The sequence below is a fragment of the Achromobacter sp. ISS7 genome (assembly GCF_056523125.1).
In genome coordinates, this window is the sequence record NZ_JAWRZD010000002.1 from 1 (window position 1) to 113934 (window position 113934).

A 113934-nucleotide genomic window follows, 5' to 3' on the forward strand; every position below is an offset into this window, starting at 1 on the left:
ACATCTTCAGCTCAGTCAGCATGCCCGTGAGTTCGTCAGGCGCAATAGCCCGATTTGCGGCCACAACAGGGTCAACCGCTGCCACCCCGAAGCTGAAGCCCCCCTGCCCCGAACTGGGCGGCACAGTGGCCGTAGGGGGCGCGCTCGGCGCTACTGCTGAGGGTCGGGGTGACGACACCTGCGGCGGGATAGTTTTGGACGAAAACGAGAACGCCCCTCGGGGCTGGGCTGGCGATGAGGCCGAAGCGGCGCGCGCGATGGGAGCGTTCTGCGGAATGACCGAAGGCGCGGCCGGAGCCGGTTGAGTGGCTGCAGCGGGGCGCGGTGCCGCACGAGGTAGCGAGAACGCCGGCCTCGCCACCGCCTGGATCGGTCGACCTGCAGCAGGGGGCGCAGGTGGGGGCGTCGTCGTGGCTGCCGGAATCGAAGCAGGAGGTGCGGTAGATGGATCGGCCTTGGCCTCCGCTGGTGCCGCTACTTTCTTCGCTGCGGCGGCAAAGGAAAAGGTGAACTTCGAGGCCGGCTGCGGCGCAGGACTCGATCCAGTCGTAGGCGAAGAAACGGGATTGGCGGCGGTTTGACCGCCATTGCTAGTCGTGGACATCGAGCAACCTGTAAGCCATTATTTATGATTGATTTTATCAGCATACATTTGATTATTAAACGACGAAGCTAGGAGTGAATTGTCCGGAATTGAGCACTCATGTCTTTCGCAAGTGCGTAGAAGGTTTGAAGAACAGAGCGCATTTCCTTGTTGCCGACGAGCAAGGATTTGGCGATCTGCGCCTGGTACTTGCTCTGCGGCCACGCCTCCTCGCACGATGACACCAACATTCTGAACTGTGTCTTCTCCGCGGGGGTCCACGCCTTGTGGTCGATAGACGCCAGGGTCATCTCCTTCACCGCGCCCAACGTCATAGGGATCGCATCTGCCCCAGCCTCTTCCTGGCCCACGCCCACGGACTCAGTGTGCGCCCCCTCCCCGTCCAGATCGAAGAACGGATTGTCCGGATCGCCGCGGGGATCCCGGGCAGCAAGAATCCAAGGATCTTCCTCTTCGATTGAAAATCCAGGGGGCGTCACGCCGTATGAACGTCGATCCAGGGCCTGTTTGGGAAGGTTATACACGTCGGAATAGGAAGCTGTGCTTTCCTTCGCCTCCCCCCCTGTGGGTATACCTACACTAGAGGCGAACGAGTCTTGAGACATTGGAACGGATAGACGATAGGAATTGGTAGTGCCATAACCTGGGGGCGCAGCCATGGGACGAAGGGAAAGAGCTTCGGCGAAGGGGCGGCAATCCAGAACCGTGGACAGAACCTCGCTCCGTCGACGCTCCGCCTCCTTCTTCAGCTGCAGAGCAACTCGCTGCCTATACGCCTTGATCCAGCGGAAGGCAGTGGAAAGGGGTACACCCACCTGGTTGGCGATCGCCCTGATCGGCTGGGTACTATCAAATTTATACGCATCGACAACCGCAAGTTCAAGCCCTGCTCGATCGGCCTCAGCACGATGGTTTGTGGTACCGACAGCCCTGTAGACAGTTGACCTGCTGACGGAGAACTCGGCAGCTAGCGCTCTCACCGATCTTGCAGCCGCCGCACATTCGCGTAGACGCTGATTGCGCGCTCCACGCGCTGCTCGAGGTCCGGTGAGACTACGACGCCGGCGCTTTTCATCGGCGCCAATCAGAATGCTGAGTGAAGCTTGCTCGTGGGATGCGATTCCTAGCTTCGTTATCAACGTGGCCACGGAAGGCGTATAGACACGTGCCCGTTGATACCCCTGGCCATATCCAGTCCTAACCGTGGGGGCGCTCGAGTTGCGATCGACGTAGGCGCAGGCGGTAAACGGTCCTACCTTGCGAATGATGGCTGAAGCTGTGAACTCGCCCTGTTCTGCCGCTTGCTGGGCCATTCTCGCGTGTAGCGTCGTCAGCATGCCGGCCTGCCATAGGTCCAAACCGCCTTGAGCTAGACCAGCAAATTGCGCTGAAAGCACGGGAAGCTGGTCGACTGTGTAGAGGCCGGCGTTGAAGCGACTGACGAGCAGCCAAAAAATGAATTCGTCCCTTGTCCCCTCTGCCAGCCCCCCTCTTGAAAGGATCAAACTGGCGATATCGGCGAAGATTCGATAGTGACGCTGACGCAGCGCCGAAAGGTTCGCGTATAAGGGCTGGTCGGATGCAATCATGGCCCTTAAGCCAGACAGAGCTTCTTCCGTGGCTAACGGTGCGGTTGATTTGGGGGCGGCAGATCTCTTGGCCCGTGTTGGGATCCTTGGCGTGTGACTGGGCCCTGGCCCGACGCCCTTGCTTTTGGGGGCGCGGGTAACAAAGGCAGGAAGCCCCTCGACAGCCTTCTCTAGCGCCTCAACCGAATGTCGAAGCCCGTCGTCGCTGACGATCTGCACGGGCGCCCCCGCCTTGACGTTATGAGTACCTACAAGGCGCAGCACGCGTGTGATATCGCTCACCTTCGCATCGGCGCCAAACTCCTGCAGGAGGCCCATAAGCTTGTTCTGGGTGCTCTTCCATCGAGCGACGTTTGAAGCGTCCTTGACGTCCAGGCGTTCGGACAGGGCCCAATCTGCATAGAGTCCGCGCCCACTCGATATCAGAACCGGCAACGGGATGCCGGCAGCGGCACACTTTCTCAGGACCGCTTCCGCTACCTCGCTGATCGGCTTGTCGGACCAGGCCGCGCTCGCGTACACATCGAGGTCAACGAAGACCGTGCCAATGGAGTTCAGATACGTATTGGTGGTGCGAAAGCGGTTCGTGTCCTTCGCCTTGCCCCAAAAAAAGTCAGCCTGCGTGAGGTAGACGGAATCTTCCCCCTCGAGCTGATCCACCCACCCGAGCAACTTCTGCACGCAGATCTTGCGCGATTGCGTAGCCTTGACCTCGGTCTTGTGGGGAGAATCGCTCAGACGGCGAAGGCCGACATAACGCTGCTCTTCCAGTCCATTCCCATGAAGAAACCGCACGTGGTCTGAGGGCTTCGGGTTCGCTGGAAAATGCCGCTTCGATGAATGGGGGGCGGCAACGCAGGCCGGAGGCATCACGCCCCCGGTGGAGGAGATCACTGGAGCCACGCGCTTTACTGCACGCGGATAGAGGGGGCGCCCTCGCCGGACTGGTCTCGGAGCGCCCAGCGCAACGCTGTGGTGCTTTGATCGCAGTGAAGCTCAATCTCTACGCTCATCGCTTTGATTGTGGCAAAGTGGGGCGGGTCGTCTGACTCGCTCGCTTCGCTCGAGCTCAGCACGAAAGATGCATACCCGGACGTAATTCTCGAGATTCTGTCGAGTTCGGCCCGGTCGCTGTCATCCAGCGCACTCCAGTTCAGCTGAGAACCCAGCGCCGACAAGTCCCGCAACCGCAGCCATAGCCGCTCAAGCAGGGTGCTGAGGTCCTCAGGGCGTGAGGCAAACATGGAGGGGCGCTGGGCGAGCATGTGGTTGTAGCTCCGTTCCGTTAGATGCCTTCGCGCATCCGGGCACGCTCTGCGCCCATCTGCTTTTGCGTCGCATCAATTTGGTCCATCAGCGACAGTCCCTTGTTGGACTGGCTTTGCCATGCCCGGGATACCTTCGCAAACGGACGGTCTTCCTGCAGCAGGCCCTGCACTTTCTGTGCGATCTCCAACGCCACAAGGCCGGCACGGGCCGGTGGGAATGCGATGCCGATCGTGGTGGTCAGCGCTTTTGACATGACAGGATGCTCCCGCATGGCAGCAAGTGCAGATCCAGGCGCAGCCAACGCATCTCGCAGACTTTTCTCACTGATGGCGCTCGGCGCCAACTTCGACAACATACCCATGATTGAAGCCTTTAATGTTGGTTTTGCACGTTCGATTTGGAGATTAGTATAGCAAGGCCAAACGTTGTAAGTTGTAACAGGCAGGACTAGAACATGGGGCGGAGGTTCGAAAACGCACTAGCTGCCACCAACGCGCCGGGGCGTCTGAAAGGGGCTTCCTTGTTCTCAGCCACCTCTGTCGCGGAGAACGAACGGGTCCGGCGCCGGCGGTAGCTGTCAATGTTGTCGAACCAGTTATCCATCTCGTGGTTCGGCCGCAAATAGTGCTGTGCTCGAGTCGCCAGGACGTAGTACAGATTGATCTCCGACAGCGGGAAGGTCGCGCCCCGCCCCGACAACCAGCTCTCAGCTTGCTTGAACACATCCCGGAAATCGTCAGCAATGTGAACCTGAGGCCATTCGAGCCCTTTTGACCTGTGCCCGGTGGTCAGCACCGTCGTGGCCTCGGCCTCACGACCTTTTGGCACAGCGTTCTGGCACAGCTGCTCTACGATGTGCGGAATCTGCGATTGGTAGGTTTCCACGAGATTGGCGATGATCTTCGTCTCGGAATCGAAGTCGACAGCGTTCTTGAACTCTTCCCACGAAGGGTAGTTGCGCTTGAAGTACGAGTCCTGGATATCTGCCAGGCGGCCACACCGAAGGGCCCAAGCATCGTTGAGCCTCGAAACCCGATACCCTTCGATGCCACCCACCCAATGCACACCTTTCCCGTTCACCGCGACGGCGCGCTGCAGCGTGTCAGCGTTGGTTCGGGACAAATACGTAACGGGGGCGTTGGGGTCAAAGGGTCGGTCTTCCCCCATACCCTGGATGGACAGCACCTCCCCCTTGAGTTCGCTCAAGATAAAGTTCGCGATGTCTGCCGTCTTCGGGCCAAATCGCCAGGATTGCGTGAGAGGCAACACTTTCGCACTATCAGGCAGGTTCTCCATGGCGTTCACCGCGCCACGGAACTCATAGATAGACTGGTGCCGGTCGCCCAGCATCACCACCTGGCTACCCGTTTTGTACTGATTCTCCAGCAGGCGCAGCATGATGGGATTCGCATCCTGCGCCTCATCGAAGATCACGATGTCGTAGCCGAGATTCCCGCCCCTCATCACGAACATCTTGAGGTATGCGTCATGGGGAATGGTCACGGAGTTCACTTCGGAGCGCATACCCCGGACAACGTCGCCTGTATTCATGGCAAGCCATAGCAATTGGGCGTGTTGGGCGCACTGCTCAAGCGTGGCGTCGGTCGCACTCAAACTGCGGCGAGCATCCCGCCCATGAAGGACGGGGTCCACTCGCTCATCAGTCGACATGAAAAACTCTTTCAGGATACTCGCGGTGACCGCGGCCGTCCTGTAGTCGTTGCGCCCGCCCACAAGCGGCAGCTCATGACGCAGCGCGATCGCCCCCCACCGCTCGGACACTCGCGCCATTTGTCGGGGAGACAGACACTCCCTCGCGAGAGCGTGGGTGCTGGAAGCCGTTACCTTTTGGCTCACGCTCGGGTACTTAAGCTTCGCCTCGGCGGCGTTCGCCGTATTGAAGCAGAGGACCAGAATTCGCTTGTCACGGTTGTGGGCTGCAATGCCGATACCGGTGGTCGATTTACCGGACCCAGCGAAGGCCTGGCCAACAACAATGGGCGCCTTGCAGTGGATGATCTCGAGCTGCTCTTCCGAATACTTCGCCGGCGGGACATAGATCTTGGGGGCGGGAGAATCAAGTTGCTCAACGCCGCGGTCAATGACTGTTCCGAAACCCATGGTCTGCACCTCGCCTTAACGATTAGATTTGGTTGCATGAAATCTACTTCAAAGATTGCTGGATAGTCCAGGCAAGGTAAGCCAGTTTTATCCGGTTCTGCCCCCATTCGATGTCGAACCCTTGGCGAATGAGAACCCTCCCCGCTGAGCCTGCGCAGGCGCCGCCCTCTCAGGTCTCGGCGCAGTGACCGGTCGGTCGGGCATGGACGAACGGTGACCATGCTGACGCTTCCCATAGTAGGTCTGCGTCACTTTGGGGGCGCACCCCATTTGGGCGGCCACCACATCCACCGGCACGCCTCGCCGCTTCCTGTTGGCGGAATACTGCCCACGCATCATGTACAGGGTGAATGGGGGGCGCGAATCTCCAAACAGGTCCCGACAGATGTTCCAGAGGTAGACCCGGTTGTTGTCGTAGTAGCTCGAGAACGGTTGTTGAGACAGAAGGTGGCGCCGCACAGCGTTGAGGTGTTGGTCCACCCAAATTCTGTCCTCGGCATCGATCTCCACCACGCGCTCTTTCTGCTCAGGCGGAGGCAGACCCGCCAACGAAGGCAGAGCATTCACATCGGTCTTTCGCTTCGCCGTCCTGACCAGCAAGAGCCCCTTGCTTTGATCCATCCATTTCGCGCTCTCCCATTCCGATGGGCGCAAGCCACTCGCGAGGCCCGCCTGGAGCCACACCATGAGCTCGGAGGCCCTTCTACCATTGCGACGATCAGCCCCTCGAGCGCTACGACGGTTTAGCTCGGCGATCAGCGCTTCGAACTGCCGACGCTTAAAGGTCCGCGGCCGGCTTGAGCGCGAGCTGTACAGGGTCGACGTCTTTCCAGGCTTCGGCCCTTTGAAGCCTGATTTCGGCACGCCGACTTGGAGCACCAGCCGAGCGTGATGAGTTTCGGCCGATTCAGGCAGGGAGTTGATCCAGTACAGCAGCCCGCTGCGGTAATTGATGAAAGTTTTGGGCCTGATGTTCGGGGCGCGGGCGATCAGGTGATCAACGAGATCTATGGGCTGCACATCCCTCGTATGTGCATCGGGCGACACCGCGAGGAATTTCTTGCGCAGGGTTTTGACGTACGAGAGGTACAAATCTCGTGTTTTGTCTTTGATCTGGCGCGGGTGCTGGAGCGGCGGTGAAAGGGTGGCAGAAGCCGTATAGCTTTCATCCTCATCCCATTCCTCATCACGTTCAGGGAGGTCCAAATTTTCAGGTGGGTTGTGCATTTGATTATGCTGATTTACTACAATTAAGGTTCGCCACTTTGCTTGAGGCCCCTACCCCTGTTGTGGTAGCACCAGTGTAATGTAGCCATAAAAATACTATCCAACAAATGTAATTCAATCGCTTTTTCTTCACTTTGAACCGGCGGCGATATCGAATGGCAGATTTATCACCCGCCTACGCTGCCCGGTATGTGTGATTTCTTTGCGCTTTACAAAGGAATTCAAATCCCAGTCAATTCTGTGAAATCCTCTGTATAGGCTTCGATGATTGGGATGCTCAGTCCGATCCTGCGTGACGAGCCGCAGGCCTTCATTCGCTGAAACCGGGGCCCTCCAACGAGGTGCGCTGCTGCGCCCCCAGGGGTAAAGGCTCTCTAGGAAATGACGGAGAATCAACATACATCAACTTGTGGCTGAGAATCGGGATGGATATCAAGCATCAAGCCGGCAATCGAATTCAATATGAATCAATTCGCGGGCTGCCACCATGTCGGTCTAAATTGCTCGATTGCAGACTTAATCTGGAATCAAATGTAATGTTGCTGGAGTAAATCTAGATTACATCTACTGAGGGTCAAAAGCGTTGAATCCAAGCTAGCGTGGTTGATTACACTTTTCAAACTAGCCAAATTGGTTTTGAATCATTATCTTCGAATATCGCTACGTCACACAGACAAGCAAGCTTATGCAATTTGCGGCATTTTCATGCGCGTTCTCTCCTGAGCGGATTTCGCGGCGTATTGAATGAAATGCAATTTGGCGCAATCCAAGCTAAACGCAAAATGCGTCTTGGTGAAGGGCTGCGCGCACATCGAAAGTGCTTTTTGATCAATTTCAGCAGCGATCAAGACTGGGTATGGACGAAAAAAAGGCCGGACAATGCCGGCCATGCGATAACAGCGAGAATGGTGTGAGGACTACACGCCGATCTGATTCTGATCTTCTTTGTCCTTGGGCTTCGCACGCTGCATGGCAAGTTCGCTGACGATGTGGTCCTCAGCCAGGTTGTGGCTACGGGCATCTGCAGCGATTTGACGGCACAGATCAATAAGCCGATCAGCATGCTGAGATAGCATGACGGCCGCTGCGGTCGGAGAGGAATGGCTCAACACAGCTTGCTTGGCTTGCTTGTGTGCCCCCACAAGAGTGGCCTGCTCTCTCTTATGCCGAATAGAGCCTTGGTCTTCATCTCGTAGCTGAAGGTCAATTCCATCGAGGCCGCTGAGCTTGAGCACGTCGAGCAACCATACCGTTTCGGCCTGCCATTCGGACGTCTTATCCTTGGCCATTTGCTCATCGAGGAGCGCCAAGCCAGCGTCCAGATCTTGGGCCGTCCGTTCGGCAGTGGCCAGGGAGGATCTGCGTAGCCGCTGAGCAATGACAACTGCAGAAGGATTTCCGTCTTTCGTACTCGGCTGGTTCATGGATTTATGCGGCCAGAATGTTGGTCTTTCAATTGTATTTCCTATGATGCAGCCTCTCAAAAACGAAACAGCTCCATTTCTATCGTTCTGGGGTCAGGAGCCCAACCCCCATTGAAGTTGCAATGTGCCGTTTGCTAAGATGGTTTCACCATAACGAAAACGTCGCTCAGGAGCGCACAGATGTCCCCCTTTAAAGATTCGAGCCAGATGGTCGGTTCCGTTGGTCGCCGGATGGTCGGAGCGAGCATGGGCGCTGCGATTCTGCTGCCGGTGTTCCGTGCATGCTCGCAAGCGGGCTGGTCGGCTGCGTTCAAGGGTGTAGACGCCCTGTTTCGCGACAGCCGTAACCCCTACCTGGCAGGCGTTGTAGGCTGGGGCGGCCTGGCCGTCTTTGGCTTCGTGACCGCCGTGATGGGATCGGGCAAGCCGGCTCTGAGCTTGGCTGTGTTCTTCTTGGCCGTGCTGATGGCTAGCACTTTGTACGTTCTGCGTGAGCGGATATCTCGTCTGAAGGCCGTTGACGCGCAGCTCGGCCTGGGCTTCTCCGGAGGCGCTGTTTTGGCAGCACTGGCATCGATAGCGCTGTTCTTCGGCACCCTTTCCTACGCTGGCGTCAACGCCCTGACCGCTAATCAGCCCGAACTCAAAGCTGCCTTTGCCGATGTGTACCCGGCGATCGTCGGCGGCTTTTGGATACTTGCAGTGCTGAGCTTCTCGGTGAAGCATTTGCTAAACGTTGAGGCCTTCCACGCTGAAGCCCAGGCGGCTCTTTCGTCGGAGGGTTCGGCCTCCATGACCAAGGATGAGGTTGCCAAGGTGGTCGCAACCAAGGCCCGGATATCCATATCGTCGCTGTTCAAGGCCATAGCTTTCTCCCTCGTTATCACCGGAATTTACGCATGGATTTCAGGCATCGCCTACATCTTCTGATTTCAAATCATCACCCCAAAGAATAAGCCCCGGCCAATTGACCGGGGCTTTTCTTTTGCGCAGCTGCTGAGCTCAGGCCATGGGCCCGCGGGCCACCAGCGCTTGCCCCGTCCAGCGGGACGCATTCTCCGCCTTCCCTTCCGTCTTCGAATCCATCTGCTGGGCCAGTCGAGCCTCCATGCCGTGGCCGAACCAAGCGATTACACGATCAGGGATTTCGTAGATCAAATTGAACACGGTCTGGATCAGCGTCACCAACACGATCATCACCACGAAGAGCGTGCCGACCATGATGAACGGTCCAGTAAAGGTGTCACCCTGTACGTTTGCCAATGCCGGCCCAAACTGCTGGGCAAAGAACGTACCCATCAACGTCAGGATCGCAGAGGCGAAAAAGAAGCCCATCACCATGAGGCCTGGACGCAGAAGCATGTTCAGGATGTAGACGTAGCCGCGCTCGGTTTTCTGCCCCATCCCTTCACCGTCATCGTTCAAGTGAGAGAACGCCCACACTTGGGCTGCAATTAGCCCCTCGATGAGGGAAGCAAAGTAGCTAACGAGGGCTGTGTACCAGGTGATGAAGGGAATAAACGGAACATAGACGGCAAACACGAGGCCAAGCACCAGGGCGCCAATCAAGACCGTGCTGGCGATCTTTCCCGCCATGCTATCCGGCTTGATCTCCCCAAGTTTCGCAAGAAACCCTGCGGCCTTGCCCACGCCGGGGACCTTGGAGGCGATGTTTGCCGCGCCACTGAGTGCCCCGCCGATAACAGGAATGTCGCTCAGCTTAGGCATGGCCATCACGGCGCCTACACCGGTCAGAAGCCAATCACCGATGTTCTTTGCGGCAATCACAGGATTCACCATCTTGGTGCCGCCGGTGTTGTCCAGCAAAGCGTCTACAAGAGCTTTTGTCGCGCTTTGTCCCGGCGAGCAGTTGCCAATCGCGTTCTTATCCATCAAACCGAACAGGCACGTGTCGGGGGTTTTGTTTCGCTCCACATACAGCGCAGTCAACGGAATCTTGATGGTGTCAGGCACTGACGTGCGCGACAGATCCATCGGGGCGATCTCGAGACGACTCGCCAGAACTGCCGATTGCACCGCAGCGTTGCTCTCCCCGAAGGTCGAGTACCACGAACCGAGGGCCATCCAGCCCCCATCGGTCATGTTCTTCTTGGCTTTGGTACTGATGGCGGAAATTGCCTTCTTCGCCTCAGCCCCTGACTGGTTCTCAATACTCTGCTTCTCTGCGGCCTGGACCGAAGAAACGATGGAAGCCAATTGTTGGATCGGATAGGCCTGCAGGTTACCCGCGTTCACCGCCGTGAACCAGGACGCAGCAATGGGTGCAACCTGGGTTTGAAGCGAATGCAAAGCGCCGCGGCGAGCGTCGAGCACCCGGGTCGCCAGCTGTGCAATGTCGTCGTAGTTCACAGCAGAATTGCGAAAGCCAGCATTCCAAATGCCGGACTTACGGACGTTATCGGTCTCATCGATGATACGAATGCGGCCACAATCCACACCGGCACCACTGATCGCCACACCAGAATTGTTCATGGTCACGCGCGAAAGCAGCGGAGACAGCCCTTTCATGATGATGTTGGCGTACTCGTTCGACGCCAGCTGACACACGTTCATGGCGAAGAGCGCGTTCGCCGTCTCCATATCGACGGAGCCTGGGCTGGAAGTGGTCGCGATGCCGGGGGGCGGAATCACCACATCAAACTTGTCGGCAGACTGGACTGCTGCCGTCGCCAGCATGTTGGCCAACCCGATGCCAATGATGCCGACTGAGAGCATGATCGATTGGGCTAGAGAAAAGCCGGCAAATGCCGGAATCATGCCGAATACGCCCGTTCCAAGTCGAATCGGAATCCAAAACCCGTTTAGTCGCCGCCCAAGAACCTCCCCCTCATGGGCAGACACAGCGACGGCCATCACCGTCTTGTAGCCGATGAACGAGATACCCACCACAAACAGCACGGAATTGAACACAAAGAAGAGCTTGCCAAGCATGCTGCTCGCCATGCCGACCGTGGTCATTGGCGATTTGCCGAACTCGCCCAGCATCGCGTAGATGATGTCGCGAGATTTGTCCGCGTCGGCACCGCCCACGCTTCCAGCGTTCTTTTGAATGTCTTCCAGCGTGGGCATATCCGCCATCGTCTGCGCGACGGAAGGACTTGCCATCATCAGGAACACCATCAGGAAGAGCAGAGGGATCACCGGCGCCGACGCGGCAAGGATTTGGCGCCAACGCCCTGGGCTAAGGATGTAGTTCACGGTGGGTCACCATTATTTGGTTTGGTTCGAGCTCTGGGAGGTGCTGCTTCCCGTATCCTTGGCTTGGGTCGCTGTTTGCACGAGATCGCGCGACGCATCTTCCAATCGGACGCGATAGGTCTCCTCGTTGCTGTTGTTGAGCATCTTTCCGAGCAGGACATTGGTCTGCAGCTGCGCCGTGACGAGATCGCGCTGCAGGCGCAGGTTGTATGCAGAGATCATCAGTTGCTCTGCTGCTTTGGTGTTCGCATCTGCAGCCGCCATTCGCTTCAGCCAGTCCACATTTCCGATGCGGCGTTCGACCTCGATATCGTTCAACATCGCCGGTGACACGCCGTTTTCGTAAGACTGCTTCGGGAGATCCTTGAAGTAGCGCTTGAGGAACTCCCCGTCCTCCTTCGCGATCTGCTCCAGCGCAGGCTTCGTTGCTGGGTCTACCGTCGTGAGACGGTCATACTCCTGACTCGGGTACGCTGCCATGGACTTCGCCGTCTCATACTCCATGCGAAGGCCCAAATAGGGCGTGCCATTGACAGACTTGCTGATGTCTCCCGGCGGCCAAGGCGCCACCGAAGCGCTGTTGTTCATCGTGAGAAAGGCTGCTCGGGCGTCACGCTCGGGCCCCTGCACGGGCACGGAGATATTTTTGAGCGTCGCTCCCTCGGCCTGAGGCCCGTCGAACAAAGTCGCAGCCTTGATATCTGCGTCGGGAAAACGATTCTTCGCTGAAGGCGTCACCGAAACCTTCTCGCACATTTGCGCGCGGATCGAACCGATGACGACGAAGGTCCGGCACGCGCCCACGGCAAGATCCGCATGCTGCTTGTTTGCATCCTTGTCAGGCAGCTGCGGCGTCCTCGTCTGGTTCGCCACATTCATGGCTTCTTTCAGTCGCTCATCGACGTTGGACGGCTCATAATTGCTGCCGGGACCGCTCGGCCGAACGGAGCCGCCGGAGCCACCTCCGCGCGGGCCTTGCGATGCCCCTGCGTTTCCGCACGAAGTCGGAGCGACTTCCCGCTCGGCCTCGTTCTTCGCTCGATCCTTCTCGAGTTCCGCCTGGTTCTGTCCGGCAATTCCCGTGTTTTTCGACACTGCACTGGAAATGCCGGCAGTGGATTGGCCGATCGCCTGCACGATGTCTGAGCGTGCCCGGTCCACCGCTGCTGACACAGCGTCTTGCATCTGACTGATGCGATTCCGGGTCATCTGCCCTTCCATCTGCGCAGTCTGAGAGCAGATGGCTGTGATATCGCATTTGACGTAGGCTTCCGCCGCGCCTGGTGAGAGCATGAACACGCCCCCGACGAGGAGTGACGCTCCAATTGCGTTCAGGGTAATGCCACTAAGTTTCGCGTTGATCATGTTTCGCTCTCTATCAGTTGCCCAGCAGCTTGCCCAGGTCATCCCATGTGGAGCCGCTACCGCCGGCACCGGCTGCGTTCGAGATTCCGGGCGTAGCGATCGCGGGGGTGGATCCCCCTGCGGATTGAAGAACGTCGCTTGCGGCACCACCGCCAGCCTTATTGATCGCCTCGTTGACCTTCCCGATCGCGGTTTGAGACTGCTTCTTGATCTGAGCGCATGCAGCGCTGCTCATCTGCTTGCCGATCACGTCGACAATCTTTCCCAGGGCGCCAGATGCTCCAACTGCGTTTCCGATTTGCGTGCTCACGTCGATCATGCAGTCGGCCATTGCATCTCGCGCCTCACCCATAGTCGTGTGCGCTTCGTCGATCGCGCCCTGCTCGCGCTCAATCCGATCGGAGCGAGCCGTTTCAATTTCCTCGCACACGTCGGCGACCTGCGCGTGAACAAGCGAGGCAGAACACGCCATCCAAACGCTCATGGTCAGACGTGCAAAACTCCTTTTAATAGGATTTGCTTTACTTTGCTTATTTTGGCCGCTGGCCGAAACTGAAAGTTGAGCCACTTTTTTTCTCCAAATTTGGGGCACAAGTTACCGACTCGCGGCCATGCTCCGAAGTATCGGGTTGTTGGGTTGCAGACGATACCGAAGGTCGGGCCTTTGGTAAGTAATGAACGTACGACGTGGCCGCCATGGCGTTAACAGCATTTCTCTCGACCAGGATGTAGCCGTTCCGGGCGCGCTCTTGGACCGTTCGCATGATCTGGTCATACAGGGCGTTGACCCCCTGCAGCGCTGCCTCGGAGAACAGATCGTCCTTGAACGCACTGCGGAGAGCGCGGTCCGTCAGGAATTGATACTCTGCCCGCACCAGTGTGATAGCTCGATCAATGGAATTTTGCGTCCAAGTGGTGGAGATATCCAGGTCATCCATGACCAATTCGTTTTCTTTCGCAATCTCCAGCGCGATCCGGGCTAACGCACCGGCTACCGAATGAGGATCACGCCCATAGGAAAAGGGTGCTGGCTCTTCCTTCTCCCGCTCGCTGTCATAGTCACTCAAGTCGAAACCTTGGACCTCTCGCAACGCAGCCCACGTAGCCCGCACAGCAGCCTCAGTTATCCGAGACTGGCTAATTTCCTGAGTGGAGGCCTTCGTGTACTCACCGGCCAGGTGGAAGAGGTCCGCTACGTCCTGGTTGAGATAGGGAGCAGCTCCACCAAACGCCCGCTTAGCGATTTCCTTTAACGGCCCGGTGTCGATCATCCCGGTCTTCTGCCATTGCTCCGAAACGAAGTCGGCGGCCTGCTGCAATAGCTTGGCTCTAAGGTAGACGGGAACATTGCGGCCGCCGTCAACGATGCTTTCGGCAACGTCGTTGGCAAGATCGTGCGAGGCTCGAACCAGGTGGTTCAAGATCTGCGTCCGAATGTGCGCTGGCACTTCTGCGCCGCTGCCAGGCTCTTTGGCAAGCGCTGCGAACAATCGCATTAGGGCCTTGGAACCAGCAGCAGTCACTTTCAGAGTCTTCTGATTCGCCAGGTTCTGAAAGACGCTTTCTTTCGGTGCCTGCAAACGGTCAGGAGAAAGCGGCTCTTGGATACCTTCTGTCAGCGCTATCGGCCGCGTGGCATCAGAAGCTGTTCGCATGCCACGATACGACACGTCGGTCTTGGACGCCGGGTTGGTCAACGCAACGTCGCCCACGTTTTCAGGCGCAGAATCCTTTCCATCAGCACCTTCCTGAGCCGTTTCAGGCACCTCAGAGGGCGCAGGAGTGGGAGCAGCGCGCGCTGTACTCATGAGACCCGTGCGCGAGGCCTGAAGGAGCGCAAATCGCGATTGTCTGAGCTGGGGGGCTGTTTTTTGCGAGTTGCTGTCCGTCACGAAATCAGTTCCTGTTAAGTGGACTGAGACGCGAACGAATTCGGTGAAGCGTGCGTCCCAGCGGGTGCCGATGTTGGCGAAGTAGCTCGAGGAGTCACGAACTCCTTCATCTGGAAGTTCAAGTCAAACCCCTCGGGCACGGGAATTTGAGGAATGGTTTCGCCATCCCACTCGATCCTGTCCCACTGAGCAATAAAGGGAACAAGGTCAATCCGAGCATTCTCGGTCAGTCCTAGCACGCGGCGCGCAGCAAGGATAAAGACCAACAATCGCAATGTTGATGAGACGTCGCTGCCGACCGGCGGCGGGTACGCGGCGAGCGGGAAAAAGCCGTTGGAGCTTTCACTAAAAGTGACCTCCAGACTATCGAACGGAGCGGCCGGCGTGCCAGGTCTTTGCTCGATGCTTTGCCAGAGGCGCATCGCCTCGAGCGCAATTACCGGCATGACGGCTTCAGGCTGAAAGAGTTGCTCCGACCGTAGCCGGGTATCACCAAGAAAAAACTGAATGCCACAGCAATTCGCGTACTGCGCCAACACGCGATGAATAGACAGTGAGTCCGCCCCCCTCGTGAGCGAACCAAGGTCCAGACCAAGGTCTACAGCCATGGGAACGGGGGGCAGCATCTCGCCTGCACATATGCTGCAGGTATTGCTGTCCGGCACGTCCTCTTCAGTGTGCCCGCACAGAGCACACTGGAAGCGGGAATAGGAATCGACGTACCCTGGAAGAACCATGACCCGTTGCCTTAGGCTGTTTGGCGTTGACGTACCGGCGCCGCAGATTCGTCATCCGAATCTTCGTACGCGTCGTCGAGCCCTTCCCCATGAGGCGAGAAAACCGTTCGATAGCTTCGCAAGACATAGCGAGCTTCCGCCGGATCATTGAGGATCCAGCGCGCCAGCTCATCGGACCGCTCCCCCACCCGGGGAACGGCAACCTGGCCAAGCGATTGAATCCGCATTTCTTCTTCGAGCAGATCCGCGCAGTCTTGAAATGACAGCGGAGTTTCGAACGTGCCGAGCAGCCATCCAGACGTTTCATCGTGGATAACCCTCGAATGCGCTTTTGATCGATCGCTGGACGCCGGGTCTCGAAGCACGGCTTGCGCCTTGGTGAGATCTTCAGCGCAGGTCAGAAGCAGGTCAATCACCAGCCTGATATACGCATCATTCGTAAAACCGGCAGGCGGGGCATCAGTTGCTACTGGTGCAGCACTCGCGGACTCGACGTACTGAGTTGCATGCGCGCGGGCGACGATCGCATCATTGATCTGCGGCGCCGCGGCAAAATCCAGTGCCAACTGACGCATGGCGCCGGCAAGGGGCGGCGGCTCAACCGGCTGCAAGCTGCCAACTGCTCGCGAGAACAGGGACGGCCTCTTCGCGATGGTGGGTACGGGTTGGATAGTCATAGAGATTCCGTAGCGGATCAGGGACTGGACAGGACTCAGGCTGCGGCGAGCGGAGACGCTGCCCGCATGAACCGGCGAAGAAGCTCTCGGCGCTGAGAATGGACGTTCTGCTGAGAGATACCCAGCTCATCCGCGATTTGCGCTGCGGACTTCGTGGTCGTGAAGGACGCGACGAAAAGGTGCCGATCGCCCGAGCTCCAGCCAGCGACGGACCTCAAAGCGAGATCGAACCGGCTTCGGAATTCGGGGCGCTCGGGGAGCGCCGGATGGCTGATGTCGACAGAAGTCATGCAACACCTTAATTAACATCGTTTTTGGTAGTATAGCCTTGTCATTGAAAAGCGTGGTCAGTGCATTGGCAACAACGCTACGTCTTTGAAAACAAAGCGAATTTGATCTAGCAGTACAAATATAGAATTTTTGCTACTTTGGGCTTGAGGTGATCTGCGTTCTGGCGCGGGCCACAACATCCTTCACGTAGACGATCTGCGAGTTGAGCACCGCAGAGTCATCAGCTTCACCGCGCTCGATGGCGCCGAGTAACGTCTCCCATTTGGCCGTCGTGGCCACGTCTGTAAGCCAGGCCGGCAACCGGCCGATCATCTGTCGGCCAATGTCAGACGATACGAGCTCGTGACGCTTACCCACCTTGCGCGACCCGAGCAACTTACGCTTGAGCAGGTTCTTGAGCGTCGGCTCTCTCGTACGCGCTGTTCCGATACCTTCGGTTTGCTTCAGCATTGCCTGCTCTTCCTTGGAACGGGCAAACTTCCCTGCATTCTCCATATCGCGGATCAGCGCATCCTCCGTATATCGGTCCGGAGGTGACGTCTTTCCTTGAGTAATCTCCGCGCCCGAGGGCTTTAGAGCCTGGCCATTCTGATATGCCGAGAGCGCAGCGACGGTTGCCTTGGATTCGGCGCTTTTAGTATCTTTTGCCGGGCTGCGTTCGACTGCCTTCCAGCCCCGAGCCACTTCTTCCGAGGCCGTCGCTCTAAACTCGTCGGTGCCAAATACCACCGTCAAGCCCGCCTTCTTCGTTACTGCGGGAGGGTAGAACTGGGCGATGTAGCGGCGACAAATTGTTTGGTACACCGCTAGCTCTGCAACCTCCGCATTGGCCAACGAGGGGACCTTCCCGGTAGGCACGATTGCGAAGTGTTCATCGATTTTCGAATCATTGAACGCCCGAGATTTGAGAGCCGCGTTTGAACTTGCGACCTCTTCTTTGAACATCTCACCGAGTGCGGACAGCACGCCGGCGCCGGCGGAGAACATCGCCTCTGGCAGATACCGGCAGTCTGTACCAACGTAGGTGATTGCTTTGTGCTTTTCGTAAAGCGTCTGAGCCGCCTTCGTAACCTCAGCCACGGTCAGGCCGTGTTGCTTTGCGGCTTCAGATTGAAGCGACCCCATCGAGAAAGGCAGCGGCGGTGCTTCGCTTGCATTCTCGACTTTGGCCTCGCTTACGGTACCCTGTAATCCGGCCTGGATCTTTTGCAGAATGCTTTGGGCAAGGGTTGCATCGACGATTCTTCCGTTCGGGTCTATGCCAGCAGTACCCTCACCGTCAAGCCGCTTCTGCCAAGCTAGACGCGTGCCATCAGCCAAGATAAGCGTAGGGACGTAGTAAACCTGAGATCGGAAGTTTTCGATCTCGAGGTCACGCTTGACGACAAGGGCCAGCACAGGCGTTTGCACACGGCCAACTGACATTTCTCGGATGCCAGTTACCACCTGATAGGCCATAGAGGCGTTCATGCCAAGCAGCCAGTCCATCTTCTGGCGCGTTGCCGCCGCCAGGCCTCGAAGCTTCCACTTACCCGCGCCATTGGGATCGCAATCCCTTACCGTTTGATCCAATGCCTCTGCGGTCATGGAGACGATACTGATTCGGCCGATGTCTGCACCGTATGGATCTCTTCCAACGTAGTGCAGCAACTCGTCAAAGATCAGCTGACCTTCGCGATCAATATCGCAAGCGTTCACGATTTTGTCGGAACGCTCGATAAGCTTCTGCAAAAGTTGAAAGCGACGGGACGGTACGGGCTTATTGCCCTTCATCTCCACCTTCCCGTCGCGACCCGTTTCAGGCGACGGTTCGAACTTGAAAACGTCCGGGATGAGCGGGAGAGCATCCATCAGACTCTGGTTCTGCTCACGTGTCAGATAGAACCTGGGTGGAAGCATTTGCAGCATATGCCCGAACACACTGCAAATGACATCGCCGCTACTGAGCGCAAGGTATCCGTCCTTGCCCGCGGAGCTCTTGTTCGAGACAGAGGCACCTTTCACGCGGCACAATGCGGCGGCCATCTCTAGGCCAACGCTGGGCTTTTCAGGAATCCAAAGTGTTTTGGGTTTCGGCAGCATACATACCTTCAATCGTCGACTCTTTATTCTCAGTGTTGGGGGTCTGAGATCAAAGTGAATACCGAACCAATCGGCCCGGAATTCCCGCCCCCCCTACGCCGCAGGAGTCGAGGAGGAAGACTGCACGCGTGCGTTCAAGCTAGCCTCGTGGACCACTTCGTCCTGCGCGATACGCTGCGAATTCTGGGCATCCGCCAGATTGGCTGGTTGTTGCTCGATACGGCACTGGTCCGGCGCGCCTTCTGGCACCCCAAAGGAAGTCCCGACCATTTCCTTCATACGTTCCCGGCGGTCGCGTTGTTCTTGCGCCCTACGTTGGTCTTCGAGTGCAGGTGCGGCCAATCTCGCGTAGTGCCGCTCCTCTGCGATCCGTGCCAACGAGTAGCTGAAGCCGCGCTCCGGAATGTGCATTTGCAGCCCTTGAGTCTTGATGAGGATGTCCATGAAGCGCTCTCGCCCGGCGGGCGTAGGCGGCAACTTGATAGACAGCTGCGTTTCTTCGGTCGCAGACCGGGCCGCCCGTGTCGAGTACACGACAGGGTACGGCTCGCCAGGATTCGCAGTTTCCCACTCACGCTGATCGCTGTTTACCGCATTTCGAAGGGTGCGCTGAATCTTCTCCTTTTCCGCCTTGTCGATCTTCCATCCAATCGCGCCATTGGCGACATCGATCAGCATCTGATCAGGAAGGTTTGTGTCACGCGACATTGATGCGAGGGCACCCTTAAACGACGTGTACACAACCGCGACCCTATCCGCGTTGTAGTTCACGCCAGCCTGCGCTGCGGCCTCGGTATCGAACAAAAGACTCATGAAGTCCTTGATGCTCGCGCGAGTGAAAAGCCTCAGTGGGAAGCTGCTCGCAGCGTACCCGTGCAGGCCATCGATCTCTACGGCTCGATGACCCTGACCAGCCTCGTCCGTATAGATGATCGAAGTTCCCTTCTTGGTCGCACGGGCCCACTCTCCTGCCTGGAACATGTTTCCGACCAGAAGAGTCTTTCGGCGCGTTATCGGCCCCACCTGGAAGCGACCAAACTGCCTCGCAGCGTTAGCAATTTCCGAACCGTTGCCCATGTAAAGGTTGGAGTTCGCGCTGATCAACGGAAATGTTGGTGCAGAGCCGGCGAGCTTGAACAGAAGTGCCCCAGACAACACCGTTTCAGCCTCATCGCCCGGTGTCGAAAAGTGGAATTTCCATCTCGACAGAACAGCCTCTTGACCCTGGGGGGGAATCTTCACGTCCGAAACTACGAGACGTCGATCGTTAAAGAAGTGCCCGAAACGCTGGTTTGAATCGCGGGTATGAATCCAAACCTGCGTTCCAGGTGTGAGCTGCGGCAAGATCTCGCTTATGAACGCTTGTCGGAAATGAGCTTCCTTCACGGCGTTGTGCTCACCAGCTTCAAGAGCTTTCTCCAGCGTCTCGAAGCCGGTTTGAGGCAATGCGATAACTTTTTTCGCTTCCATCACATTGGCGGCATGTTTGGTCACCGACGAGAAATCCACCAGTTCGACCTCGGGGTTCAGAGACCCCCACACCTTGTTGAAGCGCTTGCGTTGCCAACTATCTTCAGTGATGCCCTCTACAGTGGGCAACTCTACGAGTGAGGAGCCGGGGCCTTCTTGATGCAGGAGGACTCCCTTCTCGAGGTTGAGGAAATATTGCTTGGCCTGGCCACGCTCGTTCAAGAACCAAAGCTTGGCCGAAGCTCCGCTTCGAGAGACCAACGCCATAAGTCTTTGCATGGTCTGTGTGCCTGGGATGCGAGACTCCACCGCTACCCAATGATTCTGTAAGGCAGCGAACCCTTGACCCATGCGATCAGCGCCACGCGAGGGCGCAGCGCCGGCGCCAAACGGGTCGGCGGCGAGATCATCTGCATCGTCGGTGTCTTGAGGCTCCTGCAAGGCTTCCTCAGGCAGGCTCATAGCCATTGACGACAGGATGCGCTCCACCCACATATCATGGCGTTCCTGAGGCGTAGCAGCATTCTCAGCTGCCAATGTGAGATCAGGTACGCGGTCACCGAACTGCAGCTCGGATACGCCTAGGATATGCTGAGGCTTGACTCGCGGATCCGCGGCAAGTCGTTGAGAAGACTCAACGATTCGTGCCTCAACATCCTGCCATTGCATAGGCTGATAGTGCTGAGTGAACTCGACCTCCCGACGAAACACCGGACTGTCGAATGCGCTCAAGGCTGAAATATTCTCCCGCGGACCCCATGCCACACTCTCACGCATGGTCCTGGCATTCCAGTTCTTCGTGGGGATAGTGTCCGAGTCCAGCGAAAGCTGATTCTCAAGCAAGGCGTCTTCGTAAGCGACGACCAGGTCGGCGTACACCTTGTCTTGGTCCTTCGGCGCCAGCAAGGCCAGCCGTTGCGTGATCATCTGCGCCAGACCATGAGCGGCATGCAGGCGAGACATTTGGATGTCGAGACGACCCGCGATGCCTGGGTTCTCGAGCAGATACTCTTGACATACACGATCGCCGGTGCGATTAAGAAGGTCGGGCACGTCTTCCATCACTGCAGCGTTGTCGCGTGAGGAACGAATGTTTGCCGAAAGGCCCGTCAACTTTTTGTTTTGCATCATCAGAGGACGCATTTCGCCCGGCAAGCCGGTAGTCATCATTGCGATCCTCGGCGGAATCACCTGGTCGAAGCGATTCACTCGGCCAAACAGCTGGATGCGGTTATTCGGGTTCTCATCACTCTGCATCTCGAAGAGCTCACGCTGACGCGAGTCCGGAAAGCGCGGTGATGAGTGAATCGACATCCCGGTTGCCGCGGATTTGTTCAATAGCAATGCGTCAACCGCGGCGGAATTGAAGTCCTTCACGAGCTTTGTTACGTCCGACTTCTTCCGCGCGCGCTTCCTTAGCTTAGCGAAAACCGCCTTCGTACCATCCCACGAATCATCTGTGGCCGGCTCCAAGGCGTAATGTCGGCCGGAGATTTCCCCTACCGACATGCCCGCGCGTTCCATTTTGATGCGCATGGTGTCTACCGGGATGATCGGCAACATTGGCAGCGCATCGATTCGTGCGGCAATCGTCTCGATGCCCTTCTTGTATGAGTCGACCACGTCCTGGTCCAACCCAGCCATGTCGAGAATTCGCGTCTGGACTGAAACGGTCGACTGGGAATCCTCATCTTCTCCATATCGAGCCTCGTCAGCTGCATCAGTCACGCGGATGCCGCCCAGCTTGGTAAGAAGGCCACGCATCATGTCTTGCAGAGTGGGCACGCGAATCTGTTGAACAACTTCTGCCGGCGCCATGCCGGCATCTAGCATGTCGGCAATCTCGCGAGTTACGACGTCCGCATCGGAGAGAGCGTTGGCGTCACCCCGCGCTCGAAGTGCTTCGATGTCGACCTTGATTCGCTCGATTTCCTCATTCACGAGCTGACGTACAAATGCTTCCCCGGTTTCTTCGAACACAACGACCGGCCTGCGTCCGGCTCGCATGGACGCGATGGCGCAGTCAGCGGTGTAGTCAGCCGCGAGCGCCGCGAGGGTTCTCCGCATGACCTGGTAGATCGCGCCGCCAGTTCCAAAGCTCGACGTGAAGAGCTTGCCGGCCTTGTTACTGATAGGTGCCTGCGATTGCTGCGCCGGAGCGGTGTTCGCTGGAACCTCGTCCAGCAGCCGCCGCCACGTCGCTAGTTCCCCTAGCAGGCGCTGATACTGTGCGAGAACTCCGTCCACCTCAATGCGGTCACCCGCTGCGAAAGCCTCGGCGATCTGCTGATAACCAATATCTCCTTCAAACGGGCCCGGATTGTTCGCCTGAAGTGCGGCGATCGCTTCCTCCCTCGCCGCAACATTTCGCGTCAACTCGGCTCGGCGAGCCTCGTTGGACGCGATTCTCGCGGTGTTGTTCGCGTCGGACGCGGTGATGGTGTCCCTGGCTTCCCGCGCCGACAACAGTGCGTTGCGTGTCTCCGCGTTCATTCGCTGCAGCATGTGGTTGATCTCGCCAGAGACCATAGCCATCATGCCGAGCAACTCTGAGACTTGTGCCGCAACCTGCTGATTGCGTTCCGTGTAGACGTTGTCGATGGCAACGGTGAAGTCGATCTTCGAAAGATCGTGCTCGCGCCGAATGAAGGCGCCATCCATTGCGAGCATGGATGAGAATACCTCCGAGAACACCTCACCGTCGGCGCGCATTGCGGTGGCAACTTGCGAAATGTTCACCGATTCAGGAAGTGCGCGGCTGTAGATGTGGAGATTCTTGGACGAGGCTGCCCACGTGGCCGATGAATAGAGAACACCCCAGGCACTGTCGACCATGCTCTGGATCTGTTTCGCGATGTTAGAGTCGGACCCCGCCGCGATATGCGCCTCATCGCAGATGACCAAAGCGTCGGAACATTGCTGTGCCAGCCAGGCAGCTTTCTGCGAGCCCTCACCGTGTATCTGTGAGTAGGTGGTGAAAATGATGTTGCTGTTGTCTTCGATGTCGCCGGCGATGATGCGAGCCATTTGCGCAGCAGTAGGAGGCGTGGCCAGCTCTTCAGCATCGCCCATGATGTTCAGAATTCGACCATCGACGTTCGTGATCAGGGGCCGGAAGCGTTCCCATTCTCCGATATCGATCAGGTCGCGCCCAAGATCTGAGAATAGGTTTGATCGATCGGTGACGAAGATCACCTTCTTTCCAAGTTTGTTTGCCCAGCTGCACACTGATGCGATGGCACGGCCCTTTCCAATGCCAGTCTCGTCGCCCAGGATGAAGCCTCGACCGCCCTGCAGCCGGTTGATGATCAGACCAATCGCGTCGACCTGCTCGGGTGAGAACCTGTCTTTCAGCGTTTCCGCACCGATTCCAAGTTCTGCAGCAACGAAGTCGTCAATGCCTCCGTTGGCCTCCTCAAGCCGAGCAAGAGCAAAAGCTGCGGCAGACTGCAGGTTCTTCGGCACCATCGTGCTGCCCTGGCCGGTCTTGGAAAACGCCAGGTAGGGCCGTTGGAAGCGATTCTCTGCTCGGCTCGAGTCTTGAGCAATCGCCTCGCGCGCCTCTGCCTCTTTACCGATGCGCAGCAACCCTTCGTCGACGAGAGTCTTCAGATCGTTCCAGCTGGAGATGGAGACGGCCTTCGGCGAGCTTCCTTCACTGGGCCGGCCTACGTGTTGAAGCACAAACATGTGAATCGGTTTGGCCGTACCTGCTAGCCACCCCGGAATCACGATCACCTGCGCCGGCGTCGCGTGAGCTTCTAGGCGCGGCAGGATGTCCAAGGATCCCGCGGTGACGACGCTAGTTCCGCCTTCACTGATGTTTGCGAAATGTCCAGCGATTTCAGCGTCTGTGGGGCTGCCCGACACGCGCCAGTAGCTCGCGTCGACAGGGGCATCAAGCGCCGCAGCCGGAGCGATAACCGACGGACGATGATGCGATTCGGTTCCCCAATCGCGGGTATCCCGGTCCTCGACAAACACAGCGGTAGATTCCGGCAGAAGCCCAAACCCGAACCCAGGGATCTTTCCGGACACGAGTACGCTGCTTGAGGAAGTCAGGAAGCGCTGCACCTGAACCGCGACCGGCGCAGGAAGATACGGTGTGCTCAAGCTGTCATCGATCAGCGCAGCTCGGCCAGGCATCATCTCCTGGTAGTAAGCAGCGTCGGCCCAAGCTTTCCCTGCAGTGTCGTTATTCTCCACCAAGGATTCCAGAATCGCGCTATCGATCGCTTGTGCAATCAGGGCGCGATCACTCTGTTCCAGGGTGACGACCTCCTTTTGGAGCACAGCGCCGGCGAATCGCAAAAGCACGTCGAGACTCTGCGCCTCTCCCTTTTCGCACGCGCGCAGCACCCCTTTCGCGCACTCCCTCACCTCCGATGCGGTGGCTCCGCGGAGGAACAGCGGCGACGGTGCAATCCGTTCTTCATGAATCAGCTTATCTTCCGCTTCGCTCTTGTCCAGGATGAATCGTCCGGCCGCCCCCTTGTATACCTGTTGGCCTGAGAGGTTGTATCCCAGATAGGTGGCACGATTCAGCACCTCTACGATCGACTCAAGATCCGAAGGAGTTTCCTCGGCCTGGCTGGTAGGTTGGTTGCGGAGTTCATCCTTGCGCCGCTTTTCCTGGGCAAGCTTGTTGAAGTCGATGAAGAACTCGTCCATAGCCATGGGGCGGACGACTGCATCAGGAAACACCGAATGGAAATGTGCGGCGAGCACACGATCAGTCAGCGCAACCGCCTTCGTCAGATCCACTCCGTTCTTCGCGATGATGAACCCAAGGTCATTCACGATCCGATAGAAGGCAGTGCTCCTCGGACGGACACCCTTGATTACCAGCACCATCCATTCATTCTGGAAAAGCCCACCCATGAGCTTTGCACCATTCGAATCCTTCAGATCAATCCAGTTCCTGAGTTGGGGCTGTTGCGCAGGTTTCATCTCTGTTGCCTAGTACGGTTGTTTACTTCAATCGGAATTTCATCTCTGCCCTGTCGCCAAGAGAGACATGAAATTCCTAGAAAAAAGGGCGGACGGGAATGTCCCCGCCCGCCCTTTGACTTGCATGCCGGCGATTAGCCGGCTGAGGCCTTAGGCGCTCGCGCGCTGACGCTGAGCGGCGGCCACGGCGTCCTCAGCGACGCCGTTCAGATCAGCGGCAGGCGCATCGGTGTTCCCGGCCGCCGCTTGAGCTTCCTGCTCTGCCGACGTTGCACCTTCCTTCTTGTAGGCTTCGAGCAGCGCGCCGATCTTGCCTTCGACCCACGAGATGGCCTCGGAGTAGTCATAGGCCTGGTGGCCGTTGACCATCAGGGGTTGGCCGTCGGCCTTCTTCATCGGCACGCCCCGCGGCGGCAGGCTTTCGCTGCGGACGAAGTTCTTGGCATCGCCGAAGATCGGGTTGCCGCCTTCGTCGTAGTCCGACGGCAGACGAATGATCGATGCCGGGAACGGCTTGTCCTTGTTGTTCGGATTCGGCTTGCGATAGAAGCCGATCTCGACAGGCGCATCGGCCGGCAGTTCGCCACGCTGGACTGCTTCCAGATGCGAGGCCAGGGAATTGATCAGCTGGAGACTGTTTCCGTCGACCTTCTCGGCCTTTCGGTCGAAAACGTCGAAGGCCAGCACCGCCAGAGGCTCATCGGGACCGCTGTCCAGCGTGAGGTAGGCGCGGAACATGTTGGTCTCGCCGTTCTTGTCTTCCTTGTCCTGATAGCTGGGCACCTGGCCGATGCTGAAGCGGGTAATCACCCCGCCGACCTTGGCTTGCGCGCGCTGGCCGATCGGCACCAGGTAGCTTTCCTCCTTCTTTTCCTTGTCGTAGAAGCGGATGTTCGGGAGCGGCAGCTCGAGGTTCTTCGAACCCCAGACGACTTGGCCGATGATCGAGGGGCGCGATGCGCCGGTGGAGGTGGAAAAGCCCATGGATTTCTCCTAGTTGAGATAACGCCCCAGATGGGGTGTGGTGATGGCTGACCAATTTTGGTCAAAGCCCCAAATTGGGGCGCTAAACTACACTTCGATAGTGCAACTACGTTTATTGGCGCGGCCGCTCATGCGGGGTAGCTTCTGCTTCGCTCGCCTCGGCCGCCGGACTGCTATCGGCAGCGGCCAGTTCATCGGTAAAGATTTCGGGCACCTTGACAGGCGGAAAGCTTGCGGAGAACCAGTCTTCGGCTCGGCCTTTCATTTCTTTTGCGACGGTAAGTCGCGGCTTTTCCGCAATGAACTTTTCGGGGTCCAACCCGGCGGCGAGAAGTGCGTCGAATGCGCGTGAAGGGTCGACTTTCTGAGTCTTACGGAATGGCTTCACGTCGACGCCTGATGCCTTGAGGTGCGCGACCATTGCATCCGTGTCGTACTTCTGGCTTGTTTCCTTAACCAGAAGGCTTTCATAGACTTCAACTGGCAGCGCAGCTCGCACGGCCTCGTCATCCAGAGCGGCAGGCGCTGTGAGCTTCAAGGCATCCTTGAACTCGATCGCTTGCCCATCGACGCGGAACGAATCCAGGCGCAAGCCCTTGATGAGCTTGTCGCGCAGGTCGTCCGACGATTTTTCGCAGAGGGTCTTGATGGCATTCAACTGCGCGATGCGAGTCGCAACTTCTGCATAGTCATCTCGCACCTGGGTGTCCAACTCCAGACGGCCCCGGACAACGTACTCGGGAATCTCGCCGCGCATCACGAAATCCCAGTAGTGATCTCCCGCTTCCTTGATCAGGTCGCACAGATCCGGATTGATCTGCACGAAGTCGTTCTTCAAGGACCATGTAGCCCAGTTGAACTGCGAGAGCATCGCTCCCACGATCTCGATCCCTTGCTCTTGGCATAGGATCGCGCCTTGGTGCAACTGGCAGGAGTACTGGAACGCGATATGAGCCGCTGCGTCGACCTCGGTGGGCGCTTTGTAATCGACGAGCAACCGGCCCTTCAGACTGATCGGGCCGTCGACTTGATCGAAAGTGGTCGGGCGTTCGAGCTTGACCATCTCGTCCGGCGAGTAGCGCATCCAGATCGCGCTTCCCTGGGCCTTGGAGAGACGGTTATACGACTCGACGTCGCGAGCAGTGTTGAACTCCTCGTAGAACCGCTTCGCGTGGATCGGTTCCATCTCGTGGCCGCGGCGCAGCACACCTTGCGCCGGCGCCGGAGTGCTGCGCAGGAGCTTCGCTTCGGCCCAGTCATGTGCAGAGAACTCATGATCGGCACGGTGACCCAGGTAATTGCGAACGAGACCACCGATCTCGCTACCACCAACTCCACCTGCGCGGATCATGTGCCACATCGCGTCATGAGGCATGACGTTGGCCATGTAGTCGATCCACTGGTTTGCGTCGGATGCGGCGATGGCATCGCGCTGAGGAAGCGCGTCGAGTCGCGCCCGAAGTTGAATTTTCAGGGCGTCCGTGTCGGGGACTGGGTAGATTCCCATGCCATTTCCGTAAAAGATAGGTTTTGTGCGGTCGAATTTGATAGTTAATATAGAAGCCAACAATTTCCTCGTCAAGCTGGACCAAAGGCAAAATCATGGGCTTTTCCACCACTCCTGATCATGATCCCCAAGCTGCCCGCCCGAAAGACGGTCCCCGCCCGTCTTCCCGCCCGGCGTTTCAGCGGCCGTCACAGGAGCGGAAGCCAAAATTCGAGCAGTCATTTATCGACGACGTGCTCTCTCGGACCGACATCGTCGACGTAATAGGCGAAGTCGTCGCGCTACGGCCGCGAGGCTCAAGTGGAGAAATGATCGGCAAATGTCCCTTCCACAACGATAGTCACCCCTCATTTGAGGTGAATGGCACCAAGGGGATCTACTCGTGCTGGTCATGCTCGGCAGGCATGAATGGAAAGCAAGGCGGCGACGCGATCGCGTTCATCCAGCGTTTCTATGACAAGAATTTCGTGGAGGCGGTCGAACACCTGGCGTTCAGAGCAGGCATCCCGATACCGGGAGACAAACTCGGGACGTCATACACCCCGCCTCGGCCGGCCCCACGCGCCTCGACGCCGCGGCCGCCGCCCGAGCGCGCCCCTGGTGAGCCCGATCTTGGGGCCGATCGAGGCCTCCTTCTTTCAGCCTTGGCCAAGGCCCAGCGCCTCTACGCCCAAGAACTGTCGGCCTCGCCAAATGCACTGGAGTATCTAGCGTCCCGTCGCGGAATTCGTCCGGAGGTTCTGCATAGCTATGGTGTCGGCTATGCGCCCCCGGGTTTCAACTTTCTTCGGAAGCACAATGACGACTATGCCGCGACCCGGACGTTCGTGGATGCCGGGCTAGCGAAGGATAGCGACAAAGGTTCGCGATACGACCTCTTCAGGGACCGGTTGATGTTTCCCATCCGCAACGAACAGGGACAAGTGATCGCCTTTGGTGGACGGCGACTATCGGACCAGCAGACCACGAATGCTCATGGGCAAGCAATCCGAGCGCCGAAATATCTCAACTCTCCAGAGACAGCCGTGTTTTCGAAGCGGCAAACGATCTATGGCTGGTTCGAGTCCGCGTCCGCCATCAAGGACGCTGGCTTCGTTATCACTGTGGAAGGCTATATGGACGTTCTCGGCCTGGCCAACCATCGGATCCAGAACGCAATTGCAACAATGGGCACGGCCCTTACAGAGGAGCATGTAGACAAGATTCTGGAGAGGACGCACCAGATCGTGATGTGCATGGATGGTGACAAGGCCGGGCAAGAAGGAGCCTTTCGTTCACTCTCAAGCTTGTTCCCCCGCCTGACCAAGGACGTCAAAGTTACATTTCTCATCCTGCCCGAAGAGCAAGATCCTGACGAGTATGTGAAGACCCATGGACGCGAGTCCTTTCTGGCGCAACTAAAGAACGGACTTACCTTACCTGAATTCTTCGAAAAGGCGCTGAAGACGATTTACGCCCTGGACGACAGTCGACAACGCGAACAGATGAAGTCGACAGCCCGGCTCTTGATTGCCCGCCTCCCTGCCGATAGTCCATTCCAGGAAAAACTTAGTCTCATCGTTGAGAGACTGGCCGCTGGCGAGCGGCAGCAACAATCGCGTCCGCAGGGCCGGCCGTCCTCGTCAGGGTTCCAAACCGCGACGAGCAACGCGCCCTCGGCTTCGGCGCCCACTGATCGGCTCCTGTTGGCCGTAATGCGGCTCCCCAAATATGCCGGAGCGCTTCGACCAGAACTGGTCAGAATGCAGCAATCTGTCGACCCCGACCTGTTGCCAGCCGTGGCGCAATGGCAGGTCCGCTTTGACCAAGCCCTTGCAGCAGGCGGCACGGCCCAGACCGTTCCGCTTTCTGACCAAGAGCAACGGCTACACCGCGCAATCATCGACGCAGCACCTTCCATCCTATCCCAACACCTGCAGCATCTCGCTCGCCAACGCCTAGACGACCAGCGCGCCCGCGGCCTAATCAACGAAAGCACCTACTTGGCAAGATTGGGTCGATCTCACCTTGCGAAACCGCGCTGAAGAAATAGAATTTATTGATGTCGGTTTTGCACCAATGAATTCTCGTTTATGACAGCAGTCACGGATCAAACTTTGTCTGAAGCGACAGTCCACATGGGGTCAATGATGGACGACCACATGGCGGAGACGCTTTTCATGCAAGAGCCGCCTCTCGTACGCCGCGATTTCGAGAAGGCGCTCTACAGAGCGATTGTCGAATCCTGGACGGTGCTCGAACAAGATTTGGCGGACAAGCGCTTGGGCCTGGAAGGCGTCATGAGGCGACTTGGTCAGATTGATGATTGGGCCGCCGGCCGTCTGTCTGGACATTTCGTGCTCATGCTGCTGCGCGACGCGGAAGTGAGCCATCCCAGCTGGATTCGATACATGCCGAAGCTCTTGGCGCAGAGGTACGAGGAACTGAGAGTGGCCCGCATTTGGTCTGCATTGCTCAACCCCGACGCAATGAGCCGGCTCCGTCAAGCCATTGAGGTGGAACGCAGCTTGGGCCAAGAAGGAGGATACGAGCAATGAGTTTGTTGAAAAGTTGGGGCGGCGCCTTGGCCAGGCCCTATGTGCGCATCACGAAGGACCTCGCACAGTCCTATCAGAACATCACCTCGTCACTGTCTTCGATCCGGTCCTCCATGCAGGAGAAGGAGACTGATGAAAAGGTGTTCGTCAACGCTCCGGACTCTGCAGCTGCATTCGAACTGCTGTTCAAGAAGAACAACTGGACTACCGAGGCGCTGGCTCTGCAATTGAAGGCCATGAAGCGCGCGAAGTGGATTTCGTTAGTTCTTGCGTGGATTCTCCTGAGCGGTTTGGTCGCAATCGGGATCATCGCTGATGGTCCGTACGGGATCTTGATTGGATCCGGATGCTGCCTGATGGGCGCCGTTGTCTTCGCGGTGAACGCACTGCGACTTGCGATCTACCAAACGCAAATTGAAGACCGAGCGCTGATTCGCTTCAACGAGTTCATGAGCCGACCGGATTTCTGGGCAAGGATCTTCTCCTGATGCGACGCACTTTCACTCTTCAGGCCCTGGCGCTCGGGCTGTTGCTGCTGTCGGGCCAGGGTACCGCCCTTGCGGACACTGGCAGTTCCAATGCGAGTGACAGCGTCTTGTCGCGTCCGTTGAACATTAGGTTGCCGGCGAGGATACCGGCCCAATGCGTGGATAACTCCGCGGCGCGATACCAGGTGCCGGCGATGGCGATCTTAGCGATCCTCAAGCAAGAATCCGGCGGACGTACCGGTGTCGTTGGCAACAACAAGAACGGCAGCAAAGACTACGGACCAGCCCAGTTGAACGATCGTTCATGGGGCGGCTACATGCAGCGCAAATACTCCATATCCCTCGATGCCCTGACCAACAACATGTGCCAAGCGCTGATGGCCCAGGCTTACGCGCTGCGTTACGAGTGGAATCGTTGCATCAAGCGAGGGGAATCTGACATTTGGTGCGCGATCGCCAACTATCACTCGCCGACGAAGAAATTTCAGGACATATACGTTCGCAATGTCTGGAAGCGGTACCAAACGATGGTCAGCACGGGGCGCTTTGAATGAACGATCGAAAAGACAGCGATAGCCCGATGATGTGGGTTGGGCTCGGGGCCGGCTGCTTCGTGATCCTTGGTGCATTGGTCTGGCTCGTCGCTTCCCACAGCATCGTGTATTACCTCACCCCGGTAATGAATGCACTCGCTTTCCCATGGCGCCTGCTGCCGTCAAGCTTGACCGGCTCTACGGTTCCGGACCTCGACTTCAACTATGTCCTGTTCCGCCGGCATGCAGCCCACGTTTCCTTGGGAGACTGGCTGTCGTACGTGAGCGTTGCTGTTAAGCCCTGGTCGGTGCTTTTCGCCTTTGTCGCGGCAGGACTCTTTGTCCGCCAGACGAAGAAGATCAAAAACAGCCGGATCAACGCTCGACTCACTCCGAACGAGCTGGCCAGGAACATGATGAATACGTTCACCGATATCGCCCCGGTGGTCGAAATTCAGGAAAAGCTGGTCGCCAACAAGCTGCCGCGATGGGCACGTCAAGTATTCCCCGAAGAATTCATTCGCGCTGCGAAGTACCATGGGCAACCGGTGCTGGTTCCTGATCGAGAAAGCGACGCGCTTGTGATCGACAAGGATCGTATGACGGGATTTCTGCGGCAAACGACCAAGTACAAGCACGGGAACAAGGTGCTGCTCCGCTCTCCGTTTCTTGGACGCCAAATCGTAGATGTCCGTGGAGACGGCGCGGAGTCCAAACCAGTTGTGTTCGTTGATCGATTGTCCGATGCAGGCAAAGCGATCTACGCGATTCTTGCCCCTTACGCATTTAACAATAAGCAAGGCAAGGCCCAAAGCAAGGCGGTCAGCGACGCCCTCAACATGTCTGCCTACGGCTCTCCACAGGGCATGGCCAACCTTTCGATCCCCGAGGTCGCTGAGTCGTTCGAAAAGTGGCGGGATCATCCGCTTGCTCGAAAGCTCGCCAAGATCCATCACTGGGAATACACGTTTCTCTACGCCTTGCTAGAGCACGCTCAGCGCAGCGGAAAGATTGGTACGTGGTCGTGCATCTGGCTCAAGCCGACCGACCGAATCATGTTCTACACCTTGAACACAGTCGGACGAAAGACCCCTCATAGCGAATCTGGCTTGGCGTTTAGCCAGGTGCAGTACGAACGAAAGGTTGTCCGTAAAGGACGCATTCCCATTCAGCCGGACGGACAGCCCGTCATCTTCACTGAACGTCTCATCGATGCCCTATGCCGGGAATGGACGGAATGGCTGAACGGCGACGATGACTCTGAAGAATGGTGGAAGGACGAGAAGCTGGGTGACTGGGAGCAAAACACGGCCCTCATGAGCGCTCTGTCGGACCTCAATGCCGCGAAGCCGGTGCCTGCAAACATTGAATGAACAACGAACGATGAGCGGAACAAACACTCTCAAAATTCATCACTCGACGGGCCGTTTCGTACCGGTGACGGTTAGCGACATCACTCATGTGGAAGATCAATTTGATCTCGCTCGTTCGCTCAAAATCATGATTCGACCGACTGGAGAGGTACGAGGGTTGCGGCGCCGAACCTTCTGGCTTGAGGTCGATTTCCGCGCGGATCTTGACGACCCGAAAAAGGGCCACCGCATCGGCCGAGTTCATCTCGGTCCCTTTAGCAAGCGACGAGCCGAGCGCGAGCGCGACCGCATCTTGAAGCAGGCATTTGGACCTGCCCCAAGTCCCACCCCCAGTGGGGTGTGGATCAAGCGTGTCTTGCTTGCCGTCTCATTTAGTGCATTGGGGTACTACCTTTTTGCGCCCCTGCCTATCACCGAGATGTCGAATGTAGAAGCCCGAGCATTCAGTACCCCCCGGGTAGCTGCTGCAGGCTATTTGACTGAAGTCAACCTTCGCAATCTGACAGCAGTTGCTGGCCACGCCGGAATTCCGATCCTGGCGAAGGAGGGGTATCAGGCTCGGCCTGCACCCTTCTTTGTCTTCTCGAGCTTTAACTGCGCAGAGTGCTCTCAGATGAATGATGTTCTCGCGAACATCTCTTCCGAGCACCTGCCGGTGATTCTGCCGGCAGACCTATCCGGTGACAACGTCGATGACGCCTTGCGTGTCATGAGCCATGTCTATTGCGCAGAGGTGCCAGGGGATGCGTGGCTTCAATACAGCGCCAGCGCTTCACAGCCGAACGATTATGCGCAATGCAACTGGCAAGACCGCGTGCGCCTGGCTGCCACAGCAGGCGCCCTATCAGAAGCAGTGGAACCGGGCTCCGAACTTCCGGTGATCGTTGCTCCGAATGGAGCACTTCACGCCGGCGCGATCGTCGGCCCGACCGCGCAGAGTGATTTGGAGGCGTGGCTGAAAGCAAATGCCAAACCGGCACAAACAGGAGAACTCTGATGGGTGAGGCGAAACGTAGAGGCAACTTTTCAGAACGCAAGGTGGAAAGCCTCACTCAAAACTTGGCTAGCGGAATTGGCCGGTCCAAACACAGCGTTCGGATCTGCCGATGCGAACAAGTTCAATCCCTTCAACTGTTGGTCGAGGGGATCAACAAAGGCATGTCCGGCGTAGGACTCAGGCGCGAGATGAAGCCTGAAACTCTTCTCCGCGTCGTCCAGGTGCTTAACCACGGCAGCGCCGCTGAGATCAGCCACTTGATGCGTGATGTGGCGGGTGAGTCGATCAGCTTGGCAGCAGGTTCCTCTTCTTCCGGTCCTGCAGCCCTCGAGGCACTTTCTGATGCTCAGGCTCAATGTGCGATCGCTTTGCGTTCAGAACTGCCAGCGGCAGACGCGTATACGGCCGAATGGAAACGTGCCGCAGATCTACTCGAGGCTCATCAGGCATGCCTTATGGCGTGGGTAGCGAGTGGCAAGGCGGAATCCGACAGCCCCGAAGCCGGACCCTCCGATCTCACGATGATCGGAATGGAATTTCTCGAAACGCCTGACACGCGTAGAGCCGCAATCTCGTCATTTGTCGCAGGCACGGCCGTTATGGCCAGTGCGCTCAACCTCTTCGTCGAGTAGCCATGACCGGATCGAACCAGCTTGGTCCGCAGCCAACCTTCTACTTGAGCGAGAGCTGCGGAAGCACACTGCGAGACGAGGTCACATCCCATTTGGCGCGTGTGCTTCTTTCAGCCCCGCACCTGGAAGTCTCGCACCTCTTTCGTGATGCCACCGCTCAGGTTTGGGGAATTCCGGTGCGGGATGGCGATGACCTTGAGGCAATCGGCTTCCTGGCCAGTGCAATCGCTGATGAAGTTCTTTCGCTGCGCGCTTTCAACCAAGAACGCGGTGCTGATGAGCTCGACCGCGCGATTCGACTGATTGACTCTCTTGAGTCCTCGCTCCGCATCTGGATCTCACACGGTCAACCCTGGAACGCTTTGGCGCGTGCCAAAAGCGAACTGCTACGCATTGCTCGTCTCGGCACTTCCTCAGCCGAGCTGCGACTTACTGCATGCGTGCCATTTCTTACGTCTTCTGCGCTGATGCGAGCCGAGTTGAGTGCTTCGCAACGCGATCACTCCCACTAACCGCTATCCGGGTAATTCGATGACCACCAATCAATATCACGAGGCAGTCGCGTTTGTCGTTCGAGAACGCCGCGCCGGCGCCAGCGTGTTGAAGCAGCAATTCCGACTCAGCGACAGCAAGGTGCAGCGCTATCTCAAACAGATGGAAAAGGACGGCATCTTGTCGTCTCCGGGAATCGGCGGAGCACGCGAGGTCCTCCGTCAAGAAACCAGCGCATGAACCATCTTCAGCGCCGACGCGACTAGCCCTTAGACCAGAACGAGCTCCAAGTGCCGAAACACATCGAGAGACAGCATGAAGTAAAGAACGACCAGCGGATCGCTGACGTTCGCCCCTGGGGAGAAAAGATGCAGGAAAAGCTCTCCGATCCGGGGAATTTTCTGTTCTTTGGCGGCCCCCTGGTGATCCTCGCCCTGATCATGCCGGTCGTGTTGCCCATTTCGATCCTCTTGTTCTTGGCGGGCCACTTCGCAGTGATGCGAATGAAGTTTCTGCTGCCCTATCGGTACCCGGCACACCGGGGCACCAATCCCGAGACAAAGAAGCCAGGGGATGGAATTCTGTTGATAGGTTCCGTCCGCGCTGAATCACCCTACGAGAAATTCAAGCAATGCTGGCTCAGCGACAGTGATCTGCGTAAGCATTGGCTCATCATGGGCTCAACGGGTTCCGGCAAAAGCGAGACCCTTAAAGGCATCTTCTACAACGCACTTTGCTGGGGTTCGGGGTTCTTCTGCGCAGACGGTAAGGCAGACAACAAACTGCCTACTGACGGCTATACGATGGTGAAGGCATTCGGGCGCAGTGACGACATGCTCGCGCTGAACTTCCTGCTTGGTGGCAAGACGCCTCAGCAGGTGGCGCGCTCGCGCCGGCGTCGGTCGAACGGACTTAACCCGTTCTCCACTGGAGACGCGGATACGTTGATCCAGATGGGCGCAAACCTTCTTCCCAAGGCAGAAGGCGATGGTAAGAGCTGGCAGGAAAAGGCACTTGCTGTCTGGCGTGCCGTTATCACCGCTCTTTGCTACAAGCGCGACACGCAGGGCTTTACCTTGTCGGTGGGCGTGATCATTGACTATTTGTCGCTGACCAAGATCGAGGAGCTCTACGTAGAAGGTCACAAGGAAGCAGCCGCCTCTGGAACTCAGAGTTGGTCATACGGCTACGTCGGCATCAAAAACTATTTGGACTCGGGTCTACCTGCGTACTCCGTAGAAAAGCTTCAGAAAAAGCACAACCTTGTCGATGCTGGCGTGCCGCTGCCGCCTCACTCGATGAGCGGCCAAGGGTCGAAGGGAAAAGCCGCGCCTGGTCGAGAAACCGAACAGGATCCTGCCGCCCTGGAACAGCATGGCTATCGTGTTGGCCAGTTGATGCCTGTCCTTAACCTTCTGGACAAGACGTACGGCTACATTTTCCGCGCGCCATTCTCTGAGATCGACATGATCGACGTGGCGCTGCACAACCGTATCCTCTTCCTCCTCATTCCTTCCCTCGAAAAATCGAGCCAGGAAGCGGAAAACCTTGGCAAGCTATCCATTGCTTGTCTGCGAGTGATGATGGCTCGCAACCTCGGTTCTGAACTCGAGGGATCGCGTGAAGAGCTGATCGAATCCAAAGCGACCCAAGCCCCGTATCCATATATTGTTGCACTTGACGAACTTGGTTACTATTTTGCTGATGGCATCGCCGTTATGTTTGCTCAGGCGCGAAGCCTTGGAATGTCGATGATCGCGGCTGCACAGGATCTGGAGAAACTGACAGAAGGATCGCGTGCCGCTGAAGCCGGCGCCATGATGGGCAACACGGTGAACAAGATCTTCATGAAGATCGACGACCCCGACAAAACTTGGAAGCTGGTCAGTGCCACGGTTGGTAAAGTGCAGGTTGCCTCATATGGCACATATGAGGCAGGCCGCGGTGCCGGCGGGTATAAGCGAGACACCCGGCTGTCCGTAGGCGAGCAAGAAATGGTGACCTACGGGGAAATGCAGAAGTACACGGAAGGCCAAGCGGTGATGAACGCACTTGGCGTCTCAAGCCGTATCAGCACTTTCTATATGGGCGATTGGCTCGAGCGGTTGCGCAATCAGTCGTTCCATCTAAACAGATTCCTGCAGGTCCATGAACCGAGCGAAGAAGAGGTTGAAGCCTATTCTGTTGAAGTACCCACGGCCAAGAGTACGCAGAAGCTTGAAAACGGCCAAGCCCTGATGGATGTGCTGACTGGGCGCCGTACGACCGCTCCGGCACCTCAGCAGCCCGCATTCGCGGAGCTGTCGCGCGTGGCAGCCATTCTCAATGCCGAAATGTCTGGCATCGATCCGGTGGAGCGAGGCATCGTCTTCTACATGTCGCTGCGCAATCTTATTGCATCTGGTGCGACGCAAAGCGTTAGCAAGGACGCTCATTCTGCTGCGGCTGAAATCCTTGGTTCGCCTGAAGCGCAAGGCCTGGCTCAATCGCTCGATGAGTATGGCCTTCCCGATCCCTTGTCGCTACTGAGGAAGCCTGTCTCCGAGATATTGCGCCCGGTGGATGAAATGCCCTTGCGCACTCCGGCTGTCGCACACTCAACCGGCGCCTTTTCTATGAGCCCGGAGCCCATCATCCCTGACACATCCGTTCCCGGCCTGAGCGCACCTGCAAGCAGTATCGGCGACTTTGGTTTCGGATATGGTCAGAGTCAACCTGCTGACCCGGTGCAGCAACTGATTGAAGACGGGCGCCCGGGGATGCAACCTGGCCAACCTGCAGCTTGGGTTTCCCAAGCCGTTGCAGACGCAAACCACATGATCGAGCGTCCACGGAGCGCTAATAACTCTGCGATCGGGTTGAGCGAACCGACAATGGAAGAGCTGGCTGCGTTGGAGAAGGAACTGGGCAGCCCCACCCCGAAGGCTTCGGCGCACACCATGCAAAAGGTGGTTTCCGCTCACATCACGCCGAACACCATGGGCACTGGCGCCGTCTCCGTGGCTGAGATGGAAAGCTTTTTCAACGACGTCGTTTTGGGACCTAACGACGAAACAGCGACCAAATAACATTTGTTTTGCAGGTATGATCCAAATACAACATCACTCTTAGCTTTCGCCATGTCCGCAGCGAACCTACCACCGCCCAGAAGCACTCTCGAAGATCGGGACTTCACGTCCTTCGTAGAGCTTGAAAGCCTGGGAGCCAACTTCAATCCGAAGTACAAACGCATTCTGTATGGGTACGCACGGGATGCTTTTGTGGAAGCGTGGCACCGTGGCCTGAACCACGGTTGGAGAGATCTGCACTACCAGGAAAACACGCGTGCGAATGAAAGGATGCGCGCCGCGCTCGCTTCCTTAGGGCCTGGACAGGAAACGGCGCCATCGCATCCTGTTCGCCCCGAGTTGCCGCGTGATACGACCATCGACATGGGGTGGTACGGTCAACGGTTTCCCCTCATCTACGGTACACACATGGACCTCTTCAAACAGGTCCATGCCAGGCAAAAGACACCACGATCGGCGTACCCTGAGCTGGTGAATCGGCTGTATTTCGCTGTCCTGTCAATCAGCTGGCGCGCCGGCTGGGAAGCTGGAGAGATGGAGGCCAATGTTCAGTTCGCTGAACGACAGCGTACCTTGGCCAGCACTAGCCTGCTGACCATGGACCAAGAAGCCACCGAGCTTGAGCAAAGTCACGTCTACGACTGCACGTTAGCTCTGTTTGATTTGCCCCGACCCGGGCAAGATCAGGAAAAGTCAACGCAGTCCGAGGTCAACGGAAAACCTCGGCACCGAATGCACGCAGGCTAGCCCCCTTGAATCTGCTGTAGGCGATTTGCCATACTGTCTTCAACCCCTCGAAAACTCAGATAAGGTTGAAGATGCAGATTCGTCGCCTCGTAGCTCTCTCCATTGTTTCCTTGGCCGCCGCGGCGCCTGGCTTAGCGTCGGCGCAATTCAACATCGAAAAGCTGGTGACTGATTCGGTTGGTGCGGTCATCAGTGAGGTGACGGGTACGCAGTCCAAGCAAGCGCCCGAGGCCCCCGGCAACACGGCCTCGAAGAAGCCTGCGTCATGGCCGGCCGAAGTTCGCTGGTACGACTATTCGCAATCCGCGCCTCAACCCTATGCTCCCGGGCCTGCGCGGCGCATCACACAGAAGGGCTATGCTGATAGCATCGCTTTCGACTCACTGCCGTTGCAGTACGCCTTCGTGCGCAAACGTGGCAATGGTGCTCGCAAGATCGCCGTGTTCGTGGATCCCTACTGCCCGTACACCCGCATCATGGAACGCAGCCTGAACAAGATCGACAACGTCACCATCTACACGTTCGTTGCGCCGATTTTGAACGCCACCAAGCAAAAGTCGACTGCGATGACGGCTCAGATCGCATGCCAACCGAACAACCAGGCACGCGCACAGGCCTATGACAACTGGATTCTGAACGGGGTGGCACCGACCGTCGTGGCCCCTTGCGACAGCGTCGCGCAACGCATTATCGATTCTCTGAAGGGCATCAAAAGCAAGCGCGGCTTGGTCTACGCCGAGATCTCCCCAACGCTGGTGTTCGACAACAATTTCGCCGCCACTGGCGGGCTGACCGACGAACACTTCAAGCAGATTCTCTCGTGGTGAATGGGAGGTAGGTCAGCCGCTCCAGCACTTGGAGCGGCTTTTTTTTCGCCACAGCTATGGACGGGGGCGCGAGAACGAGAACGATGAGTGTCGAGTCGACGCGCCTGCTGCGGGAGGAGATTGACGGGCTTGAGCAGGCACTACGCCGTCTTGGAGATTGTCACGACGCTCCATGTATGTGTAGCGCGCACGAACGTGCTCGAGGCAGGCGCCCAGAAGGTTCGATCCTTGCCAGGCGCCCGGGTCCCGAATTCGCGGATCGTTGATTGCCAGGCCTACGCCCCAGATCTTGTCGTACGGGCTCGCTTCAACCAAACGAGTACCGGCGGTCGCCAGCAGAAAATCTTTCATCTCCGGTTCTTTGAACTTTGACCGGAGGATGCCTCTCATGATCGGCTCTCGATTGGCCATCCAGATCTCATCATCAAACCCGCGGACCTGACGACCCAAGGCCTTTTGCTCCCGTTGCCCGGGGGTTTCAAGGATCCTTTCGGCCGTCTCATAGTCATGAAACAACAGCGCCTTGTGATACATGAGCGCCTGCTCGGCACAACCGAATTCGATCCCGACGTGTCGAAATGGACGCTGGTGCCAGTTTGAAAGGGGAGACGACTCATTGAAAAATGTCGTCAAGCCCGCCTGGATCACTGTGTTCCCGGGCCCCGCGGCCCTACCTGAGCGCTGGCCCATCGCCTGGACGGGAACCAGGCTCCTGGCGAAAGCCTCGCGCCGCAGCGTTAGCCAGCCGGCGAGTTCGCGGTAAATCATGTCCAGGCCGTCTTCATCGTTTCCATACTTCCGATCGAGGATCGAATCAGATAGCACCTCGTCGATCTCGCGAATCGCATCCAAAGTGGACACGCTGGCCGCCCGTACTCCTTCAGAAGTCAGGAGAGCCTCGAGCTTATCGTAGCAATCTCCGCCTCGGAGACGCTCCAAAATCACCTTAGGCAGATCGTATTCAAGCGCGCTGGCTAGTCGTTCATCCACGTCTGAACTCTGCTTGCTTTGGTCCGTACCAACAATTGGTGGTTGTTGGGCGGAATCCGGCTTGGCTAGGCCGAGTTCATCAAGGAACTGGACCGCCGCCCGCTTGTGCGCCCCGATCGGCATTGCGTTCACTGCGGAAGTCATCTCGGCGATCGCGAGCGTCGGCTCGCCGGTCGATCCTACACGGAAGCAAGGCAAGAGCTCAGCGAGAAACGAGTCATGGGGGAAGGACGAAAATGGCCCAGCGTTAAAGCGTCCTGCCAAGCCTTCTTCCACGGAAAGGGAGATTGCGTATTTGCTCATGAATTTTTCCTAACCCGATTTAGCCGCGGGGGCGAGACAAGGGCGCCCTGTCGGTCTGCTCGGCCTGGACGCGCCGGTTGGCCTCCGCTATCAATGACTGATAGTGGAGATCTGCGTCTATGCGCTGACGCAGATGGGCTGTTCCGCTATTCGCCGGCGTTGCCTCGAACTCATAGACGGTCACCGCGTCGTCACTGGCCGACATATCGACCACGTACGGTGATCCATTCATTGGTTCGATCAGAATCACGCCGGCGCATTCTTTCGCACAATGAGCGTCGATTACGCTGCCACCACTGCGAAGCAGATCTCGGAGACGCTGGGCTTTGACGCGCTCGATGGGCGTCGCCATGCGAGTGTGTGTGATTGCCATGTTTATCCTTTGTAAGTAACGTTTAGGGCCGGGGACGCCGCGCCGAGCTAGGGCGCATCTCTTCCACTGCTACTGCGTCAATCGATACTGCGGTTTCCACTTCCGGGGAATTTGCAAAGTCGATCGACTTGGCTAGCTCCTCAGCCCGCTCCTTGAAGTCATCGTTGGACGGTGATTCGCCTTCGATCTCAACGTCGATCCAGAGACTTCGCGTGATCGTCTGATCAATCAGGACGCGACGCCGGTGGTTGCTGGGTTGTTCCATGACAAGTTCTCACTGGTAGGTTTGCTGCGGAGTTCAGACGCGAGGGGAGGTCTGTGCCTGGTAGGTTGGCTGCGGAGTTCAGGTGCGGGGGTCGGTTTGCTCCTGGTAGGTTGGCTGCGGAGTTCAGGTGCGGGGAGTTGGACTGCGCCTGGTAGGTTCGCTGCGGAGTTCAGATGCGGGGAGTTTGTCTGCGGCTGGTAGGTTCGCTGCGGAGTTCAGGTGTGGGGAGTTGGTCTGCTGCTGGTAGGTTCGCTGCGGAGTTCAGGTGAGGGATTGGTCTGCGCCTGGTAGGTTCGCTGCGGAGTTCAGGTGCGGGGGGTTGGTCTGCGCCTGGTAGGTTCGCTGCGGAGTTCAGGCTCCAGAGTGGACTGTTCGTTGCGGTTTGACTGCTTTGACGCCTGGCGCTCATTAATGAGCGTTCGAACTTGCTCCACCGCACTCCCGGACCGAATGGAAGTTCCTGTGTAGCGGAGAACTGTCCAACCAGCTTCTGCGGCCGCGTTGTATTTTTCCGTGTCGCCAATGAACCCTTGAGGTCTGTTGTGCCGCCCATGGCTATAGACGCCTCCCTCAACCTCGACAGCCAAGCGAAGGTCCGGCCAGGCAAAGTCGAAGCGCCAACGCCGAACGGGATGGAATGCGAACTCCCGTTCGGGAAGTGCCACCTGCAGCGCACGTAATTGCAGATAGAGCATTGCTTCCAACGGACTCTCTGCGGCCTGGTGGATCCCCGGCTTTTGCGCCGGGGATACCGACCGCGCCTTGCCACCGGGCTTACTTGAAGCTTTCGCGCCGGTTAGCGCCCGGTACTGGGCGACAGTTAGCCTCATTGCTCACGCTCGCTGACGATATCGCTGGGGCTGAGGCTCGTCGACGGGATACTCGTCAATGGGAACGATCTCTGCCTGCTTCATAGCGCCCTCACGGAGCTTCGTGAAGAGCTCACCTGTACGGGACTCAGCCTGGGATGTGGGCGAGTCCCCAAGCACCCGACGTACCCAGCTGGTCATGCGCTCGAAAGCTGCTTCAACCACCCTGAAAAGGCGTCCCGCGGTCCTATCAATGATGTCGTCACCAAGAGGTTCGTTCTTGGCGGCTTCTGCATCGTTCAGAACCAAATGGCCGGCTTTCCAGAGCGCGAAACCGTGAGCTGCAGCCTCCTTCGGATCATCGCACTGTTGCAATGCGCCGGAGGCAGCCTTGATGCGCACAAGTGTCTCGCGCACGCGGTCGTTCAAGCGCGAGCCCGGCGCGAATGCTGCCTCCACAGACGCTTGATCGATTACGTCAAGCAAATGCTCGTGCGCGTAATGCCACACCTCATGGCTGAGTGCCAAAACGGGGTCCCTGCCGCTCAAGCTGACCTGGATCAAGTGGCCAAGCTGACTGCCCGCCACCTGTTCGCCAGTGGCGGCGTCGAAGACCTTGGCTGCAAGGCGGATCTGTACGCTACTTCCGAGCATTTCCTCTGCGCTCTGCAGCGCTCGAGTCAGGCTCGCGTACAACTCATGGTTCATCTTCACCGGATCTTGCGCCGGGACGATGTCGCGTGAATACAAAGGCTGCGCAGCAGACATTTTTTCCCTCACAGCGTCGTTGATGTCGAACCCAGGTACTTCAACCTGCCGGCCGCCCAGGTCCAACTGGATCATTCGTGTTTTCATGCCGGTTCCTGAAATGAGCTTGTCTGCGATCTTCGGCAAAATCTTCAGGTAGAAGTCGTCCAGTCCATCTCGCGATTGGTGAGTGCCATCGCCCCCGTTTCGCATGCTGCCGGTGATCCAGGCGATACGGTTGTGGCCACCTTGTGCCGCACGCTGAATTTGCCGACGCAAGATCAGACCCGCCCAGGACTCCGTGTTCGTGACCCAGGGACCCTCAGGGATCGTGCGCCACTCAGAAAGACGGCCTCTCTGAGCCCAGTCGGACTGGATTTCTTCGATGAAGAAGAGATCTCCCCGAAGCGACACACGTGCATGAGCCACCATGTTGGAGACCTGCTCACCGGTCGCATCATCCGTTACCTCGCGCCAATGGCTGAATCTGACGCCACTGGCGTGTTCCCGCCGTACCCTCAGGCTTTTCAGCTCATCGTGTAGTCGGATGGCTCGAAGTGGATCGTCGTGCAGCGCCTCGAGGTCGAAGTCCAGCTCCTCCAGCTCGAACCGTATGTCGGCAATTCGGTCATCGACGTTGTCCCGCTCGCTGTTTAGGAGATAGAGCGACTCTCGATACACATCAGTGGGGTATCTCGGCTGCGAGAACGATTTGTACTGAGACTGGAGCAGGTCCATCTCCTTCACCGTGGGAGTGTGCGATAACAGCCACTGGATCAGGTCTTCCCGCGTGATGGGGTCTTTGGCGCCGGCTCCGACCAAGCTCTCAAGGTGCTGGGTTACCCCAGATTCCGCGATCTCCGCACCCTTCACACCTTTCGTTGTGAGTCCTTTGATAAAGGACAGCCACTGAGCTGCTGGCGCCCTACGTTGGGCTTTCTCCAACTCGGAGACCAGCTTGCTAAAAAATGGGACGGTTCCGTCCGGAAAGGTCGGCCTGTTGAGATAGGCATAGACGGCTCGAGTCATTCTGGAGTCCTTATCGTTGTGCGAAATCTGTCTTGAACACGCACTTTGATCGCTAGGTTTTGTACGTATAATATCGCAAACATTTATAGACAGCCGACCCAATTACCGCGATTTAATCGACATGGCTTACGAGGAAATCGATGCGCCGGCGCACCTCATGGAGTGCGCTAGAAAGATGGGGCTCAACCACCCCATTGAAGCTCTTCTGTGCGCGCCGGATCGATATGAGGACTACCGCTATGTGGTTGACTCCTTCGATCAGATCGCAGCATCTGCCAGCCAGGTGCCGGTGATAGCCAAGGTAAAGGTCCGCGGCGACCAAAACGGCAAGCCTTCAATTCGCGGATACGGTCGTCGTGATGGTCCCGTACCTGTAGGCGGGTACGCAGATCGCAGCAAGCTTCTCGCGAAGGATCCGTTCGCGTTTCGCGTGTTCCGCCTCGAGATCGACGTGGAAGACTCCCAGGGCCAGGCGGCAATCATTTCGGCATTCGGCTCCGTCGGGCAGTGGAAAGACACTCCCGCAGGCCAGGATTTGATCGTTCGCGGCACTTTCGAGCGTGCCTACGGGCGAAAGCAGTTCAGGGACGTAAGTGTGCTGGCCCCGGGCCAAGTGGGCGTTATCGCACCTATCTATCTTGGCGCCAGTGGCAAGGGCGTCAACATGCATGCTGTCGCCGAAATGGTCAGATGGGCATGCTCCTCTGACGAACTTCTCGAGGAAGCAATGTTCGCGGCATGCGAACAAATACGGCAGGACTGCGCAGGTCTACCCGACTCTGAGATTCTTCGCCTTTGCACGCCCGAAGCTTGCGAGCTCAGACCCCAGACGTTGCCCGAACTCCTCGCTAGCATGCATCGTCCGAACTCATCGGAGTTAGAAGGGCTGGACGCCATCCAGATCGCGTCGAGAATTTGTGCGCTTGGCATGCAATGTCGAGCGCAGCGTCAGAATGCTCGGGCTGTCTGCCCTGAAGCACCTATCGGAACGGTGGATGAACTCCGCACCCGGGCAACTGCGCTGATCGCAGCCGTGGAGAAACGCCGCGGATATCCGCTGACTAAGAACCAAAGCCAGGTCATTCTCGGAGTCGCTGAGCGGCTTGCCTCCACGCGGCCGCTTAACGGCCTGCTGAGCGGGGAAGTCGGAGCGGGTAAGACCATTGCGTACTCGGTACCTGCGGCAGTCGCTCATCTCTCGGGGGCACGCGTGTGCATCTTCGCACCCACCACCTTGCTGGCGGACCAAATCGCGAAGGGTATCGCTTCAGAGTATCAAGGCGCGGTACCGGTCGAACTCGTGAAGGCTGGCGGCAAGATCCGTAATCATGACGCGATTTTGGTGGGTACGACAGGGCTAAATTCCGTCGCGTCTAAGCAGGGCTATCAACCTGATTTCGTTATTTTTGACGAACAACACAAGCTGCACACGGCAGCGCGTGAGGCTCTGGTTCAGCCTTACACGCACGTCCTAGAAGTCTCCGCTACCCCCATTCCCAGATCGCTAGCCTTGTCGCTCTACGACGGAATGGACTTGTTTACCTTAAATGAACAGCCGGTGAAGAAGGAGATTCACACTGCACTCATCGACGTCAAGCATCGCGGCGTAGCTGCGCACGCGTTGAAGCGCGCGATAGAGAAAGGCGCACGGTGCGCGGTCGTTTTCACCCTAGTTGATCCGCAGGAAGGGACGCCGGCCGCAGGTGTAGGCGTCGAAGATGGCAGGTCCAAAGGCGCAAGCAAGGAAGCTGAGGAAAAGGCTAGGCGCACTGCCATAGATAGTGCGGCGGATCTTGAGCGGTTCTTCCCAGGCCAGGTGGCGCTGCTTCACGGGAAGATGAAGCCCGAAGCTAAAGGCACTGCACTGGACTCCTTTCGAGCCGGAGTTAAGAACCTCATGGTTACCACGACTATTTTTGAAACTGGCATCGACGTGCCAGACATTCAGGTCCTGGTGATTCGAGATCCAGAGCATCTTGGCCAAAGCCAGTTGCATCAGCTTCGTGGCCGACTGGCTCGATCCGGCGGGTTCGGCCTTTGCTTCTTGCTGACGGAGGACGTGAACGCGCTCTCTCCTGAAAGCTACGCACGGTTGAACCAGTTCAGCAACACCTTGGATGGATACACCCTGGCTCGAGCGGACATGCTGGCGCGCGGGGCCGGCGATCTCGAAGGTCTCCAACAGACCGGCCGCGCTAGTACCACTTTTAAAGGCATCAAGCTGTCTATTCAGGACCTCCTGATGGACGAATCACGTCGCCCCGAACTTGTCGTCGAAGCTTCTCTTTCAGACGAAGACGCAGGCCGAAAGGACAAGCGGCAGACACAGTCAACGTTGTTTGCATAACCCTTCCAACAGAGGAAATCATCATGTCTATCGCAGCACTCGGATCGTCTGTTCCGCCGCCGCCCGAGATCGGGCCCTCGCTCTCGAAGCGCTTCGAGGACTTCAAGGCGGACGCCACTCAGCACTTTCAGCGCGCCACTGCACGTGTCGGCGTCAATGAGGAAGAGCGTCAACAGCTCGCCAAGCGAGCAGCCGAAGCACTCCAGATGCTGATCAAGGCCATCCTGACAGTGCTCACGATCATCATCAAGACGTTGAAGCAGTGGGTCGGCCTCCCGGATAAGGAGCAGAAGGAAGCAACACCGACCGCAACAAACCCGGCGCCCTCTGGAAGTGGTGGCATCCCGGGCGCCGCGCTCGGCCTGGCACCTGGTGCAACTTCGTTCGCCGAAGCCGGCGCTGCGCCGCCCCTTGGCAGCAACGCGTCGGATTGGATGGACGCAAGCCATCCTTTCAAGGCTGCAGCCCCGCGCTCGGACGAAGGTGAGATCATCGACGTCGAGGCTTACGAGCGTACGGCGCCCGCATACCTGGGCAAGCCACTCTATCTCCTGCCTGGCGATCGCGAAGAGGCGGTCGTTGAACAGGCGACGCAGGCCGCACTCAGCATGGTGGCTCGACAGCTCGAGAATCCGGAGGTCCGTGAACGAGTTGCTGAACTGCTGGCCAAGGGTGACACCGATGCCGTAGTTGCCGAAATCATGGGTCCGACTTTCGAGCACCTTCGTGACCACACGGAGACCGTCAAAAAGACCATGGCCGACGAAATCTCGGAGATCGTACGGTCGAAAGTCCCTGATGAAAACCTGCGAGCCGCGGCTGTCAACGAAATCATCGAGGCTCTGCCGGTGGTAACCCCCCACAGTGCGCTCGACGATGCGTCGCTCGGGGAAGTCGTCGCCCATCTTCGTGGCAAAGGCGTGGAGCTGGAGCAGCTGGCAGCCTACCGTGCCCTTATGGGCGCGGGAACTGGCCTGCTGGCTGGTACTTTCGATCCCTTGAAGGATACGACCAATCAGCAGCCGTACGTGAAACGGGAACATCCGTTCTTCCGGCGACCAAACCAAACCGCGGAAACGCCGGCGCTGCCGGCGTTGACCTACGATCGACCGCGGGGCTAAACCCCTGCAAGTCTTTAAGCCCGGTGCTCACAATATGACCGGGCTTATTTTTTGCTTCCTCGTCCGATCAATCAAGCAACTGCCCGCTTAGAGTCATGATTGCCCTCTCACCCACGCCAAACTGCCTGACCGCGCCAGCATGCACCGGGTATGCGACCGAGCAATGTTGGTGACCATGGAAGCTCCAGCGAGCCCCCATCGATGTAGCGAGATTCTCCAGCACCTCAAACCCGTAAGCATGAGGCGTTGGCGCTTCGTGAGTTACCAGGATGTCTGCACGCTTCGCAGCCATCGAGGCATAGCGGTCTGGGAAGATCGTGGAACGGTGCTTTAGCGGCAGTCCCTCGCGCCATCGATTGCCTTTGCCCATAGTCGCCAAGTAGCGTTCTGTCTGGATCCCCTCGCCGTTCGGCGAGCCAGCGGCTGGGTACCATATCTTTTGCCTGAACACCCCGCCCAAGCCAGCGATACGCAGTCCCCCGACCTCGACAATTTTGTCGTCGATGCAATGGAGGTTGGCATGACCAGGATCTTCGACGAGCCGAAGATAGAGTTCTTCCGAGTCGGTATCGTGATTACCTATGATCCACAGCACTGTGCAAATACTTAGGACGGGAGCAAGGACCTTGCTCAAATAGTCCGGTGCATCCAGATCTCCCAGCAACACCACGGCTTCAGGCCTCCGCGAGATAGCGGCGCGCGTGATGTGGTCGAACTTGCCGTGCGGATCCCCGCAAAAGAGGATATCTGGGAGCGTTGAGGTCATAGGTTGGCTGCGGAAATGGGCCTTAACTATACATCCGAGTCTCCCCAGTCTCTTGAATGCGCAAACCTCAGCCAGCTACAATTTCAACAAACGGTTTTGCACTATCACAACCTAGGATAATTATGCGCCAACTCATCAAGCCGGCCTCCCGCCGGCCGATCACCGCAGAAGAGAAACACCTGTGGGCCGAAATGGCGCAATTGCTCCTTCTGGAAGCACTGTCTGAAAGCTCAGGATGGACATCGAAGGACCTCGTGTTTCATGGAGGGACGGCACTCCATTTGGCCTGGTCGAGTCCCCGATTCTCAGAAGACCTCGATTTCCTCATGAATCGAGATCTGCTCGCCACGATGGGGGATACGATGCGTGGCGCCGTAGAGCGGATGCAGCGCCATATCCTTCGACTGGATGCGGGCATCAAGGTTGAACTCAAGGACAAAAGCTCGCCGCGAATGGGCCGGTTCACGATCGCGCTTTCGAAGGCTGGAGTGATCGGGAAAGCGATCGTCAAGTCGGAGTTCTGGGGCGTGAATGACGAATACTTGGCACAGTACAAGGTTTCGCCGCGCGTGCCGATCATGCCTGAATCAATGACAGTTAACGGCATGCTGGTTCGTCTGCATTGCCCACTGCCAACGGCAACCCTCGACTCCATCTTCGTCGACAAGCTGGTGGCGATGGCAAACCGTCCGTACACGAAATGGCGGGACATTTTCGATCTCTGGTGGATCTCGCAGAACCGCGAGTTTGCTCGGCCGGCAGAGGAGACGCTCGCGCAGCGCGTGGAAGCCTATGCCTGCGCCTATCGGACCGATCCGAATTCGGACGGGGAAGAGGACAGCACAGTTGGCGAGGCATCTGTTGAGACACTGGGGGGGCGCCTACGTGACTACGCATCCCGAATCAATACGGAGGAGCAAATTCTGCTTGCAGAGGAAGAGTTGCGGCGGTTCCTGGTGGACTATACCGGCAAGACGCGCACGTCCTTTTCGATTCGCGACGTTCGAGACATGGTGGCCAACGCCGTAGAGACGGCTGAACGCGTCGCATCGTTGATCGACGAGCGCAATGACATCTTGGTCGAAGATGCTCCGCGGCGCCGCGAGCGACAAACTGGCTAGTGGGAAACGATGTCCAATTCTCTATTACGACTGACGAAAATCCCGTCGACGTTTGGTCTTCATGACCTGACCAAAGAGGGCACCCTTGGCGAGTCCCTACAAAGAGAAAACGCCAAGAAATTTGTCAGCAGAATGCTCAAGCTTGGCGTGGTTCAACCCGCAGGCAAGCGTGCCGGCGTCTATTACAACCTGGTCCGTGACCCCAGCGCGGCTCAGAATGAACGCCTTGTGGCGGTGAGTCGCCTCTTCCCCGAAGCAATCGTGATCGGAATCAGCGTGCTCCACGCGTATGGGTGGGTGACTCAGATTCCGCATACGATTGATGTCGCAATCAGCTCTTCCCGTCGTACAGTGCCGGAAGTGAACGGAGTGTGTCTACGCCGTAGGAACGCGAAGTGGTTCTCACAACAGCAAGCGGCGGACGCTATCTTACGCACTGGTGAGTCCCCGTTTTATCTCGATAGCCTCACACCGCGCGCGGCGCTTGAGGATGTTCGGAAAAATTCTGACATTTGGCAACCTGACGACGATGACTTGTCGATTCCGGACGACGATGAAGAACACATCGAACGCATTTATCGCCCCAGGATCTAATCGGTTTCACGCGTGAAACCTTGTGGTTGGGCCGTGACGCGTGTCAGGTGCTAGCGTAGTCGGAGCTTAGATGTGACCTAGCGTGTCTCCCGAAGGCGTCGCCGTAGTTTCACGCGTGAAACCGCTGGCGCCAGGCTTGCATCGGGTGCAGCTCCATCCCGAAAGCGCTACGTGGCCCAATGGTTTCATCCAGGATGGGGCATCTTCGGGGTTTCAGTGTCACGCGTGAAACCGGGTCATATTAGGGTCGGGGAATTTCGTCCCGTATGTTTTCACGAGTATTTTGCACATCGAAATCCCAATGGCACGTCGCCGGTTTCACGCGTGAAACTCACCAACGAAACGCCGGCGGGCAGCCGCTACACACCATCGCGCAACAGATGCAGCAAGGGCACCCTCGAGTTTCACGCGTGAAACTCGAGGGTGCGCAGGGCGGCGGACTAGGGGCATGCGATGAGAGCATCCTTTAAGATCATGGCCGTTAAATGCCCTCAATCCTTACACGGTTTCACACGACTAGCATGCTCCGGGTCCCGAACACACTGACTTCGCCCGCCTGTCGGTCACGAGCGACATCGCGCCTATGATGAAACGCGCGGGAAGTTTCACGCGTGAAACTTTATAGGCTACGCAATCGAATCGACTAGGTGGCATGCGAAGAAGGTAGTGTTCAGGTAGCAACCGTCATCAGATCTGCCGTTGCAATTTCCGCAGCCTGGCTGGCATCGATCCAGGCAGAAATCAATATGCACCACGGTCGAGCAGTTTCACGCGTGAAACTGCTGGGCCTAGCCGCCAGTGCAAGCAAGGCGGATTGAGTTTGTTTGTTGGGAAATCAATAAAAAACATTCAAATTGATTTTGCTTTAACGTATACTTCGCGAGAATCAACCAGGCTCCGACGCGTGAGCTTGTGCCCAGCACGAGTTTCACGCGTGAAACCGTTCTCAAGGATCACGTTATGGCCACTGCCGCTCGCAAGGCTCCCAAGCCCCTCGCTGAGGCGATCATCATCGCCGTGTTCAATCAAAAAGGAGGCTGCGGCAAGACACAGACGTCAATGCAACTCGGAGGAACGCTGGCACTGCGCGGCTACCCCACTCTTATTGTTGACGTTGATCCCCAAAACACGGCCACTGTATGGTCCGGCAAGGCTGATTCAAAGACCCCGTTTCCAGCCACTGTGGTGTCTCTCAGCTCTCAAAAGAACGCCATGATTGGCGAAGTTGAGAAATTTTCGAAGCAATACAGCTTCATCATCATCGACTGCCCGCCGGCGATCGAGTCCACCACTCCCTGGGCGGCACTCAATATTGCGAACCTGGGACTCATACCAATCATTCCGTTGCTCGACAACATGTGGGCGTCGGAAGAGGCGAAAGCATTGGGAAAAGAGGCCCAACAGCGAAACCCCGATCTGATTCTTCGCACGGTGCCCACAAACGTGAGCCGGGGCAACCTCTACGCTGAGTGCATTTCAATGCTTCGCGAGGACGAAGAAATTCCGATGCTTGAAACACCCATGAGCCATCGGAACAGCTATCCGGAATCTCAGATCTTCGGCTCTACGGTTCATCACGCAGGGGCGCGCAATAAGGCGGTTCAGGAGGTGGAAGCCTTCGCTACCGAAATCCTCAAACTGTTCAACATCAAAGGGTGAGGCAAATGGGTCGAAAAGACATTCGTAGTGCGGTTCGCGGCGCCTCAAAAAATGATGCGCCAAGCCCCTCGCAAAGCCGCTTTGCGAGGGCTGAGGCGACACTAGCTGCACGTCCTACGGGGTACATTGAAACGCCTGATGCTCCCTCGCTCGAGGTTGCTGCTTCGATCGCCGATCAAGCGTCTTCCCCGCTGCCGACCCGCGTTGAGCAAACGTCGGTTGCACAACCGGCACAACCGACGTTGTCGCCGGCGCTTCGGGAGGAAGCACGTGTTTCTGCGCAGCTAGTTGCGAAGTTGACGTCGCGCCTCGGGACCCCTCGGCATGAAATTTGGCCGCTCGAACTCATCGACGACAACCCCTACAACGCGCGGACCATCTACCTACCGGAAAAGATCTCTGAGCTATCCCAAAGCATGCTGGCTGATGGACAGTTCGTGCCAGGCATAGCTGTCGCACGCGGAGATCGGCGCACTCTCATCGGTGGGCACTATCGCAAACGTGCCGCGCGGCACGGAGGCATTCCTGGCCTGAGCATCATGGTCTACGACAACGTGTCGGACAAAGACCTATACCTGATCTCATACAAGGAGAACAACGAGCACAACCCGCAATCAGCGCTCGACAACGCGCATGCGTGGAGAAGGTTGCTTGACGAACAGGTGTATTCATCTGAAGTCGAGATCGCGGAGGCTATAGGTCAGTCCAAGTCGAACGTGAACAAGACTTTGGCGATCCTGAAGCTCGATCAGGAGGCCCTCGAAATCATCGAGCAAAAGCCCCTGGCATTTGCCCTGGGTACCCTTTATGAGCTCACATTGCTTCAGAAGGTAGGCGGGCCGGCAGCTACCATTTCCATGGCGCAGCGTATTCTGGATGAAAGCCTGGGTCGCAAGGATGTGGAACAAGAGCGCATGCGTCTCGAGGAGCGGACAGCTGCGGGCCCTGTCAGGCGCAGGAAGAACGAAACGTCCCGTCCCTATCGGCTGTGGAAACACGGCACGGCGATCGGGCAGATCCGCGAGTGGGACACTGGCAAGGTGACTGTAGAGGTCGAGTTCGGTGATAAAGCTGATGAACGCATTCAGTTCATCAACGAGTTGCGCGCCCGCTTTCAGGGCGCCGATAAGCCGCCTGTGGAAGGTGATTCCTCGCCCCCTTCCGGCGAGTGATCAACGAACTCCGCAACCAACCTTCAACTTTGGCATTGCCTGTAGTAGGTTTGCTGCGGAGTTAGTTTCAATGCCTTGGTCGACGCCGCAGATCAGGTAGGTTGGCTGCGGACTTGATGCACGTCCCTGCGTCGTCTCTGCCTGGTTGGTTCATTGCGGAGTTCGTGTTGCCGCCTAGGCGGTGTACACATCTGGTAGGTTCGTTGTGGATTTTTTGCACGTCCACAGGTCTTCCGTCCCGTAGTTGGTGGGTTCATTGCGGAGTTGGCATTGCCTCCAGAGGGTGGTCCTTACGCCTGGTAGGTTTGCTGCGGACTTCACGCACGTCTCCAGGTCTTCCGTCCCGTAGCTGGTAGGTTCATTGCGGAGTTCGCGTTGCCAACGGGGTGGTGCTCACACCTAGTAGGTTTGCTGCGGACTTCACGCACGCCCCAAAGTCTTCCACCCCGTAGCTGGTGGGTTCATTGCGGAGTTCGCGTTGCCAACAGGGCGGTGCTCACGCCTAGTAGGTTTGCTGCGGACTTCACGCAGGTCTCCAGGTCTTCCGTCCCGTAGCTGGTAGGTTCATTGCGGAGTTCGCGTTGCCAACGGGGGCGGTGCTCACGCCTGGTAGGTTTGCTGCGGACTTCACGCACGTCTCCAGGTCTTCCGTCCCTTAGCTGGTGGGTTGATTGCGGAGTTCGCGTTGCCACTGGGGGTGCTGCTCATCTGGTAGGTTTGCTGCGAAATTCACGCACATCACCAAGTCTTCCGTCCCGTAGCTGGTGGGTTCATCGCGGAGTTCGCGTTACCACTGGGTGCGGTGCTCACGCCTAGTAGGTTGACTGCGTACTTCACGCATGTCGCCTGGCCTGGCCACCGCAGGACGGGTCTTATGCCAGTTGCCCTGGGTTGGAACTCACACTTGGTAGGTTCATTGCGGAGTTCGTGGCGCCGCCTGTGCGAAGCTCACGCCTGGTAGGTTCGCTGCGGAATTAGGTTCCGACTGGCTGGTTTCTTGCGGACTAGGCCTGGGGGGACCGACTCAATGGCACCAGACCTGGCTCAAGTGTCTGGGGTGTGCCCGGTGCGGAACATGGCATGGGCATATACATGAGCAGCCGGTGTAGTGATCAGCGCAGCGAATTGCTGTGGCATTGGGAGTTCTTCCAACGTGGGCTGAGCTGGTGCAAGATCAGCAGCGCGAGGACAGTGAAGCCTTGCAGCCACGCGATGAATGCTCCGTAACCTGGCCTTGTTCTCGTGCAGGCTCGATGTCCATAGCAGACTAGGCTCTGAGTCAGCTTAAGCAAGCTCAGCAGCTGACTGGCCACGTGGAGGGGGGATGGGGCGAACAACAGCACTTGAGGCGCTCCTGGGGCGTTGTAGCCTCGTTGCTGGCGCCCATTAGAACGAGGCTAGATGCGGAAAGCGGTTTGTTCTGCTGAACCTGGTTTTCTACCTCCTCACGTTGGCGGTCAAGATTCAAGCTTGCTCTCACCGTGGTCAGCCAGCCGTGTTCTTATCTTTTAAGACTAATTTAAAGATTAAAGACTAAAAAAGATTAATGAGGAGGGGAGATGCACGTTTGTCGCTTAAGTCACTGTTTTAATGAGAAAAATTTAAAAATTACTCCGCAACGAACCTACCAATTTGGCCGCAGCAAACCTACCACATCCTACGCAGTGAACCTACCAGCCGAGTAGCCCGCGAGGCTGACTTATCCACAGCGCCTCAGATTTGTCCACAATTTGAGATGAATTCCGCAATGAACCTACCTATCTTGTGGTTCTTTGGGACAGAATCGACGCAGAATTGGGCGATGTTCCTCGTAGTCCGCAGCCAACCTACCACCCGTTTTGTGGATAAGCTGTGGGAAAGCGGCTGAGCCGCAGCTAACCTACCAGTAATTCCGCAGCGGACCCACCACTGGGTCGATTCTGTCCACAGATGAGAAGTGGACAAGGCGGCGAATTCCGCAGCGAACCTCCTACCTCTTCAGCCGGCGCTTCTTGATTCCATCCAAAGCTTGGCGCGCGCCCGCTTGGTCTCGGACTTCGTTGGCGCGGTGATTGGCCGCTTTCGTCATCTTGATGAACGCGTCATGTGGATAGATCGTGTACTGGATGTCGTCAACTTTGCGGCCAGACTTTTCGACTATTTGGTCGTATCGGTCAATCACCTTGTGCTTGATCAGGAGGTTGAGTGCGTTGTTCATTGCCCGGGTGTTCGAGTACATGTCATCTGAGACGCCTCGCGGACTTTGATCCAAAAAGGATTTCAGCTTGGGGGTATAGGGCGTCATCGCGCTGGCCTGGACCCAGTAGTGGCTCATCCGTTTGTAGATGAAGCGGGCCAAGGGGGAGGGGATCTCCATGCCCAGCTCGTAGTTGTATTGGCGGAACGTGAGATTCATGATCGACTTCGTCACCATCGGGTTGAAGGCGACGAAGCAGCGTGCGTCTTTGCTGTCGTTGTACTGTCCACGGGTGGTAAGTGCGATGAGCGGAAAGAAGCTGGAGCTGATGAGAGTCTGGCCGTTGTCGCCATAGCACTCCAGAGTTGCGCCGCGGCACACCGTGATGGCCTCTTTGATTTCGGCCAGGTTGTATGTGTGTCCCATCGAGGTGAGCTCGGCTCGGAGTTGGCTCAACGTGAAAGACACGCCGGCATTTTCTTCGAGCATGTGGCCCTGCCCGTTTGTAGCAAACTTGCGCAAGGCGTCCTCGACGACCTCCTCGCGCGTGCTGGGGTAGATAAGCACGGCCTTGCCTCGCTTTTTGAGAATAGCGGGCTTGATCACAACCTTGTAGTTCTGGCCCCGAAGAGTGGTAGATCGAGTCATTTCAGCCTCATCGAGGTCGTGAAACTCGCGCTTAGGCGCCCAGTTGTACTTCGGAAGTGCGTCGTAGAGTTCGATGGTATTGGACAAGCGTGGGTCGACCAGCTCGAACAGATCAATTTGGGCTGGGCGAGCGGTGGTTACTGCGGACATTGAGTCTTCTTTCTTTCGGGCCATGGGCAGCTCCACTGAGGGATTTCGACGTGGCGGCCGGGGTTTCAGAGGCTGAGATGTGGCCTGTTATATCACGCATGGGTCGGGCGTTGCGGAGTTCGTCATAGGGAGAGCGGGCCGTTGGAGGGGGCTGTTGCGGAGTTCAAGCCAGCCGAGGACATGCGATTGGCCACGACCTTGTGCTGCCTGCTCTTGCCTATGTTCCCTAGGTGGGGTTGTCCGACGCAACTGAAGCGGCGCAGCATGACGGTTGGCATGTGCGGTATGGTTTGGCATGTCGAGACCGGTTTTGTGTGGAGATCTTTGCCGATCTTAAGTGGACTCGTCCTTCAGTCTTGACTTGTTGCCGCTTTCCAACTAAGCCATTGAAAATACGGGAATTTTCAGTTCAAATTGAAGAGGTGGCTCGCTTATCTTAGCTGGCCGATCAGAGCCCTTTATCTGGCCAAAAAAAGGCTGCGGCTGAATTGCCAGTAGCGCGCCTATTTTTTGACATACTCCGGCATATGTCAGAATCTGCGAATCTATGCCGGTATAAATATGACGATCTGCTACACTCAGACTGACAAATAAAGTCTGTCGCCGTTGTTGCAAGCGCTTAGTTTCAGGGTAAGGGCGGTTGTGTGTCCTGCGCTCGCGATCGCCGCGACAGCTGTTCAATCCTGGGTGCGTTGATGCCGCGCGAAAAAATTCTGCCGCTGCCGGATGAGATGGATGCAGTGCTGCTCTCAGGAGCCCGCGCCATTGATGAAAGTCTGGAGGAAAAGTCTAAGGACAAGACCAACCGCCAGTTCCTGGCCCAGTTCATTCCCCTTGTCGCTCAGACACTAGGTCGCCCGAATCGCCCTTTCGGCGCCCAGACCTACCAACAACTGCTTCGTCGCTATTCGCCCGGGCGGTCCCCATCCTCATCAACTGTTCAGAGTGAAATCGAAGCGTTCCGATCTGCGACAGGGGCTATAGGCGCGAATACGCCGGCGCCCACTGCCATTCCTGCCGCCGCGAGAGAGGCTGGAACCACCCCCTCTGGATATAGCAGCGAGTTGGTCGAGCAGTATCGCCATGAGGTCGAGTTCTTGAGGAGGCGCCACGCGGCCATGGAGGCGCGCATGCTTTCCGCTGAAGCAGACCGCCGGGCTGCAGAGGCGAAAGCAATGGAGGCAATAGCAGAGAGGGATGCGCTGGAGCTTGCGAGCGCTAAGCTTCAAGAGACCTTACGGTCCCTGAGCGAGACTATTGCCGTTACGCAGGAGCGCGCGGCCGCGGACAATCGCGCGAACATGGTCCGGATCGATCAGATGCGTGGTGAGACTCGAGCGGCGGTATCGCAGTTGGACGAGATGCGAGCTGCTCTTCAAGCCAAGAGCCAGCAAGTACTCAACGCGGAGACGTTGGCAGAGCAGCTGCGCATCCGGAATAGCGAATTGCAAAGGCGGCTGAACGATGCAAGCAGCTAATCTCGTGGACGTTGAATCGAAATGCGGATTTCGCGCGGCCGAGGCCTGGTTGGTGGCTTTGAGAGAAGAGGGGCGTTCGAGGGCAACCCTCGACACTTACGCCCGAGAGATCCGGCGGGTGCGCTGGTACTGCGAGACCCTTGGCGCGCCTGATCTGTTGGCCTGGTCGGCGAACGACGCAGTTCTTTACGTCGAATTCTTGCGGAAGCGTGCGCACCTGTACGTGTGCCCCGCGGGGCTGCGGCCTTCAGCGGCAGGCTGGACTCCATTTCGGTCGGGGTTACTGGACCCAACGTCCGTCGATGCCACCATCCGGATCCTCATGACGATGTACGGACACTTTGCCAGCGTGGGATACGCCTTGATTGGGGTCAATCCCTTTGCGGGTCTAGGAAACACAACTCCTCGTCGACGCTCTCGGCCGGTGCGGCAGCCTGCGTTGAGCATCGAGGACGTCCAGCCGGCTTTGGAGCGACTTGCAGAGGAGCCGAAGACGACGGTGAGCGAACATCAAATGGCCTGGCGTGATCGCTTCATCTTGACCATCCTCTCGCGCACTTCGTTGAGTGCAGGAGATCTCGCCAAAGCCCGGATGTCTCATGTCATCGCGAATCAGGATTCGAGGACCAGCGACGGATGGGTCTTGGCTATGGAAGGTCGGAATGCGGAGCCTCTCGATCTGGAAGTCGTGGAGGCCTTTCGCGGTTACAGGCAGGCATTCCGTCTGCGCCCCCAGCCGTCTCGCGACGAGGTTTTGGGCTTGATCCTGTCGCCATACACTCGCGCCAACGAGGCTGACGTTCGATCAAGAAGTGCAGTCTCGCGACGACTGCGATTGCAATGGAAATCCGTCTCCTCACGGCAAGCCGTGTGGGCAATCGCCCAAGATGCGCTGCGAAGGTCTTTGACTTAATCTTTCGCTTTCAACGCTGACGCGATATGGTCTGCCAGCAACGCGAAATAGCGAGGTTGCCAAGGCACCCACCTTGTAACGCCGGACATAGCAAGGGTCGGCATCGCAATAATTTCCATAGGCCCGCCATCGATCGAAAGTCGCGATGCGTATATGCGGTCGGTCGCCGGACCCGTGTTAGATGGTGGGCCGTCAAATTCCACGCGGAAGGCTTTGCGGAGCATCGTGGCGGTCCCCGATCCATGGACCACCATGACTCTTGGCTTGACGTGCCAAACCAAGGTACGAAAGATCTCAGCGCCGCGGTTGCGGCCGGCACGATGCTCCGCGTTGGAGAGCTTTGCGGCGCTTTTCGTTGAGTAGCATATGACGTTCGTCTGAAGCACGTCGTCAATGCCACGCGCGCCCAGCTCTCGGCAGAACCGGTCGATGTAAGTCCTTGATCTACTCTTGAATCCCAGCTCCTGATAGAGCTTTTCGCAATTCATCCCGTTCTGATTGAACAAGGCGTCTACATGCTGCTCATGCGAAACCGCATCTTCCTTGTACGCTGAAGCTTGATTCGCCCCGACAAGAAAAACCCTAGCTGAAGCTGGGTCATGGTAGTGCGTGAACCAGGGGCGGGGCCGTTGGCCGTTGATGGGACTCACCAGCGGTTCAATTAGATCTCGGAGCGTCATCAGGACCAGCCTCTGGGAATGAAGTTTGCTGTGAACCGGTCGAGTTTAACCACCATAGGGAGACATCATGTCCGATGACCTCACCCAACGAGGGCCTCAAGACCGCGCGCGCATCAACGTCAACGAGCCGCATGAACTGCGGTATTGGACAAAAGCGTTGGGCGTTACAGAAGAGCAGCTGAAACAGGCAGTCAACCAAGTCGGTGTGTCAGTTGATAAGGTCAAGAGCCATTTCGGAAAGTGACTGCTATGCCTTCGGCCGCCGATCGGCGATCCGACCGATCCGTTCCTGGCGTGTCGGCGACGCTGCCTTTAGCCCTCGAGCCTCAGCTCGCGTCGGTCTCGTCCATCCCTCGGAACCTATCTGAATGGAAGTGGGAGGTAAAGTACGACGGATACCGCCTTCTCTGCAGGCTGGAAAAGGGTGGCGTACGCTTGTACACGCGCAATGGAATCGACTGGACCGCGCGCCTTCGACACATTGCGAAGGCGGTCGCAACGGTGCCGATCGAGAGCGCTTGGCTAGATGGCGAGCTCGTAGTCTTGGATCCATCGGGTAAGCCGGACTTCCAAGCACTCCAACGATCAATAGGTCCGCGCGCGAATGCGGAGCTGGTGCTCTACCTCTTTGATGCACCTTATCTCGCTACTCGGGATCTCCGAGCGGAACCGGTTGAACTGCGTCGGCAGCTGCTGGAGCAACTTGTCCTGGCCCAAGACAGCGAGGCTATTCGTTTCAGCGGTGACCTCAACGCGCCCCCGAAGGATCTGCTCTCAACAGCGTGCCAGATGGGTCTTGAGGGTTTGATCGGCAAGCGGCTTGGCGCACCTTATGTAGCCGGTCGCTCTCTATCCTGGATAAAGGTCAAATGCGGCCGGCGCCAAGAGTTTGTTGTAATTGGCTTTACACGGGGCCCGGGACAAGAATCGGGCTTTAGGGCCTTGATCCTGGGCGTTTACGACGAGACGAGAAAGCTATTGCTCGCCGGCAAAGTGGGCACAGGTTTTGACCACTCATCAGCAGTGGTTCTCGCCACGCGGCTTCCTAAGATACAGCTCCCCGGTCCACCTCCGGCGTTTGTTGGTACGCCGCGCCGTGACGAGCTCGTTTACTGGGTTAAGCCCACTATTGTTTGCGAGGTGTCATTCACAGAATGGCCGTTGAAAGGTCAACTGCGACACCCCGTGTTCCGGGGGCTTCGTACCGACAAGAATCCAAAAGAAATCCGCCGGGAAGCGTAGCTCTTGTCGGGACGCGGGCTTAGCTCGCGCTGATTGATGCGAGAACGCATTCGACCCTGGCACGTTTCGCCTGAAAGAGGAATTCGAGACGGGGATTGGTAGGCGAAGCGTAGATCGGCCCCTAGCGCGTGAGATCCAATCTTAGGCTACTCTCGCCAGATCACTCATCAGGAACTATAGACTGGAGATCGAGGTGCTGGGCGGATGGATCTATGTATTGGGGACGACGGCTGACTATCAACGCTTCAAAATTGGGAAGTCAACAAATCCTTTAAAGCGCTTTAAGGATCTGCGAACGGCAGATCCATATCTTGCCATTGAGGCCGCCTATTTCGTCCCAACCTCGAAAGGGCGCCTGTCAGCAGTCGAAACGGCCATTCATCGACAATTTCCGGAGCGCATTCGTTTCCACGACGACGAGGAAGGGGAATGGTTTGCCGGGACCCCAAAGATGGCTTGCGAGTGGATGGAATGTCTTTTTGCCGATTGGTTCGGGGAGGACGCCGCCAGCGTCTATATGCTCGACCAAGATCGGATTTGCAAAGCCTATGAGGAGGATCTCGAAGCAATCTTCATGCGTAAAAAGCTGGGCAGCGACGGACTCCCCTTTTGAGTCTTAATCAGATAGGTTGGGGGCTCCTCTGGCAGGTCCTGAGCGTTATGACTCTCATATTTTTCATCTTGGGGCATACTTGCACCCTCGAGTAACGTCCGGAACTAGATATGGGAGTGAATTGGAACGCAGGAATGATCCGTTGGCAGCCGTATACGTCCGATACGGGCCAGGCGTACCCGCTGTTTCACCTGCACCCCTTCCGCTACGGCTTAGTTCTAAGTTCTGGAACTGAGGCCGAGATTCGCGTGGGTTTCGCGCTCCATTGTTTTACTCGAGCCTGTGACGCAGACGATGTCGAAAGCCAGTACTACTCAGATGACCGCGAAACGCGGACTTTTTGTCCAGACCGCTACGCCTTATCCTTCAGGCTGCCCGATATCGCAAGAAATTTGGCCACATCCAAGTGTGGCTTCGCAAAGGACGATAACTTTGTGACGATTAACGTCGACTCTGAGGGCGGAGTGTCCAGAAGCTATGGCGTCTTTTTCAACGTGCTGCGCGTGAAAGACGTTGACGGGGTCGCGATTCTTCTCACCATTCAAAGCGCCTACGAGTTGCGCCCAGGCAAACAAGTTCCGGTGCGGGGTTCGATCAAATTCACACGGCTTGTCGAGTTGACGCTTGAAGGGGTTAAACCAAAACCGGCGCAGAGGTGAATGGGATGAGGAGCAGAAAAAAGCGAAGGCCCCCAGAAGGGGGCCCCGTAGTCTGGCAGTCTGTTACCCCCGCTTTTGGCAGGACCGCTTGCGCGGCAGTCAACGCTTTTGCCCGAGGGCTCACCAGCTATTGCGTTACGCTCATTGTTCCTCAAATTTGAGCAACATGCAAGTCCATATGCCCTGCGCGTGCGAAATCCCAGGTAAGGCGTCCCCAATTACTGAGCAGGGAGCAGAATGGGTTCAACGCGGTATCCGTGCCCACGGAGCAGGGCGACCACGCCATCGGTCCCAGGCAAATGGGCAGCACCGACCACGACGACAGCATCGCCCTCATCAAGATATCGGCGCAGAGGTGTGATCCACTCGGCGTTGCGCTCAGTCAACATTAGTCGTTTGAACGTGGCCGCGTCTTCTGCGAAGCGCGGGGTGCCCTGACTGGCTGACAGCACGGTATCGTAGTCGCCACGATTTAGCGCATCTACGACTGAGCGAAACCTAGCCTCCACGTCCGGCTCAAACGCATCTGCAAGCTGAGTTTCATACATGCGAGGAGGGACAGCCTTACGCCGCCTATCCAGGTCGACTTGCGACTCTAGGACGTCAATCGGGATACCCCGTTCGTTAGCAGCCTGGTTGAGGATTTCATCTCGCGACTTGCCCCATCCAGGCCCGCATCGTAGATATGCCCGGCCCGCCGCCATTTCAGCGGTTCGCAGCGCCAGGACGTAGGTCATCTGCTCCTTCGTCAACGACGGTTCGCTGCAGCGAGCTGCCTGCAATAGCCGATTGATCTGCTCTTCGTTCAAATGGGTAGCCCATGGAGCTCGTGTGATCCCACGGCCGGCCTGGATGGATTTGATGACGTCCGGATGAAGCAACTCAGAGGGGGAGAGTTCCTCAGGCTGAGGGCCGGTGACGCGGGAGCTTTCTACCACTAGGGATGGTGTTCAAAACTCTGCCGCTGGCGCTGTCTGAAGTACGGCGCCGCGCCTGACAATACGCTCATGAAGCAACAAGACCTCGGCCTGAATCTGAGCAAGCGACGCACGCGCAAAGCGGTATTCTTGGACGAGATGAACCTGGTGGTGCCGTGGTCTGAGTTGCTGGCATTGATTGCTCCGCGCGCACCGCGAGCCAAGACCGGCAGACCTCCGTTCGAGTTGGAGACCATGCTGCGCATTCACTTCGTCCAGCAGTGGTTCGGCCTGTCCGACCTGGCGATGGAAGAAGCCCTCTTCGAGACCGCGCTGTACCGGGAGTTTGTGGGTCTGTCCAGCGTCGAACGTATTCCCGACCGGGTCAGCATCCTGCGCTTTCGCCATCTGCTCGAAGAGCACCAGTTGGCCCAAAGAATCCTGGCTACAGTCAACGCCACGCTCACCGACAAAGGTCTGATGCTGCGCGAAGGCACGGTGGTCGATGCCACCCTGATTGCCGCGCCCAGTTCGACCAAGAACAAGGGTGGTGAACGCGACCCCGAGATGCACCAGACCAAGAAGGGAAATCAGTGGCATTTTGGGATGAAAGCCCACATCGGCGTGGATGCCGATTCCGGCCTGGTTCATACCGTGGTGGGCACGGCGGCCAACGTCAACGACGTGACTCAGGCCAGCAAGCTGGTCCATGGTGACGAAGCCGATGTGTTTGCCGATGCGGGTTACCAGGGCGTGGCCAAGCGCGAAGAGACGCAAGACATCACTGCCCAGTGGCATGTGGCCATGCGCCCTGGCAAGCGCCGTGCGCTGGACAAGAGCACGCTCCTGGGCGCCATCCTGGACAAGCTGGAGCAGGCCAAGGCACGTATCCGGGCCAAAGTGGAACACCCATTCCGCGTCATCAAACGGCAGTTCGGCTACACCAAGGTCAAGTACCGTGGCCTGGCCAAAAACACGGCCAACCTGGTAACGCTGTTTGCGCTGAGCAATCTGTGGATGGCGCGGCGCAAGCTTTTGCAGGGTCTGCATGGATGAGTGCGTCCACAAGCGACCAAAGGGCCAGCGGCAAGGGTGAAATGCCCTTATTTGCAGCCCAAAAAACGCCGAATTCGTCATAATGTGTAATATCTCGACTCAGTGGCCACCGCCACGGGTGTTTTGAACACCATCCCTAGGCGTTTTCGCCCGTCTAGCACTTCGGGCGCTGGCTGAACTAGACCGCGGTAGGGCACATGCAGCGTGCCAATGAGGGTGCTCGAATTTCCGTTTGGAGCCGTCACGCGCAGTGCAGGGACGCCTCCATCCGATGCGGATGCTAAGCCGGATCCTAACGTCAAGGCGGCAGCGAGAACTATGCGGAGAAGCATTCGGACTCCAAGTAGTTGTGAGATTCCACCCTTAACAACTCTCGCACTGCTCGAGCGCGAGTTAAAACCAGGTCGCGACTGAAGCGGTGGGAAGGGGCGTTTGTCTTCCAGTGAACTCTGACGTGATGGCGCCACGGACGCACTGCAGCTCCGGGGCCTCCCGAAGCAAAGAGCATGAGCTCGATATCCTCGGCTCGCAGCGGGGCATCCAAATGATGCAGGTTCAAGATGGCTGCAAGCACTTCTAACTCAGTGCAATAGGCATCGTAGATCGCCGCATTGTTGTGTCGGGTCACAGCATCGCCTGCTTTCGACATATGGATCAATCGCTTCCTCGCGAGCAGATTCACAGACCTGGCGGTCCATTTGTCGAGGATGTAGCGATCAGCCCCTTGCGTCGTTCGCGGCGCGAAGAAGTAAAGGAGCTTTGTGAAATAGGCCACGCCCAAATCAGAGACTTCGTTGGACCCGCTGAATAGGTTGAAGGCAGCTACGCGATCAGGCTTCTCGCTTCGAAGAATCTCAAGCCGGTCACGAATACCTGACTGGCTTCGCTGCCAAACGTTCAGGGCTCTCGCCTGGCCTCTTTTCCCGGCATCCTGACGTCCCCATGCCATCACGGCTAGGAAGCAATCCAGGACGTCTGCATTTGAGGTACAAAAGGCGCTCAGATCGGTACGGGTCAATGGGATCGATGGTAGGTCAGGTCTATGCTCGCCTAATACGGCCGCGGCCCAGTCGCGGGGGGAGATCGGATTGAACGTCCCTTGATCCTCGTAGCGCGTTTGAAGGAACGCGCGAAGGTGAAAGAGCGCGTAGTACTCGGCAAGTAAATCAGTCATCCAGCGTGAGCGCGGTAGCATTTCGACGCTGGATTCTAACCATCAAATCCATCTCCTCGGAATCGTATTTTGTCGACACTGGCGAGGGAAGCGAGCTGGTGCAGCGCCATAACGTGTTCGCAACCCAACACGCTTATGAACACCATAGACCCGCATAGTTGGACACCATAGCCTTGCAGTGGACGCCGGCCCAGGTTTGTACGGTTTTAACAAGGAACTCCTATAGACCCTGCAAAATCGCGCTGGGATGGTGCAAAATGCAACCAGAATAACGCCAAGGGAGTCGTAGTGATTGAATCGTTTCCAGGTGAGAAGGAGTTCGTTGAACGGCTTAGGGCGACTCTGAGCCCCACGCTTCCCATCCGTTCGATACAGTTCCTTCGGGGGCGCGAGAAGGAGCTCGAGATCATTCGCCGAGCGCTTGTCATGCCGGGCCGCCACGCATTCATCTTTGGCGACCGCGGCGTCGGAAAGAGCTCCCTAGCGCACACGGCGGCCAACGTTTATCAGTCGTCAGATGGCGCGCCGATCGCAGTGTAGGGGTCAGCGGATGCAACATTCTCCACGATCATTTCCAACGTGGCGTATCAGGCACTGAATCGATCCCACGTAGATAGGATCTCCACGAAATCATCCGCAGGCTTTTCATGGCGAGGCTTGTCGTTCAACTCGGTCGAGGAGGTGTCGCCGGTAGATCTGGCGGCCCACGTCAAGACGATCGGAGATGCAGCAGGCCTGCTCGCGGAAATTTGCAAACTGCACTCCCGCGAGCCCGTGATTGTCCTGGATGAGTTCGACACCATCGCAGACGTCGCAGAGCGCAATAAGTTTGCCGCGCTGCTGAAGACGATCGGCGATCAAGAAGTGCCCATCAAATTCATATTTACTGGTGTCGGCTCGTCGCTCGACGATCTGTTGGGCGCGCATCAATCCGCGTACCGGCAGCTCGCGACGGTTGAACTGGCCAGGCTGGGGTGGGACGGCAGAAAAGAGATAGCGATGGAGACGGCGCATGCCTTCGGCCTCGATCTCGACATCAACATGGCCTATCGAATTGCTATCGTGTCAGACGGCTATCCCTACTACTGTCATCTGATCATGGAGAAGATGCTTTGGGACGCATTCACGGCCGATGACATCGTGGAGGTTTTAGGCCCAAAGCACTACATCGCTGGTCTGCACGCGGCAACAGGTGACATCACAGCGGAGCTTCGGCGCCCCTATCAAAAGGCCGTGCTGTACCGTGACCGAGATTACGAATCGGTGGTGTGGGCCACCGCGGACGGCGATGACCTGCAGGCCGACATTGCAATGATGTACTCGTCTTACGAAATGATTTGCCAGAAGCGCATGGAACCTGTGACCCTCTCTCGCCCGAAGTTTGGCGAGCGGCTGCGCCAGCTCAAGCAGCCGAACTTCGGCTCGATCTTGAAGTCGATGGATGGTCGCGCTGGCTGGTACACGTTTAACGAGAAGATGTTGCGTGGCTATGTGCGGATGCAGGCAGAAGCGAACGGTGTTGAGCTGAACGGCGAGCGTGCCGCGCCCAAGCAACAGATTCACGTGCCAATGAATGCGCGCAACGGATACAGGGGGCGGCCCAGCATTCCAGCGGGGGTGAGGCTCAAGGGCGAAGGGAACGATGAGGAGCCTCGCCGGTGAGCCGCCTACGGGATGGAACCGAGGTGTGGTGTCCGTACACAGACCGCGACCTATCATTCGAGCATTGCAATCCAGAACACATCATTCCGCTCGCCTTGGGCGGGTGCGATCAGCTAACAATTCCAGTAGACCGGCAAGCGAATTCCTTGCTTGGACATGAGATCGACGGAGCGTTGACTAAGGATCTTGGAATACAGATTCGCCGGCGTGAGTTTTCTGCTTTGGGACATAGCGGAAAAATTCCACAGGCGATCGCGCGCGTGGCGAGCTATGGAGATGATCGGCGACCTGCTCAAATTCAGTTCAACGGTAAGAACCCGCTGAAGATATGGGATGCCAAACAAAAGCGCACTCTCAGCGAGCAAGAAGCAGTAGGGCAGCGGCTGAGCTTCACGCTGCATTTGAACATGATCGCAAGAGTTCGGTTTGTTGCGAAGGTCGCGCTTTCAGCCGGCTACCATGTCTACGGTGATTGCTTTCGGCATCATGCGGATCACGACGCGGCCCGCCGACTCATGAACGTGCGGAAGTTCACTGACTTGGAGACAGCGCTTGATCAGTGCATGGCGCGCGGGAATTGGGACACGATTCCGAAGCAAGAATGGTGGGACGTAGACGACTCTGTAGAACAAGAGCTTTGCAGACGTACAAATGGCTCAGCGGTCATCTTCGTTCCTGGAGCTGACTCCAGACTTCTGGTCACGGTCGGTATTCTTGGTGCGTGGATTGGATCGATGACGATCCCCGTGAAGGTCGATAACTTCCCGCTCGATGGTGACCATGATCTTGGCCATGTTACGACAGTAATCGATGGACGAGTGAGGCGTTATCCCTACCGCCAGTACGTCGCTTTGAGCTTCCCTGAAGAGATCGAAGGTCTCGAAATCCTCCCAGCAGACAGCCAACACCTTTAGGACAAAGATGCAAGCCGAGTTCACAATTATGCGTCTACGCGACGCGCTCAAGATGCTCCCAAGCGTCAAGCCGGTCTCGGCGATGAAGCTTATTGATGAGTGGGTTGAAGAGGCGTTGGACCCCTGCGGTGAGCCCGGCTACAACCCCGACGGTGAGCCACTTTCAGCTGTCGTAGGTGGCAAAGTTGTTCTGCTCACGGAGCTGGAAGAGGTGAAGCAGGAAGACTACCTCTCCGCTTTCAAGACGAGCCCTAAAGGCGCTCGGCTACTCTTGAGTTTGTACGCCGACGGGGTGCTGCCGATGAATGGTCCGCCAGGCGATCCTGATGCGAGGCTGGTTTCCTACGCCGCGGACGGTCGAGCGTTCCGTGAGGTGCATGAGGCAGAGCGAGCCCGGGCGCGCATCTTGCGGGAGGCAAAGACGGCTCTGCTGTCGGATCCATCTGGGGTCTCACCAGAGTCTTTGACGCCGGAACTTGTGAACGATTTCTTCTTCTTTCATCGGAAGAACAAGATGGGACACGAGACGATGAGGATCGGCGGTATAGAAGTGTCGCGTTCTGTGCGTCTGTACAAGAGCAATTCGGGTGCGCATCGCGGCTATTCGGTCGAACTTCGATGGACCGGTGTCGATGGCGTTGAGGTTGTCCACGAGCAAAACACACCCTACGAATCGAATCGACGGAACGATCCGGATAGGAACTGGGGCCTTCCGGAATAGTCGGCCGCCAGCCACGATGGGCGGCGCTGTGACCCATGCGCTTCGTCAACGTGCTAACGAGAGCTGATGGGGATACAGCAGTCATCTCTGCTGGATAAAGAAGACTGACACGAGGCGCCGCCACCAGCCGTTGGCGTGCAATTCCCCTTCAGAGTTCTGTAGAGGTGACGACACCTCTTCATTGAGCGCATCGGAGGCGTGCTCTGTTGCGAATTTTTCGTAAGCAGCCTTCACGCGCATCCACGCTGCAGGCCCCATGAGTTTGCGCCCAAGCTTCCGGTTCAGTCCCACGTACTGCATGATGACCGCAGGCAGTCGGTGCAAGACCGACTTCGGAATTTTCGACATCGGGGTGTACAGCAGCACTTCTAGGCTGTCGTGGAGGACCTGTTGCTCTTCACTCTTCTGCAGCAGGAAGAAGCCTTCGCCGGCTACATGCTTTCCAACGCATTCTCGAATTTTGTCGATCGTGTACACCGACACGGAGTCGCCTGAGATGGCATTGAGAAGTTGGGCCTCGAGAATGTCCGCTCTGAACACATGGGGCTGGACGCGGCCGAGAAGGGAAGGCGAGCTAGTTGACATCGAATCTTCATCCGGAAGGCTACAGACCCTCAGGATGCTATCAATGCTCAAGCACTGAACTCAAAGTAAAACCCGACCATTTCGACACATCGAGGCCGGGCCCGCGCCTAGCTACATAAGGGCTCTTTCCAGTCCAGGTTGGTGGCGCAGATCGATTCGTATGCGATCAAAGGAATAGCCAGGTTCCGTCTCGTTCACACCAAGATTCCTCGCCTCCGCGCTGTCACAGCGCAACGGCGGAACCAATGTCTTGCCTTGCGCGGAAATTCGGAAAAATAGCCTTTCGCCCCGTCCGAAGTATCGGGGGTCGAATTCGGCCGCCACAGAGTCGAAAGCGAGCATTGGCCCCGCTGTTTGGACCGCCATGACATCGTGCGTAGAGATCAGGTCTCGTGCTCGATAGTCCCCTGAGAAGAACTCAACGGTCAGATGGTGACGCGCCAAGGCAGGGGGAAGGGCCCGCGGGATTCTCAGCTTGCGCAGCATCAAACTGTCCTTGCGTCCGAACACCTTCGGATCGGCCGGCTCGAATCCGAGTACTCTCCAAAACGCCTGGGAATCCCAGGACGCGTCCACCACGAGCAGGGGATTCGATATCGACATAGCTTGTCCAATAGCCCATTCGGCAAAAAATCGGCCAATTCCTCGTTCTCGGTACCTGCTCTCGACTTCAAGCAATGAGTGTTCGCAGTGCAGGGTTCCGAGCATGTACGCCACAGGGCCAGGCTCGCCAGGTAGTTCATAGACGTGTAGCCGTCGACTATCCTTGTCCCGCTCTATCCACTTCCAGTTCATCCAAAACGTGTGCTCGTCAGCTGCCTTCTGTCGCTCAATCCAGCGCTTTATGAAGGGGAGGTCGGAATCGACGTAGGGACGAATTGTGCCTTCCATAGTGACGGGTTGCCTTTCCCTATAGGCCCAGGAGACGATCAACGGCATGCGCGATGGTGGTGGTGCCACCCGATGGCATTTGCCCCTGATGCTTGGCTTTTGAGAGGTCGCGGCGTGCTTCTCTCAATTCCTTTTCCAAACGATCGGCTCGGTTGCGAACACCCGCCGTGGCCAAGCGCTCCTTTTCAAAATCCATCTTCATTCTCTTCAGTTGCCTCTCGCCTCCCTGTGCGCTCTGCAGCTGCTTTTCAAGATCCTCCATCACTTCTGCTGAACGCTGCCTGGTCATCATCAGCACGCCGGCCGTGGTCGCGGCCTCGTGCGCTTCAACGTCAGCGAACGTGCGCATCTGGCGTGCCATGAATATTGCGAGATCGTCGACCATCACGCGGATGTCGAACGGACAATCAGACGTGAACCCGGAGAACTCCGCAGCAAACCTACCAGCGGCTTCCTGGAAGAAGTCGTGCTCATGCCGCCAATCGAGCCGTAGCGATGAGTGTGTTGATTGATCCTTTTCAAACGTACTCCACCTCGCGCCAATCTCTGAATTGATGCAGGTCGCCAGATTTCCATCATGGTCACAGAGCACGTGTATCAGCAGGTCTGGCTTGTCCTCGAGCGCAGGCACTGGAACCAGCAGGCACGAAACCGCCCATGATTCGCCTGACCGTAGCTTGGCCATTGCAACGAGTTCTGGCCGTACATCTTCTGGTGTAGAAAATCCCAGCACGGCGGCCCCAGCCCGTATGTCAGTCGTTGTAGGCCTCGATGTCGTTTCACCGCTGGCAGACACGCGTACAAACCGGCGGGGGTAAACGCTGTAGTCACCAAGTACGCTCATTACCTCGAGAAAGGACGGGGCGCATTCCAGCATCATCCCACGAATGATCTCGAGCTCTGGGTGAGCTTCAAAGAACTCGGTCACGTGTTCTTTGGTGAAAGCTTCGGAACGTCGGCTGCGCGAGCTCTTTCGTTGCTTCTTCTTCATGGCTAGCTCAAGCTGTTAGCAAGGTGGGCGGGCATAGAGCCGACAATGGCCCGTTGCGATGTGGCATCCCAGAAGAAGTACATCCGGAAGCAGTATCGTTCGTCGCGGCCACCGCCCTTCAACAGATGTAGCCCCATGAACTGTTTGCGGCCGGCCCACGTCACAAAATAGGCATCACCTTGTTCACCAGCAATGCTCAGTGCGACAGACCCCTCTAGGCGCAGGCCCGTTGGCAGCAAGATGTCATTGAACTCGGCCTGGTTGATACGACCGGTGCGCAGTTGACGGTATGGCCCTGCCAGAACTTCAAGTGCGGTGAAAATGAGAGAAGGGTCTTCATAGAGGGACTTTTTCGCGCCGGCGCGCGCGCGAGGCAACACAACGATGAACTCCTCGTGCTCGACACACCACTGGCTCAATGCATTTAGCGTCCATTCGATCTCGGGTGCTGCGGTCGGCGATGACGCTTCCCGTTCTTGTAGCTTGTGCGAGCGTAGTTGCGCTTTCACCTGGCGCAACTCGTCCCCTTGGTCCGTCAGTAACTGCTGCAAATACGCCACTTCGGAGCGGGCGCGTTGTTCAACGGCATTGTCTTCGCGGACGACCGCCCCATCGCTAGCCAAAAGACACGCGAGCGCGGTGAACGAGGGGAGGGCGTTAGCTTCGCGCAATGATGGAACCGCTTGCTGGAGAGGGGCTGGTACCTGGGGATCGTTCGCTAGAACCGATATGCCTAGTCGGGGGCGTTCACGGCTGGGGGAGATGAGAAATGCCTCCATCACCGTGGCCTGGTCATGCAGCCGAGCAGCGAAGAAGCCATTAGGGAGATCTGCGGCGGTTGATAGGGCACCGCACGGTGACGGCAATTCTGAGATGCCGGCACGGACTTCCTCCGCAGGCACCCCGATCGCGTTCAGGATCGCGTCGTAAGCGACCTCAAAGTCTTTGCGGTCCACCTCGGCCATGCAGCGCAACCATCTCATGGATGTTCCTCTCTGTAACAGGAAGGCGAGTATGCCACGCGAGCAACTCGCGCATCAAAACATTGACTGTCGAGCGCTGCTCGCCGGTTCCGACGTTGCGACAATCAGTCAGCGCCGCTGTTTGAGGCGGCGCCGGCCGGTTCCTAGCGCCAGATCTCGACTAACTGAGCCCAGTCAGTTGTGTAGGCAGGCGTCATTCTTTCTTGCCTCATGCGCCAGGGCGATTCAAGTGCGGATACGGCCTGGCCAGCGACCAACGTTCCTCGCCCGTATCGGGTGTTGACCTGGTCGATTACCTGCATCAACCTAGCGCGGTTAGCGGCGGGCAATTCGATCTCACTGGTGAACAGAGACCCTTGTGAATCGACAGTATTGCTCGAGATGATACTGAGCGCGCACACCCCCGCCTTGGAGTACGCGAAATCAGGCTTGTAGATCAGCTGCAGGCCTTTTAAAGCTGCGGCAATCAGCGTATTGGTATCGTGGGTCGGAGATAGCCGAACGATAGTGCTGCCTGTTCGCTGGGGGCCTTGTCGAAACGGGGACGTGCGAATGAACACCTGCAGGGCATCAGTGAACGAGGATTGAGCGCGCAGTTTCTCTGCGGCGCGCGTGACGAATGTGGCGATCGCCTCCCGCAGATCTGACTCTGCATGGACCGGCCGGCCGAACGATCGGCTACACATGATTTGCTGCTTGTCTGCGGGTACGTCGTCCCAGGGTATGCACGCCTCTCCAGCCAGCTCTCGCGCGGTTCGGGCCAGTACCACGGAGAACTCGGCGCGGATCTGGGCCAGGTCGGCTACGGCCAGGTCGGCGGCCGTGTGTATATCCAGTGATCGCAGCCGCGGCGCTAAGCGTCGACCCACACCCCATACGTCGTCGATCGGAACATGGCGCAACGCGCGCAGACGCGACACATCGTCCAGCTTCGCCAGATCGCACACCCCCTGCAGTCTCGGGATCTTCTTGGCCAGATGATTCGCCAACTTGGCGAGCGTCTTGGTCGGGCCAATCCCGACACATGTCGGGATGCCGATCCATTGGCGCACACGGTCTCGGATGGCGGTGCCAATCTCGCGGCCTGAGCCAGGTACGCCCGTCAAATCGAGAAAGGATTCGTCGATCGAGTAGATTTCCTGCGCCGGCGCGAACTGACCGACAACGTTCATCATGCGGTCGCTGAGGTCGCCATAGAGGCTGAAGTTGGCTGAGAGGGCAATCAAACCTTGGTCCACCAGGTGGCGAATCTTGAACCACGGGTCGCCCATCGCGATGCCGAGCGCCTTTGCCTCTGCTGTGCGTGCGATCGCGCAGCCGTCATTGTTCGACAGCACGATCAATGGCCGCCCCTCGAGGCTGGGGCGCATGACCCGCTCACACGAGCAGTAGAACGAATTGCCGTCAACGAGAGCTATGCGGCGCCCGGAAGATGGCATTTGATCGTCCATGTGACTACTCCCCACACAACCAGCTCCTGCCCATCGCGCAGCTCGATGTTCGGAAACGTCGGATTCGCCGCATCCAGGCGCACGCGGCGGCCGCGGCGATACAGGCGCTTGATGGTGTACTCACCGTCGACCACGGCGACGACGATCTGTCCATGCGCCGGCGTGACTGACCTGTCGACCACGGCGTAATCCCCATCGTCGATACCAGCCTCACTCATGGACGGCCCCCGCACGCGCATAAAGAATGTGGCGTCGGGCTGGCGCATCAGTAACTCGTTCAGATCTAGCCTCTGCTCGGCATGGTCCTCCGCCGGGCTGGGAAATCCGCACTGGACCGTTCCCGATATAGCGCGTACTGGGATGGGGCCGGGGAGGGCGCGCACTGGGGCGTTCATGGCATCCATACTGGATATAAAACCAGTATTGTACTAGGTGTGATTGGCATGCTGGTACCGGGCGCCGCCCGGTGCCTGCAGCTCCGAAGCGCTGGCGCGAATCTGCTCAGCCGGCGCATGGATCGCAGTCAAGACCCCGTGCTCGCCGATCTTGTGGGCGGGTATCGAAGCCAGTTATGCTTGCGCGCTTAGCGGACCTGGGGATGAACTCGTGAGTTTGGCACATCTACAAAGACGGAAATTGCTTCACGAATGGAGCGATGCGCTGTTGGGTCTGACCTCATCGAAGGCTAAAACTAGTCTGGCATCGGAAGCGTTTTTGTTGGCTTGTGCGCATACTTTCAAGCAGGTACGCAACTCGGATCTTCCATGGGCCGTCGGCGAAGAAGGAATCACAGCGAGCATGATGGCCATGCTCTTCGTGAATCTTCGCTGGACGTCAGGGATAAACCCCCCAAAGAAGGGTACGGCGGTTGAATGGCGCCAGTACGACAAGAATGGTCATGGTGCGCATTCCGAATCTAAGTCGGGTGCTGATTTTGCTATTCTGATTCAGAGCCCGAATGCCTCTATGCTCCGCTTGGGAGTCTTTCAGGCCAAAAGAGCGAGTAAGCCTGCGACCAAGACCGGATGGACATTCAACCGCGGTCAGGCCATCTCGGAGACGTTTGAACCGTTGAATTCGAAAGGGGAAGAAAAAAGGGTTCAGTTCACTGATTTGGTCGGAAGCTGTCTTCGACTGCACGAAGCGCTCCGTCCAACTGACGCGCCTGCGAAAGTTAAAGATGATCTCGATTGGGTTCAGTATTTGGGATATCTGCCTACTGACCATGGCTATCGCGTGCTGCGCCACGAAATATCGCAAATGAGCAACCGATACGACGCCCTTATGCGAGCCATCATTGAAATCGTGATCAATCCGACTTGTGCTCGTACGTCAATTTCCGACGTGGAGCACGTTAAATTTTGTCGCGATTGGTTCGAGCATCTGTCGGTTGGTTGGACTATGCCTGAGGCATCTCGCACTGGGGAACGAACGAAAGGGCTTCAGTGGCTTGAGATTGAGCCTTCCGGCATGAGACATCTGCATATGCTGCCTACAGCGTTCCCATTAATGAGCGTTTATGTTCTTGCCGGGGGGGATTCAATGAAGAAAATCTTTGATTACTTGGCAGGTCCACCGCCCAAGCGTTCGTTCTCAGGTTCCCCTGATCCATCCAGCGGTGATAGGAAGCCTAGTCGAGACTTTTGAAATTAGGTCAGTTGGAGCGCGGTCTCCAACGCCGGAGTTCGAATCGAACTCCACGCCTTTCCGAGGACATCAATCCTGTCCCGCTCCACGGTATGCATGACGAAGGTCTCCCTGCGCCGAGTGAGCCATCCTGACGCATCGACAGTGTCTTCGCACTTGCCATGGCGATCGCTTGAGCGCAGGTCCATCAGGGGCTGCGTGGACACGGGCGGCCCATAGTTTGCCTGTTTCGGCCAGCGGTCCAGGAACTCGCGTCCCGCGTGACCGCTCCGGTACCATAGAACCATGCTTTCGGTTGCCGCGTCGTGGTCCTGGTCTAGCAGGATGTGTTGAACTTCATGCGTCAGAACTTGGTCACCGTTCACCGCCCAACGGGTGACTGTTGTGAACTCCTGTACATAGTCAGGGGTCTCGATCAGAAGGCCGTCAACCGCTCGTCGGCCGACGCGACGGCGGGCTACGAGATATGTCTTGTTCGGATAGGGGCGCCCGACGGTGAGATCTGCTCCTTCACGAAGAACGAGGTCGAGCTCCGCGCAGCGGAAGTCGATCAACGAGCAGTGGGCGCCGGGGTCTCGGGCGAGCATAATTCTGGGAATGACATGGAGTAGCATAGGGCGGCCTGAAGATGAGGCTTAGCGTGAGTTGATCCGGTGATGGACAAATGTGGCTTAAGCGCCCGCGGCCGGCGGCGAAATTACGGACGTTGGTCCGCCGATTTCAGGGCCTGGAATGCCAGCTGCGGTGAATCCGTCTCGACCTATCACCTGGCCGCGCCATAAGGTGTGATATCGACGGGGACCGGTCTCGAAGGTGCTGTAGCTATCGTTGACACCAAACTCCTGGCGGTTGTTGAGGACCAGCATGATCTGACGACAGACTTGCCGGAATCCGCGCTCGTGCAGCATATCCTGCGGCTCGAACAGGATCTCGCATCCAGGTCGGAGAACGAAGTGCCCTGTGGCGAAGATGTGTGTATGCTGCCGGCGGCCGAATGAGATCAACCAAATCGCACCGAAACTGTAGTTGCCCTTGCCGGGCTCGCGAGTGATTTCTGCGGACGCCGTGCCAACGTGGTTTGGTATTCCGCTTGGTCCATTGAAGTGCCCGATCTGGTAGGACTCACCTACACGTAGTTTCCGAATTTGCGCGAGTGCCCACATCGGGATGCGCAAGGACCTCATCCACTTATGGCCATCAATGATCGTCGTGCCGTTTTCTTGTTGGCGCATAGCATTTCCTTTCACAGTAGGAAAGCAGGTTATCAACCCGATCTATGCGAACTCAAGCCAAAACGGGCCTGTTTTACGCCCCCGGATGGTGAGCTTTAATGAGTTCAGGGCATACGAATCATGACTGTGGTTCAGCCCCTTCTTCGACGTTCGCGCCATGCTTTTCAAGCGCTCTCTCCAGTGCAGCCATGAGTGCTGTAATCTGTTCATCTTTGCGTGCAAGCTGAGATCGCGCGTCGTTCAACAACTCACGGGTTTCCTGTTCTCGATTGACCAGATGCGATTGAGCGTCGGACTGCTCCTTCCGCAACGACTCCAGTTCAAGCTCATGGCTTCTCGCACTTGCTTGGAGTTGCAGGTTCAGCGCGCGAATTTCGCTTTGAGCAGCGACGAGGGCTGCGTTTCGTTCGGCGAGTTCTTTCTGGGCTGCCTGATGTTGTTTGGCCGTCAATCGAACGCATTCGTCCAGCTTCTGACGATGCTCATCGATTTCCTTGAGCATCTTGCGCTCGTGAGCGACGTGACGAGCCGTCGCATCATCCATTTCTCCCTTGTGGCGCTCGAGTGCGGTTTGAAGCGCAACGACGGCTTCATCGGCTCTAGCACGAGCGCTACGTTCTTGGGAGATCGCTTCTTCAAGGGAGCGATCACGTGCGGCGAGTTGCTGCTCGGCCGCGCGCAAACGACCCTCTGCCTGAGCAGCTTGCCGCGTTGCGTCCGCGATGGCTGCCTGAAGATCAGCTTCTCGCGCTGATAGTCGATCTTGTGCGGAGAGAAGGGCGCGTTCGCGCTCTTCCAGCTCGGCGGAGCGTTCGTCGATGGCTACCTGCAACCTCGAGTACTCGCTTGCCGTTGCGGCGCGGGCCGCATCCATGGCATGCACCCAAAGGGCCTCCATGGTCGTGACGACGTCTTGGGGGATGGTTCCGGCAGATACCGCGTCAGGCCCGAGATGAGATAGGCGCTTTGACAAGCCGCTGAACCAATTCTTCAGCATCGGTCCGACGGTGTTCGGAGAGCCGCTGCCGATATGTTGGCGAATCTTCTCGACCGTGGGCTGCTCGCCATCGCGCAGCAGACGATCCGCTGCTTCCCAAACCTGTTGTTCCGTGATCCCACGTGCCATGTTTATGTCCCATTGAATGTGGCGTTGGCGCCGGCGGCCGCAATCTTGCCGCAGTGAGCCTTTCTAAAAGGCTGGCGACGTTTGGCGAGCAACGCTCAGTTGAGCAAGCGAACGCCCGGTTGAACCTCATTTGCACCTTCAAAACCAGGGATTTTTTGGGCGCCCTCTTTTGCTGTATATTAGATGCGATAATTGAAGATTATCCAATGTAATGCGCTTTATTCGTATGAAATAGTACAGCATACGTAATACAACACACAGTAAGTCGTTCATGCAGGTGGATCACATGTCGAAGAAACCGAACGTTGGACTACAACCTTTCGTCGTGGACGCCGAGTCCGGCAGCGTGGCCAAACGATCAGAGCCACTGGCGGCAACGCTCACCGCGCACCTCAACAGTCTGCCCGACGGCGGCGACGCGCTTCGGGAGCTGATTGCTGAAGGAAGCTCGGCCAACACGCGAGCTTCCTACAAGGCGGCGTACGCCTATTGGCACGCATGGCACCTTGCTAGGATCGGCACTCCATTCTCAGTGCCCCTGGCAGACCCGGTGCCCACTGTCCTGCTGTTCCTGGCGGATCATCTGGCGCAACAGGACGGCAAAGGAACATTGCCCGAGGATGTTGATGAGGCACTCGTTAAGGCGAAGGTAAAAGCAAAGTTGGGCCCATACGCGTTAGCTACGGTGCGGCACCGGCTTGCAGTCCTCTCGGAGGCGCATGAGGCCCTGAAGGTGGACAACCCCTGCCGGCACCGGAGTGTCGTGACGGTTCTGGATAAGACCAAAAAGGCGTTCGCCCGCCGCGGGGTGAAGGCTGCGAAAAAAGATGCGCTTACCCGCGAGCCCCTCGAGCAGCTTCTTGCGACCTGCGGCGACGATCTGATCGGAATTCGTGATCGAGCGATGCTGATGTTCGCTTTTGCCTCTGGGGGACGTCGGCGATCGGAGGTCGTGAGCGCCATGAGGGAAAACCTTAGGCCGGTCTCCGGCGGTTACGTTTACACCCTCTCCCACTCTAAGACAAATCAGACGGGCGCTGAGCGCGCAGATAGTGCCAAACCGGTGCTCGGTAGCGCGGCGGAAGCTATGGACGCCTGGCTTGCAATTTCGCGGGTTACAGAGGGCCCACTCTTCCGGCGGATTTTCAAGGGTGGGCGCATCGGCGGTAAGTTGAATCCCGAAGCATTGCGCGTGATTGTGAAAGCTCGTGCCGAGCTGGCCGGCCTCGGCGATAATTTCGCGGCACACAGCCTGCGCTCGGGCTTCGTGACCGAAGCCGGGGAACAGCAGATGCCTCTAGCCGAGGTGATGGCGCTTTCCGGTCACGCCGCGGTTAGCAGCGTTATCGGCTATCACCGCGCCGGCGAGGTCGTTAAATCGAAGGCCGGCCGGCTTCTCGATAACGAGAAGTCTTAATACACGAGCAAGCACCCGGAGGCGCTATGACTCTAGATCACCTAATGCGGGCCGTACGCCACGCTGCGGCCGCGGGAGGGCCAGGCCCCCTTTCACTAGGCGAAGCCTTGGCGGCAGCGCTCGTTCTGAACCGAGTCGACTGGTTGACGGACCTGGGGTACACGATCGCGCAAGCGTTGGATCGCATCGACGAGGGCGACGCGGATCTTTTGCCCCGAGCGGAGAAACTGTGGCGGGCAGAGGAAAATGCGCACGCCGAAGTGGCGTACATAGCCGGGCGAGCAAACATGGTCGCGGATCTTTTGGGCGGCGGTTCGAGTGAGGCATCTGGTGAACCGCTTCACCTGGCATCGCAGCTGGTGACGTATGGCGAGGCGCCGGGGTACCGGGATGCGAGTCTGGTCTTCGACGTATCTGTCGTTGGCCGCGGAATGTCCTCTCGGGCCTATCGAATCGACTTGCGAGTGCGGGCCCAAGATGCAGAGCCCATCGTCTCCCACTTACTGAACGTTCATAGATCGGCGTGGCGGATCGATCGGCGCCCGCTCGATGCCGACGATGATGAAAAGCGGCCGAGCTGGATCGACCGATAACACTAGGCTTCTCCCTGCCCTGCCCTGCTTACGCGGCCGCGTGCTTGCACTGCCAGGCTTCCCATTCCGGCCGATCTTGTTCGGAAATAGGAAATCCCAGTTGAAGCAGCCGACGCTGCAGCGCAGCTCCCTCCCCGTGTTCAAACATCTCGTGCGTCCAACCTGGCGGGTGTAGGTGGAAGGACGGGAGGTATGGGAGGTCGATGTTCTTCGCTGCGCCTCCAAGCACGTGGCTACGAATCCAGCCGTAGAAGTTGCGCGGGGATTGGAAAAGATCCTCGGGAAACTGCCCTGCTGCCTCGCCCGATATTTGATCGACCAGGTGGTCGCCGAGCAGCCCTTCTTGGCCGGCAGCGAGGACCACGGATGTAGGGATTCCCGGCTCCGGTAGAGAGAGGGGGAACGTTTGAAGCAGATGCCGGGCGTGTTGCATGTCCAGCAGTGCCCGGGAATCGAAATCGAGAACGATGAGGCCATAGTGATATGGCGCAAAGCGGACACCCCCTTTGGGTTCATCCGAGTGGATATCCGGGTAGACGTCCAAGATCTGCTGCAGTGCTGCGGGGTCTCCAGCGTAGAGTGCTGGGTTGAAGAATCTCGAGAGCGCACCCGTATATGACATGTGCGTTTGCACGGCGCCGGCGCGCCTCACTGCGATGTTGACATAGCCGCCCACTTTAGACCCCTATTGTCTAAGAGAGGCCTTCCCCTCTTTGATCCAGGATAGGGATAGCGGCGCATGAAGCCAAGGGGAAATCGGCTGAAAGCCGGCCGAAGGACTTGTCGAGCAAATTGACTCAGTTTCGCTCAATCTGCGGCGCGCTTCGAGCGATCGACCAGCGAGCGGCACAGGGAAACCGCTTGATACCCGTCCGCCTCATCAGCGGGTTTACACCGGCAACAGCGAACAACCAGCGCCGAAAATGCTGCGTAATGTATGAAATTCAATCCGAGTGAAAAGGTATCATGCTGGCCTGACATTTTAAATTTCAGGAGTTTCCGAATGCCGAGAAAGATTGAGCCGTTTTCCAGTGACGTGCTCCCGCACTATGACGGCAAGTACCGCGTTTTCGACAAGGCTGAGGACCTGTCGGCCTCGTCCGAGCCGGTGTACCGCCAGTACACGAAGGCCAACGGCTGGGCGACTGGAAAACCTGCTTTGGGTTGGATTGGCGTGTCCCATGGGCTGAGCCGCGAGGAAATCGACCGTCTTCAGGACCAGCTGGTGCAATGGAATCCGAACGCTGTGGTGGAGCCTGAGAATTACGCACGCAAGGCAGTGAAGCTCTTCCGTAGAGCGGCTCAAAGCCGGGCTCGTACGGGTTCCAAGTTGGCTGCGCAGCGAGCGTCTCTCTACTTTCAAGTTGCGATGTCGCTGAGTGCGATCGCTAAACGCGCAAACGCTTGGCCGGATGATTTCCCTACCGCCGTCGATATGCAAGCTCAGCAGGAAGGGGTTCAATTGCTTGGGCCGACTGCTATAACGGGAGTCGAGCGAGCAGTGAAGAGCCTTTTGGAAGGTAACGGCAACGAGCTCTTTTCGGGCTACGTCAATCGCGTTACGAAGCAAAAGTGAGACAGCGAAGCGGTCGCAACGCAGAGGTAATTTGCGTTCGATGCAGGGAACCACCAGCATGGCTGCCTGGCTTTAGGCTCCGACCGCTTCTGCTTGCGACGAATACGGAATTAGTCGGCCGTACCCTAAGAGCATGTCGAGCTCAGGGTCATCTTTGTGAAACGTCAACGCTTTGGCGATATCGTTCGTCCACACCGGCGTGTAGCCGACAAAGCCGTTCATATCCTCCAAATAGACGCGCAGTGTATCTGCGGGCGCATCGCTCCATTCGGCGGATTTCAACCACTCAAGTATTTCACAGGCGGCTAATCCGCCGCTTTCGGCCATGCGGTATAGAGCTCCGCTTAATCGAGCCACGTATTCAGTTAGACCGTTGTCGCACATCTCAAGTGCCTCGGGCAAGCCGAACTGCTCCAAGCAGTATTCATAGTCCTCATTGCGCACTGGCGGGCCACAGTGTTCCACTCGAACGTAGTCCACCTCTTCGCATAAAACTGTGCTCATGAGGTACTTGTATTTCGGCCCGTACAGCCAATGACTGCGCCAATTGACTGGTAGCCTGAGCGCCTTGCTCGGGTCAGTCGTCAGACTGAAAGTGTCCGGTAAGCCGACGTCGGAATTATCGATAACCCGCCAATAGATGTGTCCGAGCCGCGGATGCGAGGCGCAGACGTGAACGCCGCCTTGAAGGTTGCGTTCTAGCACAAATTGTGCCGGGTCCGTGGAAATTTCGGTTGTCATTTCCATGCCGAGTTCGACCTCGTCAGCCGGCAGGCCGCTGCGCGCGCGGCGCCTGGGTCAGATCGTCATTCATGCTGGCCAAGAACGGCTGCTCGAGATCCCGCAGGCGCTTGACCGCATAGCGGTTGCGCGGATCGTCCTGGCTGTAGCGGGCCTCGACCATATCAGCGAACTGCCCGAATGTGAGGGATTCGTTGCGCTGCACGTTGAAGCCGTAGGCGCTCAAAAAGTACGCCAGGTCCGTTTTGTCCAGCGAGGGGATGTTGTTCACCAGATCGCCGTAGTTGGACCGAAGATTGTTCAGGGCGTCGCGATAGACGGTAGGTACCATGGGGGTATCGAGAGGCATCATTGATCCTGTGTTGGGTCAGCACCCGAAGATAGGCCGGGCTTGGCTTGGCACCATCCGGCGGCGCCAGGCGTGAGTGGTAGGTTTGTTGCGGAGTTGGACCCAGCGGCTTTCCAGCATGCACAGATAGGCAGCAATGTCGTCCATGCCGCGGTAAAGGCCCAACGCCCAAGCGTCGTTCACTTCCACAAGGGCTGTTCCCCGTCGCTCAATACACCGACATCCAGGGCGTACGCGCTCGGTGCGTCTTCATCGAGCGCATAGTCGTGAACCATTGCCCATACGGCGGCCATGTTGGGAGCGGGAGCGTCTGCCGCCCGGTCGTCGTAGCGGGCAATGCCGACCAGGCTCTGGCCGCTCACGTAACAACGCCATTCGCTCAGGAATGTCACTGGGGGCGAAACATAGAGAGGGGTGTTGTGGGGCAGTGTGGCGAGCGTTTCGGCGTCCTCCGCCGATTCTTTGTCCCTGGCGGAGTCCTTCGAAAGAACAAAGCCGGTAAACAGCTTGACTTGGTCTGCAGGCTTAACGAAGACGTCGGTGATTGACGCATAGCGGACCGCGGCTTCCTTCGACATTCGCGTGATCGGGCGCTTGCGCCAAGCGATCAGCGCGTCAGGGTATGGGCAGGGGGACGGCTCTCTAACGCCGGCGGCGCACATCGCCGCTCTGACAAATTCAACTGAGCCGATGGGAAGTAGGTCCTCACCGCTTGCGTATGCATCGCAAAGTGAGGACATATCCGCCGTAGCACGCACAACCGGGATGTCCTTGGCCAAGGCATGTCCGAGCGCTGCCCTCACTTCAACGCTGCCGGGGGACTGGAGGAGCAACGAGGTGGCGATCCTCATCGGTTGGTCGCGATCGGTGTGCGGCTCAGATGACTGTTGTGGTGGTCTACGACCACCGCGTCTTCGGACCGGCGAAGCGGGTAGACCTCGACGTTGGGATCGCCTTCGCCCAAGCCATCAGTGGTTACCAGAACCCAGGGCTCTCCATCGGCGTTCAGTCCTGCCGAAACGAAAGCAGCCGCGCTTCCATCCGGGGCCAAGAAGGTCACACCGATCTGGTGCTGATCTTCTTCTGGGTCTGGTGTTTGGATCTCTGCGGTGTAATTGCCTGGATTTCCCCCCTCCCCGCCTAGCGGCAGTGCCGTCAGCCGCATGCTTTGGATCGGCATTGTCGCCGGCACCGGACTTTGTTCGAGAGCCTTGAGATAGGTTTGAGCCTCCGCAAGCGCTGCATTTGCCCTGGCTGCAAAACAGTTGGCCAGGCGCTGCTCCGCCTCTTCCTTGGTCTGAGAGGCCGGGTTACGGCTCATGAGTTGCTGTCGGCGATCCTCTTCCGACTTCGGCATGATTTCCTGAACTCGGAGAAACGGGGCCGAGTCCGTGCGCTGGATGATGTAGAGGGATGCGATCGCCGCGGTGGCGACTGCGGCGGGCGTGTCGGTAGTCATAGGAATCTCCTGTTTTCAAAAGTATAGATGCAATAGCACAAAACCTAGAAATGAATCGATTTTAGGTTGAGCCAGTTTTTCTCGATTGCTATCTTGGTCGTATCAAACCGACAGGATCTACCTCATGATCAAGAATGCCACCCTCTATCGCCTCTCGAGCCCTCTTGAAACTCACGTACTGCTCGATCAGCTCGAACGCGGCCGCTTCAAGGACATCGCTTCCTTGGAAGCGAGTTCCATTGGCTTCGTGCCTGTGGTGGACAACCTTGGCTTGGGGCTGATCCACGAAGTGGCCGGCATTCGCGTGGGGGCGGTACGGAGAGACGAAAAAAAGATCCCGGGGAACGCGCTCAAGCGTCTGCTGAAACAGCGATGCGAGGAGATCGAGAAGCAGCAGGGCTACGCTCCGGGCCGCAAGCAGAAGGCGGAGATCAAGGAACGAATCGTTGATGAGCACTTGCCCAAGCAGCTGCCCACGACGAAGCAGACCAATTTCGTGATCTGGGAAGACCTCCTGCTGATCGACACGAACAACAACGCCACGGCCGAGCTGGTGATCGGGCTGTTCGCAAAGCATATCGACCCCTTCCCCGTCGAGATGCTGTACACCGCGCAGTCGCCGGCGGCCGCCATGACGGACTGGCTCGTGACTGATGAGGCGCCGGACAGTTTCTCCGTCGACCAGGAAGTCGAGATGAAGTCGTCCGGGGAATCTCGTGCCAGCGTGCGCTGGCTTCATGAGTCGGTTGCGCCGACTGACGCAAGCGATCACATGCGCCAGGGCAAGCAGTGCTGCAAGATGGCTCTCACCTGGCAGGACCGGATCTCCTTTGTGCTGTCAGAAAAGGGCGTGCTCGCGCGCATCAAGCCGCTCGACGTGCTCAAGGCCGAGGAGGTCGAAACGGACGAGGCAGCACGACTGGACGGTGAGATCGCTCTCATCGGCGGAGAAATGCGCAAGCTCATCAACGATCTGATCGCTGCGCTCGGTGGCGAGAAGCACGTATGAGCCTAAAGCCTCCGCCCCTCCCTCTCTCCGAAGTCAGCCCGACCGAGATGCTGGCGAGCTTGATCCGCCAACTCGAGCCGCTCGAGGGACGCTACTTCGACCTTCTTGGTGGTCGATCGCGCGAACGCCAGGAACTCCAGGTTGCGCAGAAAGCGGTGAACGAGCTCGTGACTCACCGCCAGCGCGAGCTGTCCCAATGCTTCGAAATGCCTCGAGAGGAGTTCGCACGCCGCTTCATGCCGCGCAAGCTCGACGGGTTGTGGTTCGGCGCCACGAGCGACTCCCGACCGTCGCACTTTCTCGCGGACATTCTGGCGCGGTTGCGAGCCGGATTGCCGGCCTTGATCGCCACATAAAAAGTTGTTTAGGAGCAATACACGGATGTTTACGGAAACGCCTCACATGCAGGCAGGTGAGCCTCGATCGACGAACGCGCGGGACGCGGTGTTTATGCGTGGCTTGGCCGTGCTTCAACGGTTTTACGCACAGCATGGCCACACCCGCGTGGCTGTGTCTGCCGTCTTCGATGGCTTCGCGCTGGGCCGCTGGGTCGCCGTCCAGCGAGCGAAGTATCAGCGCCAAGGGCTGGACAAGCGACCGGACTTGGTCATGTTGCTCGAGGAGCTCCCCGGCTGGACCTGGAAGGCTTGGGATTGGGGCTGGAACGAGGCGGTCCAATTGACCCGCGACTATCTTGCGTCACCCGATCGCACTGAAGATGAGCGCGCATTGGGGGTTCGCTTCGCGCCCGACACACTTGTGCCGGTCCCGCGCGAGTTGCAGGGCCGATTGCCCCCGGATCTTGAGGTCGACGGCTTCTTCCAGCTGGGCAAATGGATTGCCCAACAGCGTCGGCGCTATCGTGATGCGGCAACTACTCAGTCTGGCGCCGCGGGCCGCAAGCCAGAATCCAAAAAGCCGAAGTTGACCCGGGAGCATTTGAAAACGCTGAAATCGTTGCCCCATTTTCTGGACGACTGGAAGAAGGCTGACAGCGAGAGCAAGTGGAAGACGGCCCAGAAAGCCCTTCGTGCGTTTGTGAAGAAGAACGGCCATGCGAAGGTGCCGCGCTACTACGAACACCCTCAGGGACCCGGCAAGAAAAATTTCAAGCTGGGGATGTGGGTCTACGGGATGCGCACGCGCTTCAAGCAAGGCAAGCTACCGGCCGCTCGAATCGAAGCACTCGAGGCATTTGAAGGGTGGGTTTGGTCTCCCCGCAACGGCGACGAAAAGGAGACCCGAAATGGTTGAATCCACCCGTCGACAGTTCCTCGCTACTTTCGCGGCCGCCGGCGTTGCAACCCTGGCATCCGCGACTGCGCGCGCTGCCCCAGCGGCGGCGGCCGAGGTGCATAACACACCTGGGGTCTTCTGCGTTCCGGTGTACGGGCAGAGCCGTTTCCCCGCCGCGCCTGGTGAACCCCTCCCCCGCTCTTGCCTGGTTGTGGTCGACGCCGGCACCGGCCAAGCGCGTCACATCCCCAGCGCTGTTGTGAACCTACACGGGTTGGTGGAACCTGTGGAGGCCAATCCGAAGCGGCAAAAGCTGGGCATCGGCCACCAATCGCGAGAGTTGCTCGAGGTGTACACCTCCGAGTACGAGGTCGTTCGGGCGGTGCGGTTCCCTGACATTAGCTTTCGGGGGCATGGATTGCCTCACGCTCGCGGCGCGCTGATTTCTGCTGAGCTGATCTCGGACCCGATGAAAGGTGGCCTGCTGCTCTATGTCGATGCCGACGGCAATGAGGTCTCTCGCCACGCCACTGGCGGCCTTCGTCCGCACGAAATCGTCGATTGCGGAGAGTTCTATGCCGTTGCCCACTACGGCGATCGCGTTCCGGATCGCACAAAAGCTGCGGAGCCAGAGCCGGCCGGCCGCCTGATGTTCGATCTGATCGAGCCAAGTGTCACATTTTTGAGCAAATCCGACCTGACCGTTGTGGCAAAGCACGTCCTTCCTCTGGAGGGCGCAGTCACGCACCTGAGTCCACAAGCCGATGGCACGGTTCTGGCCATGGGGATGAATGCTTGGGCGGGTGTCGGTCACGGGCTTCTGCATGAACATGCGGCCCGCGACCATACGACACTGCTGCCGCTTGAGCTCGCCACGAGCATGTACGAACGATATGTTCCCCTCTATCGCGTGTCGCCTGAACGCGGAGTGGTTGAGACGATCCAGGCCCTACCCCACCAAATGCGGCGCGGTCAAAGCTTCGCTACCACCGGGGCAGTGAGCGTGGCGACCCACGCGGCCTCACAAACCCTCTTCGTCCGGGCGCCTGGTGTTCCCGATCGCTGGCTGAACACCTTGTCGATGGGCGTGGCGGATCCTCGCGGCGCAGCCCCGGTGGGCGATTCTGGCTGGGTGGCGATCAGTGGTAACAGCGACAACATCGCAGTGGTCGACCTCCAAACTGGGCGGATAGTCCAGCTGATCGGCATCCCGCTTGGCGCTCACTCGCACCTTTACTGGAACGCCTGAAACCAAAGTGGCCAAGTCGAGTGCTTGGCCACTTTATTCGCTAATTTTTTTGAGCTAGCTGGGAGCGTTCCTTAGGCGGCTGCCCTATCGATGAGGAATTCCTCGCGGCTCCGGCCTGCGTCTTCCGCATCACGAAGCCAAAATGGACGCTTGCCCATTCCTGACCAGGTTTCGCCACTTGCGGGATCTCGGTACTTTGCTGGCCGGCTAGACTTCCCTGCTTTTGTGGTCGACTTTCCTGAGAGTGACCGGGCCCGCTTTACCGTCACGGCTCCCCAATGAGCCTCGATATCTTTCGGAGTTACGCCTACAGCGCGCATTTTCGCGATGATGTCCGGAATCGCTTTGTCGCGAATGAGCTTCGCCTTTTTGGCCTCCAGCTTATCAATGTCCGATTGAATTTTCTTGAGCGTTTTGTCCATCAAATCCCTTGGCTTGAAGATGAACTCTGTTAGAGGACCGAATGTTACGGCCCCCTAACGATATCAAATTCGGATAATACAGGTGTCTATTACCCGGAGATCATCGCCAAAGCTTCGTCCTCGGAGACAATACGGACGCCCAGGGATTGAGCCTTAGTTAGCTTGTCTCCCGCGTCGGAGCCAGCAATCAAGAAAGCCGTCTTCTTTGACACACTGCCCGATACTTTGCCGCCCGCCAGCTCAATCGCTTTCTCCCACTCACTGCGCGGCTTTGAGAGCTTTCCGGTAATCACGAAAGTCATTCCGCCCAGTTCTGTGCCGACGCTCGTGGCCATCGCCTGCGGACTGATATATGCCAAAAGCTTTGCGAGCTCATCTTGAGACGCGGCGTTCTCTGCAAACGTTCGAATTTGAGTTGCCGTGTACTCGCCGACATCATCGATCGACATAAGGCGTTCCATAGACGCCGACATCACCTCATTCACTGAGCTGAACGTCTTGGCGAGACGCTTAGCTGTTCCCTCGCCGCATCCATGGATGCCCAGAGCGAAGATGAATCGGCGCAACTCCGGCTCACGGGAAGCCTGGATGGCTTTAACCATTTTCGCGGCCGACACCGCCCCAAGTCCGGGGAGCCCGGCGAGACGTTCCTCAGTGAGCGAATAAAGATCGCTCGGGCGTTCAACGATGCCCTCGGTTAGCAGTTGTTCCAGCCGGCCAACACCGAACCCGTCGATGTTCATTGCGTTTCGCGAGACAAAATGCGTCAAGGCGAAAAGCCGTTGAGGCTTGCAGTGGAGTCCGCCAGTGCAGCGCCATACTGCCTCATCTTCCTTCTTCGCAATTCGCGAATTGCAGACAGGGCAGATGGTTGGGAACGTAAAGGGCTTTTCTGCCCCCGTGCGCAGCGCTTCCACAGGGCGCACGACTTCAGGAATGACGTCGCCTGCACGGCGTACGATGACGGAATCTCCAACCATGATCCCCTTGCGGATGATCTCGCTTTGGTTGTGAAGTGTGGCGTTGGTCACGGTCACTCCGCCAACAACTACCGGCTTTAAGCGCGCCACGGGCGTCACGGCGCCAGTGCGACCGATCTGGAGGTCGATATCCTCCAGGATCGTCACTGCTTCCATGGCAGGAAATTTGAACGCGATCGCCCATTTGGGTGTGCGGCTCGTCCAGCCCAACTGCTCCTGCAGGAGCACGTTGTTCACCTTGAAAACGGCGCCGTCGATCTCGAATGGCAAGCCGTCACGCGCCGCGCCAAACTCCTGGAACGCTTCCAGCAACTCGTCAGTGCCTACTGCGATCCGGCGCAACTTGCTGACGGCGAAGCCCATGCGGTTGATCATATCCAGCTGCTCTGCATGGCTGGACGATGGGTGATAGCCGACGCAGTCGCCCAGGCCATATGCAAAAAACTGCAGGCCTCGACGTGCGGTTTCGGACGGATCCAGCTGGCGCATTGCACCTGCGGCTGCGTTACGGGGGTTGGCGAGGAGCTTTTCGCCGGCCGCCTCCCGCTCCTGGTTGAGCCGTTGCAGGACGGCAATAGGCATCACCACTTCGCCGCGGATCTCCATCTGAGGTGCCGTCACACCTTGAAGACGAAGGGGAAGATTTCGGATGGTGCGCGCCTGGGCGGTAACGTCCTCTCCTACGGTTCCATCGCCGCGGGTGACTGCCTGCACGAATAGGCCGTTTTCATAGCGCAGTCGGACCGCAAGCCCGTCGTACTTTGGGTCACACGTGGTAGACGATCTCCGATTCGGCCAGGCCGAGTCCTTGAGAGACGGAGCGAGAGAACGCCCGGGCCTCTTCTTCATTCATGGCGTTGGCCAACGACAGCATGGGGGCGCCATGATCGACTTCTTCCAGATGAGGGAGTCGGTTGCCTCCGACGCGCGAACTCGGGGAGTCCGACGTGTCGAGCCCGGGGTCGGAGCCTTCCAACCTTAGAAGTTCACGCATGAGAGCGTCGTACTCATCATCGCTGACGAGCGGGTTGTCCAGAGCGTGGTAATGGAAAGCAAGGAAGTTGAGTTCGCTCTTCAGATCGTGGTGTTGATGGACGGTCGTTTTGTACATGTGAATTCCTAATATGGTGAATTCAAGATACCAATTTCGATCTCTAAAACTCAACTCGGAAGCCCCTTGAAATTTCGAGTTCGAATCTGCACCCAACTCGCCTCCCTAGTCGGAATCATGAATTGCCGCGGAGATGGCCCCCGCTACGGCTTCGTATCCTTCCGGCGATAGATGCGGCCCGCTGCGCGCGTAGGCACGGGGTCCTATGGATTCGAGTTCTGGTGAGGCGTTCACAAAGCGCACGTGCGCGCGCTCCAGGTAGCGCTTGAGTGCGTCACGGTAGTGGTCGGCGCGCGCGTCGGGGCTCCAGAACTCGCTGGGCGGTATGTAGACGATTAGGGGCTCGCATTCTGGGGCTTTGCAGTACTGCTTCAGCGTGTCGACGGCCAAGGTCGTAGACCAGGGGGGGTGGCCCCTCCAGTCTGCCGCTAGCTGACGGATGGTCGCCCTCAGGGTAGCAAGGCTGAGCCTGGACTGCCACGCGGGGCCGACTGTACGCCCCATCCGTTGCGCCCGCCGTGCGGCTTCCCATTGGCGGATGTCCGACATGGTTTGCGGTGACGGCGAGTAGGGTTTGGGGTCTGCGCCCATAGGCGCGGGAATGCGTGCTACTGCGTCGACGTAGAGCGCTCTCACGTTCGGTGCAAGGTCCAAGCGGCCATCGGGGTCTTGAATCAGATAGTTGAGGTCTTGATCGAGGAAGGATCGGTAGATGCTCCGTGATTCGTCGAGATTGTCGTTCGCGAAGAAGACCATGACGGCATGCTTCGGATGAATGGCCGGAAGAAATGTCTTGGCGATCGCAGCGTAGTGGATCGGGCCGTTGCCTGCTGTTCCGAGGTTCAAGACCACACCATCGACCTTGCTCTGCAGTTGGCCGGCAAGCGCGCTCCGTTCATCTTGGCAAGCGCCATGCACGAACGAATCGCCGATCAGGACAACGGCTGGGGAAGCGCGGTTCCAGGCTTGATCGTCGTTTCGAAAGCCGAAGCGATCGGACTGATACCGCACCAGGCCATACCCTTCGTCGCAGTATGCGATACGGGCGTTGGGTTGAGGCGCCAAGGGCGCGACCCCGTGTTTCGTGACCAAATCGCCCATGTATGGGCTGTCGAAATCGGTCAGAAAGAGATTTTTCTCGAAGCCGGCCTCATAAGCGGCTAAGCGCTCGCGCGGTTCAATGTTCAGGATGCGGTCCTGCATCAGCCAAATTGCCTGAGCCTGCCGAGCCTCCGCGCTTCTGTTTGTCCGAGCCTGGGCGGTGTACAGCAGCCAATCAGATAGGACCAATAGGGAATACACGATTAGAAGGACAATGGCCGCGGCAGACCACAGAACCGCTTGGCGGGGGCGATCAGTCCGGTTCATAGGTGCGGCCTTGTATGAGCCCGGCGGGCTGATCTGACTTCAAAAGCAAGGCGCGGCCGATCACAAGCGCGTCCATATCTGTGTGCATGAAGCAGCGCAAAGCATCTTCAGGGGATTCCACCATGGGCTCCCCTCGCACGTTGAACGAGGTGTTGACCAGCGCTGGGCAGCCAGTCAGGGATTCGAAGCGTTCCAGCACGTTCCACAGTAATGGATCCTCTTCGGCCTGAATTGTCTGCGCCCGGCTCGAGCCGTCCACATGGGCGGCCGCGCCTAGATCCATTCCGCCCAGGCCAGTCTGCGTAAAAACCATGAACGGGTCGCGCCAGGCGGTGCTCAGAGTGTCTGCCAGGCGCTCACACCGAAGGACCGGTGCGAACGGCCGGAACGATTCCCGACTTTTCACCCTTCGGTTCAACCGATCTTGTATGCCGGCGGCCCGGGGGTTGGCCAGAATTGATCGCCTCCCCAAGGCGCGGGGGCCGAATTCTGACCTGCCCTGATGCCAACCGACTACCGAGTCGTCAGCCAATGCCTTGGCCACGGCGACGGTGAGATCTTCGGGCTCTAGCAAGACATACTTCGCGCCATGCTGGTCAAGCGTGGCAACTGTGCTTCGCTCGCCGTACTCGAGGCCTAAAGCGGCGGACGTCTGGCGCCAGCGGCGGCGCTCAATGTCTCCTGTCGCGTGCCAATAGGCGAGCGCGGCCCCCATCGCGCCACCGGCGTCCCCCGCCGCTGGCTGAACCCATACTTCTCGGAAAGGGCCTTCCGCGCGCACCCGAGCGTTCATAACGCAGTTCAAGGCCACTCCACCTGCCAGACATAGACGATCCTCCCCCGTAAGGGCAAACGCCTGCCTGCAAACGCCGAGCGCGGCAAGCTCCAGGGCGGCCTGGATTGAAGCGGCCAGGTCGTAGTGACCTTGCTCGAGGGGCGCTTCAGCCGGTCGGGGTTTCAATCCGAAAAGCTCCCCGAATGCGTTGGAGTACATGCACATCGAGTGCGTGTAGGAAAAAAAGCGCGGATTGAGCCAGTACGATCCGTCTCGATTCAGCGTCAACATGAAGCGCAGGATCGCATCCAAGTACTTCGGCTTGCCATAGGCTGCCATCCCCATGACCTTGTATTCACCCGAATTCACTCGGAAGCCAAGAAAGGCTGTGGCCGCTGAATACAGCAGCCCAAGCGAATGTGGAAAGCGGATTTCCTGCAGAGGCGTCAATAGCTCGCCCTGCCCCTGGTAGATCGCCGTGGTGCTCCACTCGCCCACGCCGTCGAGCGTGACGACAGCCGCGCTGGAATACGGCGAAGGGTAGAAGGCTGACGCCGCATGACTCAGATGGTGTTCCGAGAAGCGCAGGCGGCTTCCCCATTCTGCCGGCCCTAGGGAGGAGCAGAGGTCGCGCTCCAACCGCCGACGCATGAATAGCTTGTCGGAGAACCAGGTGGGCAGGATTTGCGCTTGGGTGCGAAGCCCGCTGGGCAGCACGTTTAGGCACGTTTCGAGCAGTCTTTCGAAGCGCAGGAACGGCTTCTCGTAGAACACGACCTGGTCCACGTCTGATGGATCCAGCCCTGCATGGCGCAGGCACGCCCGGGCAGCGGCAGCTGGAAAGGCGGGATCGTGCTTGACTCGGCTAAAGCGCTCTTCCTGCGCTGCCGCCACGATCTGGCCATCGACCAATACGGCCGCCGCGGAGTCATGGAAATAAGCTGAGATGCCAAGAATGCAGGTCATCAGAACAGGGTGTACATGAACGGGACTGCGATAGCGCCATGTATGGCACCGGCTGATAGAAACCCGGTCAGGACCAGGATGAGGATGACCGGCAGCAGCCAGAGCTTGCGGCGATGTCGAAGGAATTGGAGCAGTTCTTTGACGAAATCCATGGCGGTCAGAACTGCCTTTCGAAGTGTGAGTCCGCGGCGCCCGGCCGAGTCGCCGTTGAGGACCAGGTCGTGGACGGAGGCGTCCGTGACCACATCGATTTGAAACCAGCCACTCTCGCGACACATGCAAATGGCGTGAGCAGAATCATCACAAACACCCAGATGGATTGGGAAACTACCGTTCTTGCGCTAGACGCTGTGCGTTTCATCTAATGCCCTCGTGAAGCGATCATGGTAGGCCCGGCGTCATAGCGGACCAAGGCGAATTGAAACCGATCTAGATAAATCGCGAGATCGAAAGTCAAGGGGTGGGCAGGGTTCGCTAGGTGATAAATTCTGAGCCGATGACGGGAGGCGCTTTGCCTCGTGAAGAAAGCCAGCTTCGGAGTTTCCATGTTCGGAAGGAATGTCACATCGGAGGGTTCTGCCCGTCAGCATCGGGCGACGATCGTCCATGAGTTGATCCGCACTCTTGGGCGCCTTCCTTCCACATCGGTCAATGCCGCGTATCAAGCAGTGATTTCGGCGGAATCGGCTATCTTGTATCCGGAGTTGGCACACCTCTGTGGCAACTGGGGGGGTGGCGTTGCTAAAACGAGCCTGGTTGATGCTCCGATGCTGGCAACTAGACTCGAACAAATTCACCGGTGGTTGGACGAAGATCCGGTCTATCTGTTTTCGTTGGTGGTGGGCTTGGCCCAACACAAGGGCGAGGATCACGCTTGGGCACTGGCGTACGGTTGATGAAGTCGCCTTCCGCAATGATCCTCTCCTTCCCTTCTTGAGATTGTGAATTAATGGAATCGACTTCTTTTCTTCTCGACCTGTTCAAGAACATTCTCTCCGCGCGAATGGATTATTTTTTGTTTGGACGCGGGTCTGAAGAGAAAGGCTCAGCTGCTGAAGTCGTTCCGATCATCGCTGATGAGTCGCCCACTCGAAAGGACCCCCCCGGCGTGCGTCGCTTTCGCACATTCGATGCGACCGACTCGCTGGAGTCGATATTGCGCATGGTTGAAGGGCCTGTGGTTCATCTGCTGGTGGAGGATCAGCCGTCCACGCATTACCGGCTGCCGGGCTATGTGCTGGAGTCGACCGTGACGGGCGAATGGTATGTATTTGCCCGGGGGCGCTTGGCACTTGAGGGAACGGGCGGGGGCGCGAACAACATGCGCGACGTGAGCGACCTGTTGCGCGAGCGCGGCGTTCGTATCGTTGGGTGGGTCATCCCGCAAGCGGACATGGATGCGCTCGAAGGCGGTCGGATGCTTTGGAATGAGGCGCGCGCTGCGCTTGTACCGCTGTTGTCGTTCATCTCAAACGACGATGAATGGGAATGGCGGCCGATCCGGGATCGGTTCGCGGCGGTGGTCAATGCGAAGAGAAAAACGCTTGGTGAGCCCCTTGGGTCGCCTAGCCGCTGAACTTTGGGCGTTGCGGTGGAACGTGGGTCTGGTCTTCCGGCGCCAGGATATCGAGTTGCTCGACGGAAAACACGATGTAGCTGTCCTGCGCTTCCGGGACCAGCCTCTTGAACGCCGCGTCGCTGAGGTCATCAAGGCCGTTCAAATGCCCTGACTTGGAAAGCCGATCGATGATCGCTGTGGTCATCCCTTCGTAGCGGTTTAGGTAGACGATTCCGTCTTTGCCGGCGGCCTTGGCGCGTTGGATCTTATCCTTCCAGTTCCCGCCCTGATCCTTGCTGCGCGCAGGGTTAGTCATCCGGATCCGCGCGGAAATTGTCCTGCGCGCGATGCCGGCGCCGGCGGTCCTCATCATCCCCTGGTCCAAGGGGCCAAAGTGCAGGCCGCCGTCACTGGTTCTGGAAGGGTCGAGTTCCCCAAAGGCCACAGCAGTCAAATGGAAGAGGACCAGTGGCGTTCCATCTTCGGACGATATGTACCCGTTCTGCGCGTTGAACATGATGCGACTGGAAACTTGAGGAGCTCTATCGACGCGGCCTAGCCGCTCACGCAACAAGTTTAGCGCGGCCGATCTGCTCGTTAGCGACTGGCGCTGCGTTCCCCCGATTAAGCTGAAAATTCGCGAGTGCAGGCGCCTGTGTGGTGTGGGGCCGCATGAACGCTGGAGTGGGCAGCATGGGGCGTTTTGCCGCAACCGGCTTCCAAGGCTTGTGGAATCGCATGGCGTGTCCTTTTTTATTGTTTGTCATTCCACAGCTATCAACACGGAGAGAGGAGCCGCTGGTTTGGATACTGTCCTGCGGAAGAGTTGGGGTCAAGGCAGCTGAGGCTGCCTCAAAAGACTGCTGGAGCGGCTGTCGGGAATCGAACCCGAATCAGAGGCTTGGAAGGCCACAGCTCTACCATTGAGCTACATACGCATACTTCGCTAGGGAAGGACAGCTTTAAATTATCACAGATGTGAAGGTGCAAAATCAATAGCACAGGCAACTTAAAACTTTGCTGCTCACTCCACGTCTAGGATTTGCCCCATGCCCGTCATTTTCGTTTGTCGGGATTTCGGGTTGCCGGAAACAGTGATATTTCCCATTCCGGTAAGGTTGGCGCTCAACGAATCTGATGCGAAGGTGGCAATATTGCCCATACCATTCAGGCGGGCATCGACGGTATTCGCTGAGAGCTTGCGCGCGTGAATCGCGCATTGTCCTGTGATGCTGGCGGATAGAGACCCCACCTTGCCGGCAGCCCAGATGTCACCTTGCCCTACAACTGCCAGTGAAAGTCGCTCGGTGTTTACGCCGGTCAGCCGAACGCTCTTTGCGCTAAGCAGCACAACGTCTTGCACGGAACCAGCGGTGACGCGAACTTTCACGGGTGTGGTCGGAGCTCGGTTTTTCGTACCCCCAGACACCACCACGCCGTTCACAACCACAAGGCTGTTCGACGAATACACAGAGACTGGCCCGGGCCCAGTGACAACAACGTTACCACCGCTGTCACGGGGGCCGAGAATTTTGAGCGTATCACCATCGCGATCGATTCGGACGTGACTGGTATCCTCGCCCTCGACCGTATAGCTGTCGCGACTTCCTTGGATCACATCGATTTCTGCGTTGGCCAAATCGATAACAAGTTTTCTTGCATTTCCGGTTGCATGGCTCGATGTCGTGTCGGCAAAGGCCTGCGTGTGCAGTGTTGGCATGCCGAGAGCGGCCGCGATAAGCCATCGAAGGAAATGCTGGGGGCGAATTGTCATACGTTCCTTCTTGGATTGACCGGCATTGAAGCCGGTGGGATTCGAAATCCGCTGATGTCAGCTAAGATGATTTGGACCGAACACGTTCGCATCCGGCGCTTGATAGACCATCCAGAGATTGGCGAAATCTTGCGAGTCGGGCGGCTCGAAGCCCTGCAGTACCATGGCCTTCAGGTTCTCATCCGCCTTATAGAAGACTAGGCCCTTGAGTCCCTGTGCGACTTCTTGATAGGAAGACACTTCGCCAAACGGGATCAGCAGGAATTGCGGAGCCCATTGGACATCAGTGGTGCCACCGTCAAGCGCATCGAGTGCCTTGGCTTTGTCGGCCAGTTGGGCCGTGGTCACGTCGAAGATCTGGTTCCCCACTTCGAGCCAGGCGTGGTACATCGCTTCTCGCGCGTGCCGAGGCTTGTAATTCGGGTTCGGAATGTGCGAAACAACGTCCCCGTCCCCGTCGCCCACGCGCCAAGCGGCGAACCCAACGCGCACTTCAGACTCAACGCCCAGGCGTTTGAGGAGTTCAGCTGCCAATACCGCCTGCGTGAGGCAGTCGCGACCCAGCTCGCCACTCGTGGCGCGGCATAGCCGGGTCACGGCAGAAGCCACCATTGCGAAATCCACCTTGTTGCTCGCTGCATCTGCCGCGGCGCGCTGAGCTTGTCGGCGTCGTGCTTCACCCATGAACGATCCTTTGAAATTGATGATGTCATTTTAACGAAATGACGGGGGGCAAAATCAATACGGGTTGAGTTTGCATTGATTCGAATACCAACGAATTGCTAGGATGGAATTCACTGCGGATCTGTACGTATAACGTTAGAATTTGATCGTGCGTCGGCTTGCTGGCGTACGGAAGAGGAATAGACATGCAATCTGAAGCGCTTCCGTCCTATGCAGACGTTGTTCAGCGCCTGGCCGAAGCCCGAGTGAACCGGACTGAGTCCCATATCAAGCGATTGGACCACTGCGCCGGCCTAATCGAGGCCAGCCGGACGAGGCTGGGCGAAGCGTTGTACTGCGAACTCGTGTCGCAGGCCTATGCGTACGCTCTGTTCTTGACCAACTGCAAGAGCCAGAACATACCCCTGACGGACGTGCGTGTGCGCGAGCCCGTCAGGGAGGTCTCGCTGTTTTGCGAATTCCTCGAAACTGACCTGGCGTAGTGCCCCTATGCCGAATAACGGACGTCACCATGTCGCAACCTACCGCCCCTTCTTCCCTTGACGCGAATTTCTCGCAGCTTCGCCCGATAGCAGCGGCGCTGGGTTCCCGCTTGGTGCCGGGGGCAGCGCCTCTCGAGGATTTGATCGGCCGTGTACGCGCGGCTCTGCACCGGCCTACGCACGGTGCTTCGACACCTCGGCCGCGATAGGCAGGATCATGCTCTCGCGGCACCTCATCCCCCATCCTCGAAGAGACCTACTGGCCGACTTCATCAGCGCGATGTTCATGCGCGAATGTATTGCCGACACGAACCCGAGAAATGCTCGCCTGGCGATTGAGGGGATGACCGAGGCGATCCGGCACATCGAGGGGTGCCAGTCTGAGATCGAGGAATTGGCGCGGCCACCCGTGCGACAACCGCGCGATCGCGCGGCTTAAGCTGCGGCTGCACACCCTTCAGGCTCTACCCCCAAAACGGAAGCGGGGCCGATCATGCTGGTCAGATGGAGCCGCGAGTAGATCGTGGTTGGACTGGGTGACTAACGTAGCTAGGGGCACATGAACCCGCCCTTCCCCGTGAATCTGCTTCCAAGTGTTCAGCGTTCCGCCATCAGCGGGCTCTTGTCCGTCCCCGAAGGTGTAAGCGAGACACGCCGTTGCCAAATTGGCGACCTTTTTGTTCCGAGCGAACATTGCGCCGTAGCCAGCGGCCGGAGGCTCATACTGAGCCTTGGCGCCCCTTTCGATGGCCTGGGCTATCTGGTTCCGAGAGTGCTCCCTGATCGTCGCTGAGAACCTCTCGTGGTAGAAATTGGCTGCGCTAGCAGCCGACTTCCCTGGCCCCTGGAACAGGCCGACTTCGAACGGCGCGGGCAGATACAACGTCAGCTGGTCGACCCAGCCGTTAAGAAACGCATGCACCGCTAGGTGGTCCGCCCACGCTGCGCCACCCGATACCAGGTGATCGCTGCCATCGACACGGCGCTTCAAATCCACAGTCATTGCGAGCCAGAGATCTCGGGTCATGGGGCGCTCCCGGTCCCGGCCTGCCGTGCCGATGACGGCGATCACCCGCTGGGGTTTGACTGCTTGGGGCGCATTGCTGGCGAACGAGAACGACATTTAGAGGCTCCTGAGGTGCTCCTCCATGCTATGGCACTGGACTTGAGAGCGGCAAGGCGGAGCGAGCACGATAAGCTGAACTTTTCGAAGTTTCACGTGTGAAACCTAACACCGTCACTTAAAGAGGGCGAGTTGGGTGCCTGGGATCCGCGACAGATAAACCTCGCGCAGTCTGAATGCGCCTGAACTGCCCTCGGCATACCCCATCAGCGTTTCCATATCATCCAGCCCTACGCCGGCGTCGATAAGATTTCCTGCGAAGCTGTTCCGAAGGACCTGGGCTGTCAGCACCAGCTGCGGTTCGGAACTGTCCTTGTCGACCGGCCACCATTTGCCGACGATCCGGGCGAGGGTAGATGGGTTCATGAAGGATAGACGGCCGCTCGAGTAAGTCGGGCCAACTGGGAAGAGACGCGTGTATTCGCCGGCCGGCGCGCCGTATGTGGCCGCGACATGGTCCGCCCACGGCGCCAGGATTTCCATGACCCAGGGCATTACGGGGACCAGGCGATGCGCGCCGCGGCCGTCGCCAATATGGGCATGCACAGCGTCAACGTGGGGCTTGTTCTCGGCAGCCTCTTTCGACAAGGCCCTGTCGGCGGGGCCCACGCCGTTGTACTCGTGGGTATCGACAGCCGCGACCCCCACCTCGGGGGCGTATTTGATGCAATTAACGGAAAGCCAGGGGATTTCACCCGCCTTGAGACCGGCACCGTAGAGGATCGTGACGATCGCGGTATCCCTCAGCCGACGCCATTCACCGGCAGTGAGCCCGTCTGCACGCGCGTGCAGCGCGCGGGCTTCCTCGACCAACTTTTCCTCCAACTGCCGCCGTTGCTGAATCGGCAAGACCCGGAACTCGGCATTGGCGGGCACGTCGCGCCAGGTTGCCTCCTTTGTGCCTCCCCACCCTTGTCCGGAGCGCAACAGCTTGGTCGTCGTCGCCTCTGGGGGCATCAGCGCCAACAATGCGCGCTCGATCATGAAGGCGTAGCGCTCTCGCTGCTGTCGCTTCACGTTCTTTCGCCCTGCAGGCGACGGAGGCGATGTCCGATTGGTCATTGCCGGCGCATCGCCTCCGCTACGTAAAGTCCCCTCGTTTTTTTTGCTATACGACAGGGTCTCAAGGAAGAGGCGAACCTGATCGGGATGAAGTTTCGCCAAGTCGCGGCCCTCCCCAATCATTTTGCGTACAAACTTGCCCCAAATTGCCTTGTACACGCGCTTCGTCCCGGCACGAAAGGGCTGATCTTCGATCCACGCGTCGAACTTTTCAACCGCTGCGATCTCTTTGGTGCCAGGAGCGTGCGACGTGCGGTGGAGTTGCCTGTCTTTGCTGGATACTGGGGTTGTCATGGTCAAAAAGGGGCCTTTCCGTTAATTGCATGAAACGCGCCCCCATTTGTACCTGGGTGGTAATCCCTGCGCAAGCCCTTCAAATCGGTCGCCCGAAAAGTCGTTCCAAATCGCCCACTTTTCTCGCACTCCCACCATAGCCGCTTCCATCTGCCAAAATTTTCGGCAAAAAGCCGCGGCAGGGATAACAGCGAAAACTATACCCGGATGAGCCCGATGGATTCGCCGGCGGGCCGCTTACATCCTGGATGCCCGATGACCACCAACCCTCTGCACTTTGCTCGACAATGCCCTGCCTCCCTGTGGGCGACAATCATCTCTTTCTCTGCGGTCCTTGTGGCTGTGTACCTACGAGGTGCCGTAGGACACCCCGTTCGGGAAGCCTTGACGCTCGTTTTGGGCTACGAAGCTCGCGCCGCGCTCGAACACTTCGCATCAGCTGTTGCTTGCCCCATTCTAGTCGCGCTTCTATTCTGGCCGTTCACCACCAAAACAGCCGCGAGCTCTCTCTCGCCCCGGTTCCCGTTTCCAACCGCAGGCCGAGCATGGCTTGAGCAGCCCCACCACCTGGTAGCGCTCGCGGCGGCCGGATACCTCCAGTGCTGCTTCGCTTGGGAATGGGCCCAAGCCTTTGTCGGGACTTGCCAGGCGCCGTCGCGGGGCAGCCTGCAGTGGGAGCAGATTGCGGCAGACATGGGCGGCTCGGTCGTGGCCGTGCTGATCGTCCGCAGGCTTTGTCGTCTCCGGCGTTAACCGCCCGGCTCTACCGCAGCAGGTCCGGGTAATAATTAAGCCCTCATGCCCCGTGGCGTGAGGGCTTTTCGGCTACGTTGATGGCGTCCGCCGCCTCCAAGACCATGAACTCGGCTTGAACGGCCGCCCGGGCAATCTCCAGCAGGCGCGGATCGGCCTTGGTCAGATTGTCGAGCTGAGAAGCCTTCTCTCTCAACCAAACACGGGCAAAATCCGGCGCCAACGATGCAATCAAAGGCGCATTGCATGAGATATCCGCGCACTTGATCGTCTGCACGGGCGCCGGCGCCTGGCTCAACCGCTCCGTCAGCATCTGAATCCGCTGGGTTCGAGGGTAGGCAGCCACGTCAAGCGGCTCGGATAGCCAGCCCACGTACGATGCAACCTCCTCACCGAACATCCTGGCCAGTAGTTCTGTCGTGACTCGAGTGGCCGGCGGATTCCTTCGCGTGTCATCTACCGTGTCATGCAGATACGCGGCGGCGACCATCGCTGGCGTAGACTCGTCCGCCGTCGCAACCAAATCGGCCACCTCAAAGACGTGCGTGTGATAGGGATCGCCTGTCCACTTCCTCTTCTGGCCGATGCTCCCGTCTGGGTTCGCCACCCGCGCATGTGCCAGCTCAGCAAAGGCGCGAGCTCGGTGGACGTCGGCGCCAACAAGAGGGTCGAATGGTTTGAACGAATCGGAGTCGTATAGCATTGAATTTCAACACTCCACTTTGATAGCATGATTTCATCATATATCAGCTAACCACAAAACCATGTCCGACTCGCAATTGCTTCCCCATGTCTTGAAGGCGTACGTCGAGGCGGCAGAACCCATCTCTAACCAGCAACTCTACCAGCGCGTTGCGGCTTCAGCACAACTGCCGCTGGCCTTGTTTGAAGAGACCGAACCCGTGGGACGCAGCCAAGCGCCGGTCAACCTGCTGAAGCGAAAGCTCCGCTGGCACCAGCAAAGTCTTCGCGCGGCCAAGGTGCTCACGCGCATTGACGGCGAGCGTGGAGTCTGGGGGCTGGCCACGCCGGCAGCCGAGGGTCTGAACCAAATCGATGAGTCGACGGCCGTGCTCGGCTTCTCTACGCATCTTGGACTTGCCATCATCGGTTCGTGCAAGCACTTCTTCTCGGATTGGCGCGAACCAATCTCGTTGATCTTGACTTTTGTGAGAAAGTTAATGTAGGAGGAAAAAAGAATCAGTCCTTAAGGATTGTGTAGGCCTGCGACACCCTCTGTACATCATATACTGGCTATTTAGTAGTTTTATGTTGGCCAATGATTACGTTCCGCGTTGACTGTTTCAGGTGTCGAACGCCACTGAGTTTTGAACTTCCGCCGCTCAGTTTTGAACTCCGAAAAATGGCGAAATCCAATGTTGGAGCGCGTTATGAGACAAAAATAGGCTTGAGGTAGGTGCCCAAAATGCTTTGTTTTGGCGGTTTGCTGGGTACGAATGCTCAATTCTGGAGTGAGCCTCGCTATGTTGGCTGCTTTCGGCCAATTTCAGTCGTTCATTCGGGGGAGAGGCGCGACTATGCGCCCTAAAGCGGATTTTCCGATAGCCGCGCCGCTATTTGAACTTCAGGGTGACATTATTTCGTCGACACCAAGGGCTAATCTTTCTTAGTCAGAAATTTACCAAACTGCCGCGTTGCAGAGAAAAAAATTCAATAAACAACATTAAAGAAATAGTCGCTCTCGCTAAAGCGACTTTGAGCCATATGGGATCATAGAGTCTCGCGTAAGCAGTCTGCCTCTTATTGTGTTTTCCACACAGCCTACATCAACTTGCATCGCGTTAATGAACATTTGGCATAAAATGAAGGGCCATATCATTCATCCATTATTTTCTTATATAGATCACGGAGTGACGTTCCCGATTCATCAGACAACTCTGCAACGATAGCATCACGTATCTTTGTGGCCCCCCCGCGTCCACTATATCCTTGAAAATCTCCGTCATTTGTCCAGTCCCAAGTCTGACCTGAGCGTAATATCTTCAACATGCTCTCCGACTGAAACTGCCCTTTACTTAATGCCCGGTCTATGACTTCCGCGCCTAGGAAACATATACCCCACAGTCCGGCACCTCTCAGTACCAGATAGTTTTTTGGGTTAGTCCAAGCCTCCGGCACCCAGCGTCTAACCGCACTAAAGTAATTTTTAATGACTTTGTACTTAGCGTCAGCATCAGGAAGTGCCGTCAACTTAGTCGGCCGCGACATCATGTACTGGATTCCAGTCCGCAAAGTTCTCAGCGGCACCATTGACGTCGCGACCTTCTTCCCGCCGTCGTAGATACGCCCGAAAAATGGGCTATCGTTATCCTCGCTGAGCCTTTTGGCAATGTAAAGATCTAATGCTTCCCTCTTTAAGGAAGCTTGACTAGAAAGACGAGTCTCAATGTTATCCAAGTGACTCGTATTCATTCTTCGCTGATTATTATTTATATCACGAAAAAGGAGGATCTCTTCATCCAACTCTAGATCGACCGCCAAGCAAAAAGAAACGGGTCTTTCGATAGCAGGATAGCCTTCAGTTTTTCCATCCGCATAATGCAGTCGGTGATTGCCATCAAGCCTGGAAATTGCCACATCTCCGTCTGCCGAGCATTTCTCGATTGTGTCGAGATCAATGCGCAAAATGCCAAACCCACCCGCATCCATTTGTTCTTTGAAATTTATAACGTCTCGAACTCGGACACACAGCACAATTTCCGGCCAAAAGCCGATTTCTTTTGATCGGACGTAATCATAGGCATCCTTTGCATGCTTAGGGCTAAGGTCGCGTTGAGTGCCACTCGGGTTCGTCTTAGGATCATAAATGTCTGCTCTAGACATTAGAGCCAGGTCACACAACCGCGCGTATCCGCGCAAGACCGAGACACCAAGAACTTTACCCTTGGTCACGTGCAACTGTAGAACTCGACGATTTTTTTTTGCTGCCATTATTGTTGCCCCAGCGGTTGCTCCGTCTGTTCAAGAGAACGGGAAATCAAATGTTTAATCCAAGATTTTGGATCATTTTGACTCATGAAAAACAAGTGATAATTAATTGAGCCCAATGCAAATCTTTCAGTGGCAGGCCAATTTAACTCGATCTTATCAATCAGCCTCTGTTCTTTCTCTTCATCAGCCGCGCCGTGCACAATGGTGCTTCGGGTGACGTATAGATCCTTAAAGCGCTCAAACGCTTCCGCCCGCTTCTCTGCGTCAGTTGAACATGCGTGCGCATTATAAAGCGCAAATTTAAAGCTGAGCTCGTTTTTATCATCCTGAACCATCGACTCCAAGCTGATAGTGGCATCGATAATTCTGTCGGTAAACTTCTCCCTAGCAAGAGATGAGTTGAACCGAGAGAGAGTCAAAAACAGCTTCCGATGTTTTTCGCAGGCTTCGCTAACGACTTTGTAAAACTGGGAGACATCTTCGCGATTGACGCCAGCCTTGAAGCGAAATGCACTTTTTTCTCTTAGCAAATTGACTGAGCGGTCATCAAAGTCTATTGCGCTAATCTTCTTTTTTTTGGATGCACCGCCTGCTCCTTGCAAGAAAATCGCAAAATTTAAGAAAATGGGATTTTCTTTTCTGAAATTGTTTAATACGTATCGTGCCTTCGTAGCCAGTTTCGTCGCTGTTGATTTCGCAGATTTAACATCGGCGGACTTGACGTTTGCAAACAAACACCTATGGTCAGTCCTAAGCTGTTCAGCATACACTGGGGGGCTTTTGGACGCTAGGCCGAACTCCTCATCGGACAACTTGTCTATCCAAGTGTCGTCGTCCAGATATAATCTAGGGCCAGGCAACAGCGCGGCGGGATTGTTAAGGATCGGAATTATTAGCTTATTCATGGATCTCTCGGATCTCTTCTGTAATGCTACATGTTTCGGACGGACATTTCGCACCACGATCATGTTACCAGAACTCTCATGCACCTTGCTATCCCAGCCACCAGCAGGAGTGAGCGGTTCTAATCGGATACAACCCTCCGCTCAACTCCGCAGCCGCTAGGCCGGTCATTAACAAAAAGCCTGCGCTGATAGAACGCCCCGTAAAACGGAGCATAGTTCTGTAAACAAACCCAAACTCATGATGCTATGTCATGAGCGCGCATCACAGAAATGCCTCGCTGTATGAATGACCGCTATGGGTCGAGGCCGTGTGGAAACGCTATTCGTCCTGACAGCCACAGCGCAATCGTCTGGACCGCATCAACTTGGGCGGTCTTCACTTCGATTTTTCGAAGCGGGGCTCACTCAAAGCCGTTTGGGCGGCCCGGATAGGGCCTGAGGTGCGTTATTGGTCATATGAAGGGCTCAGCCCCCCATCGACAGTATCGCTTTCATCGTTTGCTGGAAGCCTAGGATGCGCATGACCCGCTTGAGGTTATAGGCCAGTACATTCAAGCTCATTTCCGTGCCCACATTGCCCAAGCGACGAGTTAGGAAGTGTGTATAGCCCATCCAATGCTTGAACGTGCCGAACACATGTTCCACTGTGCGCCGCCGCACCTTCATCGCTTCTGGCATTCGGTCTAGACGGCGCTGCGCCGCCTCAAGCACGGCCTCATGTTCCCATCGACTGATGCGCCGATACGCGCTAGGAGTGCATCGCTCCTTCATAGCGCATTGTGGGCAGGCACTACTCCAGTAGCGCCGCAATTGAAGACCATTCTCCTCCCGCGTAAACCGGTGGATGGCGCGCTGGCCCGCAGGGCACTGGTACTCATCGTCCTTCGCGATGTATATGAAGTCCGAACGGTCGAAGCGGCCTTCGGCCTTGGCATTGGAAGTGGTCGGCTTGGGCAAGATCGCATCAATACCTGTCTCTGCACATGCCTTGATCTGAGGCGCGCTGTAATAGCCGCGATCGGCAATCGCGCGCAGTCGCTTCTTGCCCATTGCCTGCCGCGCGGCTTGTGTCATCGATGCCAATGAGTCCCTGTCATGTCCTCGGTTCGTCACTTCGTGCGCGACGATCAGATGGTGCTTGGCTTCGACAACCATCTGCACGTTGTAGCCGACCATCCCCGAGCCCCGGCCACTGGTAGCCATCGAGCGGGCATCCGGGTCAGTCACCGACAGCTGACCGTCTGGGCTATCTTTGAGCCTCTCCTTGACGTCATCCAGCGTGCGCATTTGTTTGCGCAGACGTTCGATCTTGTCGTTGAGCCGATTGGTCCTAGCCTCGATCTCGACAGGTTGCGTTCGGTCCGCAGTGTCGAGCGCCGCCAGATAGCGGCGGATGCTCTCCTCAATCTGCTGCTGACGTTTGTCGATCTTGGCGGCTGTGAAGTTTTTGTCGCGTGTGTTGACTGCCTTGAATTTGCTTCCATCAACGGCAATCAGGGCTTGGGTGAATAGTTTGAGATCTCGGCATACGGCCACAAACCGCCGGCACACATTGCGAATGCCCGTGCCATTGTCACGGCGGAAATCGGCGATGGTCTTGAAGTCTGGCGCCAGACGGCCGACGAGCCACATCAGTTCGACATTGCGTTGGCACTCTCGCTCGAGTCGACGACTGGACTGGACCCGATTTAAGTAGCCGTAGATGTAGATCTTCAGCAGCACGGCCGGGTGATACGACGGGCGGCCGGTAGCTGCTGGCGCTGCCCTCTCAAATCCCAGCGATTCCAGGTTGAGCTCGTCGACGAATGCGTCGACTATGCGCACCGGATTGTCGTCGGCGATGAAGTCATCCAGGCATTCCGGGATCAACGCTACCTGTTGCCGGTCCTGACCTTCGATGAAGCGGGGCATGTCGACTCCCGGGATCGAGATACCAAACTCTATCTACATCACCATAGCGGCGTCAAAGAGTTTTCACACAGCCTCGGTCGAGGCCGTGTGGAAACGCTATTCGTCCTGACAGCCACAGCGCAATCGTCTGGACCGCATCAACTTGGGCGGTCTTCACTTCGATTTTTCGAAGCGGGGCTCACTCAAAGCCGTTTGGGCGGCCCGGATAGGGCCTGAGGTGCGTTATTGGTCATATGAAGGGCTCAGCCCCCCATCGACAGTATCGCTTTCATCGTTTGCTGGAAGCCTAGGATGCGCATGACCCGCTTGAGGTTATAGGCCAGTACATTCAAGCTCATTTCCGTGCCCACATTGCCCAAGCGACGAGTTAGGAAGTGTGTATAGCCCATCCAATGCTTGAACGTGCCGAACACATGTTCCACTGTGCGCCGCCGCACCTTCATCGCTTCTGGCATTCGGTCTAGACGGCGCTGCGCCGCCTCAAGCACGGCCTCATGTTCCCATCGACTGATGCGCCGATACGCGCTAGGAGTGCATCGCTCCTTCATAGCGCATTGTGGGCAGGCACTACTCCAGTAGCGCCGCAATTGAAGACCATTCTCCTCCCGCGTAAACCGGTGGATGGCGCGCTGGCCCGCAGGGCACTGGTACTCATCGTCCTTCGCGATGTATATGAAGTCCGAACGGTCGAAGCGGCCTTCGGCCTTGGCATTGGAAGTGGTCGGCTTGGGCAAGATCGCATCAATACCTGTCTCTGCACATGCCTTGATCTGAGGCGCGCTGTAATAGCCGCGATCGGCAATCGCGCGCAGTCGCTTCTTGCCCATTGCCTGCCGCGCGGCTTGTGTCATCGATGCCAATGAGTCCCTGTCATGTCCTCGGTTCGTCACTTCGTGCGCGACGATCAGATGGTGCTTGGCTTCGACAACCATCTGCACGTTGTAGCCGACCATCCCCGAGCCCCGGCCACTGGTAGCCATCGAGCGGGCATCCGGGTCAGTCACCGACAGCTGACCGTCTGGGCTATCTTTGAGCCTCTCCTTGACGTCATCCAGCGTGCGCATTTGTTTGCGCAGACGTTCGATCTTGTCGTTGAGCCGATTGGTCCTAGCCTCGATCTCGACAGGTTGCGTTCGGTCCGCAGTGTCGAGCGCCGCCAGATAGCGGCGGATGCTCTCCTCAATCTGCTGCTGACGTTTGTCGATCTTGGCGGCTGTGAAGTTTTTGTCGCGTGTGTTGACTGCCTTGAATTTGCTTCCATCAACGGCAATCAGGGCTTGGGTGAATAGTTTGAGATCTCGGCATACGGCCACAAACCGCCGGCACACATTGCGAATGCCCGTGCCATTGTCACGGCGGAAATCGGCGATGGTCTTGAAGTCTGGCGCCAGACGGCCGACGAGCCACATCAGTTCGACATTGCGTTGGCACTCTCGCTCGAGTCGACGACTGGACTGGACCCGATTTAAGTAGCCGTAGATGTAGATCTTCAGCAGCACGGCCGGGTGATACGACGGGCGGCCGGTAGCTGCTGGCGCTGCCCTCTCAAATCCCAGCGATTCCAGGTTGAGCTCGTCGACGAATGCGTCGACTATGCGCACCGGATTGTCGTCGGCGATGAAGTCATCCAGGCATTCCGGGATCAACGCTACCTGTTGCCGGTCCTGACCTTCGATGAAGCGGGGCATGTCGACTCCCGGGATCGAGATACCAAACTCTATCTACATCACCATAGCGGCGTCAAAGAGTTTTCACACAGCCTCGGTCGAGGCCGTGTGGAAACGCTATTCGTCCTGACAGCCACAGCGCAATCGTCTGGACCGCATCAACTTGGGCGGTCTTCACTTCGATTTTTCGAAGCGGGGCTCACTCAAAGCCGTTTGGGCGGCCCGGATAGGGCCTGAGGTGCGTTATTGGTCATATGAAGGGCTCAGCCCCCCATCGACAGTATCGCTTTCATCGTTTGCTGGAAGCCTAGGATGCGCATGACCCGCTTGAGGTTATAGGCCAGTACATTCAAGCTCATTTCCGTGCCCACATTGCCCAAGCGACGAGTTAGGAAGTGTGTATAGCCCATCCAATGCTTGAACGTGCCGAACACATGTTCCACTGTGCGCCGCCGCACCTTCATCGCTTCTGGCATTCGGTCTAGACGGCGCTGCGCCGCCTCAAGCACGGCCTCATGTTCCCATCGACTGATGCGCCGATACGCGCTAGGAGTGCATCGCTCCTTCATAGCGCATTGTGGGCAGGCACTACTCCAGTAGCGCCGCAATTGAAGACCATTCTCCTCCCGCGTAAACCGGTGGATGGCGCGCTGGCCCGCAGGGCACTGGTACTCATCGTCCTTCGCGATGTATATGAAGTCCGAACGGTCGAAGCGGCCTTCGGCCTTGGCATTGGAAGTGGTCGGCTTGGGCAAGATCGCATCAATACCTGTCTCTGCACATGCCTTGATCTGAGGCGCGCTGTAATAGCCGCGATCGGCAATCGCGCGCAGTCGCTTCTTGCCCATTGCCTGCCGCGCGGCTTGTGTCATCGATGCCAATGAGTCCCTGTCATGTCCTCGGTTCGTCACTTCGTGCGCGACGATCAGATGGTGCTTGGCTTCGACAACCATCTGCACGTTGTAGCCGACCATCCCCGAGCCCCGGCCACTGGTAGCCATCGAGCGGGCATCCGGGTCAGTCACCGACAGCTGACCGTCTGGGCTATCTTTGAGCCTCTCCTTGACGTCATCCAGCGTGCGCATTTGTTTGCGCAGACGTTCGATCTTGTCGTTGAGCCGATTGGTCCTAGCCTCGATCTCGACAGGTTGCGTTCGGTCCGCAGTGTCGAGCGCCGCCAGATAGCGGCGGATGCTCTCCTCAATCTGCTGCTGACGTTTGTCGATCTTGGCGGCTGTGAAGTTTTTGTCGCGTGTGTTGACTGCCTTGAATTTGCTTCCATCAACGGCAATCAGGGCTTGGGTGAATAGTTTGAGATCTCGGCATACGGCCACAAACCGCCGGCACACATTGCGAATGCCCGTGCCATTGTCACGGCGGAAATCGGCGATGGTCTTGAAGTCTGGCGCCAGACGGCCGACGAGCCACATCAGTTCGACATTGCGTTGGCACTCTCGCTCGAGTCGACGACTGGACTGGACCCGATTTAAGTAGCCGTAGATGTAGATCTTCAGCAGCACGGCCGGGTGATACGACGGGCGGCCGGTAGCTGCTGGCGCTGCCCTCTCAAATCCCAGCGATTCCAGGTTGAGCTCGTCGACGAATGCGTCGACTATGCGCACCGGATTGTCGTCGGCGATGAAGTCATCCAGGCATTCCGGGATCAACGCTACCTGTTGCCGGTCCTGACCTTCGATGAAGCGGGGCATGTCGACTCCCGGGATCGAGATACCAAACTCTATCTACATCACCATAGCGGCGTCAAAGAGTTTTCACACAGCCTCGGTCGAAAACGGACGTTCGCAAAGACCGCTTTCTACCCAAAGTAGACGAGTCAGGGGGCGAACCTTGGGCATCGAAGGGCAGAGACGAGCGTCATCCGAAACAAGAGGAGATATCGATTGACCACCGTAAGCGAGCCAGTCTGGCTAAAAGTCATGGAACACGGGGCAGCCGGAGAGGCACGCACGAAGGCATTCCTTTTGGACCGTTTTTGGGTTCTGGAACGATCCGTTGACATCGATGGCGCCGACTTCCTTATCCAGTTGCGCTCGCTCTCTACCCGCTTTACGGACGCCGCACCTCCCCGCATTGGAATCGTGCAGGCCAAGTATTACCAAGACCGGGCTACGACTCAGTATATCCCGTGCCGGTACGTGGACGATGACAAAGGTAAACCGCTCAAGGGATTTTTCGCCGTCCTACACGTCGGCCAGGAAGATCAGGCGGAAATGTATTTGTTGTCATCTTGCGAAATCGCAGAGACACTTGATCGATCGAAGGACGACCCACCGCGCTACATCGCAGGCAAGAAGGCTCTCGATGAAAAGTTTCGCGTCCTGAACCGGCGACAGGCGCTGGACAAAATTCAGCACGAGTTGGCGCAACGCTCGACCCCCGAGTCCTTGCGGTTTTTGGATCAAGTCAATATCCCATATCACAAGATCGAAAGGAGCAACATCGACTTCGCATACACGTTGCCAATTCCAAATTCTCAGGCAGACATACCTGATGCATTCTACGACTACAGGAACAAGCTACGCTCACTCCTGTATGACATGGAGGAGGCATTGGTCGCGATCGACAACATTCTCAAGACGACCGATCCTCATGTCGCCTTACAAGAGCTGGAGAAGCTTGAGCAGTATCGAAGCGGTTCTCGCTTTTCTGATGGCCTCACTTTCTCGAGCTACAAGTGTGACCTCGGCTGGGAGTATCTGAAGTACGGTCTCAAAGAGCACGATAAAGTGATAGGCGCCCTGGACAAGGTCGGCAAGCGAACAGCGTTCCTATATCTTTCGGATCGCATACAACAAGTGTTGATCGCCAAAGTCACCGAGATGTATGATCAAGCCAAGGGAGGACAGAGCTACTGTGCGTCGCTGCACTTCGACCACGAAAGCTTGGTTTTCGTGCGCATCAGAATGGAGCTTAGGAACGCAGGAAAGCCTGAGCCCGAGAGACCATTTTCAGCATGGCAATCAGTGGGCGACCATTTCGACAAGAAGCGGCCGGCTAACAAGATCGCTGATGGCCTATGGCATAAACTGGCGACACAAGTGCTGACGTTCGTCTGCCCAAACCTGGACGACGAAGAATGATCGACGGGCAGCTGAGGAATTGGACTGTCACTCGAACGGCCGATAGGTGAACATGAAAAGGTGTGCGGCCTTCCTAGAGACCAACGACCGCCATGGGTCGAGGCTGTGTGAAAACTCTTTGACGCCGCTATGGTGATGTAGATAGAGTTTGGTATCTCGATCCCGGGAGTCGACATGCCCCGCTTCATCGAAGGTCAGGACCGGCAACAGGTAGCGTTGATCCCGGAATGCCTGGATGACTTCATCGCCGACGACAATCCGGTGCGCATAGTCGACGCATTCGTCGACGAGCTCAACCTGGAATCGCTGGGATTTGAGAGGGCAGCGCCAGCAGCTACCGGCCGCCCGTCGTATCACCCGGCCGTGCTGCTGAAGATCTACATCTACGGCTACTTAAATCGGGTCCAGTCCAGTCGTCGACTCGAGCGAGAGTGCCAACGCAATGTCGAACTGATGTGGCTCGTCGGCCGTCTGGCGCCAGACTTCAAGACCATCGCCGATTTCCGCCGTGACAATGGCACGGGCATTCGCAATGTGTGCCGGCGGTTTGTGGCCGTATGCCGAGATCTCAAACTATTCACCCAAGCCCTGATTGCCGTTGATGGAAGCAAATTCAAGGCAGTCAACACACGCGACAAAAACTTCACAGCCGCCAAGATCGACAAACGTCAGCAGCAGATTGAGGAGAGCATCCGCCGCTATCTGGCGGCGCTCGACACTGCGGACCGAACGCAACCTGTCGAGATCGAGGCTAGGACCAATCGGCTCAACGACAAGATCGAACGTCTGCGCAAACAAATGCGCACGCTGGATGACGTCAAGGAGAGGCTCAAAGATAGCCCAGACGGTCAGCTGTCGGTGACTGACCCGGATGCCCGCTCGATGGCTACCAGTGGCCGGGGCTCGGGGATGGTCGGCTACAACGTGCAGATGGTTGTCGAAGCCAAGCACCATCTGATCGTCGCGCACGAAGTGACGAACCGAGGACATGACAGGGACTCATTGGCATCGATGACACAAGCCGCGCGGCAGGCAATGGGCAAGAAGCGACTGCGCGCGATTGCCGATCGCGGCTATTACAGCGCGCCTCAGATCAAGGCATGTGCAGAGACAGGTATTGATGCGATCTTGCCCAAGCCGACCACTTCCAATGCCAAGGCCGAAGGCCGCTTCGACCGTTCGGACTTCATATACATCGCGAAGGACGATGAGTACCAGTGCCCTGCGGGCCAGCGCGCCATCCACCGGTTTACGCGGGAGGAGAATGGTCTTCAATTGCGGCGCTACTGGAGTAGTGCCTGCCCACAATGCGCTATGAAGGAGCGATGCACTCCTAGCGCGTATCGGCGCATCAGTCGATGGGAACATGAGGCCGTGCTTGAGGCGGCGCAGCGCCGTCTAGACCGAATGCCAGAAGCGATGAAGGTGCGGCGGCGCACAGTGGAACATGTGTTCGGCACGTTCAAGCATTGGATGGGCTATACACACTTCCTAACTCGTCGCTTGGGCAATGTGGGCACGGAAATGAGCTTGAATGTACTGGCCTATAACCTCAAGCGGGTCATGCGCATCCTAGGCTTCCAGCAAACGATGAAAGCGATACTGTCGATGGGGGGCTGAGCCCTTCATATGACCAATAACGCACCTCAGGCCCTATCCGGGCCGCCCAAACGGCTTTGAGTGAGCCCCGCTTCGAAAAATCGAAGTGAAGACCGCCCAAGTTGATGCGGTCCAGACGATTGCGCTGTGGCTGTCAGGACGAATAGCGTTTCCACACGGCCTCGACCCTTTGCGGACATTAAGGCAGAACGCGACCCCGCTGTGTGATATTCGTGCGTAAGGCTGGGGCGAACACAGCCGCCGCCATAACCAGTACCAAAACCACCAGCATGGCGGCCCGCAGCCCATGGGCTTCTCCCAAGAGGCCCAGCATGGGCGGCCCGACCAGCATGGCGACGTAGCCGATGATAGCGACCGCTTTCACACGCTCGGCGGCACCGTTACCTCCGTCGCCAGCGGCAGACAGCGCGACGGGAAATCCCAGCGAAGCGCCGAGGCCCCACAAAAAGACCGCCGCAGCAGCCAACACAGGGTGGCTGCCAAAAACGACGAACGCAATGCCCAGCGCACCCAGGCATGCGCACAGCTGCATGACTGCCACCCGTCCAAACCGGCGTAAGAATATGCCGCCTCCGAACCGACCAACGGTCATCGCCGCAGCAAACGCCACAAAAATGAGCGAGCCTGCCGCCTGGGAAAAGCCATGCTCGTCGACCATCAGGATAGGAAGCCAGTCGTTGGCTGCACCCTCAGCCAAGGCCATGGCAAACACAATGAGACCAATCAGCAGTACGCGCGAATCGGCCCACACATTGGGTGTGCGCTCATCGGCTCCGGTGGATCGGTCTGATTGGCCTGCATATTCTGTTCCTCTCGGCACGTCATTCCAGAAACTCACGATCATGGGGACGATCAAAAGTGCCACCGCACCCAGGTGCCAAACCACATGCACCTCAAGCTTGCTTAGCATATAGCCCAACAGTGCGCCTACCAGCGTTCCCAAGCTGAAGCAGCCGTGTAGCGCATGGAGCACCGGCCGACCGAGCCCGCGTTCGACCTCAGCACCGTCTATGTTGATGGCGATCTCCGCGCTCCCCATTCCCAGTCCAAAAAAGGCCAGTCCCACCGCGACCACCAGTTGCAGTCCTAGCACCGTACCAAGGCCCATGGTCAGTAGCGATGCAACCACCAGCCACAGGCCAAGCAGCGAGGTCCAACGCGCACCAAGGCGGCCCACCAGCCCGCCCGCGCCCAGCACGCCGGTCATGGACCCGATGGACAAGCCCAAGAGCACCAGGCCCATCTGTGCGATTGAGGCTTCGATATCGTCGCGAATTGCGGGAGTGCGGGTGACCCACGAGGCCAGCGCGAGGCCTGGAATGAAAAAGTAAACGAAAAGCGCGTGCTTTCTGCGTGTCAGCTGCTGGACCATACCTATCCTTCAAAAACCTATAAGTACATATGTACACTATAAGTACAAGTGTACACTACGCTGACGCAGAATCAAATACACAGATGAAGGAGGCGAAAATGACAAAGCGAGCAAAGCGCCGGTATGAGCCCGACCGTTGCGAACGCATCATCGAGGTGGCACTCGATGTGATTGCAGAGCATGGCGTTGCGGGGACCACCCACCGGCGGGTAGCCGAGGCGGCCAACGTTCCGCTGGGGTCAATGACCTATCACTTCAAAGGCATCGACGATTTGTTGGTTGCAGCATTTACGCGCCTGTCCCAGTTGGTGGCTAGCAGGTACCAAGAGGCCTTGGAGGCTGCGACGACTGTGGAAGAGGCGCGTGAGGCCGTGGTAGAGCTGATCTGTGGAGGACTATGGGCATTGCCGCGCAATATGGTGCTGAGCTTTGAGTTGTATGCCTATGCGGCGCGCAGTCCCAAGCTCAAACCGGTGCTGCTCGAATGGATGGGCTACAGCCACACCCATCTGGAACGACATTTTTCTCCGGCGACCGCTCGTGCGCTCGATGCCTTCATCGAAGGCGTGACCATCCACAACACCGCCAGCACTAGCCTCATTTCACGCGATGAAGTTCGTGCCGTGATCGCTAAACTGACGACGTGACTCTACCGCTATTGGCCGGGCAGCGACCATTTTGGCTGTAGCTCTGTCTGGATGTAAGTAAACACCGTATTTCTGACTTCTCGGCCATTTCCAGCACACCATCGACGTCGATAGTCTGTCGTCACTTGGCGCACAACTGTCGGCTTCTGGCCGGTAGAAGCCTGCCATGGAAGGCAGTTTTCGACCGAGGCTGTGTGAAAACTCTTTGACGCCGCTATGGTGATGTAGATAGAGTTTGGTATCTCGATCCCGGGAGTCGACATGCCCCGCTTCATCGAAGGTCAGGACCGGCAACAGGTAGCGTTGATCCCGGAATGCCTGGATGACTTCATCGCCGACGACAATCCGGTGCGCATAGTCGACGCATTCGTCGACGAGCTCAACCTGGAATCGCTGGGATTTGAGAGGGCAGCGCCAGCAGCTACCGGCCGCCCGTCGTATCACCCGGCCGTGCTGCTGAAGATCTACATC

General features: G+C 57.6%; 104 protein-coding genes and 1 tRNA gene (1 of these 105 only partly in view). 47 read left to right on the forward strand and 58 right to left on the reverse strand.

The window, feature by feature from the left end; genetic code table 11:
* Positions 1-672: 672 nt before the first annotated feature.
* From AC1HFW_RS31580 to AC1HFW_RS31600, 5 genes are all read right to left on the reverse strand, one after another.
* Positions 673-3096, reverse strand: coding sequence for a hypothetical protein (locus tag AC1HFW_RS31580; RefSeq protein WP_479286613.1), 2424 nt, complete (start codon positions 3094-3096; stop codon positions 673-675).
* A gap of 5 nt (positions 3097-3101) precedes the next feature.
* Complete coding sequence (locus AC1HFW_RS31585; protein ID WP_054432646.1) at positions 3102-3458, reverse strand: hypothetical protein; 357 nt, start codon at positions 3456-3458, stop codon at positions 3102-3104.
* Between the two features lie 20 nt (positions 3459-3478).
* Positions 3479-3715 carry a hypothetical protein gene (locus AC1HFW_RS31590; RefSeq protein ID WP_479286615.1) on the reverse strand — a complete coding sequence of 79 codons (237 nt, stop codon included), beginning with the start codon at positions 3713-3715 and terminating at the stop codon, positions 3479-3481.
* A gap of 194 nt (positions 3716-3909) precedes the next feature.
* Entirely contained in the window at positions 3910-5583 is a 1674-nt protein-coding gene (locus AC1HFW_RS31595) for a UvrD-helicase domain-containing protein (RefSeq protein ID WP_479286617.1), read from the reverse strand.
* A gap of 87 nt (positions 5584-5670) precedes the next feature.
* Complete coding sequence (locus AC1HFW_RS31600) at positions 5671-6810, reverse strand: hypothetical protein (RefSeq protein WP_479286619.1); 1140 nt, start codon at positions 6808-6810, stop codon at positions 5671-5673.
* A 599-nt stretch (positions 6811-7409) separates the two neighbouring features.
* On the opposite strand from AC1HFW_RS31600, the gene AC1HFW_RS31605 reads away from it, so the two are divergent.
* A complete protein-coding gene (locus tag AC1HFW_RS31605; protein WP_479286621.1) occupies positions 7410-7724 on the forward strand; it encodes a hypothetical protein in 315 nt (104 codons plus the stop codon).
* A 3-nt stretch (positions 7725-7727) separates the two neighbouring features.
* Here AC1HFW_RS31605 and AC1HFW_RS31610 read toward each other — a convergent pair whose 3' ends face one another.
* A complete protein-coding gene (locus AC1HFW_RS31610) occupies positions 7728-8234 on the reverse strand; it encodes a hypothetical protein (protein WP_479286623.1) in 507 nt (168 codons plus the stop codon).
* 180 nt (positions 8235-8414) lie between these two features.
* Here AC1HFW_RS31610 and AC1HFW_RS31615 point away from each other — a divergent pair, with 180 nt between their 5' ends.
* The gene (locus AC1HFW_RS31615) at positions 8415-9164 is read left to right on the forward strand and encodes a hypothetical protein (RefSeq protein WP_479286624.1); all 750 of its coding nucleotides are present in this window, start codon (positions 8415-8417) and stop codon (positions 9162-9164) included.
* Between the two features lie 72 nt (positions 9165-9236).
* Here AC1HFW_RS31615 and AC1HFW_RS31620 read toward each other — a convergent pair whose 3' ends face one another.
* Genes AC1HFW_RS31620 through AC1HFW_RS31645 form a run of 6 tightly spaced genes read right to left on the reverse strand, consistent with a single transcriptional unit; the run spans position 9237 to position 16124 of the window.
* The gene (locus AC1HFW_RS31620) at positions 9237-11453 is read right to left on the reverse strand and encodes a DotA/TraY family protein (RefSeq protein WP_156350320.1); all 2217 of its coding nucleotides are present in this window, start codon (positions 11451-11453) and stop codon (positions 9237-9239) included.
* A gap of 12 nt (positions 11454-11465) precedes the next feature.
* The gene (locus AC1HFW_RS31625; protein WP_479286626.1) at positions 11466-12818 is read right to left on the reverse strand and encodes a hypothetical protein; all 1353 of its coding nucleotides are present in this window, start codon (positions 12816-12818) and stop codon (positions 11466-11468) included.
* A 13-nt stretch (positions 12819-12831) separates the two neighbouring features.
* Positions 12832-13386, reverse strand: coding sequence for a hypothetical protein (locus AC1HFW_RS31630; protein WP_479286628.1), 555 nt, complete (start codon positions 13384-13386; stop codon positions 12832-12834).
* The gene (locus AC1HFW_RS31635) at positions 13349-14710 is read right to left on the reverse strand and encodes a hypothetical protein (RefSeq protein ID WP_479286630.1); all 1362 of its coding nucleotides are present in this window, start codon (positions 14708-14710) and stop codon (positions 13349-13351) included. The genes AC1HFW_RS31630 and AC1HFW_RS31635 overlap by 38 nt, the downstream gene beginning before the upstream one ends.
* Before the next feature lie 14 nt (positions 14711-14724).
* The gene (locus AC1HFW_RS31640) at positions 14725-15447 is read right to left on the reverse strand and encodes a hypothetical protein (protein ID WP_479286632.1); all 723 of its coding nucleotides are present in this window, start codon (positions 15445-15447) and stop codon (positions 14725-14727) included.
* 11 nt (positions 15448-15458) lie between these two features.
* On the reverse strand, positions 15459-16124 hold the full coding sequence (locus tag AC1HFW_RS31645) for a hypothetical protein (protein WP_479286634.1): 666 nt from the start codon (positions 16122-16124) through the stop codon (positions 15459-15461).
* Between the two features lie 98 nt (positions 16125-16222).
* Here AC1HFW_RS31645 and AC1HFW_RS31650 point away from each other — a divergent pair, with 98 nt between their 5' ends.
* Positions 16223-16426: a hypothetical protein gene (locus tag AC1HFW_RS31650; RefSeq protein ID WP_479286636.1), complete on the forward strand. Its 204-nt coding sequence runs from the start codon at positions 16223-16225 to the stop codon at positions 16424-16426.
* Between the two features lie 121 nt (positions 16427-16547).
* Here the strand turns inward: AC1HFW_RS31650 and AC1HFW_RS31655 are convergent, their stop codons facing one another.
* The 4 genes from AC1HFW_RS31655 to AC1HFW_RS31670 form a co-directional block, all read right to left on the reverse strand.
* Positions 16548-18497, reverse strand: coding sequence for a DNA topoisomerase (locus AC1HFW_RS31655; protein ID WP_479286638.1), 1950 nt, complete (start codon positions 18495-18497; stop codon positions 16548-16550).
* A 93-nt stretch (positions 18498-18590) separates the two neighbouring features.
* Positions 18591-24917, reverse strand: coding sequence for a strawberry notch-like NTP hydrolase domain-containing protein (locus AC1HFW_RS31660; RefSeq protein WP_479286640.1), 6327 nt, complete (start codon positions 24915-24917; stop codon positions 18591-18593).
* A gap of 150 nt (positions 24918-25067) precedes the next feature.
* A complete protein-coding gene (locus AC1HFW_RS31665; protein ID WP_054432661.1) occupies positions 25068-25901 on the reverse strand; it encodes a hypothetical protein in 834 nt (277 codons plus the stop codon).
* A gap of 112 nt (positions 25902-26013) precedes the next feature.
* The gene (locus AC1HFW_RS31670) at positions 26014-27408 is read right to left on the reverse strand and encodes a YqaJ viral recombinase family protein (protein WP_479286641.1); all 1395 of its coding nucleotides are present in this window, start codon (positions 27406-27408) and stop codon (positions 26014-26016) included.
* A 95-nt stretch (positions 27409-27503) separates the two neighbouring features.
* Between AC1HFW_RS31670 and AC1HFW_RS31675 the strand changes: the two genes are divergently transcribed.
* The 12 genes from AC1HFW_RS31675 (at position 27504) to AC1HFW_RS31730 (ending at position 39102) form a co-directional block, all read left to right on the forward strand.
* Entirely contained in the window at positions 27504-29432 is a 1929-nt protein-coding gene (locus AC1HFW_RS31675; RefSeq protein ID WP_479286642.1) for a DNA primase, read from the forward strand.
* A 48-nt stretch (positions 29433-29480) separates the two neighbouring features.
* Entirely contained in the window at positions 29481-29945 is a 465-nt protein-coding gene (locus tag AC1HFW_RS31680; RefSeq protein WP_479286643.1) for a hypothetical protein, read from the forward strand.
* A complete protein-coding gene (locus AC1HFW_RS31685) occupies positions 29942-30433 on the forward strand; it encodes a hypothetical protein (RefSeq protein WP_430771112.1) in 492 nt (163 codons plus the stop codon). The genes AC1HFW_RS31680 and AC1HFW_RS31685 overlap by 4 nt, the downstream gene beginning before the upstream one ends.
* Positions 30433-30987, forward strand: coding sequence for a lytic transglycosylase domain-containing protein (locus AC1HFW_RS31690; protein WP_479286645.1), 555 nt, complete (start codon positions 30433-30435; stop codon positions 30985-30987). The genes AC1HFW_RS31685 and AC1HFW_RS31690 overlap by 1 nt, the downstream gene beginning before the upstream one ends.
* Positions 30984-32339, forward strand: coding sequence for a secretion/conjugation apparatus DotM-related subunit (locus AC1HFW_RS31695; RefSeq protein WP_479286646.1), 1356 nt, complete (start codon positions 30984-30986; stop codon positions 32337-32339). The genes AC1HFW_RS31690 and AC1HFW_RS31695 overlap by 4 nt, the downstream gene beginning before the upstream one ends.
* Positions 32340-32349: 10 nt before the next feature.
* Positions 32350-33336, forward strand: coding sequence for a thioredoxin domain-containing protein (locus AC1HFW_RS31700; RefSeq protein WP_479286647.1), 987 nt, complete (start codon positions 32350-32352; stop codon positions 33334-33336).
* Positions 33336-33968, forward strand: a complete 633-nt coding sequence (locus AC1HFW_RS31705) for a hypothetical protein (RefSeq protein WP_479286649.1) — start codon at positions 33336-33338, stop codon at positions 33966-33968. Before AC1HFW_RS31700 ends, AC1HFW_RS31705 begins: the two co-directional genes overlap by 1 nt.
* A 2-nt stretch (positions 33969-33970) precedes the next feature.
* Complete coding sequence (locus AC1HFW_RS31710; protein ID WP_156350336.1) at positions 33971-34480, forward strand: hypothetical protein; 510 nt, start codon at positions 33971-33973, stop codon at positions 34478-34480.
* A gap of 19 nt (positions 34481-34499) precedes the next feature.
* The gene (locus AC1HFW_RS31715) at positions 34500-34700 is read left to right on the forward strand and encodes a DNA translocase FtsK (RefSeq protein WP_479286650.1); all 201 of its coding nucleotides are present in this window, start codon (positions 34500-34502) and stop codon (positions 34698-34700) included.
* Positions 34701-34750: 50 nt separating this feature from the next.
* Complete coding sequence (locus AC1HFW_RS31720; protein WP_156350343.1) at positions 34751-37528, forward strand: TraM recognition domain-containing protein; 2778 nt, start codon at positions 34751-34753, stop codon at positions 37526-37528.
* 51 nt (positions 37529-37579) lie between these two features.
* Complete coding sequence (locus AC1HFW_RS31725; protein ID WP_479286651.1) at positions 37580-38275, forward strand: hypothetical protein; 696 nt, start codon at positions 37580-37582, stop codon at positions 38273-38275.
* A 71-nt stretch (positions 38276-38346) separates the two neighbouring features.
* Positions 38347-39102, forward strand: coding sequence for a thioredoxin fold domain-containing protein (locus AC1HFW_RS31730; protein ID WP_479286652.1), 756 nt, complete (start codon positions 38347-38349; stop codon positions 39100-39102).
* A 54-nt stretch (positions 39103-39156) separates the two neighbouring features.
* Here AC1HFW_RS31730 and AC1HFW_RS31735 read toward each other — a convergent pair whose 3' ends face one another.
* The 4 genes from AC1HFW_RS31735 to AC1HFW_RS31750 all read right to left on the reverse strand — a co-directional run bounded on the left by AC1HFW_RS31735 (position 39157) and on the right by AC1HFW_RS31750 (position 43618).
* Positions 39157-40395, reverse strand: coding sequence for an NADAR family protein (locus AC1HFW_RS31735; protein ID WP_479286653.1), 1239 nt, complete (start codon positions 40393-40395; stop codon positions 39157-39159).
* A 19-nt stretch (positions 40396-40414) separates the two neighbouring features.
* Positions 40415-40768, reverse strand: a complete 354-nt coding sequence (locus AC1HFW_RS31740; protein WP_479286655.1) for a hypothetical protein — start codon at positions 40766-40768, stop codon at positions 40415-40417.
* A 22-nt stretch (positions 40769-40790) separates the two neighbouring features.
* The gene (locus AC1HFW_RS31745; RefSeq protein WP_479286657.1) at positions 40791-41033 is read right to left on the reverse strand and encodes a hypothetical protein; all 243 of its coding nucleotides are present in this window, start codon (positions 41031-41033) and stop codon (positions 40791-40793) included.
* 833 nt (positions 41034-41866) lie between these two features.
* The gene (locus AC1HFW_RS31750) at positions 41867-43618 is read right to left on the reverse strand and encodes a hypothetical protein (protein WP_479286658.1); all 1752 of its coding nucleotides are present in this window, start codon (positions 43616-43618) and stop codon (positions 41867-41869) included.
* Positions 43619-43739: 121 nt separating this feature from the next.
* On the opposite strand from AC1HFW_RS31750, the gene AC1HFW_RS31755 reads away from it, so the two are divergent.
* Together AC1HFW_RS31755 and AC1HFW_RS31760 are read left to right on the forward strand one after the other, a co-directional pair.
* Positions 43740-45965 carry a helicase-related protein gene (locus AC1HFW_RS31755; RefSeq protein ID WP_479286660.1) on the forward strand — a complete coding sequence of 742 codons (2226 nt, stop codon included), beginning with the start codon at positions 43740-43742 and terminating at the stop codon, positions 45963-45965.
* 23 nt (positions 45966-45988) lie between these two features.
* Positions 45989-47086, forward strand: a complete 1098-nt coding sequence (locus tag AC1HFW_RS31760) for a hypothetical protein (protein WP_479286662.1) — start codon at positions 45989-45991, stop codon at positions 47084-47086.
* A gap of 67 nt (positions 47087-47153) precedes the next feature.
* Here the strand turns inward: AC1HFW_RS31760 and AC1HFW_RS31765 are convergent, their stop codons facing one another.
* The gene (locus tag AC1HFW_RS31765) at positions 47154-47852 is read right to left on the reverse strand and encodes a metallophosphoesterase family protein (protein ID WP_479286664.1); all 699 of its coding nucleotides are present in this window, start codon (positions 47850-47852) and stop codon (positions 47154-47156) included.
* Between the two features lie 122 nt (positions 47853-47974).
* Between AC1HFW_RS31765 and AC1HFW_RS31770 the strand changes: the two genes are divergently transcribed.
* The 4 genes from AC1HFW_RS31770 to AC1HFW_RS31785 all read left to right on the forward strand — a co-directional run bounded on the left by AC1HFW_RS31770 (position 47975) and on the right by AC1HFW_RS31785 (position 52398).
* On the forward strand, positions 47975-48973 hold the full coding sequence (locus AC1HFW_RS31770) for a nucleotidyl transferase AbiEii/AbiGii toxin family protein (protein ID WP_479286666.1): 999 nt from the start codon (positions 47975-47977) through the stop codon (positions 48971-48973).
* 9 nt (positions 48974-48982) lie between these two features.
* Complete coding sequence (locus tag AC1HFW_RS31775; RefSeq protein WP_479286668.1) at positions 48983-49567, forward strand: hypothetical protein; 585 nt, start codon at positions 48983-48985, stop codon at positions 49565-49567.
* A 960-nt stretch (positions 49568-50527) separates the two neighbouring features.
* Positions 50528-51226 (forward strand): ParA family protein, encoded by a 699-nt coding sequence (locus tag AC1HFW_RS31780; protein WP_082404731.1) that lies wholly within the window; start codon positions 50528-50530, stop codon positions 51224-51226.
* A gap of 5 nt (positions 51227-51231) precedes the next feature.
* Entirely contained in the window at positions 51232-52398 is a 1167-nt protein-coding gene (locus AC1HFW_RS31785) for a ParB/RepB/Spo0J family partition protein (RefSeq protein ID WP_479286669.1), read from the forward strand.
* A gap of 1969 nt (positions 52399-54367) precedes the next feature.
* On the opposite strand, the gene AC1HFW_RS31790 is transcribed toward AC1HFW_RS31785, so the two are convergent.
* A complete protein-coding gene (locus tag AC1HFW_RS31790) occupies positions 54368-55396 on the reverse strand; it encodes a hypothetical protein (protein ID WP_479286671.1) in 1029 nt (342 codons plus the stop codon).
* Positions 55397-56067: 671 nt separating this feature from the next.
* Between AC1HFW_RS31790 and AC1HFW_RS31795 the strand changes: the two genes are divergently transcribed.
* Together AC1HFW_RS31795 and AC1HFW_RS31800 are read left to right on the forward strand one after the other, a co-directional pair.
* Positions 56068-56850 carry a hypothetical protein gene (locus AC1HFW_RS31795; RefSeq protein ID WP_479286672.1) on the forward strand — a complete coding sequence of 261 codons (783 nt, stop codon included), beginning with the start codon at positions 56068-56070 and terminating at the stop codon, positions 56848-56850.
* Entirely contained in the window at positions 56837-57763 is a 927-nt protein-coding gene (locus tag AC1HFW_RS31800) for a hypothetical protein (protein WP_479286673.1), read from the forward strand. The genes AC1HFW_RS31795 and AC1HFW_RS31800 overlap by 14 nt, the downstream gene beginning before the upstream one ends.
* On the opposite strand, the gene AC1HFW_RS31805 is transcribed toward AC1HFW_RS31800, so the two are convergent.
* The gene (locus tag AC1HFW_RS31805) at positions 57760-58443 is read right to left on the reverse strand and encodes a hypothetical protein (RefSeq protein WP_479286675.1); all 684 of its coding nucleotides are present in this window, start codon (positions 58441-58443) and stop codon (positions 57760-57762) included. The two genes, AC1HFW_RS31800 and AC1HFW_RS31805, sit on opposite strands and share 4 nt — an antisense overlap.
* A 67-nt stretch (positions 58444-58510) precedes the next feature.
* On the opposite strand from AC1HFW_RS31805, the gene AC1HFW_RS31810 reads away from it, so the two are divergent.
* The 4 genes from AC1HFW_RS31810 to AC1HFW_RS31825 all read left to right on the forward strand — a co-directional run bounded on the left by AC1HFW_RS31810 (position 58511) and on the right by AC1HFW_RS31825 (position 60957).
* Complete coding sequence (locus tag AC1HFW_RS31810; RefSeq protein WP_479286676.1) at positions 58511-58687, forward strand: DUF3606 domain-containing protein; 177 nt, start codon at positions 58511-58513, stop codon at positions 58685-58687.
* A 5-nt stretch (positions 58688-58692) separates the two neighbouring features.
* Positions 58693-59685, forward strand: a complete 993-nt coding sequence (gene ligD / locus AC1HFW_RS31815; RefSeq protein WP_479286678.1) for a non-homologous end-joining DNA ligase — start codon at positions 58693-58695, stop codon at positions 59683-59685.
* A 193-nt stretch (positions 59686-59878) separates the two neighbouring features.
* Positions 59879-60298 carry a GIY-YIG nuclease family protein gene (locus AC1HFW_RS31820; protein WP_197287923.1) on the forward strand — a complete coding sequence of 140 codons (420 nt, stop codon included), beginning with the start codon at positions 59879-59881 and terminating at the stop codon, positions 60296-60298.
* A 134-nt stretch (positions 60299-60432) separates the two neighbouring features.
* Complete coding sequence (locus tag AC1HFW_RS31825) at positions 60433-60957, forward strand: hypothetical protein (protein ID WP_054433657.1); 525 nt, start codon at positions 60433-60435, stop codon at positions 60955-60957.
* 218 nt (positions 60958-61175) lie between these two features.
* On the opposite strand, the gene AC1HFW_RS31830 is transcribed toward AC1HFW_RS31825, so the two are convergent.
* Entirely contained in the window at positions 61176-61895 is a 720-nt protein-coding gene (locus AC1HFW_RS31830; RefSeq protein ID WP_479286680.1) for a TraB/GumN family protein, read from the reverse strand.
* A 69-nt stretch (positions 61896-61964) separates the two neighbouring features.
* On the opposite strand from AC1HFW_RS31830, the gene AC1HFW_RS31835 reads away from it, so the two are divergent.
* Positions 61965-62930 (forward strand): IS5 family transposase, encoded by a 966-nt coding sequence (locus AC1HFW_RS31835; RefSeq protein WP_210930928.1) that lies wholly within the window; start codon positions 61965-61967, stop codon positions 62928-62930.
* A gap of 316 nt (positions 62931-63246) precedes the next feature.
* Here AC1HFW_RS31835 and AC1HFW_RS31840 read toward each other — a convergent pair whose 3' ends face one another.
* Entirely contained in the window at positions 63247-64104 is an 858-nt protein-coding gene (locus tag AC1HFW_RS31840; protein ID WP_479286681.1) for an 8-oxoguanine DNA glycosylase OGG fold protein, read from the reverse strand.
* 657 nt (positions 64105-64761) lie between these two features.
* On the opposite strand from AC1HFW_RS31840, the gene AC1HFW_RS31845 reads away from it, so the two are divergent.
* The 3 genes from AC1HFW_RS31845 to AC1HFW_RS31855 are packed head-to-tail and all read left to right on the forward strand — an operon-like array spanning position 64762 to position 67401.
* Positions 64762-65766 carry an ATP-binding protein gene (locus AC1HFW_RS31845; protein ID WP_479286683.1) on the forward strand — a complete coding sequence of 335 codons (1005 nt, stop codon included), beginning with the start codon at positions 64762-64764 and terminating at the stop codon, positions 65764-65766.
* Positions 65763-66680 (forward strand): hypothetical protein, encoded by a 918-nt coding sequence (locus AC1HFW_RS31850; RefSeq protein ID WP_479286685.1) that lies wholly within the window; start codon positions 65763-65765, stop codon positions 66678-66680. Before AC1HFW_RS31845 ends, AC1HFW_RS31850 begins: the two co-directional genes overlap by 4 nt.
* A gap of 7 nt (positions 66681-66687) precedes the next feature.
* Positions 66688-67401 carry a hypothetical protein gene (locus AC1HFW_RS31855; protein WP_479286686.1) on the forward strand — a complete coding sequence of 238 codons (714 nt, stop codon included), beginning with the start codon at positions 66688-66690 and terminating at the stop codon, positions 67399-67401.
* An 81-nt stretch (positions 67402-67482) separates the two neighbouring features.
* Here the strand turns inward: AC1HFW_RS31855 and AC1HFW_RS31860 are convergent, their stop codons facing one another.
* The 6 genes from AC1HFW_RS31860 to AC1HFW_RS31885 form a co-directional block, all read right to left on the reverse strand.
* Entirely contained in the window at positions 67483-68037 is a 555-nt protein-coding gene (locus AC1HFW_RS31860) for a hypothetical protein (RefSeq protein ID WP_479286688.1), read from the reverse strand.
* Positions 68038-68097: 60 nt separating this feature from the next.
* Positions 68098-68925 (reverse strand): hypothetical protein, encoded by an 828-nt coding sequence (locus tag AC1HFW_RS31865; RefSeq protein ID WP_479286690.1) that lies wholly within the window; start codon positions 68923-68925, stop codon positions 68098-68100.
* Positions 68897-69868, reverse strand: a complete 972-nt coding sequence (locus AC1HFW_RS31870) for a hypothetical protein (protein ID WP_479286691.1) — start codon at positions 69866-69868, stop codon at positions 68897-68899. Before AC1HFW_RS31870 ends, AC1HFW_RS31865 begins: the two co-directional genes overlap by 29 nt.
* Before the next feature lie 2 nt (positions 69869-69870).
* Positions 69871-70851, reverse strand: a complete 981-nt coding sequence (locus tag AC1HFW_RS31875) for a hypothetical protein (protein WP_479286692.1) — start codon at positions 70849-70851, stop codon at positions 69871-69873.
* Positions 70852-70994: 143 nt separating this feature from the next.
* Positions 70995-72302 carry a Y-family DNA polymerase gene (locus AC1HFW_RS31880; RefSeq protein ID WP_479286693.1) on the reverse strand — a complete coding sequence of 436 codons (1308 nt, stop codon included), beginning with the start codon at positions 72300-72302 and terminating at the stop codon, positions 70995-70997.
* Entirely contained in the window at positions 72266-72706 is a 441-nt protein-coding gene (locus tag AC1HFW_RS31885; RefSeq protein WP_479286695.1) for a LexA family protein, read from the reverse strand. The genes AC1HFW_RS31880 and AC1HFW_RS31885 overlap by 37 nt, the downstream gene beginning before the upstream one ends.
* A 202-nt stretch (positions 72707-72908) precedes the next feature.
* Here AC1HFW_RS31885 and AC1HFW_RS31890 point away from each other — a divergent pair, with 202 nt between their 5' ends.
* Complete coding sequence (locus AC1HFW_RS31890; protein WP_479286697.1) at positions 72909-73949, forward strand: hypothetical protein; 1041 nt, start codon at positions 72909-72911, stop codon at positions 73947-73949.
* A 2-nt stretch (positions 73950-73951) separates the two neighbouring features.
* On the opposite strand, the gene AC1HFW_RS31895 is transcribed toward AC1HFW_RS31890, so the two are convergent.
* From AC1HFW_RS31895 to AC1HFW_RS31905, 3 genes are all read right to left on the reverse strand, one after another.
* A complete protein-coding gene (locus AC1HFW_RS31895) occupies positions 73952-74563 on the reverse strand; it encodes a DUF6012 family protein (protein WP_479286698.1) in 612 nt (203 codons plus the stop codon).
* 57 nt (positions 74564-74620) lie between these two features.
* Positions 74621-75181, reverse strand: a complete 561-nt coding sequence (locus tag AC1HFW_RS31900; RefSeq protein WP_479286700.1) for a hypothetical protein — start codon at positions 75179-75181, stop codon at positions 74621-74623.
* Positions 75182-75299: 118 nt separating this feature from the next.
* Positions 75300-76307, reverse strand: a complete 1008-nt coding sequence (locus AC1HFW_RS31905) for a DNA-binding protein (protein WP_479286702.1) — start codon at positions 76305-76307, stop codon at positions 75300-75302.
* Positions 76308-76593: 286 nt separating this feature from the next.
* Between AC1HFW_RS31905 and AC1HFW_RS31910 the strand changes: the two genes are divergently transcribed.
* Positions 76594-77724, forward strand: coding sequence for a site-specific integrase (locus AC1HFW_RS31910; protein ID WP_479286703.1), 1131 nt, complete (start codon positions 76594-76596; stop codon positions 77722-77724).
* A gap of 107 nt (positions 77725-77831) precedes the next feature.
* Positions 77832-78317, forward strand: a complete 486-nt coding sequence (locus AC1HFW_RS31915) for a hypothetical protein (protein WP_479286705.1) — start codon at positions 77832-77834, stop codon at positions 78315-78317.
* A gap of 28 nt (positions 78318-78345) precedes the next feature.
* Here AC1HFW_RS31915 and AC1HFW_RS31920 read toward each other — a convergent pair whose 3' ends face one another.
* Positions 78346-78993, reverse strand: a complete 648-nt coding sequence (locus AC1HFW_RS31920) for a hypothetical protein (protein ID WP_479286706.1) — start codon at positions 78991-78993, stop codon at positions 78346-78348.
* Positions 78994-79320: 327 nt separating this feature from the next.
* Here AC1HFW_RS31920 and AC1HFW_RS31925 point away from each other — a divergent pair, with 327 nt between their 5' ends.
* Positions 79321-79893 (forward strand): hypothetical protein, encoded by a 573-nt coding sequence (locus AC1HFW_RS31925; RefSeq protein WP_479286707.1) that lies wholly within the window; start codon positions 79321-79323, stop codon positions 79891-79893.
* Between the two features lie 72 nt (positions 79894-79965).
* Here AC1HFW_RS31925 and AC1HFW_RS31930 read toward each other — a convergent pair whose 3' ends face one another.
* The 4 genes from AC1HFW_RS31930 to AC1HFW_RS31945 form a co-directional block, all read right to left on the reverse strand.
* A complete protein-coding gene (locus tag AC1HFW_RS31930) occupies positions 79966-80640 on the reverse strand; it encodes a hypothetical protein (RefSeq protein ID WP_479286708.1) in 675 nt (224 codons plus the stop codon).
* A 16-nt stretch (positions 80641-80656) separates the two neighbouring features.
* A complete protein-coding gene (locus AC1HFW_RS31935; RefSeq protein ID WP_479286709.1) occupies positions 80657-80965 on the reverse strand; it encodes a hypothetical protein in 309 nt (102 codons plus the stop codon).
* Positions 80966-81162: 197 nt separating this feature from the next.
* Positions 81163-81834, reverse strand: a complete 672-nt coding sequence (locus tag AC1HFW_RS31940) for an ATP-grasp domain-containing protein (protein WP_479286711.1) — start codon at positions 81832-81834, stop codon at positions 81163-81165.
* On the reverse strand, positions 81831-82442 hold the full coding sequence (locus AC1HFW_RS31945; RefSeq protein ID WP_479286713.1) for a hypothetical protein: 612 nt from the start codon (positions 82440-82442) through the stop codon (positions 81831-81833). Before AC1HFW_RS31945 ends, AC1HFW_RS31940 begins: the two co-directional genes overlap by 4 nt.
* A gap of 124 nt (positions 82443-82566) precedes the next feature.
* Between AC1HFW_RS31945 and AC1HFW_RS31950 the strand changes: the two genes are divergently transcribed.
* From AC1HFW_RS31950 to AC1HFW_RS31965, 4 genes are read left to right on the forward strand one after another with little or no spacing between them, the layout of a single operon-like run.
* On the forward strand, positions 82567-83451 hold the full coding sequence (locus AC1HFW_RS31950; RefSeq protein ID WP_479286714.1) for a recombination-associated protein RdgC: 885 nt from the start codon (positions 82567-82569) through the stop codon (positions 83449-83451).
* Entirely contained in the window at positions 83448-83807 is a 360-nt protein-coding gene (locus tag AC1HFW_RS31955) for a hypothetical protein (RefSeq protein ID WP_479286715.1), read from the forward strand. Before AC1HFW_RS31950 ends, AC1HFW_RS31955 begins: the two co-directional genes overlap by 4 nt.
* Positions 83808-83853: 46 nt before the next feature.
* Complete coding sequence (locus AC1HFW_RS31960) at positions 83854-84705, forward strand: helicase associated domain-containing protein (protein WP_479286716.1); 852 nt, start codon at positions 83854-83856, stop codon at positions 84703-84705.
* Positions 84698-85936 carry a hypothetical protein gene (locus tag AC1HFW_RS31965; protein WP_479286717.1) on the forward strand — a complete coding sequence of 413 codons (1239 nt, stop codon included), beginning with the start codon at positions 84698-84700 and terminating at the stop codon, positions 85934-85936. Before AC1HFW_RS31960 ends, AC1HFW_RS31965 begins: the two co-directional genes overlap by 8 nt.
* Positions 85937-86007: 71 nt before the next feature.
* Here AC1HFW_RS31965 and AC1HFW_RS31970 read toward each other — a convergent pair whose 3' ends face one another.
* From AC1HFW_RS31970 to AC1HFW_RS31995, 6 genes are all read right to left on the reverse strand, one after another.
* Entirely contained in the window at positions 86008-86358 is a 351-nt protein-coding gene (locus AC1HFW_RS31970) for an H-NS histone family protein (RefSeq protein WP_479286718.1), read from the reverse strand.
* An 89-nt stretch (positions 86359-86447) separates the two neighbouring features.
* On the reverse strand, positions 86448-88187 hold the full coding sequence (gene ligA / locus AC1HFW_RS31975; RefSeq protein WP_479286719.1) for an NAD-dependent DNA ligase LigA: 1740 nt from the start codon (positions 88185-88187) through the stop codon (positions 86448-86450).
* Positions 88105-88449: a hypothetical protein gene (locus AC1HFW_RS31980; RefSeq protein WP_479286720.1), complete on the reverse strand. Its 345-nt coding sequence runs from the start codon at positions 88447-88449 to the stop codon at positions 88105-88107. The genes ligA and AC1HFW_RS31980 overlap by 83 nt, the downstream gene beginning before the upstream one ends.
* Positions 88450-88554: 105 nt before the next feature.
* The gene (locus AC1HFW_RS31985) at positions 88555-89652 is read right to left on the reverse strand and encodes a hypothetical protein (RefSeq protein WP_479286721.1); all 1098 of its coding nucleotides are present in this window, start codon (positions 89650-89652) and stop codon (positions 88555-88557) included.
* Between the two features lie 151 nt (positions 89653-89803).
* The gene (locus AC1HFW_RS31990; protein WP_479286722.1) at positions 89804-91558 is read right to left on the reverse strand and encodes a carbamoyltransferase family protein; all 1755 of its coding nucleotides are present in this window, start codon (positions 91556-91558) and stop codon (positions 89804-89806) included.
* Positions 91558-91836: a DUF5989 family protein gene (locus AC1HFW_RS31995; protein WP_479286723.1), complete on the reverse strand. Its 279-nt coding sequence runs from the start codon at positions 91834-91836 to the stop codon at positions 91558-91560. The genes AC1HFW_RS31990 and AC1HFW_RS31995 overlap by 1 nt, the downstream gene beginning before the upstream one ends.
* Positions 91837-92076: 240 nt before the next feature.
* Between AC1HFW_RS31995 and AC1HFW_RS32000 the strand changes: the two genes are divergently transcribed.
* Together AC1HFW_RS32000 and AC1HFW_RS32005 are read left to right on the forward strand one after the other, a co-directional pair.
* Positions 92077-92454 carry a hypothetical protein gene (locus AC1HFW_RS32000; RefSeq protein WP_479286724.1) on the forward strand — a complete coding sequence of 126 codons (378 nt, stop codon included), beginning with the start codon at positions 92077-92079 and terminating at the stop codon, positions 92452-92454.
* 53 nt (positions 92455-92507) lie between these two features.
* Positions 92508-93134 (forward strand): hypothetical protein, encoded by a 627-nt coding sequence (locus AC1HFW_RS32005; RefSeq protein ID WP_479286725.1) that lies wholly within the window; start codon positions 92508-92510, stop codon positions 93132-93134.
* Here the strand turns inward: AC1HFW_RS32005 and AC1HFW_RS32010 are convergent.
* The 4 genes from AC1HFW_RS32010 to AC1HFW_RS32025 form a co-directional block, all read right to left on the reverse strand.
* Positions 93124-93633 (reverse strand): hypothetical protein, encoded by a 510-nt coding sequence (locus tag AC1HFW_RS32010; RefSeq protein WP_054433623.1) that lies wholly within the window; start codon positions 93631-93633, stop codon positions 93124-93126. The genes AC1HFW_RS32005 and AC1HFW_RS32010 overlap by 11 nt on opposite strands.
* 347 nt (positions 93634-93980) lie before the next feature.
* Positions 93981-94054: transfer RNA gene (locus tag AC1HFW_RS32015), tRNA-Gly, on the reverse strand.
* Between the two features lie 86 nt (positions 94055-94140).
* Positions 94141-94890, reverse strand: coding sequence for a GIN domain-containing protein (locus tag AC1HFW_RS32020; RefSeq protein WP_479286727.1), 750 nt, complete (start codon positions 94888-94890; stop codon positions 94141-94143).
* 57 nt (positions 94891-94947) lie between these two features.
* Positions 94948-95574, reverse strand: a complete 627-nt coding sequence (locus AC1HFW_RS32025) for a lasso peptide biosynthesis protein (protein WP_479286728.1) — start codon at positions 95572-95574, stop codon at positions 94948-94950.
* A 185-nt stretch (positions 95575-95759) separates the two neighbouring features.
* On the opposite strand from AC1HFW_RS32025, the gene AC1HFW_RS32030 reads away from it, so the two are divergent.
* Positions 95760-96056 carry a hypothetical protein gene (locus AC1HFW_RS32030; protein WP_054433621.1) on the forward strand — a complete coding sequence of 99 codons (297 nt, stop codon included), beginning with the start codon at positions 95760-95762 and terminating at the stop codon, positions 96054-96056.
* A gap of 457 nt (positions 96057-96513) precedes the next feature.
* On the opposite strand, the gene AC1HFW_RS32035 is transcribed toward AC1HFW_RS32030, so the two are convergent.
* The 3 genes from AC1HFW_RS32035 to AC1HFW_RS32045 all read right to left on the reverse strand — a co-directional run bounded on the left by AC1HFW_RS32035 (position 96514) and on the right by AC1HFW_RS32045 (position 99991).
* On the reverse strand, positions 96514-97179 hold the full coding sequence (locus AC1HFW_RS32035) for a hypothetical protein (protein ID WP_479286729.1): 666 nt from the start codon (positions 97177-97179) through the stop codon (positions 96514-96516).
* Between the two features lie 114 nt (positions 97180-97293).
* Complete coding sequence (locus AC1HFW_RS32040; RefSeq protein WP_479286731.1) at positions 97294-98541, reverse strand: hypothetical protein; 1248 nt, start codon at positions 98539-98541, stop codon at positions 97294-97296.
* A 790-nt stretch (positions 98542-99331) separates the two neighbouring features.
* A complete protein-coding gene (locus AC1HFW_RS32045; protein ID WP_479286732.1) occupies positions 99332-99991 on the reverse strand; it encodes an HD domain-containing protein in 660 nt (219 codons plus the stop codon).
* A gap of 61 nt (positions 99992-100052) precedes the next feature.
* Here AC1HFW_RS32045 and AC1HFW_RS32050 point away from each other — a divergent pair, with 61 nt between their 5' ends.
* The gene (locus tag AC1HFW_RS32050; protein ID WP_479286734.1) at positions 100053-100475 is read left to right on the forward strand and encodes a hypothetical protein; all 423 of its coding nucleotides are present in this window, start codon (positions 100053-100055) and stop codon (positions 100473-100475) included.
* Positions 100476-101124: 649 nt separating this feature from the next.
* Here AC1HFW_RS32050 and AC1HFW_RS32055 read toward each other — a convergent pair.
* From AC1HFW_RS32055 to AC1HFW_RS32075, 5 genes are all read right to left on the reverse strand, one after another.
* Positions 101125-102201, reverse strand: coding sequence for a DGQHR domain-containing protein (locus AC1HFW_RS32055; RefSeq protein ID WP_479286735.1), 1077 nt, complete (start codon positions 102199-102201; stop codon positions 101125-101127).
* A gap of 38 nt (positions 102202-102239) precedes the next feature.
* A complete protein-coding gene (locus AC1HFW_RS32060) occupies positions 102240-103145 on the reverse strand; it encodes a hypothetical protein (protein ID WP_479286736.1) in 906 nt (301 codons plus the stop codon).
* 465 nt (positions 103146-103610) lie between these two features.
* Entirely contained in the window at positions 103611-105056 is a 1446-nt protein-coding gene (locus AC1HFW_RS32065) for an IS1182 family transposase (protein WP_457989010.1), read from the reverse strand.
* A 242-nt stretch (positions 105057-105298) separates the two neighbouring features.
* The gene (locus AC1HFW_RS32070; RefSeq protein ID WP_457989010.1) at positions 105299-106744 is read right to left on the reverse strand and encodes an IS1182 family transposase; all 1446 of its coding nucleotides are present in this window, start codon (positions 106742-106744) and stop codon (positions 105299-105301) included.
* Positions 106745-106986: 242 nt separating this feature from the next.
* Positions 106987-108432: an IS1182 family transposase gene (locus AC1HFW_RS32075; RefSeq protein WP_457989010.1), complete on the reverse strand. Its 1446-nt coding sequence runs from the start codon at positions 108430-108432 to the stop codon at positions 106987-106989.
* Positions 108433-108624: 192 nt separating this feature from the next.
* On the opposite strand from AC1HFW_RS32075, the gene AC1HFW_RS32080 reads away from it, so the two are divergent.
* Complete coding sequence (locus AC1HFW_RS32080) at positions 108625-109824, forward strand: hypothetical protein (protein ID WP_479286737.1); 1200 nt, start codon at positions 108625-108627, stop codon at positions 109822-109824.
* Between the two features lie 174 nt (positions 109825-109998).
* Positions 109999-111444, forward strand: coding sequence for an IS1182 family transposase (locus tag AC1HFW_RS32085; RefSeq protein ID WP_457989010.1), 1446 nt, complete (start codon positions 109999-110001; stop codon positions 111442-111444).
* A gap of 178 nt (positions 111445-111622) precedes the next feature.
* Here the strand turns inward: AC1HFW_RS32085 and AC1HFW_RS32090 are convergent, their stop codons facing one another.
* Positions 111623-112816 (reverse strand): MFS transporter, encoded by a 1194-nt coding sequence (locus AC1HFW_RS32090; protein WP_479286739.1) that lies wholly within the window; start codon positions 112814-112816, stop codon positions 111623-111625.
* Positions 112817-112914: 98 nt separating this feature from the next.
* Here AC1HFW_RS32090 and AC1HFW_RS32095 point away from each other — a divergent pair, with 98 nt between their 5' ends.
* Together AC1HFW_RS32095 and AC1HFW_RS32100 are read left to right on the forward strand one after the other, a co-directional pair.
* Positions 112915-113463, forward strand: a complete 549-nt coding sequence (locus tag AC1HFW_RS32095) for a TetR/AcrR family transcriptional regulator (RefSeq protein WP_479286741.1) — start codon at positions 112915-112917, stop codon at positions 113461-113463.
* 261 nt (positions 113464-113724) lie between these two features.
* On the forward strand, positions 113725-113934 hold the 5' portion of the coding sequence (locus tag AC1HFW_RS32100) for an IS1182 family transposase (RefSeq protein ID WP_457989010.1). Its footprint extends 1236 nt past the window's final position; only the first 210 of its 1446 coding nucleotides appear in the window; the start codon lies at positions 113725-113727; its stop codon lies off the right edge, out of view.

Excerpts from the sequence above, each read along its gene's own strand:
- AC1HFW_RS31990 (WP_479286722.1), bottom strand. The coding sequence starts at position 91,558 with ATGACCTGCATTCTTGGCATCTCAGCTTATTTCCATGACTCCGCGGCG.
- AC1HFW_RS31910 (WP_479286703.1), top strand. The coding sequence starts at position 76,594 with ATGTCGAAGAAACCGAACGTTGGACTACAACCTTTCGTCGTGGACGCC.
- AC1HFW_RS31785 (WP_479286669.1), top strand. The coding sequence starts at position 51,232 with ATGGGTCGAAAAGACATTCGTAGTGCGGTTCGCGGCGCCTCAAAAAAT.
- AC1HFW_RS31660 (WP_479286640.1), bottom strand. The coding sequence starts at position 24,917 with ATGAAACCTGCGCAACAGCCCCAACTCAGGAACTGGATTGATCTGAAG.
- AC1HFW_RS31925 (WP_479286707.1), top strand. The coding sequence starts at position 79,321 with ATGCCGAGAAAGATTGAGCCGTTTTCCAGTGACGTGCTCCCGCACTAT.
- AC1HFW_RS31800 (WP_479286673.1), top strand. The coding sequence starts at position 56,837 with ATGCAAGCAGCTAATCTCGTGGACGTTGAATCGAAATGCGGATTTCGC.
- AC1HFW_RS31960 (WP_479286716.1), top strand. The coding sequence starts at position 83,854 with ATGCAGGCAGGTGAGCCTCGATCGACGAACGCGCGGGACGCGGTGTTT.
- AC1HFW_RS32090 (WP_479286739.1), bottom strand. The coding sequence starts at position 112,816 with ATGGTCCAGCAGCTGACACGCAGAAAGCACGCGCTTTTCGTTTACTTT.
- AC1HFW_RS31715 (WP_479286650.1), top strand. The coding sequence starts at position 34,500 with ATGACCACCAATCAATATCACGAGGCAGTCGCGTTTGTCGTTCGAGAA.
- AC1HFW_RS31825 (WP_054433657.1), top strand. The coding sequence starts at position 60,433 with ATGATCCGTTGGCAGCCGTATACGTCCGATACGGGCCAGGCGTACCCG.
- AC1HFW_RS31790 (WP_479286671.1), bottom strand. The coding sequence starts at position 55,396 with ATGGCCCGAAAGAAAGAAGACTCAATGTCCGCAGTAACCACCGCTCGC.
- AC1HFW_RS31875 (WP_479286692.1), bottom strand. The coding sequence starts at position 70,851 with ATGAGATGGTTGCGCTGCATGGCCGAGGTGGACCGCAAAGACTTTGAG.
- AC1HFW_RS31755 (WP_479286660.1), top strand. The coding sequence starts at position 43,740 with ATGGCTTACGAGGAAATCGATGCGCCGGCGCACCTCATGGAGTGCGCT.
- AC1HFW_RS31735 (WP_479286653.1), bottom strand. The coding sequence starts at position 40,395 with ATGAGCAAATACGCAATCTCCCTTTCCGTGGAAGAAGGCTTGGCAGGA.
- AC1HFW_RS32060 (WP_479286736.1), bottom strand. The coding sequence starts at position 103,145 with ATGAATAAGCTAATAATTCCGATCCTTAACAATCCCGCCGCGCTGTTG.
- AC1HFW_RS31930 (WP_479286708.1), bottom strand. The coding sequence starts at position 80,640 with ATGGAAATGACAACCGAAATTTCCACGGACCCGGCACAATTTGTGCTA.
- AC1HFW_RS31665 (WP_054432661.1), bottom strand. The coding sequence starts at position 25,901 with ATGGGCTTTTCCACCTCCACCGGCGCATCGCGCCCCTCGATCATCGGC.
- AC1HFW_RS31955 (WP_479286715.1), top strand. The coding sequence starts at position 83,448 with ATGAGCCTAAAGCCTCCGCCCCTCCCTCTCTCCGAAGTCAGCCCGACC.
- AC1HFW_RS31795 (WP_479286672.1), top strand. The coding sequence starts at position 56,068 with ATGCCGCGCGAAAAAATTCTGCCGCTGCCGGATGAGATGGATGCAGTG.
- AC1HFW_RS31640 (WP_479286632.1), bottom strand. The coding sequence starts at position 15,447 with ATGGTTCTTCCAGGGTACGTCGATTCCTATTCCCGCTTCCAGTGTGCT.
- AC1HFW_RS31805 (WP_479286675.1), bottom strand. The coding sequence starts at position 58,443 with ATGACGCTCCGAGATCTAATTGAACCGCTGGTGAGTCCCATCAACGGC.
- AC1HFW_RS31710 (WP_156350336.1), top strand. The coding sequence starts at position 33,971 with ATGACCGGATCGAACCAGCTTGGTCCGCAGCCAACCTTCTACTTGAGC.
- AC1HFW_RS32020 (WP_479286727.1), bottom strand. The coding sequence starts at position 94,890 with ATGACAATTCGCCCCCAGCATTTCCTTCGATGGCTTATCGCGGCCGCT.
- AC1HFW_RS31650 (WP_479286636.1), top strand. The coding sequence starts at position 16,223 with ATGGACGTTCTGCTGAGAGATACCCAGCTCATCCGCGATTTGCGCTGC.
- AC1HFW_RS31725 (WP_479286651.1), top strand. The coding sequence starts at position 37,580 with ATGTCCGCAGCGAACCTACCACCGCCCAGAAGCACTCTCGAAGATCGG.
- AC1HFW_RS31740 (WP_479286655.1), bottom strand. The coding sequence starts at position 40,768 with ATGGCAATCACACACACTCGCATGGCGACGCCCATCGAGCGCGTCAAA.
- AC1HFW_RS31675 (WP_479286642.1), top strand. The coding sequence starts at position 27,504 with ATGGGCTTTTCCACCACTCCTGATCATGATCCCCAAGCTGCCCGCCCG.
- AC1HFW_RS31835 (WP_210930928.1), top strand. The coding sequence starts at position 61,965 with ATGAAGCAACAAGACCTCGGCCTGAATCTGAGCAAGCGACGCACGCGC.
- AC1HFW_RS31935 (WP_479286709.1), bottom strand. The coding sequence starts at position 80,965 with ATGGTACCTACCGTCTATCGCGACGCCCTGAACAATCTTCGGTCCAAC.
- AC1HFW_RS32045 (WP_479286732.1), bottom strand. The coding sequence starts at position 99,991 with ATGCTATACGACTCCGATTCGTTCAAACCATTCGACCCTCTTGTTGGC.
- AC1HFW_RS31870 (WP_479286691.1), bottom strand. The coding sequence starts at position 69,868 with ATGAAGAAGAAGCAACGAAAGAGCTCGCGCAGCCGACGTTCCGAAGCT.
- AC1HFW_RS31705 (WP_479286649.1), top strand. The coding sequence starts at position 33,336 with ATGGGTGAGGCGAAACGTAGAGGCAACTTTTCAGAACGCAAGGTGGAA.
- ligA (WP_479286719.1), bottom strand. The coding sequence starts at position 88,187 with ATGAAGAAGAGGCCCGGGCGTTCTCTCGCTCCGTCTCTCAAGGACTCG.
- AC1HFW_RS31905 (WP_479286702.1), bottom strand. The coding sequence starts at position 76,307 with ATGGCACGTGGGATCACGGAACAACAGGTTTGGGAAGCAGCGGATCGT.
- AC1HFW_RS31585 (WP_054432646.1), bottom strand. The coding sequence starts at position 3,458 with ATGCTCGCCCAGCGCCCCTCCATGTTTGCCTCACGCCCTGAGGACCTC.
- AC1HFW_RS32005 (WP_479286725.1), top strand. The coding sequence starts at position 92,508 with ATGGAATCGACTTCTTTTCTTCTCGACCTGTTCAAGAACATTCTCTCC.
- AC1HFW_RS31745 (WP_479286657.1), bottom strand. The coding sequence starts at position 41,033 with ATGGAACAACCCAGCAACCACCGGCGTCGCGTCCTGATTGATCAGACG.
- AC1HFW_RS31760 (WP_479286662.1), top strand. The coding sequence starts at position 45,989 with ATGTCTATCGCAGCACTCGGATCGTCTGTTCCGCCGCCGCCCGAGATC.
- AC1HFW_RS31940 (WP_479286711.1), bottom strand. The coding sequence starts at position 81,834 with ATGAGGATCGCCACCTCGTTGCTCCTCCAGTCCCCCGGCAGCGTTGAA.
- AC1HFW_RS31965 (WP_479286717.1), top strand. The coding sequence starts at position 84,698 with ATGGTTGAATCCACCCGTCGACAGTTCCTCGCTACTTTCGCGGCCGCC.
- AC1HFW_RS31670 (WP_479286641.1), bottom strand. The coding sequence starts at position 27,408 with ATGGGAATCTACCCAGTCCCCGACACGGACGCCCTGAAAATTCAACTT.
- AC1HFW_RS32025 (WP_479286728.1), bottom strand. The coding sequence starts at position 95,574 with ATGGGTGAAGCACGACGCCGACAAGCTCAGCGCGCCGCGGCAGATGCA.
- AC1HFW_RS31750 (WP_479286658.1), bottom strand. The coding sequence starts at position 43,618 with ATGACTCGAGCCGTCTATGCCTATCTCAACAGGCCGACCTTTCCGGAC.
- AC1HFW_RS31625 (WP_479286626.1), bottom strand. The coding sequence starts at position 12,818 with ATGATCAACGCGAAACTTAGTGGCATTACCCTGAACGCAATTGGAGCG.
- AC1HFW_RS32075 (WP_457989010.1), bottom strand. The coding sequence starts at position 108,432 with ATGCCCCGCTTCATCGAAGGTCAGGACCGGCAACAGGTAGCGTTGATC.
- AC1HFW_RS32030 (WP_054433621.1), top strand. The coding sequence starts at position 95,760 with ATGCAATCTGAAGCGCTTCCGTCCTATGCAGACGTTGTTCAGCGCCTG.
- AC1HFW_RS31980 (WP_479286720.1), bottom strand. The coding sequence starts at position 88,449 with ATGTACAAAACGACCGTCCATCAACACCACGATCTGAAGAGCGAACTC.
- AC1HFW_RS32035 (WP_479286729.1), bottom strand. The coding sequence starts at position 97,179 with ATGTCGTTCTCGTTCGCCAGCAATGCGCCCCAAGCAGTCAAACCCCAG.
- AC1HFW_RS31695 (WP_479286646.1), top strand. The coding sequence starts at position 30,984 with ATGAACGATCGAAAAGACAGCGATAGCCCGATGATGTGGGTTGGGCTC.
- AC1HFW_RS31810 (WP_479286676.1), top strand. The coding sequence starts at position 58,511 with ATGTCCGATGACCTCACCCAACGAGGGCCTCAAGACCGCGCGCGCATC.
- ligD (WP_479286678.1), top strand. The coding sequence starts at position 58,693 with ATGCCTTCGGCCGCCGATCGGCGATCCGACCGATCCGTTCCTGGCGTG.
- AC1HFW_RS31655 (WP_479286638.1), bottom strand. The coding sequence starts at position 18,497 with ATGCTGCCGAAACCCAAAACACTTTGGATTCCTGAAAAGCCCAGCGTT.
- AC1HFW_RS31765 (WP_479286664.1), bottom strand. The coding sequence starts at position 47,852 with ATGACCTCAACGCTCCCAGATATCCTCTTTTGCGGGGATCCGCACGGC.
- AC1HFW_RS31645 (WP_479286634.1), bottom strand. The coding sequence starts at position 16,124 with ATGACTATCCAACCCGTACCCACCATCGCGAAGAGGCCGTCCCTGTTC.
- AC1HFW_RS32065 (WP_457989010.1), bottom strand. The coding sequence starts at position 105,056 with ATGCCCCGCTTCATCGAAGGTCAGGACCGGCAACAGGTAGCGTTGATC.
- AC1HFW_RS31900 (WP_479286700.1), bottom strand. The coding sequence starts at position 75,181 with ATGCGCCAACAAGAAAACGGCACGACGATCATTGATGGCCATAAGTGG.
- AC1HFW_RS31855 (WP_479286686.1), top strand. The coding sequence starts at position 66,688 with ATGCAAGCCGAGTTCACAATTATGCGTCTACGCGACGCGCTCAAGATG.
- AC1HFW_RS31995 (WP_479286723.1), bottom strand. The coding sequence starts at position 91,836 with ATGTGTCGCGAGAGTGGCTGGTTTCAAATCGATGTGGTCACGGACGCC.
- AC1HFW_RS31680 (WP_479286643.1), top strand. The coding sequence starts at position 29,481 with ATGACAGCAGTCACGGATCAAACTTTGTCTGAAGCGACAGTCCACATG.
- AC1HFW_RS32095 (WP_479286741.1), top strand. The coding sequence starts at position 112,915 with ATGACAAAGCGAGCAAAGCGCCGGTATGAGCCCGACCGTTGCGAACGC.
- AC1HFW_RS31685 (WP_430771112.1), top strand. The coding sequence starts at position 29,942 with ATGAGTTTGTTGAAAAGTTGGGGCGGCGCCTTGGCCAGGCCCTATGTG.
- AC1HFW_RS31775 (WP_479286668.1), top strand. The coding sequence starts at position 48,983 with ATGTCCAATTCTCTATTACGACTGACGAAAATCCCGTCGACGTTTGGT.
- AC1HFW_RS31945 (WP_479286713.1), bottom strand. The coding sequence starts at position 82,442 with ATGACTACCGACACGCCCGCCGCAGTCGCCACCGCGGCGATCGCATCC.
- AC1HFW_RS31840 (WP_479286681.1), bottom strand. The coding sequence starts at position 64,104 with ATGACTGATTTACTTGCCGAGTACTACGCGCTCTTTCACCTTCGCGCG.
- AC1HFW_RS31895 (WP_479286698.1), bottom strand. The coding sequence starts at position 74,563 with ATGCTACTCCATGTCATTCCCAGAATTATGCTCGCCCGAGACCCCGGC.
- AC1HFW_RS31950 (WP_479286714.1), top strand. The coding sequence starts at position 82,567 with ATGATCAAGAATGCCACCCTCTATCGCCTCTCGAGCCCTCTTGAAACT.
- AC1HFW_RS31730 (WP_479286652.1), top strand. The coding sequence starts at position 38,347 with ATGCAGATTCGTCGCCTCGTAGCTCTCTCCATTGTTTCCTTGGCCGCC.
- AC1HFW_RS32050 (WP_479286734.1), top strand. The coding sequence starts at position 100,053 with ATGTCCGACTCGCAATTGCTTCCCCATGTCTTGAAGGCGTACGTCGAG.
- AC1HFW_RS31780 (WP_082404731.1), top strand. The coding sequence starts at position 50,528 with ATGGCCACTGCCGCTCGCAAGGCTCCCAAGCCCCTCGCTGAGGCGATC.
- AC1HFW_RS31770 (WP_479286666.1), top strand. The coding sequence starts at position 47,975 with ATGCGCCAACTCATCAAGCCGGCCTCCCGCCGGCCGATCACCGCAGAA.
- AC1HFW_RS31600 (WP_479286619.1), bottom strand. The coding sequence starts at position 6,810 with ATGCACAACCCACCTGAAAATTTGGACCTCCCTGAACGTGATGAGGAA.
- AC1HFW_RS31885 (WP_479286695.1), bottom strand. The coding sequence starts at position 72,706 with ATGGATGCCATGAACGCCCCAGTGCGCGCCCTCCCCGGCCCCATCCCA.
- AC1HFW_RS31690 (WP_479286645.1), top strand. The coding sequence starts at position 30,433 with ATGCGACGCACTTTCACTCTTCAGGCCCTGGCGCTCGGGCTGTTGCTG.
- AC1HFW_RS31880 (WP_479286693.1), bottom strand. The coding sequence starts at position 72,302 with ATGGACGATCAAATGCCATCTTCCGGGCGCCGCATAGCTCTCGTTGAC.
- AC1HFW_RS32070 (WP_457989010.1), bottom strand. The coding sequence starts at position 106,744 with ATGCCCCGCTTCATCGAAGGTCAGGACCGGCAACAGGTAGCGTTGATC.
- AC1HFW_RS31865 (WP_479286690.1), bottom strand. The coding sequence starts at position 68,925 with ATGCCGTTGATCGTCTCCTGGGCCTATAGGGAAAGGCAACCCGTCACT.
- AC1HFW_RS31700 (WP_479286647.1), top strand. The coding sequence starts at position 32,350 with ATGAGCGGAACAAACACTCTCAAAATTCATCACTCGACGGGCCGTTTC.
- AC1HFW_RS32010 (WP_054433623.1), bottom strand. The coding sequence starts at position 93,633 with ATGTTCAACGCGCAGAACGGGTACATATCGTCCGAAGATGGAACGCCA.
- AC1HFW_RS31610 (WP_479286623.1), bottom strand. The coding sequence starts at position 8,234 with ATGAACCAGCCGAGTACGAAAGACGGAAATCCTTCTGCAGTTGTCATT.
- AC1HFW_RS31985 (WP_479286721.1), bottom strand. The coding sequence starts at position 89,652 with ATGCAGGACCGCATCCTGAACATTGAACCGCGCGAGCGCTTAGCCGCT.
- AC1HFW_RS31615 (WP_479286624.1), top strand. The coding sequence starts at position 8,415 with ATGTCCCCCTTTAAAGATTCGAGCCAGATGGTCGGTTCCGTTGGTCGC.
- AC1HFW_RS32085 (WP_457989010.1), top strand. The coding sequence starts at position 109,999 with ATGCCCCGCTTCATCGAAGGTCAGGACCGGCAACAGGTAGCGTTGATC.
- AC1HFW_RS31595 (WP_479286617.1), bottom strand. The coding sequence starts at position 5,583 with ATGGGTTTCGGAACAGTCATTGACCGCGGCGTTGAGCAACTTGATTCT.
- AC1HFW_RS31970 (WP_479286718.1), bottom strand. The coding sequence starts at position 86,358 with ATGGACAAAACGCTCAAGAAAATTCAATCGGACATTGATAAGCTGGAG.
- AC1HFW_RS31590 (WP_479286615.1), bottom strand. The coding sequence starts at position 3,715 with ATGTCAAAAGCGCTGACCACCACGATCGGCATCGCATTCCCACCGGCC.